Genomic DNA, 115,343 nt, shown 5'->3' with positions numbered 1-115,343 from the left:
CCTGCTGGGAAGTCAAGGAACTCGCAAACAAACCCACCGACGCAAAAACTCCTCCGATCATCACCAAACCAATCCAAGAGCCAAAAAATCCAGCCTGATCAATATTCCCCACAGGATCTCCCAATTGGATAATGCTATACAAATACAACAAGGTGGGCAGAACAGACACCAAAACCAGGCAAAACAACGCCAGATATTTGGCTAAAACAACCTGCAAAATATTCAATGGAGAAGTTCTCAATAGTTCCCAAGTCCCGGACTTACGCTCCTCGGCAATAGCCCTCATAGAAAGTGCAGGAACCAAAAAGGTAAAAACATAAGGCGTATAAGTAAACAAGGCTTCCAAATCTGCAAAACCATAATCCAGCACATTGCTTTCCGGGAAAACCCATACAATCAAACCCAGCGCAACCAGAAACAGCGCTATCACCAAGTAGCCAATTAAACTACCGAAAAAGGAATTGATCTCTTTAAAGAAAAGGCTTTTCATTTCGTGATCTCCCTGAAAATTTGTTCAAGATTCTTTTGCTGTTGATTTAAACTGATCAAGTTTAGCCCTCGCTGATGAACCACCTGCATGACCCCTTTTCTGCCTACAGCAGCATCTTGACAGGCTATCCTCAACTCCGTTTTGCCTTTGGAGCCAAAACTGACCCTGCCCAGGTCTTCAAACCACTCCACTTGCAGTTCCTCTTCAGCCTCTAAAATCAATTGCGCTTCTGCCGCTCCAGACTTGAGGTTTACCAGGGAGTCTGAAGCCAAAATCTTGCCTCTATTAATAATGACCACGTCATGGCAAATCGCCTCTACCTCCTGCATGATATGGGTAGAAAGAATGAGCGTCTTATCCTGAGCCACCTCCTGAATCAAACTCCTGATCTCCACCAGCTGATTGGGGTCCAGTCCCGTGGTCGGCTCATCCAGGATCACTACCTGGGGGTCATGGATCAGTGCTCTGGCAAGTCCTACTCGCTGACGGTAACCTTTTGACAGTTGGCCGATTTTCTTGTGCTGCTCGGGTTTCAGGCCCGTCCTTAGCAGCATTTCCTCGACTTTTGACCGAAGACCTGCACCAGAAATCCCGTATAGCCCCCCCGAAAACTCCAGGAATTCGCGTACATACATATCTAGATACAGAGGGTTGTGCTCGGGTAGGTAACCTATAAGGTTACTGACTTTTTTGGGCGCATGCAGTGCATCTTGGCCCAAAACGCTCACCTCACCCGAATCCGCAGCAAGAAATCCGGTTATGATCTTCATCGTGGTAGATTTCCCTGCCCCATTTGGCCCCAAAAAACCCAATATTCTACCAGGCGCTGCCGAAAAAGACACTTCATCAAGCGCTTTTTGATTTCCGTAAAATTTGGTGAGTTGGGATACTTCGAGTGACATGTAGCTTTTTTAGTCAGTCAAAAGTAAGGAAAAAATGGAGTTTTCGCGGTCTGAAGAAATAATGATAGCAGCACTATGCTTTCCATTTTTTTAACTTCAAATTATTCCATTTCTCAGAAATTGATTTCACAGACATCTGGCTTACAAAACAACTTTTAAACAAGTAATGGTAAGCAACCATCATGCAATCCAAGTTTGCTGGGAATTAACAGCAGGCCCTTATCGATAGCGCGTTCAAAGGGGTCGAGAAATACCAATAATTCTAAAGGGCTCGGTTAAAGAACTTAGCTTCCCGACTCTAACTTTTCCAGCAATAAATCCAGCTTGGTAATCCCTACATAATCTGCCACCAATTGCTTTTCTGAATCATAGCAATAGATAGAAGGGACGCTTCTCACCTGAAGGTAGGTGGCAACTTCCATATTTGAGTCCAAAAGGAAATGAACGTTTTCTTTTTCCTTGATGCGTAAACTATTCGCAAAATCAATCATCTCATCCAGGGGCTGTACCGTGGTCAAAATAATCGAATAATCCTCAAACTCATCTATCCTTTTAGAAAGCGAACCAAGCTCTTCTTGACAAAGGTGACAAGTAGAATTGAAATAAATAAACAGGGTAGGTTTATTCCCTGCCAATTCATGAATTGAACTGGACTTTCCCGCGATATCACTCAAGGTAAAATCCGGAAGAGTGCCCGGAGCATCACTTACAAGCTGCGGTACCGTATTGTCCTTTTGCATAGAATGGCCAAAATAGGCAGTACCTCCTAGCAAAATGGTGAAGATGATAATCAATTGTGCTTTTCTCATGACGGCTTTCTATAAAATTCTGTCCAAATAAATACATCTCTGCTTAAAAACAAGCTCAAAGCCTGCTGAATGGTAAAAATTGACTTAGGACGAAAGCCCCCAAATGAAAACCTCATTTGGGGACCACTAGGCTAGTTCAATCGCAAATCACTTCTTTTTCCCTTTTGGCCTCAGTGGTCGGCATTCCACATCAGCCACAAAGTAATTGGGGTGAGTTTCAATAGTCTGCACGATCGTTTGCGCGACATCCTCCGGGCGCATCATGTGCTCATGGGCACTTGCCCCCGCTATATCATCAAAGAAATTCGTCTGAGTGGAGCCTGGGTAAATGGTGGAAACTTTAATCCCAAAATCCCGCAATTCCATATACATGGAATGGGAGATTCCACGAACTGCATGCTTGGTCCCTACATATCCTGCAAAATTAGCAACGCCATTCAGACCGGCGATGGAAGCCACATTCAAGATATGTCCTTCGTCTGCCGCTTTCATGGCCGGTACCAATCTTTTGCTCACATAAAAAATACCATGAACATTGGTGTCAAACATAGCTTTCCAATCCTCAGAAGACATCTCCTCAAATTTTCCCGCTATCCCAAAACCGGCATTATTTACCAGAATACGAATATCAGTACCGAGTTTTGTTGTGGTCTCCTGAAAGGCATTTTCCACAGAACTTTCTACGGACAAATCACAGGTGAAAAAATGAAAGTTTTCATGCTGAAAATCGGGAGAATTTCTACCCCACCCGGCTACTGTTGTTCCCTTTGCCAGTAGCAATTTGACTACTTCCAGTCCTATTCCTTTACTTACGCCCGTGACTACAGCGGTTTGGTTATTTAGTTGCATATTGGTTTTTCTATGATTTACCCTAAAAAGTGAATTGAGTGAAAATAGTTCTTTTGACCTTGAGTTTTCATGCAGATTCACATGAAAAGCTTGACCATCAGCACATTTTTCTAAATTTGGATAAAGCAAAAAACAACCAGCAACCATGAAGGATCATTTACGCTCTTTTTTACTCACCCCACTACTTCTGGCTTCCGTCACCTTGTACGCCCAAACGGAACTTCGAACAGCCATTGATTCCAAAGCTACTGCGCTAGAGTCAAAGGTGATCGAATGGCGCAGGGACATCCACATGTACCCCGAGCTGGGAAATCAGGAATTCAGAACAGCGAAAAAAGTCGCAGATCACCTCCGCTCGCTGGGCATAGAAGTCACCGAAAATGTAGCAGTCACAGGAGTCGTGGGTATGCTGAAAGGAGGAAAACCCGGACCTACCGTCGCGCTACGGGCAGATATGGATGCACTCCCGGTCACCGAACGAAATGAATTACCATTCAAATCAGTAAATACCGCTACTTATAACGGGCAGGAGACCGGTGTGATGCATGCTTGTGGGCACGATAGCCATGTCGCGATTTTGATGGGCGTGGCCGAGGTACTGGCAGGAATGAAGGAAAACCTAGCGGGCAATGTGAAATTTATTTTTCAGCCTGCAGAAGAGGGAGTCTTTGATGCAGAAATAGCAGGAGCAGAGCTTATGGTTAAAGAAGGAGTAATGGAAGATGTGGACGCAGTATTTGGCCTGCATATCAATTCCCAGACAGAGGTAGGACAAATAAGCTACCGGTCCGGCCCGATAATGGCAGCGGTAGACAACCTGAACATTACAGTAAAAGGCACCCAAGCCCACGGTGCATATCCCTGGTCTAGTGTGGACCCCATCGTGACCAGCTCTCAGATCATCATGGGGCTGCAAACTATTTTGTCCAGAAGTGTGAATGTCACCAAAAACCCGGCGGTAGTCACTATAGGGGCCATTCATGGCGGAATTCGACATAATATTATACCGGAAGAGGTAGAGATGATAGGCACCGTTCGGACATTTGGTGATGAACAGCAGACTCTAGTACACAAGCGGATCAATGAAATCGTGACCAATATAGCAGCCAGTGCAGGGGCTACAGTGGAGCTCAACTTAGAAAAACTATACCCATCCACAGTGAATGATCCTGACTTAACCGCCGAAATGTTACCAAGCTTAGAGGCGGCAGCCGGGGCAGAAAATATCAACTACATCAGCCCGGTCACCGGCGCTGAGGATTTCAGCTTCTTCCAAAGAGAAAAACCTGGTGTATTCATTTTCCTAGGAGGAATGAAAAAAGGTGGAGACCCAGCTACCACGCCCTCGCACCACACTCCGGACTTCTACATAGACGAAGGAGGATTTGTTTTAGGAATGAGAGCTTTGAGTTACCTAGTAGTGGATTACAACGACAAACACCAGCCTTAGGTCTTTTGCTCAAAAAAAACAATCCATCAAAAGCCCATTCCCTGCGAGTGGGCTTTTGAGTTATTGAACCAGATTCTTTGCAGCTTGGGAAGTGCTGTTTTTATTAAAACGATATCTTTGCAGTCCAATCCAACCTGACAGCTCGTGTACAAAATCTTACTTAAACCATTCTTTTTTAGACAAAATCCAGAAGAAGCACACCATACCACAGTGGGTTTGACCAAGTTCTCTTTTAACCTGCCTATCGTGGGAGATCTGATCAGAACTTTTTACAAGTTTGAAGACCCTAGGTTAGAACGCGAGGTTTTTGGATTGAAGTTTAAAAATCCTGTGGGACTGGCAGCAGGATTTGATAAGGATGCCAAGCTAATAGACGAAATGGCGATGCTAGGCTTTGGTTTCATAGAAATCGGCACATTGACCCCCAAGCCTCAGCCGGGCAATCCTCAGCCTAGGCTTTTCAGGCTTCCGCAGGATGAATCCTTAGTCAACCGCATGGGGTTTAACAATGGAGGAGTCCAAGAGGCTGTTCAGCGCCTGAAAAACAGAAAATCAGATGTTTTGGTGGGTGGAAATATCGGCAAAAACAAAGTGACGCCGAACGAAAATGCAGTGGATGATTACCTGATCTGCCTGGAAGCACTACACGATTATGTGGATTATTTTGTAGTCAATGTCAGCTCACCCAACACACCCAATCTACGGGATCTTCAAGAAAAGGAACCACTCAAACAACTGTTGCAAGCAGTGAAAAATGCCAATGACCAAAAGGCCAATCCCAAACCCATTTTGCTCAAAATCGCCCCTGATCTCACCGATGGGCAACTGGATGACATCATTGAAATCGTACAGGAAACCAAAATCGATGGAGTCATAGCGACCAACACCACCATTGACCGTTCGAAACTGACCAGCAGCAGCTCCAAGATAGAGGCCATAGGAGCAGGAGGCGTCAGCGGTAAAGTCCTGACCAAAAGAAGTACTGAAGTAATCCGATACCTTTCCGAAAAGTCAAACAAGGCCTTTCCCATCATTGGCGTAGGAGGCATACATTCTGCGGCTGATGCTATAGAAAAGCTAGAAGCCGGAGCCAGTTTGGTACAGGTTTACTCGGGCATGATTTATGAGGGACCTAACCTGATCAAAAAGATTAAACAAGGAATATTGGCTTATTTTTCGAAGTAATTTGTCAAGCAACCACCATTAATCTTAACTTAAATTCGGATTTGAATCGCATACATGGCCACCAATTCACCTAGGACCAATACTTTTAGAAAAAAAGGAGAAACCGCCAAGAAAAAGAAGGCTGGCAGTAATGGGCCTCGCTTTTCTTTTGGCAAAATAAACACAGCCAAAATCGGCCTAGCCTTAGGAATTTTGCTGATGTCCACTGCGCTTTTTCTATTGATAGCATTTATCAGCTACCTGATCAATGGGCCGGCGGACCAAAGTCTGGTGATGAACAATACTAGCCAGGAATTGCGCGACACGGCACGGGAGTCCAGCAATTGGCTAGGCTACCTGGGCGCACAAGCTTCCTACCTGATGATTTATCGCTGGTTTGGAATCGCAGCCTTTCTCTTCCCTCCGCTTCTATTCATTCTGGGATTCAAATGGGCATTTAAAATTCCGCTCATTTCCTTGACACGCTACACCACCTTTGCCTTGTTCTTTACCTTTTGGCTGGGACTGCTCACTGGCTACATTGTCATCCTGATCAAAGGCTATTCCTATTGGAGTTTCCTTTCGGGAGGTTTTGGTTATGAGTTGGCCAAACTTTCAGCAGACTTTCTGAGCTGGGGCACCTTTATCTTGCTGGGAGGCTCCATGCTTATTTTTGTGATTTTCTTTTTTGATATAGACAAAATCGACTGGTTCACCAGTAAAAGCTCCAGCACTGACCTACCGGAAGACGATCCTGAGCTTGGCAATGAAGGAAGTCCAAAAAATCCTTTTGTGGAAGATACTGAAGAAGAGGATATAGAAGATGACGGGAGCTCATGGACAGTGAAAGACACTCAAAATACAGAACATGAGGAAAAGCCTTCCACAGAAATAGACCTGAGCCCAGCATCTCCTCCCAAGCCAAAACCGGCAAAAGATGAGATAGCTTTTGACGTACCTCAGCTGAATATTTTAGACCCGAAAGTAGAGCATAAAGAGGAACCCAAAGACGACAAGAACTTCTCCGTGGTAAAACCTGCCGGAGAGGAGAAAACTGCCGAGGAGGTAGAAAACCTGGATGCTTATGACCCTACGCTGGACCTTCCCCACTATAAATACCCCACGCTAGATCTGCTCAATGAATATGATGTGCAGAAAGTAACTGTGAGTAGGCAGGAACTGGAAGAGAATAAAAACAAGATTGTAGAGACGCTTGAAAACTTCAAAATAGGAATTCAGGAAATCAAGGCTACTATAGGACCTACGGTCACGCTCTATGAAATAGTACCAGAGCCGGGTGTGAAAATCTCTAAAATCAAAAACCTGGAAGATGACATTGCCTTGAGTTTGGCCGCTTTAGGCATCAGGATCATTGCGCCAATTCCAGGCAAAGGCACCATAGGGATAGAAGTCCCAAATAAAAACCGCGAGCTGGTACCGGCCAGAGCTGTTTTGGGCACTGAAAAATTTATGCGCTCGGATAAGGACCTTCCTATTGCCCTGGGCAAAACCATTTCTAACGAAGTCTTCGTGGCGGATTTGGCTAAAATGCCTCACTTGCTTATGGCAGGAGCCACCGGTCAAGGTAAATCCGTGGGGCTGAATATGATTTTGGCATCCTTGATTTACAAGAAACATCCAGCCCAGCTGAAGTTCGTTCTGGTGGATCCCAAAAAGGTAGAATTAACCCTTTTCAACAAAATAGAAAGGCATTACCTGGCCAAGCTTCCGGGGGCCGAGGAGGCGATCATCACGGATACCAAAAAGGTGATCTACACCTTAAATTCCCTCTGTATAGAAATGGACAATCGGTACAACTTGCTGAAAGATGCCGGGGCCAGAAACCTGAAGGAGTACAATGCAAAATTCATCGCCAGGAAGCTAAATCCGGACAAGGGACACCATTTCATGCCTTATATCGTATTGGTGATAGATGAGCTGGCGGATTTGATGATGACCGCAGGTAAAGAAATAGAGGGACCTATTGCCAGGCTGGCACAGCTGGCACGGGCGATAGGGATACACCTGGTAGTAGCTACACAGAGACCTTCTGTAAATGTGATCACAGGTATCATCAAAGCCAACTTTCCCGCTAGACTTTCCTTCCGTGTCACTTCGAAAATCGATAGCCGTACCATTCTGGATGCAGGCGGAGCAGATCAGTTGATCGGAATGGGAGATATGCTGCTTTCTCATGGATCCGAAATGACGAGAATTCAATGTGCATTTTTAGACACCCCCGAGGTAGATGCAATCTGTGATTATATAGGCGAACAGCGAGGATATTCGGATGCTTACCTGCTACCGGAATTTGAAGGAGAGGACGGTGATGGCTCCGTAGGTGAAGTAGATCTTTCCGATCGGGATGCCCTTTTTGACGATGCTGCCAGGCTGATTGTGATGCATCAGCAGGGAAGTACCTCACTTATCCAGCGTAAATTGAAATTAGGCTACAACCGAGCCGGAAGAATCATAGATCAACTCGAAGCAGCAGGAATCGTGGGGGCTTTCGAAGGATCCAAAGCCAGAGAAGTACTTATTCAGGATGAAGCTAGTTTGGAACAGTTATTGAACAGTCTGTAATAGCTGTTCAAATCGTTCAAACAGCTCAATTCATGAAAAAAATCACCCTACTTTACACCCTACTCTTTGCCTTATTGATCTCCTTTCAAGCTACAGCGCAGAAAGACCCACAGGCAAAAACAATTCTGGATGCCATGAGCCAAAAGTTCAAGGATATGAACGGTTTCACCGCAAGTTTTGACTACACCTATCAAGACGGGACTGGAGCCGGAGATGTACAGTCTGGAGAAATCGCCGTAAAAGGCGAACAATACCGATTGAAGCTTCCAGATCAGGAAATTTTTAATGACAGCAAAACCGTCTGGACTTTTATCCAGTCAGATAATTACAAGGAGGTAACCATTAATGATGCCTCACAGATGGAAGGGGAACTCACACCCTCAAACATCTATAGACTCTACGAATCTGGATACAACTACAGCCTCCTCGGCGAAAAGCAATATCAGGGCAAAAAAGTACAGGTGGTGCAACTAATCGCCGAAAACAACAATGCCCCTTTTGAACAAGTCAAACTGATGATTGACTCAAGCAATTCTAATCTTCTGGGCTGGGAAATGTTTGATGGGCAAGGTGGAGTCTTCTCCTATTCGTTCAAAAACTTAAAGCTAAACTCAAACTTACCTGCTTCACATTTCGCATTTGATGCCACCAAACATCCTGGAATCGAAATCATTGATTTAAGGTAAAGGAGAGCTTAGAGGGGAGTTTCCTTCTCTACGTAAATGCGGGCAACCCATGCTTTCACCAGCTCTAGTCCATGTGCTGTGAGGTGTGCCTCTGGATGATATTGAATTCCTACAATCGGTAATTTTCTATGCACCATCCCCATGACTTCACCTTCTTCCGTTTCCAGTATTACTTCCAAAACATCGGGCAAGTCCCGAAGCTGTAAGGAATGGTAACGTGTGACATGAAAACGACCAGGCAAATTATCAGAAATGAAACAATGGGGCTTAGTCTTGCGAACAAGGTGGACTTTACCGTGGGTAGGAACTCGGTTTTTCACCAATTTGGCTCCGAAAAATTCCCCAATCGCCTGGTGCCCAAGGCAGACACCTAAGATTGGGACTTTATCAAAATAATAAGCAAGAATAGCATTTAAATTACCAGCAGCTGCGGGTGTCCCTGGCCCTGGAGAGAGCACCAATCCTTCGAAAGGGACTTTTTTTAGCTCCTCCAAAGCAGTGTCATTGCGGACCACCAAGAGCTCCTCTCCTGTTTGCCTCAGCAAATCAGCCAGCATATGACTGAAGGAATCAAAATTATCAATCAGTAGCAGCATCTTTGATTTTCTCCACTACTTCTTCCAACTGCTTCAAACTCTCCTCTACGCTCGGGAAAAAAGGCTCCACAAAAGAGACTATTCCCGGTGCTATAGGTTGGATGAATGGCATCATCTCGGAATCTTTTGTCCATTTTTTAGGCATATCCAATTTGAACAGATTCGCTTGCCAAAAAAACAAACTGATGAAAAAGGCAGCTTTCACCACTCCAAAAATAGCTCCCACCGTGGAGTCCAGTCCTCCAAGCAGCACCAGATTCATGACTTGCTTTAGGATCCAGCCTGCCACTTTGATCAAAAGAAGAGTGAGAAAAAATATCACCAGAAAACCCATGATGGGAAATCCCAGATTAAACTCCGTGACATTATCTGCCAGCCAGTCATTGGCCGGAGCCATAAAATAAATGCCCAGAATCAGCGCAATGACAAAACCGAACAGGCCTAAGACCCCAAGAAGGAATCCTTTGCGGTATCCCTCATAGGCTCCCAGGCCAAGCAAGGCGACGATTATAATGTCTATTATGCTCAACTTAACTGTTTAATATCACTTTCACTTTTTCAGAAATCGCTTTGCCATCAGCTTTGCCTGCCAATTGCTTACTGGCTACGCCCATTACTTTCCCAATATCCTTGGGACTGGATGCTCCCGTTTGCGTGATTATTTCCTGTACAGCCGCTGTTAGCTCTTCATCAGTTAGGGCTTTGGGCAGGAATTCCTGCAAGATTTTGAGTTCAGCCATTTCCACCTCATACAGATCAAATCGGGCCTGCTGCTCGTAAATATCTGCAGAATCCTTGCGTTGCTTTGCGGCTTTGGTCAGAAGTTTCAGCTCATCTTCCTCAGTCAGGTCAGCCTTTGCACCGCTTTTAGTTTCTTCCAAAAGAATCAGGGATTTGATCGAACGCAAAGCCGCTAAACGTGCTTTATCTTTAGCGATCATTGCTGATTTAATTTCTCCTTCTATTTTCTGCTTTAAACTCATTAGTCCTAAGTTTGTGTTACAATTCTATTAATTCAGACAAAAATACCTTTTTCGACTCGGATATGACCAAGCTCAGTGTAAATATTAACAAGATCGCGACACTTCGCAATGCTCGGGGTGCTGATAATCCCAATGTAGTCCAAGTAGCGCTTGATGCAGAACGATTTGGAGCGCAGGGAATTACCGTACACCCCAGGCCGGATGAACGCCATATCCGCTATCAGGATGTGATAGACCTGACGAAGGTCGTCACTACAGAATTTAATATAGAGGGATATCCCGACCATAGATTTATGGAATTGGTACGCTTGGTCAAGCCGGCGCAGGCTACTTTGGTCCCAGACCCGCCTGATGCCATCACTTCCAATACCGGATGGGACACCATCTCAAACCGGGAAATGCTGACCGATATTGTGGCCGAACTACACGAATCAGGAGTACGGGTGTCGATTTTCATCAATCCAGAAAGCAAGTACTTTGAACCTGCGAAACGCACCGGAACGGATCGGGTAGAGCTTTATACCGAGCCCTATGCTTCAACCTATCACAAGGATAAAGAGGCGGCTGTAAAACCTTATGTGGAAGTTGCCCAATTGGCAAGGGAATTGGGACTAGGACTCAATGCCGGCCATGATCTGGACTTGCAAAACCTGGCATTTCTGAAGCAATCCATCCCTTACCTGGATGAAGTTTCTATTGGCCATGCTTTGATCTGTGATGCGCTGTATTACGGTCTGGAGAATACTATTCAGATGTATAGAAGAAAGCTGGAATTGTAGGTATTGTCAATAGTGGCCACCACAGCCCACTGCTTCATCACCTATAATATAGCCATCCAATTACTATCAACCCAACCTGATCACTATGCGGCAGTTGACCGTCGTCAGTGGTCTGATGACAATTAAAATGATATGCAATTAAATTTCAAAAAACTAGGTGCAGGTAAACCCTTAATCATACTACATGGCCTGTTTGGTTCTGCGGACAACTGGTTCAGTATTTCCAAAGAACTCAAGGACAATTACACGCTATACCTCATAGATCAAAGAAACCATGGAGATTCTCCTCAGTCCACGGAATGGAATTACGAGGTGATGGCCAGTGACCTGAAGGAATTCATGGATAAGGAAGGACTGGAGAAAACATACTTGATGGGGCACTCTATGGGAGGAAAGACGGTTATGAATTTTGCGCTCAAATTCCCCGAAAAAGTGGAAAAATTGATCGTGGCAGACATAGCCCCAAGGTACTATCCGGTTCACCATCAGTCGATTTTGGAGGGGTTAAATGCCATCGACCTGAAAACAATCCAATCCAGAAAAGAAGCCGATGATGAACTGGCCAAGTATATTTCAGAAATGGGAATCCGGCAGTTCCTTCTCAAAAGCTTAGGAAGAGATTCAGATGGTTTTATTTGGAAAATAAACCTGCCTGTGATCACGGAAAAGATCAATAATGTGGGGGAAGCTTTGCCAGAAGGAGGAAGCTTCGACGGCCCCACCTTGTTTCTGGCGGGAGCTAATTCGGCCTACGTCCAGCAGTCAGACTTAGACGATATCAATACATTCTTTCCAAACAATGAAGTGGAATTCATTGCAGATGCAGGGCATTGGCTTCATGCTGAGCAGCCAGATGCAGTGGTAAAGGAAGTCAGGAAATTCTTAAAATAGGACAAACCCCTCTATGCCGCTTCGCTAAAAACATACAATCAACTCCTAAATTCCAGTTCTTTTTTAACCCATCAGCATTATGCCCAAAGGAAAACTATTCCTCATACCCAATGTCCTCGCAGAAAACACCCAAAATGCTGTCATCACTCCGCAGGTACGAGAGGTCATTGCAAACACCAAAGTCTACCTGGTAGAAAATATGCGCAGCGCCAGGCGATACATCAGCAGCCTAAAACTTGGGGTCAATCTGGAACAGGTACACATGGAAATCTTGGACAAGGGAACCTCCCCCGAATTCATCAACCGACTGATGCAGCCCCTCATCAACGGCGCTGATATAGGAATTATCTCAGAAGCTGGTTGCCCGGGAATCGCAGATCCGGGAGCACTGGCAGTAGAGCATGCGCATAAAAAAGGCATACAAGTAGTTCCCCTATCCGGTCCCAGCTCCATGTTCATGGCATTGATGGGTTCAGGCTTTTCGGGACAGTCCTTTGCTTTTCATGGCTATCTGCCCATTGATAAAAAAGAGAAATCAGCTGCCATCAAAAAGCTGGAATCCGAATCTCTTCGGGAGCGGCGTGCACAGATTTTTATGGAAACCCCCTTCCGAAACAATCAGCTTCTGGAGGACTTACTGAAGAACCTCTCTCCGCAGACTAAGCTTTGCATCGCCAAAAACATCACCGGTTCTGATGAAATGATTCTGACTAAATCCGCTCAAGAGTGGAAGAAAATCCCACTTGACTTACATAAAATCCCCACTGTTTTCGTACTCCAAAGTTTTTAACCCATGTTTACCATAGACGCCCATCTTGACCTCAGTATGAATGCCCTGGAGTGGAACCGGGACCTTACACTACCAGCCTCGGATATCAACGCCAGAGAAAAAGGACTCACTGATAAACCTGACCGCGGCAATGCTGTCGTGTCACTTCCATATTTACGCGCAGGAAATATTGGCCTGGTGGTAGCCACCCAGATCGCCCGCTATGTGGCACCAGGGAACACACTACCCGGATGGCATTCCCCAGCTCAGGCCTGGGCTCAGACCCAAGGTCAACTAGCCTGGTACCAAACTATGGAAGAGCTAGGAGAAATGACCCAAATCAAAAATTCAGCTGAGTTAAACACTCATATTTCTCTTTGGGAAAACGGGGAAGACAACTCAAACAAACCGGTGGGGTTTATCCTGTCTCTAGAAGGTGCCGACTCTATCGTGCGGGTGGATTATTTAGAAAAGGCCTATGAATATGGTCTTCGTGCCCTGGGCCCAGCGCACTACGGCCCCGGGAGGTATGCTTATGGCACTGACGCCTCGGCGCCATTGAGTGCGGATGGTAAAACTTTGCTTCGCAAAATGGATGAACTGGGATTTATACTGGATGCCACACACTTATGCGATTTGGCATTTTGGGAAGCCCTGGAAATTTACAAAGGTCCAGTTTGGGCAAGTCACAATAACTGTCGCGCACTAGTAGACCACAACAGGCAATTTTCGGACGAGATGATCAAAGCACTGGTGGACAGAGGAGCAGTGATCGGTGGAGCAATGGACGCCTGGATGCTCAGCCCTGGATGGGAAAGAGGAAAAACCACACCCCAAGAAAGAAACGTCACCCTAAACACCGTGCTCGATCACTTGGACCATATCTGCCAAGTAGCAGGTAATGCCAATCATATTGGAATAGGGTCGGATTTAGATGGGGCATTTGGAAAGGAACAGGCGCCCCAGGATCTTAATAGCATCGCAGATTTAAGTAAAATACCTGATCTTCTGAGGCAAAGAGGATATTCTGATGAGGATGTGAGGAAAGTAATGCATGGAAATTGGTTAAACTTCTTAAGAAAGGCATGGACTTAAAAACCACTTCAATAACCAAAAGTTTCTACCCTTCCCAGTGCTATCTAGGCGAAAGCCCCATTTGGCATGAAGCTAGAAAAAGCTTCTTCTGGGTGGACATAGAAAACGGGAAACTCTTTGAGCATCACCTCGCCTCTAGCCAAACTAGCATAAAAACATTTCCACACCGCCTAGCCCTGGTCGCACAAGGAGAAAAAAATAAGCTGGTACTAGCGCTGGACCGAAGAATCGCTGCCTTTGATTTAGAATCAGCAGAACTTCAATGGCTTACCCAAGTAGAAGACAAGCTCCCGCTGAACCGATTTAACGACGGCAAATGTGATGCAAAAGGAAGGCTCTGGGCCGGGACAATGAGTACTGAATTTACCAAAGGAGCTGCCTCCCTTTACCGTATAGGCAAAGACCTGAATCCTAATCTTCAGCTCGACCAACTGACCATTTCCAATGGATTGGCCTGGACAGCAGACAACCAAACCCTGTACTTCATAGACAGCCCTTCTCGTGAGATCAAGGCCTTCGATTTCGTTCTGGAAACCGGCTCCATTTCTTTTAGAAAAGTGGCAGTGCAAATTCCAAAAGAGCTGGGCATGCCAGATGGAATGAGCATAGATCAGTCTGGTATGCTTTGGGTGGCACATTTTGGTGGATCAGGAGTTTACTGCTGGAATCCAAAATCTGGGGAATTAATCGAGAAAATCGAAGTCCCCGCTCCCCATGTGACTTCCTGTTGTTTTGGGGGAGAAAATCTAGACACGCTTTTGATCACCACGGCCCAGGAAAACCTCAGTGATGATCAACTTAGAAATTTCCCATTGAGTGGGGATGTGTTTTTAGTAAAGACAGAGACAAAGGGATTTCCGGCCCACCCCTTCCAATTTTGAACTCAACAGGTTTGAAATCAGGCCTTGGCACCTCACCCTATGGAACAGGAATGCAAGTTTTGTAATTTTCACTATCTTCAAAACCAAGCAGTGAATTTTTAAACTTATAACCATGCGTCTTAAAGGAAAAGTCATCATCGTCACCGGGAGTACCATGGGCATCGGCAAAGCCATCGCCCAGAAAGTAGTTGCTGAAGGAGCTAAAGTCATCATTCATGGATTGGAAGAGGAACTTGGTATGCAGGTAGTTTCCGAATTAGGTCCTGCTAATGCCAGGCTTCACATAGAGGACATTGCCAGTGAAGGTGCTGCCGGGAGGCTGGTAGATCTGGCCCTACAGACATGGGGCCGACTGGACTCCCTAGTTAATAACGCTGCGATAGTAGCCGCATCCACTATTTATGACACAGACCATGCGTTTTTAAACCGAATTATGGAAGTCAATACCGCTGCGCCGCTGTTCTTGATCCAAGCAGCACTTCCCCATCTTATAGCAAGTCGTGGCGCAGTTTTGAATATAGGATCTATCAATGCCTATAGCGGAGAGCATAATCTATTGGCATACAGCATGACAAAAGGAGCGCTGATGACCATGACCCGTAACTTGGGTGACAATCTTTTCCGTGAAAAAGGCGTTCGGGTCAATCAGATCAATCCGGGTTGGGTTTTAACTGAAAATGAAATTGCCCGAAAGAAAGAGCATGGGCTTTCCGATACCTGGTATGAAAACCTACCCAATGTCTATACCCCTTCAGGTAGATTGATTTTTCCGGAGGAAATAGCATCGGCTTCAGTGTATTGGCTTGGGGATGAAAGTGGACCTATCAGTGGTCAGGTGGTGGATTTGGAACAATTCCCCATGATAGGCCGAAATGTACCCAAGGATGAAAATACTGTCCCGCTAAAGTAAAAAAGAATAGTAGCCCCGCTAGGAATCGAACCTAGATCTAAAGTTTAGGAAACTTCTATTCTATCCATTGAACTACGGGGCCAGAGATAATTGTTTCGCAAGATAAAAGAAAACACCCCTTTCTGGCAAATATTCTTTAGCCAACTTATGGCTTTACAAGGATTTACCCTATCTTTGCACTCCAAAATTAGGATGGACGGGTTCCATCCACTCACTAAATACATTATAATTTATGTCAGTAAAAATCAGATTAGCACGAAGAGGTAGAAGAAAAATGGCTATCTACGACGTGGTGGTAGCTGATGCAAGAGCTCCACGTGATGGACGCTTCATCGAGAAAATCGGATCTTACAATCCAAACACGAATCCTGCTTCTATCAACATCAACAATGAGCGCGCTCTTAAATGGTTGTTGAACGGAGCTCAGCCTACAGACACTGTAAAAGCAATGCTTTCTTACAGAGGTGTAATGCTGAAAAAACATCTTCAGATCGGTGTTTTGAAAGGCGCTATCACGCAAGAACAAGCTGATGCAAAATTCGAAGCATGGCTGAACGAGAAAGAAACTAAGATCGCAGGCAAAACTGAAGGCATCAACAAAGCGAAAGCTGAGGCACGTCAGAAAGCATTGGATGCAGAAACTGCTAAAAACCAAGCTAGACTAGACGCGATCAAAGCAAGAGAAGATGAGCAAAAAGCACTTCTAGCTGCTGCTGAAGCTGCAAACAATCCTGCTCCTGAAGAAGAAGCTGCAACTGAAGAAGCTCCTGCTGCTGAAGGTGAAACTCCAGCTGAAGGCGAAGACGAAGCAAAAGCTTAATACAACATCCCCATGAATAAGGACCAAAGCTTTCAGTTAGGCTACGTGTCTAAGGTTCATGGACTTCGTGGAGAAGTGGTCGTAGTGCTAGATGTGGATTATCCAGAAGATTATGAAGGCATCGAGCATTTATTCCTAGAGCAAAAATCCCGGCTGGTGCCGTTTTTCCTGGAGCACTTTGTACTCCAACCTGGAAACAAAGCATTGGCAAAATTTGAGGATCTAAACTCTATAGAACAGGTAGAAGATTTAGTAGGATTGGGAGCTTACCTTCCACTCACCGCACTACCTGAGCTGGAAGAGGACCAGTATTTCTATCACGATTTGATCGGCTTTGAGGTCTTTGACGAGACCAAAGGACTGATCGGAACTGTCCAGATCGTTTATGACCTGGATACACAGAATCTCCTCGGAGTGACACACCAGGACAAAGAAGTTTTGATACCGATTCAGGACGGAATTATCCAAAAGGTGGACAAGGCAGCAAAAAAAGTTTTCTGCCAGCTACCCGAAGGTTTACTTGAAATTTATTTGGAAGACTGACCCATGCACATTGACATCATCACGGTGGTACCGGGATTGTTGGACAGCCCCTTTGCGCACTCCATTCTGAAAAGAGCGGAAGACAAAGGTGTAGCCAAAATCCGGGTAATCAACCTGAGAGATTACTCAACGGGCAAGCAAAAGCAGGTCGACGATTATGCTTTTGGAGGGGGAGCCGGAATGGTCATGATGATCGAGCCTATTGCCCGATGCATAGAGGCACTACAGCAAGAGCGCACCTATGATGAAATCATCTACATGACGCCGGATGGAGTCACCTTTGACCAGTCCATAGCCAATGAACTTTCACTCAACCAAAACCTGCTGATCCTCTGCGGTCATTATAAAGGTGTGGATGAGCGGGTGAGGGAGCGATTCATCACCAAAGAAATCAGTATTGGCGATTTTGTGCTTTCCGGAGGGGAATTAGCAGCTGCAGTAGTGGCAGATGCTGTGATTCGCCTGATCCCGGGAGTACTGAATGATGAGACTTCGGCATTGACAGATTCTTTCCAAGATGGCCTACTGGCCCCGCCAGTATATACCCGGCCGGCAGAATATGAAGGAATGAAGGTTCCTGATGTGCTGCTATCAGGGCATGAGGCCAAGATAAATGAATGGAGATTCGAAGCGTCGGTTCGCCGAACCCAAGAACGAAGACCGGATTTACTCAGAAACCGGGATCAGGGAGAAAGCGATGGAACATCGAACGAGAAGTAATTAAATAAGCCACAGAGATGGCAAAAAGCGAAAGCATAAAAAGATAAAGCTATGAGCGAACTAATTAAAATAGTAGAAGCAGAATACAGCGAGGTTAGAGCTAAGTTCCCTACTTTCAAAGCTGGTGATACCATCAACGTACACGTACGTATCAAAGAAGGTAACAAAGAGCGTGTTCAGCAGTTTCAAGGAACTGTGATCCAACGTAAAAACCCGAACACCAATGGGGAAACTTTCACAGTAAGAAAGATCTCTAACGGTATCGGAGTGGAGCGTATTTTCCCTATCATCTCTCCTGCGATCGAGCAAATCGACCTATTGAGACAAGGTAGAGTGAGAAGAGCTCGTCTATTCTACCTAAGAGGACGTCAGGGTAAAGCTGCACGTATCAAGGAGAAAATCAGAGTGAAGCACTAAGAGCAATTGCTCTTTCAGTAGAAAAGGAACCCAGCAATGGGTTCCTTTTTTTGTTTCCTAATATTCCCGGACGGCAAGTCACTAGTCTCAGAATAAAATACTCCTCCATACACTTTTAAACCATTTTAACGTTAAATAATTGCTTTACAAACATTTAAACATCACTTTTAATCAAACTTTTCTACCATGAGCAATTCCTTTAGCCTAGACCCCAGTTTTCAGATTGCCAAGGTTTTTGTCCGCCTAGGCATGATCTTCTCAGCCATTATGGTGGGCGTATTTATTTACCTGATTTACCTAGCTTCTCTGGGTATCATGTCGGATTGGGATATTTCCATTAAAACCTCCTTCTTTCATTATTACCCAGATCCCAGTGCAGAATTTTGGCAGATGTTGTTCTTTTCACTTCCGGCTGTTGGTTTCGTGATTTCTTTTTTTGTTTTGGGGTGGCTGGGTAAGAGGATCAAAACTGAAGGCAATTTTGTTTCAAAAGCTCGCTAAATTAATGAGTGGACTTGGGATACTTTGCAACACCAATTCATTACTCTATCCCGCCGGTACTAATGCTAACTTCATAAACTTCAAATTCGTGATCTGGATTCAAAGAACCCTTTACTAAATAATCATCTTGGAAAATAATATAGTAAGTATCAAGACTGCTTAGGTGAAACAAGTCAGTATATTCCATCTCTTGATCGAACCAGACGTCCTTGCTTCCTAAATCCTTTCGGGTAAGCCTCTTTTTTTGGAAGTCAAGATCATGAGAAACTCTAATATGTAGATTGGGATCGTAAAATCCCTCTCTCAAATATTGGAAACTTTCAATACCATCTGACGATCTATCATGAAAGACGGTATTTGGCTCCAATCTATTAAATATTATGACCAATTCTTTCTCCTCCGCTTCGAAAGATGTCTCTACTAGATCATCAATTTTACGCCCATTGCAAGAGGTGAATACCACAACTGCATATATTATAACATAAAATCCTCTCACTATTCTTTCATCTGTATTGCATGAACTTTTACAGCATAAACCTTAAGCATACTTTCTTCTAAATATTCCCGATTTGCGCAATAATCTTTTGGATGTATTACGAAAAAATCACGTCTGGAAGATTCTATCTTAACCCAATCTTGATAATTGAGTTGAGATGAATATAGAGGTGAAGATTCCAGCAGGGTTGACCATTTAACAGTCTTTGACAAAATTATATCTGGATCCAAGCTGCCATGGAATAAACTTACTTTTGCCAAGGTATCACTATTATAAGGTGAGAAGTAGTAAGGAGGCACACAGTAAACTTTATTATTCGTAAGAGAAAAGAAGGCGTTTTCTGATTGTAAACCCCTATTTTCTTCCCAACTTTTGCCATTATCAATAATGATGTAAATATTTTCATCTACATTACTAAGACTAATAGAAAAATGGATTAAAGCTTAAACTACTGTCCACATGGTTTCCTTCCTGATTACTCCTCATGGATTAGTTGCACACGCACTTCATACAAGGTAAAGGATTGATCAGACACAAAAAGCTTTCCTGAGCAGAAATCAGTTGAGCTAAGAATAAAAAGCTTTTTACCATCTCTGTTATAATCCAAATCCGCCCATGCATCGAAACTCTTTAAATCAAAATTGATTATCCATTTTGAGTAAAACAGGAAAGGCTAGCCGTGAATATCGACCAGCCTTTTAAACTAAATAGCCTTGAGATAGCTTACTGTAAATCGACTCTTAAAAGCTATAGCCTAATCCCAGGCTTAGCCAATCACTTTTATATTTCCCCAGACCAAAACCGTATGAGTAGGAAGGAATTATTTGAAAATGCTCTCCCACAAAAATTCTGGGCTTGAACTGGATTTTTAATGTCGAATCCTTAGCTCTGCCTGTTTCTCTTACATAAGTTCCTGAATCAGGCGAGCCGTATTCAACTAGCAATTGCTGATTGGACTGTCTCAAATAGGAAAGTACCGCCGAGAAGACAAAGTGTTTTGATTGAAACAAATCGTATCCGGCCCCTATTGTGAATGTTCTCATGTTGATGAAATCCATCTCATCTTCATCCAAATAAAAGTAGCTATTTCGGCCTTCGAAATGCATCAGGCCATAGCTGAATTCACCAAATATCTTTGGAGTAAAATACCTGGAATATCCCAACACGACTCCCTGCGCCAAAATTTCTCCTCCCGCAGCCCATTCACCTTGATAAAAGGTATAATCATAGGTCAGGTTATTTTTCCCCATACTGTTTTCAGTTTGCCCAAATGAAACAGAACACAAACTGAAGAAAATGAGAATTAATAATTGATATTTTAAAGTCCTCATAGCGTTTCTAATGTGAAATACATCCTAATTTTTCCCATTCCATATTTAGGAAGTGAGGTATCACCATAATAACCAAACCCGACATCTATTCCATTTACATTATTGCGAATAGTATAACATTTGTCAAACGAAAGAGCCGATGCCAATTGTACTCCCGTTTGAGAAACCATTTTGAAACCATATTCAGTTGATATCCCATCCTTGGTAGCTTTAACTGAACTAGTAACTTCAAGAGTTGAATTTGATTTCTCATACCCCCAAATTACGTACATATCATCTGCTTCAGGCTTCCAATTTGAAATAATAAAGGGAGAATTAGTACTTTTCCACCTTTTTATCCTAGCCTCTTTTCTAGTAATTTCTTTATCTTGTAAAACATAATTTACATCTGGAGCAATAGATGGAGTACCATTTGATCCAACTGTAATACTTTCAGAAAAAGCCACCCAACAATACATGAAATTATCTTTTGGCCAAGGGGCATAATTATCATCTAATCGAAATGCCGGCATTTTTGCAATTAAATGTTGGTTGGTCTCATAATTTGAATTACAAAGTTCAACAGGAGCCCCAAGTGATCTAAAATTGCTTCCAACCTGAACTTTCGCATTACTCTTCTCTGCCTGAATTTTAAAGTTTCCAAGGACAATTGTTGGATTTTTTTCAGCCCAATCATCATCTACCAAAAAATAATCTCCCCCCAAAATTCTTTCAATTGACAAATCCGCAACTTCATTCAGGTTAATTTTTACTGCTTTGGTTTCACCTGTCCAATCGGCATTTTTCTGAAAATTAAGATCCTCAAATTCCTGAGTCCACCAGGACAATGTAATCTCATTAATAGTTTCCAGCTCAAAATCTTCCGCCAAATAAGGCGCAGTGACTGAAATATTATGCTCTTCAATAAAACTGATCAGCTCATCAACAGATACACTTTGCGACAATCTCGCATTTTGAGAATTCAAACTTTTGAATCTTTCGACAATTGCAGAACTTCTCCTCGAGTTTGGACTTTTAGATTCTTGAAACAAAGTTTTGAGATTGTACTTTATACTCCCAGAATTCCCCTCAATTTCTGAAAAGGAAAAAAGTTCCTTCATTGCACTTTTGTCCTTTAGAACTTCTCCGAACACCAAGGTGAGTTCCGCCAATTTTCTTTCATATTCTAAACTTCTTTCCTCAGAAGCAGATATTAGCTCCTGATTTTGATTCATCGGTAGGTTTTCATTTTCAACGCACGAAAATGTCAATACCATCATTAACAAAAATACAATTTTTGTATTTTTTTTGATTTTTTTGTAATTTTTCTGGATCATTCTACTGATTTTTATAGTAAATAATAAATGGTTTGTTTTCGTGCCGCAAAGGTAAACATATTGTTTAAACTCGTCTAATTTTATCAGAAAATAGAAAATAACAACCTCTTGATTTACTGCATTTTAGTCCTTAGTTAAAATCAAATACCATGAACTTCAGTCCGATTTTCTTCTATAAGACTTGTAGATAATTTCAATTTTATGAAGCACTGCGAAAGATTATTTTTATCTTCAGGAAGCATAATTTTAGGGACTTTGACAGCGAATATTTCTGATCTTTAATCTCTTCGTCCTGAATTTATAGCTCTTTAAAGGATACGTTTCAACTTGAAGGTGACTTTTCTGACCTTATGAGATTATAGACTTACGTAAAGGCACACAAATCCCTATCTTTGCAGCTGATATTTATGAATTGATGAGGCTTTGGCCTCTTTAAGAAATACTAGCTACGCATGAGTACAGAAGTTCGAGTAAGATTCGCCCCTTCACCCACGGGGCCATTGCATATAGGCGGTGTACGTACCGCTCTTTACAATTACCTTTTTGCCCGTAAAATGGGCGGTAAGTTTCTATTACGAATAGAAGATACAGATCAGACCCGCTTCGTACCCGGAGCTGAAGAATACATCAGGGAATCTCTGGAATGGCTGGGAATCACCCCAGATGAAAGCCCGTGGAATCCCGGTGCTGTAGGCCCCTACCGCCAGTCGGAGCGTAAGCCTGACTATATGCAATATGCATTGGATTTGGTCAAAAAAGGCCATGCATATTATGCTTTTGATACTTCTGAAGAACTGGAAGCCATGCGTGAGCGTCTCACCGCTGCCCGCGTGGTTCAGCCACAATACAATAGCATCACCAGAACACAGATGAAAAACTCACTGACTCTATCAGAAGAGGAAGTGAAAGAACGATTAGCATCAGGAGATCCTTATGTGATCCGGGTAAAGATCCCTCGAAAGGAAGAAGTTCGGCTGAACGATATGATCCGTGGCTGGGTCATGGTACAATCTTCCACGCTGGATGATAAGGTGCTGATGAAGTCAGACGGGATGCCTACCTACCACTTGGCAAATATCGTAGATGATCATTTGATGGGAATCACTCACGTAATACGAGGCGAAGAATGGTTACCTTCTGCTCCCCTGCATGTCTTGCTTTACAAATTTTTCGGATGGGAAGATACCATGCCGGAGTTTGCGCACTTGCCGCTGCTTTTGAAGCCAGACGGAAACGGCAAACTGTCCAAGCGTGATGGAGACAAATTAGGCTTCCCTGTTTTTCCTTTGAACTGGGAAAATAAAGAAAACGGGGAAACTGCGGCAGGCTTCCGTGAACAAGGTTATTTCTCCGATGCATTTCTGAACTTTTTGGCATTCCTAGGATGGAACCCGGGTGATGAGCGCGAAATTTTCTCTTTGAAGGAATTAATAGAAGCATTTTCCATAGAACGTATAGGTAAGGCCGGAACCAAGTTTGATATTTCAAAAGCCAAATGGTATAATGAACAATACCTCCGCCAAAAATCTAATGCAGAACTGGCCCAATACGTGGTCTCAGACGCAGCTTTGGAAGAGGTCACTATCCTACCGGAAACAGCCGAAGCCATCGTGGCCCTGATGAAGGACAGAGTGGTCTTCACTTCCGAAATCTGGGAAGGCTGTAAATTCGTGGTGATTTCACCCACAGAATTTGATCAGGGAGTAGCTTCCAAAAGATGGAATAGTGATGCAGTGACAGTACTCACCGCATATGCTGAAATGCTAGAAGCTTTCAAAGGGACTGACTTTGATGCAGATACTGCCAAAACCATGCTTGGCGAAGCGGCTGAAGCGAAAGAAATCAAGCTAGGCAAGGTAATGCAAGCAGTCCGTCTGGCAGTGACCGGGGTAGGTGCAGGACCCGATTTAATGCAGATTTTTGCTATTTTAGGCGCCGAAGAAGTGGCCAAGCGCATCAGATTTGCGTTAGCTACCTTAGAGGTAATCGGCTAAAACAAAAAGCTATGACTAAGAAGAAAAAGAAAAATGAAGACCCAAAAGTCCATGAGGATTTGGACGGGTTCAAAATGGACATCAATTCCTTCGGAGAGATCTCATCTTCATTTTCCATTGATAAAATCAACGAGTTTCTCAACAAAAATGTAGAGGACAAAAAACTCAAGGATAGGGATGATCTGGACCTGAAGGATAAAAAGAAAAAGGGATAATTCCACACTACCCATAAAAAGGAGCTTCATTTCGGAGCTCCTTTTTAATAGTACTGACGAGGCAACTTTACTAAGTTTCAGACTGATCAATTTCTATAATTACTTACTTTTAGGCATGGTAAGAGTATTCCTTTCAGGTATTTTATTTTTGGCATCTTTTGCGGCTTTGGCGCAGACCAGCGTGGGAATCCGTGGCGGATATGCGACCTCCGCTTACTCTTACCGAGCTACACCTAGCACACGGACTACTTCTGTAGATGGCATTGGCAAACCTACATTTGCGCTGGTATTTGAGCATTTCAATGCTAAAAATGCTGGGATTGAGGTGAACCTCCAGTTCTTGAGCATAGGCTTCGCTCAGGTCGAGGACGAGGAAGCGGATGTATTGCTGACCAATGAAACCCAATTTGATTACCTCAAACTCCCGGTGCTTTCCAGCTTTTTCCTAGGCAGATCCGGTAGGTTTCAGATCAAACTAGGCCCTCATTTTGGATATTTGCTCCAGGCCAAGGATACCAAAAGAGAATTTGCCGATGCCTCTCCCCCGGAAATCCCCACTTACGGCGGAGCTGGAGATGATCCTAGAAGACTCATGTATGGCATCACGGCAGGTGCAGGAATTTCCAAGCTCTTTGGTAAGAGTACGCTGACTGGTGAAGTACGATTCGCTTATGATTTCACTAATCCAGAGGGACAGGACCGAATTTTTGACATGAACTCTACCAATCTGGAATTTACGCTCGCGTACCTTTTCAGGATCAGAGAATCAAAAAACTCCTCAACTCCTAAGTAGATTCATTCACCTTCCTGAGCCATTCAGCATACAAGGTTTCAATTTTTTTTGCTCCCCATGTCATATATTGAGAGCTTATCCCGACTAACCTGTGTAAATGAATCGGAGTCAGCTAGATCATATCCTCAAAGCCCACCATCGGGATGCATACCTTTGGGCAAGGCAGTGTTGCTCATTTGAAGATGAACTCGCAAAGGATGTGCTGCAGCAGTCGTATCTGAAGATTCTGGAAGGACAGGCAAAGCTCAAGGATGCATCGAAAGCAAAAACCTGGCTTTTCTCCATCATCCGGTACACTGCCATAGACGAACTGCGAAAAGCAGGCCGGGTGATTCCGCTTCTGGATAGTTACGATCCTGTAGAGCCTACTGAAGAGGTAGATGAGACGGATTATGAAGCGATCATCAAGCTACTCCCCGATATGCAAAGGGAAGTGATCCTGATGGTGTTTTATCACCAGATGACCATTGCTCAAAGTGCTGAAATCCTACAGATCGGATTAGGAACCGCTAGAACTCACTATGAGCGCGGTAAAAAGAAACTCAAAGAATTAATCACTAAAGTTCAACTCCAACAAGAATATGGAAAATAACGAACAGTTAGAGCGGTTTTTTGATCAGATGAAAAAGCAGGATAAACGAGTTGAGATCCCGGCTTTTCCGGAAGTCAAGTCACGGAAGTTCAACTTCTGGATTCCTGCTGGAATAGCGGCATCAATGAGCCTTGCTTTCCTATTTATACCAAAACCTTCTGCTATAGAAGAACCTACACCCGAAGTAGTGATCATCACGCTTCAAGAAGACGAAAATCAAAATCAACATTTCACCATTGAAGAGAGTACTTTCCTGGATACCTGGGAATCACCTACTGCTTCTTTGCTCACAGAGTACTAAACTAATAACACCAATGAAATACCTACTGATTCTATGCCTAGCATGCTGCACTAGCCTAGCACATGCCCAGGCACTCACTACCATTGGCTACAGCCAGGATCCTTTTCAGAAAAACCTGTTCTCTGCTGATCGGGTCATGGAAATGCGTTCTGAGCTGGACCTTACCGACGCGCAGGCCAGCAAAATCAAGAAAATCCACAGTGAAAATGCAGGGAAATTCAGCAGTTTAAAGTGGGACCTAGATGAGGAAACCAAAAAACTGAAAGAACTGCTAGATCAAACCAAAATCGATGAAACTGCCGTTCAAAAGCAAATGGACAAAGTATTGACACTGGAAAACTCCATGAAAAAACAGCAGCTCAGCACCATGGTTGCGATCAAAAACGAGCTAAGTCCTGAACAGCAGGAAAAACTGCAGAGTAAGTCAGTGTATGTATTACGTGGAAAAGGCTTTGTAAATGGGACTCAAGGGTTTTCTTCAAATTACGGAACCGGAACTACCATTCCAGGAAGCAAAATTAGAATTGGCCAGCCTTCCTATCGAATGACCTGGACCGATGAGGAAGAAGTCGATGGCGGTGGCAGCTACAGTCCTAAAGTATCGGTAATGGTGGCCGGAACTGATGAGAATGAGAAGCCTGTTTTTTACTTAGACTCCAAGGATGGATACAAAGAGATCAAGGACCTCAAAAAAATCCAGCCTAACCAAATTGAGAGTATGGAAGTCCTAAAAGGAAATTCAGCAATAGAAAAATTCGGCGACAAAGGAAAAAATGGCGTGATCATCATTAAACTTAAAGAAGAGCCAAAAAAGTAATGTTGTAATGGTTTTATAAGTAAAAAGCAGCCCAGAGATTCTGGACTGCTTTTTTTTCTATAATCTCAATCCAAAAACCTCCAGCTAGCCTTGTGATCTTTTTTCAAGGCTGTACCGGTCACCTTTGCACGTAATATTTCCACTGGCATATTATTTTGACTCAGGATTAAGTCATGAAATTCTTTCTCAGTCATCTTGCCCTCATTAACCACTTCATCCCTTAACGCGTAAAACTCCAACGCTCCGACCATATAGGCAATCTGGTACAAGGGACCATAGCCCCCGGTAAATGATCTGCGCACCTCCGCTTCTGCATTGGCGCGCTCATGACCTACTTTGTCCACCAATAAATCAATACACTCCTGAGGAGTCATTTGCTCCAGATGATAATTCAGTGAGAAAATGATCCGCGCACAGCGGTGCATTCTCCAAAACAGCATCCCAACTTTATCCTTCGCATCTCTCGGGAAATCCTTGTCCCAAAGAACAAACTCCCAATACAACGCCCAGCCTTCCGTCCAAAATGGAGTCCGAAACATACGTCTATGAACCATATGGCGTTGATTCATAAACTGCTGCAAATGATGTCCAGGTATCAACTCGTGTTGGACAGTAGCTCTGGAAAAATGAGGATTATTTCCTCTCATGCTCATCATCTTATCCTCATGACTCATTTCAGATGTTGGGTAGGCAATCTGAATAGATTCACCCCCCAAAAAGAATGGGCTGATCCGCTGGCGCTCTGCAGAGATCATAACAGTTCTCCAAGTCTCCTTTGCCAAAGGCGGCACTGTTACCAAATCATTGGCTTCCACATAATCCGTGGCCTCCTCAGCTAATCTGATCACCTCCCCAGGCCAATCCCCGGCAGGAAAGTAGGTTTCCTTGACCATTTCAAGCGCAGCTTTCCAATCATCACCATACCCAAGTTCATTGGATGCTTTTAGCATTTCTTTTTCGCACCAAGCAAATTGCTTCTCCGCCTCTGCGATCAGTTCTTCCGGACTATAAGCGATCATCTCGAAAGCCAATTGCTTTTCTAGCGCAGCTCTGCCGATCGGTTTCCCTATAATTCCGCTCCCATCATCTTTCACTGAATTACTGTAGTGCTCGCGCAAAGCTTGGGCATAGGCCATCATGCTATCATTCAGCTTTTTCCATGGCTCAGGCATCCACCAAGTGAACATGGGATCAAAATCATAATAATAGGAGTAAGCTTCTCCCGTAACTTTGGCCATAGATTCTACTGCACTTGCGGCCAGATCTGCCTTTTGCCAGCTGTCATATTTGGGGGCAGAAGCAAGGTTTTTCAATTGTTCATCAACCTGCTTTGCAACTTCATTCCAGGAAGCGGCGAGTTGCTGAGGTTCTGGTTTCTCAGCTCTTCGTCTACCCTGATAGAATTCCTCAAGTGGCTTCGAAAATGCCAAAACTTCAGATATTTCATCGAAGGAAGCCTGATCTATCTCCAGCTCTGCCAGCTCTTTTTCCAGGTAATTTCTAAAAAGCACATAATCAATCTTCCCGTCTTCTGATAGAGCGGAATAATTCACCTTCTCCAAATCTTCCAAATACTTCTGGTGGAACTGCTGGAATCTGGAAAAATACTCATCCGTAAGGGAATTGGTATATAATCTTCGCAGAGCACCATAATCGGCCTGATAGGTTTGCAACGTCTCTGCCAGCTCTGTAGCCCAGAGCATGTGGGCAAATAATATAAGGTACAGAAATACCACTGATTTTTTCATCATAGCTAGCTGGGATTGGAATTCATTCCATAATAACTATTTGTGCTAAGAATAATAGCTGCTTATTGATAAAGAGCTGCAAAATTTTTGCTGATGGCACAAAAAAAAGGTCACCTCAAATGAAGTGACCTTTCCCTATTACAAAAACCCCTTACCTTTTCTTTCTCAGCAGAGCCACCAGTATCAAAATAAACACTGCTCCCCCTACTACCCAGACCCATGGCTGCTCATACCATTCTGGTTTACCCAGATCCACGTCAATATCCAGTCCTCCATCCTGCGCAAAGGCAGACACAGAAGCAAATAGCGTCATCATCATTAACAAAATACGTTCGGAATACTTTTTCAATTGATTTTTCATGATTTTTCTAGTTTATAAAATTTTACTTGAATCGAATGTTATATGTCGCTGCCACTCCAATAGCCTGCACATCAGCTGCTGGATCTGAAGTAAATACCTGATTATAAAATGCAAATAGGTTCCAGTCATAATTGTGATAACCCACCTGAGGACGGATGTAAAAACCTCCATCACTCATCAAACCGTCGGTCAAAAATGTGTATCCCACATCTGTGCCCACGAAAATACCTGAAGGCTGTGGGTAATACCTGAACATGACCCCTAAAGGAATAGCCCCAAAATCCTCAGCTCCGGCCACCTCTGACTTTTTAAAATAATTGGTATATCCAGAAGCCACACCTAGACCATAATTGTCAGTTCTCATAAACTGTGCAGCTACATCTACCCCAAAAGCAAATGAGGAATAATCTCCTATATCTCCCACAGGCACTCCAAAGTTCAATCCCAGCTTAAGCCAAGAATTATCCTCGTTGATATCGTCTATCTCTCGGGTAGGCTGCTGCGCAAATGCTACTGCAATAGCCATCGCCAAGCTAATCGACAAAATAATCTTCTTCATAGTTGGTTAGTTTTCCAACTATATTTCCAAACGCGATGCCTGAATCTACCCATCCCGCTTTTCCAACCTGCAAAAGATGGATAAAACGGCAATGAAGGTTGTTTTGCACTAGAAAAGCCAATACTCTTCCCCAGAGTAACTCATTTTCCGAACACACTCACTAACCCGAATTCGGGCATATTATTCCCCAAAAATCATAGTTTAATAAGTACAATCCTTGCTTGGAATGGGCGCATTCATAGCAAAAAAGTGTTTCCATCAATATTTGGCGGCCATTATTCCAATTTCCGCCAGTCTTTGGGAGTCATATCGGTTAAGCTTTTAAAAGTTTTATTGAAATGGGAAAGAGTCTGAAAACCTACCTGATAGGAAATCTGAGCAATGCTTAAGTCCGTTTCCAGCAGCAGCTTCTTTGCCTCGGTAATTCTTAGCTGCTGGATATACTGCGTAAAAGTCTTTCTGGTTCTAAGCTTGAAAAACCTACAAAATGCTTCTTTACTCATATACGCTTGCTCAGCCACTTCTTCGAGTGAAATCTGTCTACCACTGTTTTCTAAAATAAACCGCATCACCTGATCCATCCTCTTGCCATCTCGCTCATTCATGGAGCGTCGTACCGGTATTTGGTTGAGCGGAACCAATTCTTCAGAGTTAAAATCCAGTAGACTGAGTAAATAGATACTTTTTGATAATCGTTCTAAACCTGCTAATCTTCCAAAATCCGACATCAATGCCGTGACCTTTTCCTGCATTTGCCCTTTCAGCTGAAAACAGCCATTGGCCAGCTCAGAGATTTTAGCCAGCTCATGCATTTCCTCCACCTCTTCCAAGGCCTTCCCAAGTGCTCCAAAGTCAAAAAACAAGGTATTGCCAGCTATTCTCAATTTACTTGTTTCCAAAAAATACTCACTGTCACTACGAAATACGTGAGGAATATTTTCGCCTAGTAAAAACACATCTCCCGGCTCAAAGCGACCCACGTAATCCCCTACTAAAATCTGTCCTCTCCCCTCCACTATAAGTGTGATCTGCGCTTCGGGGTGCTGATGAAGTTTACTGTAAAAGTGTTTTCCTCTATCTTCTTGATATTGGATAAAAGTCCTTTCCGACTTTGGGATTTGAAAGGATATAACTTTACTCATAGGAAATTATAGGCTTGAATTAATTGTAATTATATGAATTTAAGAATATTTAATCAACATAGAATCATTTTTTACTAAACCACAACATTCTTCGCAAATTTATACAGGCTATTTTTGTAAGAAAAAACTATGAATTGGAAAGGAGTATTCCCGGCAGTAACGACCAAGTTCCATGCAGACGGAAGTCTGGATATGGATTTGTTTTTTAAGAATATAGACTTTCAGCTTGAATCTGGAGTTCATGGAATCATCCTTGGCGGAACCCTGGGCGAAAGTTCAGTATTGTCCCAAGAAGAAAAAATCACGCTGACCAGGGAAACCGTCAAATACCTGGACGGCAAGGTGCCGGTCATACTGAACATAGCCGAAGGCGCTACTCAAGATGCACTTTTCTGGGCTGCCAAAGCTAAGGAACTCGGAGCTTCTGGCTTGATGATCTTACCACCTATGCGTTATGCAGCGGATGCGCGGGAGGTTGTGAGCTACTTCAAAACTGTGGCCAACAGCACGGATTTGCCCATCATGATCTATAACAATCCTGTGGATTACAAAACTCTGGTAACCATAGATATGTTTGCCGAGCTGGAAGAATGTGAAAACATTCAGGCCATCAAGGAATCCACCCGAGATATTTCCAATGTCACCCGAATGAGAAATAGATTTGGCGATAGATTCAAGTTGCTCTGCGGAGTGGATACGCTTGCCATGGAAGAATTGCTCATGGGAGCAGATGGGTGGGTCGCTGGTTTGGTCTGCGCATTCCCAAAGGAAACCGTCACTATTTTTGAGCTAATCAATGAAGGGAGGTTGGATGAAGCCAGAGAAATCTACCGCTGGTTTTTACCCCTTTTGGAACTGGACATTCACCCAAAGTTGGTTCAATACATCAAGCTAGCCGAACAACACTGCGGCATAGGATCTGAGCATGTGCGAGCTCCGCGACTGACCTTGATCGGGGAAGAGCGTGCACGGGTTGAGAAAATAATCCAAGACGGGATATCCAATAGGCCAAAGCTTTAAAGTCTAGCCTGGATGGCATACCTCTTGCGCCTTTTTCCTATCTTCAAGTTCAACCTTTTAAACTCACAATAACATGATCGATCAAATTTTCAATGCAGCCACTGAGGCTTTTTTACAATACAAAAATCTGCCAGGCAATGAGAGGGCAGATTTTCTGGACAAAATCGCTGATACGCTAGAGTCCAACCGATCTAAAATTGTACCTGTAGCTGTCAAGGAATCTAATCTTCCTGAAGGTAGAATCAACGGGGAACTAGGCCGTACCGTAGGCCAAATCAAGCTTTTTGCCAATATGGTCAGAGAGGGAAGTTGGCTGGAAGCCACCATAGATCCAGGAGATCCGCATCGCGAGCCATTACCAAAGGCCGACATCCGACGAATGCTGATCCCTGTAGGACCAGTGGTAGTTTTTGGAGCCAGTAATTTCCCATTGGCATTTTCTACTGCTGGCGGAGATACTGCCTCAGCCTTGGCTTCTGGCTGTCCGGTAATCTACAAAGGCCATCCAGCTCATCCAGAAACTTCAATTTTGGTAGCAGATTGCATCCACAAAGCAGTACTCGAGTCTAATCTTCCAGAAGGTGTTTTTATACATGTGGAAGGAGGAATAGACGTAGGACAGGCTTTAGTTCAACATCCAGCGGCAAAGGCGGTGGCATTTACCGGCTCATTCAACGGAGGTAAAGCCCTATTTGACCTCGCATCAAAACGAGAAGAACCTATTCCGGTCTATGCAGAAATGGGATCTGTAAACCCTGTATTCACTTTCCCAGAAAAACTTGAAAATGAGCTGATTCCTTTGGCACAAGCCTATGTGAACTCCCTGACTTTGGGTTCGGGACAGTTTTGTACCAATCCGGGATTGATCTTTGTTCCAAAAGAACATGCTGAGGAATTTGAAACAGCTACTGCCCAAGCCTTAAAGGACATTGCCGGCTCTCCAATGCTACACCCGGGCATAGCCAAATCTTATTACGAAGCCATAGCGTATTATCAGACTCGAAACGAACTTAAGTGGATCAAAGTCGCAGATCCAAAGCACCAGATCAACGGCAGCCCTGCTTTGGCACAAATCACAGCCGCAGATTGGCTGGCAGACGATGTATTCCAGCAAGAGGTATTTGGAGCATTTGCATTCATGGTAGTGTATGATTCTCCGAATGAACTGATGGAAATAGCTAAGAAACTCCATGGCCAGTTGACCATCACCGTGTGGGGAGATATTCCGGAACTGAAACAAAATGCAGCATTGATCAATATTCTGGAAGAAAAATGCGGGAGATTACTCTTCCAAGGCGTCCCTACAGGCGTAGAAGTAGGCTACGCTATGCAGCACGGTGGGCCTTACCCATCCACTACTGACCCGCGCAGTACATCTGTAGGTTCACATGCCATCAAGCGTTTTGCCAGACCGATAGCCTTTCAGGATATGCCGGAGGATCTTTTGCCTGATGCTTTGAAAAATGATAACCCGCTGAAAATTGTGCGACAGGTGAACGGGAAGTTTACGGTTGAGAAAATTAACTGATTTGAGATTTACCGCATTATGCTGGACTCCATAGGTCATTGAACAAATATGCGTCTAACCCCGCTGTCCGACTTAAAACACTATGTCAATTCTCCAATCTTCAAATATTTCAATTTTGAATTAGTTCATGTCAACACGACACACTTTCTCCTGCATCGATGCCCATACCTGTGGCAATCCGGTGCGGGTAGTTTCTGGGGGAGTCCCCTTTTTGAAAGGTGACAATATGCTGGAAAAGCGCCAGTATTTTCTAGAAAATCTGGATTGGATCCGGACAGGTTTAATGTTTGAGCCTAGGGGTCATGATATGATGTCGGGCTCCATGCTTTTCCCTCCTCATGATCCTGAAAATGATGTGGCAGTGCTTTTCATAGAAACCAGCGGCTGCCTAGCCATGTGCGGACATGGAACCATAGGCACAGTCACCATTGCAATAGAGGAAGGGTTGATCTTTCCAAAAAACCCCGGAAAACTGAGGCTGGAAACCCCGGCAGGACTGGTTTTGGTGGAGTATAAGCAAGAAGGCAATAAAGTAAAATCTGTCAAACTCACGAATGTCAAGAGCTTTCTGGCTGCTGAAGGATTGGAAATTGAGTCCGACGAACTGGGAAAACTGACCGTGGACGTTTCCTATGGAGGTAACTTCTACTGCATCGTAGATCCGCAGGAAAATTTCCAAGGCCTGGAGCATTACAAAGCCGAGCAGTTGATCTCTATGGCTCGCTCGCTTCGCAAAAAAATGAATGAACAATATGAATTTGTCCATCCTGAGCATCCAGCGATCAAAGGGCTTTCACATGTGCTTTGGACAGGCAAAACACTGGATCCTAAGAGTACAGCTCGCAATGCAGTATTTTACGGAGACAAAGCTATAGACCGCTCGCCTTGTGGAACCGGAACCTCAGCCAGACTGGCACAATGGTATGCAAAAGGGCTTCTGAAACCAGGAGAAGATTTCATCCACGAGAGCTTCATTGGCTCCAAATTCATCGGCAGAATTGAGGAAGAAACAGAAATTGCCGGCAAACCAGCCATCATTCCAAGCATAGAAGGTTGGGCGAAAGTGTATGGATATAACACCATCATTCTGGACGACGACGATCCCTATGTGCATGGATTCCAAGTCATTTAGTCCTTTGAGGTGTCATTATGAGCGACAAAGGAGCAAATAATCTCCTCGAAGGTCTTTTCTGAAAAGTACTTATTAACTAAACCTTCGAGGTTTTATAAACCTCAAAGGTTGTGCTATAAATATGAAACCAACAATCATCATCGGAGGCGGAATAGTCGGTCTTTTCACTGCCTATTATCTTCAAAAGGAAGGAGTCGAGGTGCAGGTAATCGATCAGGGAGATATGCAAGTGAACTGCTCCACCGGAAATGCCGGCATGATCGTGCCGAGCCATATTATTCCCTTGGCGGCGCCAGGCATGATCAGCAAGGGGATTTCCTGGATGTTTTCTTCCAAAAGCCCCTTTTACATCCATCCGCGTCTGGATGCCAAATTACTGAAGTGGTGTTATCAGTTTTATAGAGCAGCCAATCCTAAACACGTGGAGCGAAGTGTTCCAATTTTGAAAAACCTGAGTTTACTCAGCAAAGCACTCTATCAGGAGTTTCGGGATGAGCATCCAGAATCGTTAATCGCTCTTCAGGAGAAGGGTTTGATGATGATCTATCAGACTGAAGCAGTGGAAAAGGAGGAAATCGAATTTGCCCATCTCGCGAATGCGAACGGTTTACAGGCAGATATCCTTAGTCCAGCGGACATTAGGACTTTCGAGCCAAACTTGGAAGTTAAAGCCCGTGGGGCAGTCCGTTTTCCTGGAGATGCCCACTTGGATCCCGGGAAACTATATGGTTTTCTAAAGAGCTATTTGCTGGAAAAAGGAGTGAAATTCCTTCCAAACACTACTGTAACTGGTTTCGAAAAAAGTAGCGATAGCATCAAAGCTGTCATCACAGATCAGGGAAAAATCGAGGCTGAGAAAGTTATACTTTGTGGGGGATCTTGGTCTGGAAAATTGGCGGATATGCTTGGCTTCAATCTTCCTATGATGGGCGGAAAAGGTTATTCTTTCCTACAGGAAAACCAACCTGAGATCATCCAATCCTCGATCCTAACTGAAATGAAAGTAGCAGTAAGCCCCTATGGGGAGCAAGTACGATTCGGAGGCACTATGGAAATTGCCGGTACCAATCAACAAATCAACATGAATCGGGTAAAAGGGATTTTTGAATCCATCAATCGCTTTTACCCTGACTTCGAGGCCAAATTTCCGGAACAAAATAAAATTTGGAAAGGGCTGAGACCCTGCTCTCCAGACGGACTTCCGTACATTGGTTTTGCTCCTGGATATTCAAACGTAATGGTGAATTCTGGTCACTCCATGATGGGAATCAGTTTGGCTCCAGCTTCAGGTAAAATCATCAGCGAATTACATCAGCAAAAGGACACTACCTTGGGACTGAAAGGTTTTGAAGTGGATAGATACATGTGAGTCCTTTGAGGTTTTCAGAACCTCGAAGGACTTTTTATGATTACTGTTTTTTCAAGCCATTTCATTAACTTTCATTTATGGAATCAGATGAAAAAGATCTTGTAAAAGAGCCATTTACAGAATATGGCGTATATTCTTATGCGGACTATCTGACTTGGGATATCGATGAAATGGTCGAGCTCATCAAGGGAAAAGTGTTTCGATCTGCTGCCGCTGCGCCGAGAATGAAGCATCAGCAGATAGTCCTACGTTTAGGTTCAGCATTTTTACAATTCCTCGAAAATAAACCCTGCGAAGCATTTATCGCCCCATTTGACGTAAGGCTCCCAGTGAAATCCCGAAAGAATGAAGACATATTCACGGTAGTTCAGCCTGATATATGTGTGGTTTGCGATCGTTCGAAATTAGATGATGCAGGTTGTCTAGGTGCTCCGGATTTAATCGTAGAAGTACTTTCTCCAGGGAATAATAAGAAGGAGTTAAAGAACAAATATGAAGTTTACGAGGAATCCGGTGTGCGTGAATATTGGGTTATTCATCCCTCTGAGGAGACGCTGATGATCTATAGCCTGATCGACGGAAAGTATAATCCTTCCAGACTTTTTACACGTGGAGACATCGTCAAGTCTGAATGCATCGCCGGATTTGAACTGGATCTTGAGAAGTTTTTTGAAAAAATAGATTAGAAAGACATAAAAAAATCCTGCTTCAAGAGAAGCAGGATAACTTTTGACAGTCAAGGCAAAGTATTTATCAAGTCGTATAAACAGAATTGAACATCACGTAATCCGTGGTCAGATCTGATCCCCAGCCTATTCCTTCTTCTTCACCGGTATTCAGTTCCATGTGAACGCGAATATGGGATTCACGAAGCAATTTTTTCATGTATGACTTTTCAAACTCCACCGGGTTTCCTTTGTCCAGCACCTGAACTAGGTGATTTTGATCACCGATATAGAGATTCACCTTTTTATAGTTGAAAGAAACCCCTGCATTCCCCGCTGCTGCTATGATTCTTCCCCAGTTTGGATCACGACCAAACATAGCTGTTTTCACCAAAGTAGAGTCTGAAATAGACCGAACAATGGTTCTGGCAATGGCCTCAGTTCTTGCTTTGGTCACTTTATATTCTACAAATTTTGAGGCACCTTCTCCGTCCGAAACTATTAGTTTTGCAAGGTGGGTAAGAATTTGAAGCAGTTTTTCCTGAAACAGCTCATAGCCTGGATCTTCCTTACTTTTCACCTTTCTGTTTCCGGCCAGGCCATTTGCCATGACTGCAACCATGTCATTGGTAGACGTGTCTCCATCTACTGTGATCATGTTAAATGAACGATCTACGCAGTAGCTCACAGCCTCTTGAAGCAGCTTTTCATCGATATTGAAATCCGTCACTATAAAAGCAAGCATAGTTGCCATGTTAGGATGGATCATGCCGGAACCCTTAGCTACACCAGCCATATTAATTTTGGTGCCGTCATGTTCAAAATCAACAAATCCCTCTTTGGCAAAGGTATCTGTGGTTAAAATCGCATTGGCCACAAAAGAACCTGCTTTCAACTCATCACTGAGTTTAGGGATGTTGACTTTGAGCCCCTCTACCACATCTTCTGTGGGAAACTCCACACCGATGATACCTGTAGATGCTACTATCACATCCTCTTCTGGAATCCTCAATAGCTCAGCGGTGGTTTTTACCATAGCCTCTGCTCCTTCTCTTCCCTGCTCACCGGTACATGCATTTGCATTTCCAGCGTTGCAAATGATCACCTGAGCACGGTTATTTTCCAGATTTTTCTCGGTGATTTTGATAGGCTCAGCCCGCACCTTATTTTGAGTCAAAGTCCCCGCCGCTGCTGCTGGGACTTCCGAATAAATTATGGCCAAATCCCGTTTCATGGATTTCACGCCTGTATGTGCTCCCCAGCATTTGATGCCGCGAACATTCGTAATATTCTGTATCATCTTTTTCTAAATTATGATTTTATAAATCCTCTTTTTACCAAAAAGCTAACTATGCATAGAAGCAGCTCAACTCTAGCATTTAGGCGACTTCTGTCTACTGTCTGCTTAGGGTTTTAATGGTATCTGAGCTAGCCCTTCTGCGTCCTCCAAACCAAACATTAAGTTCATGTTATGAACCGCTTGACTTGCCGCTCCTTTTAGTAAATTATCAATGGCAGATATCGCAATAACGCGGTTCGTTCTTTTGTCCCACACCGGAAATACATCACAATAGTGACTTCCTCGTACATCTTTGATTCCCGGAGCCTGATTTCTTAGTCGCACAAAAGGCTTGTCTTTATAGAAATCACGATAGATCTCTGTAAGCCTTTCCTGATCCATTTCTCCACTTACCTGTGCATAAGCTGTCACTAAAATACCTCGATCTACGGGAAGCAAATGTGGCGTAAACTGAACCGCAGTTTGGCCGCCTGCCAATCCTCCCAGTTGTTCTTCTATTTCAATTGTATGCCTATGTCCTGCTATTCCGTATGCCTTGAAATTTTCATTCACATTAGAAAAATGAGTAGTCGCACTGGCTTTGATTCCAGCTCCGGTCAAGCCGGATTTAGCATCTATGATCACCGAGTTTTCCTTGATAAGCTGCTTCGCAAAAAGAGGAGCTAAACTTAAAATGGAGGCAGTGGGATAGCATCCCGGGTTTGCGACCAGAGTAGCAGGTTTGATTTTTTCTGAAAAAAGCTCAGGCAAACCATAAACAGCAGTCGCAAATCCTTCTGGATAGCTATGCTTTTTGTTATACCATTCTTCATAGACTTCTTTGGTAGAAAGCCTAAAATCTCCTGAGAGATCAATGATTTTGGCTCCTGAATCTTTCCACTTTGCCACAAAATCCATGGAAACTCCATGAGGCAAAGCCAAAAATATCACATCCAACTCCTCCTTGGAAACCTCCTCAGCACTGACCAGTGGAATGTCCAATCGATCAAAAAACTGCGGATGCAGCTCCGAAAATGGCTTTCCCTGATGGGATTCTGAAGTGATCATTTTGATCTCTACCTTCGGGTGGTCAGATAATAATCTCGCTAGTTCCGACCCTGTAAATCCAGAGGCACCGACTATGGCTACTTTTAATTTCTCTTTGTTCATCTTAGGCTGATATTTTGGTTTCGGAAAGGACTGCATCTAGTTTTTCAAGAAACAAATTCAATTCATCTCTGCTGATATTCAGCGCAGGCACCAGTCTTAAAATATTCCCGGCAGTAGCATTGGCTACAACCCCCTCTTCCAAAAGACGCAATACCACAGGCTTGGCTTCAGATTTCATGATAATTCCTAGCATCAAGCCTACACCTCGGACATCTACCAGCTCATCGTGTTTTGCGATCAACTCAGCCAGTTTGCCTCTCAGCCATTCACTGGTTTCAGTAGCTCTTTTGCAGAGATGCTCCTCATTGATCACTTCTATCGTGGCTATAGCAGAAGCGGCCACCAGTGGATTTCCTCCGAAAGTCGTCCCATGATCACCAAACTCTATTGCGTTAGCCACCTTATCATTACAGAGAATAGCCCCTATTGGCGCTCCTCCGCCTAGGCCTTTGGCCAAAGTCATGATATCCGGCTGCACTCCGAAATGATCCTTAGCAAACCATTTCCCTGTTCTACCAATTCCACACTGGATTTCGTCAAAAATCAACAAAATACCTTTCTCATCACATAAGTTTCGCAATCCTTCCAAATACGCTTTTTCCGCAGGAACAACTCCTCCTTCACCTTGAATCGGCTCCACAATCACTGCGGAAGTTTCTTTATCAATCGCAGCTTCCACTGCTGAAAGGTCATTAAAAGGCACTTGAGCAAATCCTGTTGGGATCGGGCCAAAGCCCTGCTGATATTTCTCCTGCCCAGTCGCAATGGTAGCCAGCGTACGGCCGTGAAAAGAGTTTTGCATAGAAATGATTTTCCCGCCTAGTCCATGCTTATGCGCATATCTACGGGCAATTTTGATCGCTCCCTCCACAGATTCAGCACCTGAATTCGTCAAGAAAACCCGGTCTAATCCTGAGATTTTCACTAACAACTCGCTAAGTGCAACCTGCTGCGGAGTTACAAAAAAGTTGGAAATATGCATCAGTTCAGCGGCTTGCTTTTGCACTGCTGAAACTACTTTTGGGTGACAATGTCCTACATTAGTTACTGCTATTCCAGCTAGTAAGTCTATGTATTCTTTCCCATTTGCATCCCAGAGTCTACTCCCTTTTCCCTTGATAAATGCCAAGGGAAAACGGTTAAAAGTGGGAAGGTAATTTTCTTTGTCTTTAGTGTATAAATCTAAATTGTTCATGGTTTATAGGGTCAAGGTTGTTCCGATTCTTTGATTATGAACTACGTAATTTGCGATTTGCTCTGGACGGGTTCCGTTAAGAATGATGGCTTTTTTCACGCCTTCTTTCAGTGCCAAAACGCAGGAATTGATTTTCGGGATCATGCCACCTTTGATGGTGCTTCCCATGTGCTGATTTACAGCTTCCTCATCTAATTCGTGAATAATAGATTCTGGATCAGGGTAGTTTAGAAAAAGTCCATCTACATCTGTCAAAACAATCATTTGGTCCACATTAAGTGCTGAAGCTAATTTTCCGGCAAAAGTATCCGCATTAATATTATATGATTCGCCATTAGATCCATCTGCTATACAAGCCACTACCGGTACATAGCCGGAGGCACAAAGCATATTGATAAGACTACCGTCAATTTCCGTAATTTCTCCGACCAATCCTAGGTCCACAGCCTCTCCTTCTGCAGTGGTGTGTTCATATTTTTTCGCAGAGACCATACCTGCGTCTTTGCCGGAGAGCCCCACTGCTTTGAGCTGGTGATGGTTTAGGGTTGAAACCAGATTTGCGTTGACTTCACCAATCAGTGCTTTTTGGATTTCGGCGAAAGCGAGTTCCTCGGTGACTCTCAGCCCGTCAATGAAGTGAGATTTGATGGCAGCTTTTTCCAGTGCCTTGTTGATGAAGGGTCCTCCTCCATGGACCATGACCACTTCATTTCCGGCTTGTTGAAGCTTAAAAATTTCTGCAGCAATTTCCTGTTGCAGCTGGGGATTAATCATCGCATTCCCACCATATTTGATGAGAATTCTTTGAGTAGACATTTTTGTTTTTTTTATAATAAATTGATTTTTTCCGGACCTACCCTTCCCTTGTGGCCTGGCAGGCATGAAAACAAATCAGAATTGAATTACAATATTTAAGAGTTGATAATTTAATAAATGCAGGCTTAACTTATTTAACCCAACACTAATAAAACAACCTTCGTACCGAAAGAGGATGTTTTGCAGATTAGGTTCAGCTTATTGAAATAGTGAAGCAAAAAACTCTTAAAAGTCAAAACACAAATCATTATTTGGTAAAAAAGGCTGACAAGCTGGCAGTTCAAGAAAGCATATCACTAGTTTACAGAAATCTCAAATCACTTTTTTAATATAATTTTTGTGATTCAAATCACAAAAATCACGGATAATAATTAGTTTGAAACAACATTAAAGAGCACAAAAATGCTCTTAGTCTTATTGAAGCACCTTCACCATTTTATCAAATCCCTTTTTGATTTCTGTGAATTGCCTATCCCGGGATGCTTCCAAAGCTTCTTCTGTAACATTCGAGGCCACCTCGAATTGCTCATAGATTTCCGAGAACTCAATAGCGCGCTGATTCCCTTCCAATCCCCAAGTAGCCAAATAAGCACCTAGCTTTTCTACCTTCAATCCTACATGCGGAACCGCATAACTCAATGCCGTAATTGCTCCATGCAAACTCGTGCCCACATAGCATTTCGCATTGGCGATCAGGTACATGATGTCCCAGATATTGTCTGCATCAAAATAAGTAAAAGGACTTTTCAATAGTGTCCCAATCTCCTGAAGAGCTTCATGATCGTCGTGATCCAGTGCTTTCCCGATTGGGCAAAGGCAGATTTCAGTATTCCCTTTTTGATAAATCTCATCCAGACCATCCGCAATGGTCTGTTCGTGACCACGTGTAGTTTTCTTATTTATTTGAGCAAAAACATACTTTCCAGAATGCTCAGCCACATATCCAGCCACCTCTTGGGTGACATTTTTATGTAGGAAATTCAACGGGTAAAACTCAGACATCAAAATCGCTGAATCAGGAAATAGATCCGCCTCCACGCCATTTCTTGCCAGATTATCGACAGTCAGCTGATCCCGTACTGCAAAGTAATCCGCATTCTGAAGCTTCTCTTTCAAGAAATCATACTTTTCGAAAGTGGCAGCACTTAACCCTGAACCACCAAGTGAATTCAGCGTCACAGATTGTACTCCGGCAAAATCAGATTTATCAAACACAAAAGGAAGTGTGGTCTTTCCTTTCAGGATCTTCTTAGTCCAGGCATTGAGATCCAACAATTTATTTACCCGGACATGCCTCTTATTAATTTGTTGGAAAAGTGGATTCAGCGCAGCATAAAGCGAATTCCATGTCACTCCCAATGCCTCACCACCCGCGATAATCACGTGCACAGGATCATTTGGGTCACTGCAGGCTTTGTAGAAATCCTGAAGCCCTTTGGTCGGCAAACCGCCTACAGATGTAAGATCACTCTCAACCAAACCGAAATACTCGAATTTGAAATCCTTTCCGTAGGTACTCAATTGCCTTTCGATCACCAATGGAAAAAGTAAATCCCCGTAATTGTATCGGTCAAAGGCGCCAATAATTAAGACTTTTGTCATGTGTTTTATCTTAAGTCAACAGTCCATAGACCACAGTCCACAGCTGGTAAAATTGAACCTAGAACGCTTAACTAAATTGCCTTTGGGACAACCTTCAACGCTACTCAGTTCAGAATAATAATATCCTTGCAAAAAAGATACTTGATTTTAAATCCAGAGAAATTAAGCTGAGGAACTATTTTTGGTAAGTAGGACGTAAATTCAGTACAAAATCATCAAAAGACTATTTTGAGCACCAAACCAGTTGCAGTCCATCGTATTTTTTCAGGTTCAGTCTGGGGGATTTTAGCCAAAATTCTGGATGCCGCCGCCAAGTTTGTCACCATACCCTTATTGGTGGGTTATTATGGCAAAGCTGACTATGGATTGATCGCTTTGGCTTTTTCCCTCAATGCCTATTTAAGACTCATGGATTTGGGAATGAACGTGGGTTCTGTACGCTTTTTCTCCATGTGGGAAGCTAAATCTGACTGGGAAAATATCGGAAAAGCCTCCCGATCCAGCATCATTTTCTATGGAACGATCGGCTTGGTAAATGCCCTGATATTCATATTCATGGCCAATTACGGCCAGTTTTTCTTCAATCTCAAACCAGATCAGATTCCAACTTACCGGATCATGATGTATATACTTTCGGCAAGCACAGTCTTGAATTGGCTCTCGAATGTGATCATCCAATTGCTCAGCGCCAAAGATGAATTGGGATATGTGAATCGTGTCACAGTAGTCAGTAGCGTATTAAATTTCCTGGTTGCAATTATCGCAATTCATTTCAAGTGGTCGCTCCCGCTTTATTTCCTTTTCTATACCATTTCGACACTTGTACCTATACCACTGAATATTTTAAAGTTAGGAGTATTCCCTACTCCTCGAACTAAACTTCTAAAACCACAATGGGATGGGAAGATTTTCAGAGAAATAATCGGATACAGTTCTGCGATATTTCTGATGGGTTTATTCCAGCTCACTGCAAATGAATTGCGTCCAATCTTATTGGCCAAATTCGCCTCGGGTATCGATGTGTTAACTGATTATCGAGTGATTCAGACCATTGCGATGCTGATCATTTCCTTTGGAACGATCTTCCTGCAGGTACTTTTACCCTCAGCTTCCAAAGTATATCAGGAGGGAAACCATCCTAAAATGGAAAAGATGGTTTTCACTGCCACACGATACATTTCTATCTTTTTAAGTTTTATAGTCTTTCTGCTGGTGTTGAATTCAGAATCAATCCTGCTCCTCTATATGGGGAAGGATTACCTCCATTTGGCGGCTTGGCTAAACATTTGGCTGCTCACGGTACTACTCAATATGCACAATACTCCTGTTGCTAGTCTGGTGCTTTCTTCTGGCAAAACCCGTTTCCTGATTTACTCCTCAGCGACGGCATGTATTCTATCGCTTCCGATCACAATCATTCTAGCTCCCACGCTAAATGTAGGCGCTGCGGTAATTGGTTACTTGGCTTATATGCTAATTCAGATCGGTTTTTTCTATATTTATTACATTCCAAAAGTGCTGAAACTCGATAGCAAGAAGATATTCTTTGGTGCATTTTCACCTTCTGTACTGGGTGCTTTGATTGCTTTTGCAATTGCTTTTGGTGCGGGAAAATGGATAGAAATGCCAGAAGGCCTGCTCGGAATGATTATCAGTTCGGTGATTTTCACTACGGTTTTTGCCGCATTCCACTTTCTGTTTATCATCAAATCCGCGGATATTGAATTTCTGCGCATAAAACTTCTGAAAAGAAAACCATCCAATGAGCAAGAATAAATTTTCGATTTGTATTCCTGCTTACAAGAGCAAATACCTTCAAGAATGCATAGATAGCATCCTTGAACAGAAGGTTGCGGACTTTGAACTGATCATTTTGAATGACTGCTCGCCTGAACCAATAGAAGAGATCGTTCTGAAAAACGAGGATCCACGTATTCGCTATTTCAAAAACGAAAAGAATGTTGGCGCCTATGATTTGGTGGACAATTGGAACAAATGCCTAGAGTTATCCACTGGGGAATATATCGTCATAATGGGTGATGATGACCGTTTAGCTCCGGATTATTTGACAGAATTTGAAAATCTGATTCAATCCTACCCAGACCTGAATGTCTACCACTGTCGCAGCAAAATCATCGACGACGATGGAAATGATGTGGTGCTGACACCAGCTCTTCCGGCTTTCGAATATGTCTATGATTCGATTTGGCATCGCTTACGTCAGCTCCGCTCAAACTACATTTCAGATTACGTTTACAGGGTTTCAGCCCTGAAAGCCCAAGGTGGATTCTACAAACTTCCGCTGGCTTGGGGGTCAGATGATATCACAGCTTTTATAGCATCTTCGAAAAAAGGAATTGCTCACTCGAACAAACCGGTTTTCGAATATCGAAGCAACCGGCTTTCCATCACTTCAACGGGAAATGACCTGCATAAAATGATGGCAGATGTAAGTTACTCAGAATGGCTGAGTGATTTCTTGCGTGATAATCCTCCTCATCCTTCAGATAGTGTGATTTATCAGCATTTACTGCAGGAAAAGGATAAATATATGCATGATAAGAAATTGTACACGATGATGCTTTCCATGCGTAGTAGTCCATTTGAAAAAGCAAAAACCTGGATGAGCGCCAAGGATAAATTTGGTTTATCAATCAAAGACATCGGGGTAGCGTTGGCGAAAAGCATGAAATCAAAAAGCTACTGATGGATATGAATTCACACCCCAAAATCATCTTCAATCCCTGCGAAAACAAGGAAAATCAATACATCGCTATTCTGGTGAATGGCTTGGAAAAGCATGGCTATGACGTAAACCGGTTGGATGATTTTCTTTCTTCAAGCAAGCATTTTCAATCCGTCAAATTGCTGCATTTGAACTGGTTTGAAAATCTGGATGACAGCAGTGCCGCAAGTATGTGGAAAAGCTATTTCCGTAAACTGGTGGTGCTAGCAGCAGTTAAATTTGGGAAGAAAAAGCTGGTTTGGACGATGCACAATAGACTTTCACATGAGAAAAAATCGGGAAAGCTAAGCAGAGCTTTGACACAGAAAATCGTTTCACAGGCCGATGCTATCGTGATTCATTCAACAGTTTCGAAGGAAATTTTACAAAGCCAATACCCAAACCTCCACACTAAAATCGTCCACATTCCCCATCCTGATTTCGTCGATGTCTATGGTCCGATGATTTCAGAAAACACCGACAAAAAGGGCACAAAATTGAAGTTGCTTTTCCTGGGTGCGATCAAACCTTACAAAAACATTGAATTGCTGATTGAGGTAGCCAAGAAATTTCCAGAAGCAGTTCATTTAACTATAGCAGGTAATCCGAATTCAGAAGCTTACCGAAGTGATTTACAAAAGTTAGCCGAAGGTGCCAGCAACATTTCTCTTCAGCTGAAATTCATCCAGGACGCTGATTTAAGCAAGTTCATTCATGAATCCGATTTGCTGATTCTTCCCTATTCTATGGAAAGCAGTCTAAATTCGGGCACGGTGATTTTGGGCTTTTCCTATGGCAGAACAGTCATATGCCCGAAAATTGGCACTATTGATGACTTAGGAGCAGGTGAAGATGTTTTTGATTACCGTTATTCTTCCCAGGCAGAGCATCTTCAGGCATTGGAAAAACAAGTTCAAATAGCTATAAAGCTGCATCAAAGCAACCCAACTTCTCTGATCGAAAAAGGTCATAGAATGAGGGATTTGGTACAAAAGAAAAACAACAAACAGGACGTAACCGATAGTTTAATCAAGCTTTACGAAAGCTTATTAAATTGATATTTCTTTTTCAGCTAACCCCAATTCATGAAAATATTATACATCAACTCTCTTTATAGTCCGCTGATCGAAGGTGGTGCAGAGATTTCCCTGAAACTGATCGTGGAAGGCATGAAATCTCTCGGACATGAGGTCGTGGTCTTGAGTTTGATGCCTGAAAAAGGGGTAAAAACCGAGCAGGTTGATGGAGTAAAGGTCTACAGAGCAGGTCTGCAAAATGCCTACTGGCCATATTCCAAGGCCAAGAAAAACAAGCTAGCAAGACTCAATTGGCACTATCAGGATCAGTCCAACGAAAAAATGGCTACGGTAGTAAAAGAAATTCTGGACACTGAAAACCCCGATATTGTCTCTTGTCACAACCTTGCCGGATGGTCTGCTGAAGTATGGAAACCCATAGCCAAAGCAGGAATTCCTATCGTACAAGTGCTCCATGATTTGTATTTGCTTTGTCCAAACAGCAACATGTTTAAAAACGAGCAAACCTGCGAAAACCAGTGCTTCAGCTGTAAGCTTTTGCGGAGCAATCATGCAGAAAAATCAAAGCAAGTCTCAGCAGTTGTAGGTATCAGCAATAGCATTTTGCAGCGTTTTATTGACTTTGGCTACTTTTCAAACGCTTCTAAAAACATTATTTACAATACGCGAACAATTCCAAATCCTTCTCCAAAACGGCCTAGGAAAACCGAACAACCCATTCGTTTTGGCTATTTGGGGACACTTTCTAAGGTAAAAGGATTGGAATGGCTGATCGAACAATTCAAAATGCTGGACTTCGGAGCTAGCTTGAGCATAGCAGGAAAGGGAGATAAAGCTTACGAGCAACATCTCAGAGTTCTGTCATCCGGCTCTGCAATTGAGTTTGTAGGCTACGTGAACTCCACTGAATTTCTAGCAAACATTGATGTGCTCATTGTGCCTTCTCTTTGGGAGGAACCCTTGGGAATGGTAGCAATCGAAGCGCTGGCAAACCACGTCCCTGTGATCGCTAACAAAAGAGGCGGACTTCAGGAAACTGTGAAAGACGGAGTCAATGGACTTTATTGCTTTGACCATTCATCGGATTCCTTAGGCGCTGCGATGCGTCGGATTTATTTTGAACCCGAGCTATACAATCTGTTTAGTAAGGTGGCACGGGAATCTGTGGCACCAATTTTAGATGCTGATCGTCTGATCGGAGAATACGAGACAGTTTTGAAACAGGCTTTGAAAAAATCTCAAACAGCTATTTCCAAATGAGCACACCGGAAATCACATTAACAAATCAGACCTCAGTCCTTGAAGGAAATCAATGGAAAGCTATATCCATTGCTGAGACGCTGTTTTTGCTTTCGCTGATTTCCATGTTCTTACCGGTAAAAGTTTATCCAGTGATTTTCCTAGTTAGCTCCTTCTTTTTTTACAGAGAAACTCCACAGATAAAATTTCCAAACTGGTCTATAGCTCTGGCTGTTTTTAGCACCTACGCAGTAATCAGCTATTTGATCAACTATCCGGGCGAACCACTTGCCCTGACCAATATCATTAAATTAGTCATCAATTTCTCCTTTCTCTTTTTCGCAATCAATTGGCTTGGCTCAAGGGAAAATGAAGCTCTAATCAATAAACTGGACACGGTTCTTCTGGTAGTCTTGGCCCTTTCCCTCGTGCAGCTTTTGATCTATCATCAAGCTTACGATTTCAGCTTAATTCTAGGCAGTGACTCTTCTGGAGAAGCAAGTGCTTTGTATAGAGATACACTTTTTTACTGGGGACTTGATGACAAAAACATGTTCGGAGCTCGCATTGCCTTAATGGGTTTTTCATTCATAGCTATCCCTATAGTTCTGAAAAATAAGCTATCGATCTGGAGAATTGTCTTTGTTTTTCTGGTGGCTTTTCTCAGTCTTTCCCGAACTCCAATTGTGGCGTTATTGATTGGAGTTTTCCTGCTCATTTGGTTTTCTGTGGATAAGAAATGGAAAATTGGACTAGTAATTCTGATCGCCATCTCACTCCCATTTGTCCTCCAAAATGTACTAAGAGTAGATTCTTTGACTTCATCCAATGATGGAATGGGCATCCGACTGGTTTATTGGAAGGCATTCTTCGAGCATTTCGAAACAATATCTCCATTAGGAAATGGCTTCCTCAGTGCCCCTGATTTCCTTGAAACTTATGCTGATTTTTACCGAGGAGAATCTCACATTCATAATACGTTTTTGTCCACTTATCTACAGATGGGCATTGTCGGCTTTATTTCCTTCGTAGCTTTTTTAATCTGGTTTATACAGGAATGCTGGCGCAAAACTGATAATCCACGTCTTTGGGTCGCACTTTTTCTTCCTATCCTGGCGATTATGATGATTCTCTATTCCGGCTATGACAACGATGTGATCATGTATTTCTGCCTGATTTTTCTAATCAGCTCCTTAAAGGAAATCAACTTCAAAACCATAAAAATCGGCCTATGAATCGAAAGAAAAAGATATTGATTGATAGTCGCTGGGCAGGAAATACCGGAATCGGCAGGCTGTATCAGGAGGTCATGAAGCATGCTCCCGCCGAAGCATCCTGTGAATTTGTGCAAAGCAAAATGGGCTTGGGAAGTTTGCTGTCTCCTTTGATGCTGGGTGAGGAGATTAAGAAGTCAAGTGCGGAGGTTTTCTACAGTCCTTCTTTTATGCCTCCGGCTTTTTCCAAAACTCCATTCATTTTTACAGTGCATGATTTGATGCATTTGTTTTACTATTCGAAGCTGCACAAAATTTACTATGAGCAGATCATTGCGAGGCTAGCGCCAAAAGCCAAGAAAATTATAACCGTTTCGCATTTCAGCAAAAGCCAGCTGGTAGAACTCCTGAACATTCCTGAAGAACTGATAAAAGTGATTTACAATGGAATAGACAATCATTTCCTCCATAATGAAGAAGAATTCGAAAGTGCGAGACCTTACTTTCTTTATGTTGGAAATAGACGCAAAAACAAGAATGTTCCCGCCATGCTTACTGCTTTTGCGAAAGCCAGAATCCCAAATGATTTCATGTTCTTCCTGTCCGGAAACAGTGACCCAGAACTTGATTCACTGATTGGCAGTCTAGGAATTCAAAAAAGGGTTCGGTTTTTGGGTTTTATCGAGGAACAAGATTTACCCAAACTGTACAAAGGCGCCCATGCAACTTTGTTTGCCTCCCTGATGGAAGGTTTCGGCTTGCCGATCATAGAATCCATGGCCTCTGGCACACCTGTCTTGACTTCCAATACCAGCTCTCTTCCTGAAGTGGCCGGAGGAGCGGCACTTTGCGTGGATCCCACGGACCTTTCCGCGATGGCTTCAGGCATTGAAAAACTGGTGAATGAAGAGGAATTCTATGTGGATTGCATGGTGAAAGGTCTGGCACGGGCGCAGGAATTCAGCTGGGAGAAAACAGCTGCAGAAACATGGGAAACCATTTTAGGTTAAAAGCATTCTCCTACATGATCAGAAATATCCAATTCTTCTTTTTAATGCTGCTTGCATTGCCTTTAGCTGGCTTTTGTCAAAGCGATTCCTTAAAGCCTGGGAAGAAAATCAATGTGCTTGATAAGGGAGTTTTGGCAGCATCTGAAAATGATCAGACAGATGCAATCCAAGGTGTGATCGACCAAGCGAGGGAAGGAGATACGGTGTTTTTGCCAAAGGGCACTTATTTGGTCAGAACAATCCTTCTAAAATCTGGGGTGAATATTCAGTCTGAAGGAACCATCAAACATCACGAGTCTGCCAAAGACGGACAATACTCTATAGAAAAACAGAATTCCCCCAACCCTTTGATTTTAGGACAGGAAGTTAGAAATATCAGTATTTCACTGAAAGGAGAATCAAAAAATGAGGGAATCTACCTTCTGAAAAGCCATCAGATCCGAATTTATGACAGTGAACTAACCGGGGATTCCACCAAACTAAGAGCGTATCCTGGGATCATGACTTTTCAGTGTAGTGGGGTGGAAATCGCGAATTCTAAAATCCATCATTTCGGCATGCCGAGAGCAGAAACCCACAGCTATCAACCGGGAACAGGTGTGCGTATATTATCCAGCAATACCGTTTCCATTCATGATTCTGAGGTTTACCAAAACGGTGAAAACGGTGTTTTTATCCATGGAAGCAGAAAGGTGGAAGTACTGAACAATGTCATCCATCACAATGGAATGTCGGGGATTCAGGTGGCTTTTGGAGATTCTGGCAAAGAAAAAGATTACTATTTCTCCCATAATGTACTGGACGAAAACGCCTCTGATGCCATCGATATTAATAACCGATCCAAGGAAAAAGCGAAGGATATAGCATGCCTGATCACCGAAAATATCACTTGCGGAAATGGATTTGTGAAAGGAGAATCTACTCCAGACGGTTCAGGAATCGCGACACTGATCAATGTGTCCAATGTGCTGATTTATAAAAATGAAGCTTATCGAAATAACCGTCCGGCTATCTATGTAGAAAGCTGCGGAGTGATCCTTGGGAAGGGAAACTGGGCTGATAATCAGGTGGAAATTACATTGGATTTGGATGAATTGGTACTTGAAGAAAACAGGTTCAGCAGTATCAATTTGATCGCGAATACTAAAGCGCAGAAAATTCATCTCAAGAGTAATGAGCTGGGTTCTCTTTCACTTCCGAATGGAATCCAGGTCGAAGAATTTATTGTGGAAAACAACAGTTTTTCTCATGGCAACTTCAACCTGAATTTGGAGGGTAAAGTGGAATTGATTGGAAATAAAATCGAAAACTCATCGAAAAATCCCACAATTCTAATCACGAAAGCGGACAACGCACGGATTGAAAACAATGAGATTCTAAGTCAGAATTCCTCAGCCGTTATTCTCAGGAAGACCGCTAAAAACGTCCAGATCATAGGAAATCAGATCAAATCTTTCAACACAGCCATTTTTGACGACAACTCAAAAGAACTGGTCGTGAAAAACAACAAGGTAACTTCCATAGCCGGAGGAAAGGAAAACCAGGCTTTTCGAAGTCATTATCCCGATAATCTAATTTTGGAAGGAAATGAATATCGGGGCATAGCCAATACAGAAACGGTACTATTCGTAGGAAAAGGGAAAGCCAGCGTATCGAATGAAAAAATGGTCACCGGAACAGCCAATTATGGAGTAGTAGATATCTCTGGCAATTAACCTCTGAGCAATGAAAGTCAATCTTTTTATCCCCACGCTAAATGCAGGCAAAATCTGGCAAGAGGTACTCGCTGGCATTGCTATGCAAAATCATCCGATTTCAAGATTTGTCATCATAGACTCTGGCTCGACTGACGGCACCTTGAACCTGATCAATGAGGAAACTTGTGATTTGATTCAGATTGATAAGAAAGACTTTGATCATGGAGGTACTCGGCAAATGGCAGCGGAGACCTTTCCGGATGCGGATATTTTTGTATTTCTTACCCAAGATGCGATCCTCGCAGATCCCAATGCGATCAGGGTGATGGTGGAAGCTTTGGAAAAAAATCCTGAGCTCGGAATGGTCTATGGCCGGCAACTTCCGCACAAAAACGCCAAGGTTCTGGAGACCCATGCGCGACTTTTCAACTATCCAGCGGAGTCCAAAATAAAGAGCCTGGAAGACGCTGACCGCTATGGCATTAGGACAATCTCCTGCTCCAATTCTTTTGCTGCCTATAGAAAAACAGCCTTTTTTAAGGTCAATGGCTTCCCAACAGGCTCTATTTTGGGGGAAGACGTATTAATTGCAGGTAAAATGTTGTTGGATGGATGGAAAATGGCGTACCTTTCGAACTCCAAAATACACCACTCACATGATTATTCTGCCATTGAAGAATTCAAGCGGTATTTTGACATCGGAGTATTCCACGTCAATAACCAATGGATTTTCGAACACTTTGGCAGGGCAGAAAGTGAAGGATTCAAGTATCTCAAATCAGAACTCAAATACACTTTTAAACACAACCCTCTATTAGTTCCAAAATGCCTAATCGCTACTGGAGCCAAGTTGGTTGGCTACAAACTGGGACTGCACTACCAATCCCTCCCAGTCGGACTTCGCAAGTCATGCTCTATGACCAAGGCCTACTGGAGCCGTGCCTGACATTTTCCTCAGGTAAAATCTCTCTCAATGTGTGGACAGCCTCCACATAATAAATGTTAACAGTTTCCGAAAAAGCTCTCAAACAGCCAATATAGGCGTGTTTTTGCTTGGCATCCCTATTGGATTATGTCAGGCACCACAGTATTTGACTTAAAAAATTAAACCAATGATACCTAACTCCACACATCAACAAGAAATTGTTTTCAAAGGCTACCAGTCGGGGCGCATAATCCCTGACCTTTATTCGCTGACAAACATTTCAAGAAGCACTGTATCACAACGAGTGAATGAGGGCATAGAAGTAACGACAAGATTTGCAAAAAGAACATTTGACATCTTATTTTCTTCCCTTGCAATTCTTACAGGATTACCTGTTTTCCTAACATTAATGGCTATCACCAAATTGACTTCAAAAGGTCCGGTTTTTTACAAGCAGGAAAGAATCGGTAGAAATGGACAGCCATTTTATATCCTGAAGTTCAGAAGTATGATCGTGGATTCTGAGGTAAATGGCCCACAGCTTACTACCGATAATGATCCCAGGATTACAAAATGGGGTAATTTCATGAGAAAAACCCATTTGGATGAGCTGCCTCAATTCTTCAATGTATTGATGGGAGATATGTCGGTAGTTGGCCCTAGACCAGAGCGTGCACATTTCATCCAACAGATAGTGGCCAAGCAGCCTAGCTATATGCAACTATTAACTATCCGACCAGGAATCACTTCCATAGGTCAGGTAGATTATGGCTATGCGGAAACTGTAGAGGAGATGTGCCAGCGAATGATGCTAGATCTAAAATACTTATCTCAAGTAAATTTACTGACTGACTTAAAAGTAATAGGTCAGACGGTAATGACGATGATCAATAAAAAAGGAAAATAAGCTAGCAACATACCCAAAATATCAAAGGCAACCGTGATGGTTGCCTTTTTTTTGCTCTAGTTATCATTAAATGGCACAGATTATAAAAAAATACTTAAGAAATACTTTTACAATTCATATTTTAGGTTGAACCCCTAAAAATAATTCCTGATATGAAAAAGACAGTAATAGAAGATATTGGACTATTGATCATGAGACTTGGAGCTGGAGCCATGATAATGACCCATGGATACCCCAAGCTGTTACGGCTCTTTGGAGATGAACCTATTAAGTTCATGGATTTCATGGGGCTTGGTCCGGTAGTTTCACTTTCTCTGGCCGTATTTGCTGAATTTGTATGTGCCATTCTTGTCATTCTAGGATTCAAAACCCGATTAGCAGCCATCCCATTAATCATCACTATGCTTACAGCAGTGCTGATAGCTCATGCAGCAGATCCATTTGGCAGAAAAGAGCTACCATTACTCTATGCTGTAGTGTTCATTACCATCCTAATTTTTGGCGCCGGCAGGTTTTCTATTGATGGACTAGGGGACAAAAAATCTATGTATTATAAAGGTTAATTACAGCTCAGGTAGCGCAAAAGCAACATAAGCGTCTCCACTTTTGGTACCTTTTCCTCCTCCGCATGCGATCACAAGAAATTGCCTGCCATCCATTTCATAGACTGCAGGAGTAGCATGGCCAGAAGCGGGGAGTTTCGCTTCCCACAAGACCTCACCAGTCTCCTTGTCAAAAGCTCTGATCATCTCATCCTTGGTGGCAGCTATAAAAAGTATTCCTCCCGCTGTTACCACCGGCCCACCGTAGTTTTCAGTGCCTGTGGGGGCAAAACCCTGCGCAGTGAGGGAATCGATTTCTCCCAGTGGGACCTGCCACTTTTTCTTGCCCGTGCTCATATCGATCGCAGTCAAAAGACCCCAAGGTGGATTTGATCCATAAAGTCCATCTTTTGTCACCAACTTTTTATAGCCATCCATATAGTAGCGGGGAAAAAGTTGGGTTTTACCTCCATCCATTTCCTGCTTATCCCCTTCGTCTGGTACTTTGTCCAGCAAATACTCCAAGATCACTTTTCTGTTTTCCGTAGAAATATGATCAAAAGCCGGCATCGCACCTCTACCTTTGCGAAGCAAAAGATCGAGTGAATCATAAGTAAATTTCTCCTTCACATCTAGCAAACTCGGAATTGTTGGCAAGTTTCCTTTCCGATCTAGCCCATGGCAATTGCCACAGTAATTTGTGTAAACAGACTTGCCTACATTTTCAAAATCTGCATTGGGAGTCATTCCGATAACCCAGGGAATCTGATTGGCATTTACGTAGAAAGTCTGCGTTTCAGGATCAAAGGAAGCTCCGCCCCATTCTCCACCTCCGTCCATTCCGGGGAAAAGTACGATGGGTTTCTCCGGGTGAGGTGGTGCCCAAGTATCACCATAGATCGCTCCTTCAAGTTGATTTCTGATATCGGCTTCCCATTCTGGCTTAAGGCTCAGAATACTGGATTCATCAAACACCATATTCATAAATGGCTTCGGCAAAGTAGGAATGGGTTGAGTTGGAGATGTGAACTCACCAGGCATGACAGATTGCGTAACTACAGTTTCCACAATAGGCCAGACAGGCTCTCCAGTGGCACGATCAAAAACATACGTCATTCCTTGCTTGGAAATCTGGGCCACTGCATCTATCCATTTCCCGTCTTTTTGAATTCTAATCAGATTAGGGTTTGCAGGAAAATCCCGATCCCAGACATCATGGTGCACAGCCTGAAAGTGCCAAATACGTTCTCCCGTTTGAGCATCTAATGCAATCAGGGAATTAGCATAGAGATTATCTCCTTTGCGATAGCCACCCCAAAAATCATAGGTAGCCGACCCAGTGGGCACAAAGACAATCCCTCGCTCCTGATCCACGGTCATTCCAGCCCAGTTATTGGCACCGCCAATCTGTTTGATAGTAGCCGGATCCCAAGTCTCATAGGCTGGTTCGCCTTCCTGAGGAATGGTATGAAAAATCCATTCCCGCTTCCCAGTTCTGATATTGTAAGCACGGATATGACCAGGCGCAGCATCCAAGCCTTCGGATAGTCGCATTCCTATGATCAGCAAATCCCCATAGACCACTCCAGGAGCATTGGCTACGATCATAAAATCCTCCCTCTCGGTATCCAATCCTTTGCGAAGATCGACTTTCCCCTCATCTCCAAAACTCAGAATCGGCTCACCTGTCTCTGCATCCACTGCCATCAACCAATTCCCAGCTCCAAAGAGAATCCGCTTATCATCGCCATCTTCCCAGTAACTCACCCCACGATTGGTGCCAGCCCAGGAATTCTCTCCTCCCAGCACCTGAAATGGATCGAATCTCCAGACTTCTTCACCTGTTGAAGCATTCAAAGCAAACACATTCAACTTGGGAGTAGAGCCATAAAGCAGACCATTCACCACAATCGGCTGACATTGAATCTGAGAACTGGCAGTGGCATCACCGGTTTTGTAGGTCCAGGCCACTTCGAGTTGGGAGACATTTTCTTTGTTGATTTGAGTCAATGCCGAATATCGAGAACCATCCGCCGGACCTCCATAATGAGACCAATCGGTATAATCGATTTCGGCTGTTTTGGGCTGACAGGCAGAAAAAAGTAAGAGTGAGCCAAAGACAACTTTGAGTAGAAGTTTCATGAATAGATTGAGCTGGGTTTATATGCAAAATATCGGCAATTACTCGCGAAGGAAAAAACCATGTCCCCAAGCAACCATTCCCTTAAGTAGTTCTCTTCGAAAAAACCTTATGCACTCCGTAAATCACAAAGCCTAACCCAGTCCAAAGTGCCATGTCCGTTATTTCTTCTAGTTGAGTGCTACTCAAAAGCCAGATAGTAGCGGCCATTCCAGCAATCGCAAGTGGGATTCCAAACTTTAACTTGTAGTAATCTGCATCAGGCTGACTTTTGCGCAAGCGAATCAAAGCTCCGCAAACCAAGAGGTAAATCAGCAATCTTGCGATGACAGAGATCGCCAGCGAACCCATAAAATCCCAGACTGTGGCCACGATGATAATCAGAATGGCAAAGAATATAACTGCTACTGTTGGCGTACGAAATCGGGGATGAACAAAGGAAAAGATCTTTGGGAATTGCTTGGATTCGCTGAGCGCAAAGGGCAGCCTGGAGCCACTCAGAATCTGAACATTCAAGGTTCCCAAAATCGAAACTATCGCACCAATCGTAATAAATAAGCCTCCACCATAACCCATAATTCGGGATGCTGCATCTGCCAAAGGCTTATCTGAAGTAGCCAAATCAGGAAGTGTCCCGATTGCAACAACCTGAATTAACACATAGAAAACTGTAATTATCAGCGCTCCAGTCATCAGCGCAAAGGGAAGGTTTTTACGCGGGTTCTCCACCTCTCCTGAGATCACCAATCCAGCCTCAAATCCCCCAAAAGCAAAAATCAGCAACAAAGCAGAGTTTGCAAACTCAGGCATCTCTGGGGGTGAACTGAAATCAAAAGCCTCTCCGCTCAGAAAGAATAGGCCTACTAAAATGAACAGGGATAACGGCACCAACTTAGAAATGGTCAGCAAATTGGTAGTACGTGTGGAGTCTTTAATCCCAAGCAGATTAATCCCAGTTAAAACCCCTGTGATTCCTACGATCATCAAAATTCTCAACCATTCTTCCTGAAAAACAGGAGAGAAAAAGGACATGTAAATGACCAGCAAATTGACCAAGGTAGCATAGCTAAAAAGCCGAGTTAGCATCAGCACCCAACCCACAGCGAAAGCGGGAATATTGCCAAAAGCTTCCTTAATGTAAAGGTACGGTCCGCCGGTTCTATCAAAACGCGAACTCACCTCCATAAATACCAGAATCAGCACTAGCATCACTACGGCACAAACTCCAAAAGCCAGCAAGGAATAAGGACCCGAAAGAGCAAAAGCTTTGGCCGGAAGGCCAAAAATACCTGCTCCTATGACAGAATTGATAATCAAAAAAACCAGATCCCATCTGCGGATCCCTCGCTTAAGCATAATGTAGAATTAGGTGAATGAAGGTATAAAGTAGGGAGAAAAATCAAGTATCAAGTACAAAACTTGATCATCGGCAAATGGAATTTAAGTGGGAAAAATGGAGATTTTCAGTCCGTTCTCCGTGAGTTCTGTGGGATAAGTCTCTAAATCCCCACAAGAGCCGACCTTCAATTTCCCAGTCTTCAAATCAAATCTATATTCATGCATGGGGCAAACTATTTCGTTTGTCTCGGTTAACCTTCCCTGAAAAAGGGAAGCTCCTCGATGTGGGCACTCAGATTGAAATGCGAGAAAAGTCTCATTTGATCTCACCAAGGCAATGACCTTTTGGTCTAAGTGGATCTTATGAATTGATTTTTCGGAAAGCATCTCCAGCACTTGCTGCTTAGATTCTCCCAATATAAATGTCTTCACCATCTGATTTTCTCTGTTCAAAAGGAATCTAAACCACAACATAAACAAAGCATTGGTTTTCTGCAGAAACTTCCTGAATTTAATAGAACAATAAATCTCCTGTAATCATGAAAGCTTTACTCTTACTATTCACCGCATTTTTAAGTTTCAATTTAGCGATTGCGCAAAACCTGGAAGGTTCATGGAGGCTCACCCATCAAGACGGGCAAGAGGTTAAAGATATGGAATACATCAAAATCTATCAGGACGACTACTTTGCCTTTGGCGCAAAGCGAGTCGCTGACGACCACTTTGTAAGTGCAGGAGGAGGGCCATTTTCACTTGAGGAAGGAAAATACCAGGAGACCTTGGACTTTTTTACCCTGGATCCATTTCAAGTAGGAACCACCAATAAATACAAGCTGGACTGGGTAAACGGGAAGATGGTCATCTCCTCGGAGATCAATGGGAAAATGCTCGTAGAAATCTGGGAAAAAGTTTCTGATGTGAAGGATGACCTTACCGGAAACTGGGTAATCACTGGTAGGAAACGTGGTGAAGAAATCTCCAGATCTACCCCAGGAGCAAGAAGAACAGTTAAAATCCTGAGCGGAGGAAGATTTCAGTGGATCGCTTTCAACTCCGAAACCAAGGAATTCTCCGGTACTGGAGGAGGCACTTACACTGCCAAAGATGGAAAATACATAGAAAACATCACCTTCTTTTCACGTGATGATAGTCGTGTGGGAGCCAGCCTGGATTTCAATTTCGAAGTCAAAGACGGAGAATGGCACCACAGCGGTCTCAGCTCCAAAGGCGATCCTATTTATGAGATTTGGACTCCTTATGCGATTGGATATACAGGAAAGTGAGAATTCTGAAAATCTGAAGGCTAAAAGCAAACAAAAAAAGGAGCCTTCTGAGCTCCCTTTTTTGTATATTATGCTTCTACAGCGTAAAGTTCTTTCAATTTCCCGACTGTATAATCTACTTCCTCTATGGTATTAAATCGGCTGAATGAGAATCGAACTGAATCTCGCTCTGGCGTGTGATTGATTGCTCTCAGCACATGGGAACCCACGGTGGCTCCTGAGCTGCAAGCCGATCCTCCTGAAGCTGAAATGCCTTCCAAATCAAGATTGAAAAGCAACATACCGCTGTTTGCTTCCGATGGTGGTAAGCTTACACTGAGAACTGTGTATAAGCTCTTATCTAGGTCAGCCGAAAGTCCATTGAATTCAACTCCAGGAATTTCCTGCACCAGGCTTTGGATGAAGTGCTTTTTGATGGACTCTACATGAAGTTGGTGCTCAGCCATGTCTTCGTAGGCAATTTCCAAAGCTTTTGCGATGCCGATAATACCGATCACATTCTCCGTTCCTCCACGCATATTTCTCTCCTGCGCACCTCCATGAATTAATGGATGGATTTTCTTGTCCTTTTTCACATATAGAAAACCGGATCCTTTTGGCCCATGGAATTTATGCCCCCCAGCTACAATCGCATCCACTGGAAGAGATTTCAGATCGTGAACATAATGCCCCATGGTCTGCACGGTATCTGAATGGAAAAATGCACCGTATTCTTTAGCAAGTGACCCGATGTGATTCAGATCATTCAAATTGCCAATCTCGTTATTTGCATGCATCAAAGACACTAGGCTGTTTGGATTTACTTTTAGCAACTCTTCCAATTGCCCCATGTCGATCTCGCCCTTTTCATTTACATCCAAAATACTGAGCTTGATATGGCCCTTTTTCTCACATACTTCCAAAGTATGAAGTACAGCATGGTGCTCCAGTGGTGAAGTGATCGCATGTTTAATACCATGACTTTCTATTCCGCATACCAAAGCGGTATTGTCTGCTTCTGTACCACCTGAAGTGAAGAAAATCTCGGCAGGAGTTACATTCAGCAATTCAGCCACTTTCTTACGTGATCTCTCTATGGCAGTTCGCACCTCCCTACCAAAACTATGTACAGAAGAAGGATTGCCGTAATGATTTTTCATAAATGGAATCATCGCGTCAATAACCCGATCATCCATGGCAGTGGTGGCTGCATTGTCTAAATAAACTTTCATTGTACTCGTGTTGGGTTGTATATTCTTTACTTTGATTACCCGCAAATATGCCAATAATCATTTTCTTTTGGTCGGCTAGCCAGAAGGCCGGTGACCGAAGTAGCCTCAATGCTAATTTTGCTTTCCTACCTGAAAAGCAGCTATAGATTTTCTAAATCTGCTGAGCTTAAATCATGGAAGCATTCACCACTTCTTTGATATCAGCAATCAGCTTTTGGGCCAAATGCTCCGCAGTAGCCTCAGATTCGGACTCGGAATAGATTCGGATTATCGGCTCCGTATTTGATTTTCTCAAATGCACCCATTCCTTCTCAAACTCGATTTTGACACCATCAATATCATTGATAGGATGGCTCTTGTATTTGCTTTTGATCTCATCCAAAATCCGATCTACGTCAATTTCCGGAGTGAGCTCAATTTTGTTTTTGGAAATATGATAGTTGGGATAGGTAGCGCGAAGCCTTGAAATTGACTTGCCGAAGTTTGCCAAATGGGTTAAGAAAAGACCTATACCCACCAAGGCATCACGACCATAATGAGAGGTAGGGTAAATAATCCCTCCATTTCCTTCTCCGCCGATCACTGCATCCACTGCTTTCATCTGGTTCACTACATTCACTTCACCTACAGCCGCCGCCGTGTATTGGCCTTGTCTTTTTTCCGTCACATCGCGAAGTGCGCGAGTTGAACTAAGATTGGAAACGGTATTTCCTGGGGTTTTAGAAAGCACATAATCTGCCACTGCGACCAGGGTGTATTCTTCCCCAAAGGCTGATCCATCTTCATTGATAAAAGCCAGTCTATCCACATCTGGATCCACGACTATACCTAAATCAAAATTGCCCCGCTCCAACTTACTGGAAATGTCACGGAGGTTTTCCGGAAGTGGCTCAGGATTGTGAGGAAAATGACCATCAGGGGTACAAAACATCTCTTCAATATCATTCACCCCTAGTGCCCTTAGCAGTTTTGGCACTGCGATCCCGCCCGTGGAGTTCACAGCATCTACTACTACTTTGAAATTCCTGGCACTGATAGCTTCTACATCCACCAATTCCAGATCCAAAACATGCTGAATATGCCGGTCTATGTAATCATCGATTTGAGTATAAGAACCTAGCTTTTTTACTTCTGCAAATGTAAAGTCTTCCTGCTCTGCTTTTTCCAGAATGCTCTTACCCTCCACGTCTGAGATAAATTCACCCCGGGAGTTCAAAAGTTTCAGTGCATTCCATTGGATGGGATTATGGCTGGCGGTCAGAATGATCCCTCCTCCGGCTTTCTCGAGAGGAACTGCAAATTCTACAGTAGGGGTGGTACTCAGACCCAAATCTATCACATCTATTCCCAAACCTTGAAGCGTAGCAGACACCAGCCCAGACACCATTTCACCGGATAGGCGAGCATCTCTCCCTATTACTACTTTAGGGTTATGGGTAGTTTCTATGACCCAGGCTCCATAAGCTGATGCGAACTTAACAATGTCAACGGGAGTCAATCCATCGCCGGATTTACCTCCGATAGTACCTCTGATACCAGAGATAGATTTAATTAGAGACACTTAAATAATTGATTATGTGAAAAACAGATTCTTGAAACAGGGGCTAAACTCACTTGAATTTTGCCATAACCTTATCGACTTCATTGTCGGGATTTCCGCAGCTGCTGTCAGCATCCACAGTTTTCCCACAATACCCACAGGTAGTTCCTTCTTTATTGAGAAAAGGACTTTGCGAAGCACAGGTCCCCTTGAATTCGCCGTTTTTGAGGAATAGAAGCCTTACCGACATCAAAATGAAGAATAAAGCAACAAAACCAAGTGTTAGAAATACGGTTGTCATAACGGATAAATTTGCGCAAATTTAAAGCTTTACTTCGAAAACGTCCACAATTCCAGCATAGTTTCCTGACCCATGACAAATTTGAGTACCCGAGCCGAGCAATTGGCTGCATTTGATCGATTATTGACCATCATGGATGAGCTTCGGGCTCAGTGTCCCTGGGACAAAAAGCAAACGACTGAAAGTCTCAGACATTTGACCATAGAAGAGACCTTTGAATTATCAGACGCCATTCTCGATGGAAACCCCGAAGAGATCAAAAAAGAATTGGGCGATATTTTATTGCACATTGTATTTTATGCCAAAATCGGGTCTGAGGAAGGTAATTTCGACGTGACCACCATGATCAATGCCCTTTGCGAAAAACTTATCAGGCGCCATCCCCATATTTATGCTGATACCAATGCAGAAGACGAGGAGGCTGTGAAGCAAAACTGGGAGAAAATAAAACTCACTGAGAAAGGTAATAAATCCGTGCTCGGAGGAGTTCCAAAATCACTCCCCGCACTGATCAAAGCCATGCGGATTCAGGAAAAAGCGCGTGGAGTTGGATTTGACTGGGAAGAAAAAAACCAGGTCTGGGAGAAAGTAGAGGAGGAAATGCAGGAATTCAAAGAAGAGTTCAATGCCACAGGCGAAAAGGAAATCAATCCCGAGAAAGCCAGCGGAGAATTTGGAGACCTGTTATTTTCCCTGATCAATTATGCGAGATTTATAGACATCAATCCTGAGGAAGCTTTGGAACGAACCAATAAAAAATTCATCAAACGCTTTCAATACCTAGAAACAGCGGCAAAGGAGTCAGGGAAAACACTAAGTGAAATGACCTTGGCAGAGATGGATGTGTATTGGAATGAAGCGAAATCAAAAGCTGAAGGCTAAGATCAAAAACCTAAAAGTTCCTCTTTAGACTTAATATTAAAAACTTGATACTTGAAAATATTATGGCAAATCAAATCATCTATACCCGAGAAGCTCCGGAGCCGATTGGGCCTTATTCCCAGGCAGTTTTAGCCGGTAACACACTTTATGTCTCAGGACAAATTGCGCTGGATGCAGATACCGGAGAACTGATCAATGAGAATATCACCGAGGAAACCCATGCAGTGATGAAAAACCTGGAAGCCGTACTTCGGGCAGCAGATTTTACCTTTCACGATATTGTAAAATGCACCATCTTTATTAAAAGCATGGATGAGTTTGGTACCATCAATGAAGCTTATGGACAGTACTTCAAAGCGAACCCACCAGCACGGGAAACAGTAGAAGTCAGCAAGCTTCCCAAAAACGTAAACGTGGAAATATCCTGCATAGCCGTCAAATAACTTGAACCTTTTACCATACGATAGCGAAACCTTAGTCAGCTCCCACCCCAAGGAGGAGGTACTCTATTACCTAAACCGGGTCACCCGCGAGGTCAACTATCTGGATAAAAGATCACAAAAGAAATCAGATGCGGTGTTCAATGGCATCGTAGGTCAGAATGGATTCCGTATTTCCAAGGTTGTGGACAAGAGCGACACCTTTCTCCCCTTGCTGCTGGGAAAAATAGAGGACACGCCTAGAGGAAGCATCATTTTCATTGATTATAAGTTATTCCCAGGCGCTTTGTTTTTCCTGATTTTTTGGACTGTGGTTCTTCTAGCCTTCACCGCTTTGTATGTTTTCTTGATTCCGAATTACACCTATGCCATTATTTGCAGTGGCTTAGGTTTGAGCAATTACTTTCTGGCCATTTACTTTTTCAATAGACAGGTAAAAGCATCCCGAAAAGTCTTCCACCAATTGATCAATTTTCAGATGAAGGATTAAATGCCTGCACTTTAGGGAAAAAAGCCTCCAGCCCTTAATTTAGCGAGCTGAAATCACAACAATAAAACTCAAGCTATGAGCATTCGAATAGAAAAAGACACCATGGGGCCTGTAGAGGTACCTGCGGACAAATACTGGGGCGCCCAGACCCAGCGGTCAATCAACAATTTCAAAATTGGAGGCGAAAAAAACCGCATGCCCATTGAAATCATCCGGGCATTTGCCATTTTGAAAAAAGCCGCTGCTCAGACCAATGCTGAACTGGGGGTTTTAGAACAGGAAAAGTCTGACATCATCGGTAAGGTATGTGATGAAATTCTGGAAGGAAAACATGACGAGCAATTCCCGCTGGTAGTTTGGCAGACCGGTTCCGGTACCCAGTCCAACATGAACTCAAATGAGGTAATTGCCTATAGAGCTCATGTGCTATTGGGAGGCTCTCTAGAAGATGCCAAAAAGAAAATCCACCCTAATGACGATGTAAACAAATCCCAGTCTTCCAATGACACCTATCCTACCGCTATGCACATTGCTGCATATAAAATGGTGATGGAAACTACCATCCCAGGTGTGGAAAAGCTAAGAGATACTTTAGCCCAAAAAGCCGAAGCATTTAAAGATGTGGTGAAAATCGGACGTACGCATTTCATGGATGCTACCCCGCTTACGCTAGGCCAGGAGTTTTCTGGCTATGTGGCTCAACTCAACCATGGATTAAAAGCATTGAGAAATACACTTTCCCACCTTTCAGAATTAGCATTGGGAGGAACAGCGGTAGGAACTGGTCTTAATACTCCAAAAGGATATTCTGAGCTAGTTGCAAAGAAAATCGCTGAGCTTTCTGGACAGCCTTTCGTGACAGCAGAAAATAAATTTGAAGCACTTGCTGCTCACGATGCCATGGTGGAGTCTCACGGAGCCCTGAAGCAATTGGCGGTTTCTTTGATGAAAATCGCTAATGACGTAAGGATGCTGTCCTCAGGCCCTAGATCAGGCATTGCAGAGATATTAATCCCCGAAAATGAACCTGGTTCCTCTATCATGCCTGGAAAAGTAAACCCTACCCAGGTGGAAGCCTTGACGATGGTGGCTGCTCAGGTAATGGGAAATGACGTAGCGATTTCCGTAGGTGGCGCCACAGGGCATTTTGAACTGAATGTCTTCAAGCCATTGATCGCAGCAAATTTCCTTCAGTCAGCCCGACTGATCGGAGATGCTTGCGTTTCCTTCAATGACAACTGTGCTGTCGGAATCGAGCCAAACACGCCGATGATCCAAAGACATCTGGAGAACTCGCTGATGCTAGTCACTGCCTTGAATACCCATATAGGCTACGAAAATGCTGCTGCCATTGCCAAAAAAGCCCATAAAGAAGGCACAAGCCTAAGAGAAGCTGCTATCGCTTTGAACTTACTCACGTCTGAGCAATTTGATGAATGGGTGAAGCCAGAGGAAATGACTGGGAGTTTGAAGTAAATTAGGTCTATCCCTAATAATAAAAATGGCCCCGTCAGAGCTGATGGGGCCATTTTTATTAGATTAATTAGCCAAATATTCACTTACTCATTCGGCGTCAGCGGATTAGACTTTCTGATTAAGCCGTCTGGTAATTCCCCTTCTGTACTCGCTACAATGGTACAAACTGTCGCGTCACCAGTTACATTTACCACCGTACGGAACATATCCAAAATACGATCCGGCGCAATAATCAATGCAATACCAGCCGCTGGAACTCCAATGGATTCCAACACAATAATCAACATAATCAATCCCGCTCCCGGAACTCCCGCAGATCCGATTGAAGCTAGCGTTGCAGTCAAAACTATCATCAACTGCTGGGTCAAACTCAAGTCCATTCCAAGAGCCTGGGCTATAAAAACAGCTGCCACACCTTGGTACAAACTCGTGCCGTCCATATTCACCGTGGCGCCGAGTGGCAACACAAAGCTAGAAACCTCTTCAGAAACCCCCAGCTCTTCCTCCACCTGCTTCATGGTCACTGGAAGAGTCGCAGAACTAGAACTGGTAGAAAAAGCCAACAATTGCGCAGGGCGAATGGCCTGGAAGAAATCCTTGTATTTAACCTTAGTGAAGGCCATCAATATTCCAGGATACACCACCAGTATCAGCGTAAACAACCCACCTACTACCACCAAAGTATATTTCAGCAAAGCCAATAGTAACTGTAATGCTGAATCCGGATTATCTCCGGCAATTTCCACGATCAGAGATGCCATCAAAGCAAATACCCCATATGGGGCTATCAACATAATGAAGTTCACGATCTGTATGATCACTTCGTTCATCCCGTCAAAAAACGCCACCACCGGATCAGCTTTAGCTTTGGGTATTTTCAGCAGGGCTATCCCTACCAAAATCGCAAAGAAAACCACCTGAAGCATGGCAGCATTGTCCGTGGTCGCACGAAACACGTTATCTGGAACTATATCCACCAAAGGCTGCAAGGGGCTTTGCTTTTGTAATTCTGCGGCTTGTCCCACCCTGGAGCCAGCATCTCCCTCGTAGAGACTCATGAGATTCTCCCGGGTCTCCGCGGGAAGACTTTTGCCGGGCTGGAATACATTGACCAAAATCAAGCCTATCGACACAGCAATAACAGTAGTACACAGGTAAGTAGCAATGGTTTTGCCGCCTATCCTGCTCAATTTAGAGACATCGCCCAAGTTGGAAACCCCTACAATCAGTGACGCCAACACCAGCGGCACTGCGATCATTTTAAGTGAGTTAATGAAAATAGTCCCAATCGGCTTGATGAAATCGATCGTAAAGGAATTCGGTATGGAAGTCTTGATGATGACCAAGCCAAAGATCAGTCCAAGCACAAGCCCGATGATGATCTTGGTATGTAAGGGTATTTTTCTAAGCATATATATTTGGGTTAAAAGTCCTGCAGTTTATTGCTTTTTGCCAACAAAATGTAATCGACTATGACCAAGGCAGCCATAGCTTCCACAATCGGTACAGCTCTAGGCACTACGCACGGATCATGACGTCCCTTTCCTGAAACTGTCACTGCCTCACCGGATTCATTTACTGACTCCTGATCTATCATAATGGTAGCTACGGGCTTAAAGGCCACATTGAAATAAATATCTTCCCCATTAGAAATCCCGCCTTGGATTCCTCCGGAATAATTGGTTTTGGTTTTCACTGCATCTCCTTCTTGCACGAAAGCATCGTTGTGCTCAGAACCTCTCATTTTCACACCTTCAAAACCGCTTCCATACTCAAATCCTTTCACTGCATTGATCCCGAGCATGGCTTTGCCCAGCTCAGCATGCAATCGGTCAAATACCGGCTCTCCGATTCCCGCAGGTGTATTTTTGATCACGCAGCTGACCACTCCTCCTATGGTGTCCCTGTCCTTTCGCACTCCATCTATCAAATCAATCATTTGGGCCGCAGTCTCCGGGTCTGGACAGCGAATGATATTTTCTTCTGCTTTTGCCAAGTCCAACTCCCCGTAGTGCTTCTCCAACTTCAAGTCGCCCACCTGGGATACAAAAGCCTGTATGGATATGCCTTTGGTCTCGAGTAGTTGCTTTGCAATAGCTCCAGCAGCCACCCTTGCGGCAGTTTCTCTGGCAGAGCTTCTTCCTCCACCCCTATAATCCCTGATTCCATACTTGGTAAAGTAAGTATAGTCTGCATGAGATGGGCGGAATTTGTCCGAAATATGCGAGTAATCCTTACTCTTTTGGTCGGAGTTATTGATCACTATTCCGATGGGAGTACCTGTGGTTTTTCCCTCAAATACCCCAGATTTGATCTGGATCTCATCTTCCTCCTTGCGCTGGGTGGTAATTTTGGACTGACCTGGTTTGCGCCGCTGCATTTCAGCGATTATCTTACTTTCATCAAGTTCCAGTCCTGCCGGGCACCCTTCTATGATTACCCCTAAAGCTTGCCCATGAGACTCACCAAAAGTGGTGATCTTGAATAGCTTCCCAAATGAATTACCCATTATTTCTTTCTGATTATCAATAGTGCCAATAAACCAACTGCTAGCAAAAGAAGTACGTTGATTGCGGCTGTAAAATAGTACTTATATTTCTCGTTTAAAAACCTGTTGTCTTCGCTGGAAATCCGATCATAAAGCCCTCCCAGGCGCTGGCTAGAGATTGCTTGGTTCACTTTACTTTCACCTACCACCGTGATTTGAGCAGCGGGCTTCAGCGTATCATACACGGCTTTTTCGGGGTCGAAGTAAATCCATTCGAAGTTATTGGCCAAATCCACTTCACCTGCCTCGTTTATAGTAATGTAATAATTAAACTCTTTGATCCCTGATACTCTTCCATACCCGCGATTGATTTGCTGTCTTACATTTGGGTCGTAGGTATTGATATTGGCCGAAGAAACCCGCTTAGGAGCCGAAATCGCATTGATATTCCCTACCCCGGTAATCCCAAAGCTGTAATCAAACCCTTGCCCGGTTTCCACTTCAATATTCTTGATGTTCTCTCTGAGTTGGAATTGACCTACGCTCACTTCATTTTTGAGTGGATGCGGAGGAAGGGGTTTTACTGTGATGGTTTTGGGGTTGGAATAGAAGGTTTTGAAATCTTCCTGTCGATTTGCACCAAAGAAAGTAGGATTTTTCGCCACCCGGTATTTTATCATCTCCCAGGGAATCTGGGGAATCTCTATTTGTCCATCAGAAAAGGGGAAAAATGTAGCTTCATACACTTTAAATTTTGTCCAGCGTTTGCCATTGATGGTGACTTGTTCTGGCTCTATATTGGTAATGTTGAAGTTTTCCTCCCAGGCATTTGCTGGCTTGATTTTCTTCAGAATATCATCCAATTGCCTGCCAGGCTCATGAAACTGAAAAGGTGCCTGATTTGCCTCCGACATGTAAAATGCCAAGCTAAGATTAAAACCTTCCCCCTGATAGACCTCCTCTTTGTCCACAGAAACTGAGAAAAATGCATCATCGTCCAGTTCCACATATTCAGGCTCGGAAGCTTGTGATCTTCCAAAAAAGTCTGCAAATGGATCTACGGAATTTCTCCCACTTCTCCCAGAGCTTACTGCAGGATCTCCCACGGTAATGGTCTTGCCGGGCGAGGAATAATTTTTACCATTGATAGCCACCTCGAAGGAAGGCAAAGTAAACTCTCCCTTGCGGGAAGGCTTATAGTATTGAATAATGCTATTGGTACTACTCATCTGACCATTGATCAGATTCATAGAAGAGGACTGGGAAATTCCCTGCTTCTGAAAGCTGGGGATATCAGGAAACTGGTCGTAAGACTTGATTTTTTCGTTACTGAGGGTTACTTTGATAGTGAAAGTTTCGTTCAGTCCGATCTCATCCGAGCCCAGCTCTATCTCGACTTCCTGAGCCAGGGTTATTCCAGAAATAAGGAAAAAACCACATACGAAAAGGAATTGGATAAGCGTTTTAATCATAATTGCGAAAATAGGGATTTTCTACTCTTTGAATTCTAAAATAACGCAACATCTCTGTAAATGACTTCGTATCGAAACTTAAAATCAGTTAATAAACCCTTAAACTCTTTAGACTATGATCGAATATGTGAAGACTATCTTACAAAAGGTCAGCTTTTCCAAGTATTTGTTTGAACGGGAGCTGAAAAAAGGCTTAAGCTTAATTAGCCCGATAGAGCTAAATGAATTTAAAGACTGGTGTTACCTGATGTTTGGCAAAATTCACAACCCCATTTTAAATCGCTATTTCGAACCCGCGATTTAATGTCAAAAGCCCCGATCATCTCTGACCGGGGCTTTCTTTATTGTGGTAGTTGGAAATAATTCTAATTAATCTTTGGTGGCAAAATCCGGATAAGCTCTCATGCTGTGCTCGTTGATATCCAGGCCTTCTGTCTCCTCTTTTTCATCCACTCTGATCCCTACTGTCTTTTTCATCACAAAGAAGATTACCCCTGAGAAAATCACACAGAACACACCCACAGACACTACTCCGATCAACTGGGAGATAAACTGACTCATACTCGCCAAGTCGCCGAATATCCCCACGGCCAAAGTCCCCCAGATACCACCTACTAAGTGAACCGAAATAGCTCCCACAGGGTCATCTACTTTGATCTTGTCAAAGAACACTACTGCGAAAACGATCAATCCACCACCTACTAATCCGATGATGACAGAAGAAGTCACCCCCATCTGATCCGCACCAGCCGTGATCCCTACCAAGCCGGCAAGTATCCCGTTCAGCACCATGGTGATATCGTAAGTTTTAAACATCAAATAGGAAACAATCAATGCTCCAAAAGCTCCCGCTGCGGCTGCCAAACTGGTGGTCACAAAAACCTTGGACACCAATCCTGGATCTGCACTCAATACAGAACCTCCATTGAAGCCAAACCAGCCAAACCATAGCAGGAACACACCAAAGGTGGCTAAGGGAATATTATGTCCCGGGATAGCCGTCATGCCTCTAGAAGTGTATTTGCCTAGCCTCGGCCCTAGCAAAGCTGCTCCTACTAAAGCTCCCCAGCCCCCCACAGAGTGTACTATGGTAGAGCCCGCAAAATCATAAAATGAAGTATCCAAAGCATCTAGGAAGCCTCCGCCCCATTTCCACATACCTACTATAGGATAGCAAATCGCCACATAGAGCACTGAAAAGAAGATAAATGGCCCCAATTTGACACGCTCAGCCACTGCTCCAGATACGATAGTCGCCGCCGTAGCTGCAAACATGGCCTGGAAAATAAAATCTGTGAAGAAGGTATAGCCCTCATTATAGTTACTAGTGTCCCAGCCTTCAGGAAGGGGAAGCCCAAATCCGGCAAAACCAAAAAAGGATCCGGCATAGTCAGCGCCCGGGTACATTAAATTAAAGCCCACGAAGGCATAACTCAATAAGCCTATCGCCGGAATAATGGTGTTTTTAAATAAAATATTAACAGTGTTTTTAGATCGGGTAAGCCCCGCTTCCAAACTGGCAAATCCCAAGTGCATGATGAAAACCATAGTGGTGGCGATCATCATCCATAAGTTATTGACGGTAAATAATTCTTGCATTAGTATTAATAGGTTCGGTGGTTGAATAAATAAGATTAAAGTGCGTTTTCGCCCTTATCGTTGTTTCTCACGCGATAGGCTTCCAGCACGTCGTACACGAAGATTTTTCCATCTCCTATCTCTCCGGTTTTGCCTTCAGTCAGGATGCACTTGATCACAGGCTCTACCAATTCCTCTACGGTTACGATTTCGATTTTAGTCCTTGGGATGTAAGCCGGCTCGTAAGGCACACCTCGGTACATTTCCTGTCTGGCATGCTCCAGGCCCATACCTTTCACTTCATAAAAGGTCAGAAACTTAACTCCCAGCCCTGCCACGCATTTGTGTATCTGGTCAAAGCGTGAAGTCCTGATAATCGCTTCAATCTTTTTCATTTTTTCAATTGGTTAAATGGTTTTTTGAGATTACGGCATGAAAGTAAGGAGAAAATTAAATATTCTTCATATCAAGGGTAATTTTTTACCCACTTCCTCATCAAATCATGCAGCTAAAAGCATTTTTATGGTATTTTGAAAACCAACAATCCATTTATAGACAGTAAACTCATCAAATTAGGGTTTTCACATAAACCAACCCCACCTCATGAAAGACCAAGTCTATCTTGTTTGCCTCAGTTAAAAACCTAATTTTGCTTGCTGTTTTATTAAACCTACTATGAATCAGAAACCAACCTTACTTGTACTAGCAGCCGGAATGGGCAGCCGCTATGGCGGCAACAAACAAATCGATGGCTTTGGGCCCAATGGCGAAACAATACTGGAATATTCAATTTTTGATGCCATCAGAGCCGGTTTTGGCAAGGTGGTTCTTATCGTACGGGAAGAAATCTTAGAGGAAGCCAAAGAGATTTTCCTACCCAAACTGGAAGGTAAAATAGAAGTGGACTGGGTGATCCAATCCCTGGACAGCTTCGTACCGGAAGCGCTGAAGCAGGCTGACCGAAAAAAGCCTTTTGGCACAGCGCACGCGGTTCTTTGTGCCAAGGACACGATCAAAGAACCATTCGCAGTAATCAATGCAGATGATTTTTACGGCAAAGAGGCTTTTGATGCTATAGGAAAATTCCTCAAAACTGAAGTAAAACCAGACTTACACGCTATGGTCGGTTATGCAATACAGAATGTACTTTCTGAGAATGGCACAGTGAGCCGAGGAGTCTGCGAAACCAATGAAAAAGGCCACTTGATCGGCATGGTAGAAAGGACTTCTATTGCCCGTGAGGACGGGAAAATCTTAAGTAAAGGTGAAAACGAAGTTTTAGAAATCACAGAAAATACGCCGGTTAGTATGAACTTCTGGGGATTCCATCAAGATGTCTTTGCTGACATTGAGAAAATGTGGAATGAATTTCTCCCTGCAAACCTCGAAAACCTGAAATCAGAATTTTATATTCCTACAGTCGCCAATAATTTAATCCAGGCCGATGAAGCCGCATTTGAAATCCTGGAAAGAGGCAAGATCTGGTTCGGGGTCACATACACCGAAGACAAACCTGTGGTGATAGAATCACTGAAAAAGCTGCATGATTCCGGTGAATACCCGGAGAAATTATGGAATTGATTTAAAAGAGGCTTCGGCCTCTTTTTTTTGCTCATTACTTCAACACCCCATTCTCCACTCCAAAGAAAACCACCTCTGAGTCCAATTCCGATAAAATTTTCTTTGATCTCTCAGGTCTCGCATCGGTCAAAAATATCTGCCCAAATGTATGCGCGGAAATCAAGTCCATTAATTGCTCAATCCGCTGGTCGTCCAGCTTATCAAAGATATCGTCCAGCAGCAAAAGTGGCTTTTCATTCCGGTCTCTTTCGAAAACCTGAAACTGAGCAAGCTTCAGCGCTATAATAAAGGACTTTTGCTGGCCCTGACTCCCGATTTTCCGGATGGGATGCGCTCCGATCAAAAAACTGAAATCGTCTTTATGGATCCCCGCATTACTGTTTTTGGTGATGAAATCCTTTTTTCTCAAATTTTTGAAATAGGATTCAAATTCGGTGTTCAAAGCTTCCGTCTCATACACTATGCTCACCTGCTCCTGTCCCTGAGAAATTTCCGAATAATGGCTCTGCAGCAGTGGAGCTACTTCTTGGAGCAGAGCATTCCTACGAACCGCCAACTTTCCGCTCAACTCAATTAACTCCGCATCATAGCTATCCAGCAAGGTAAGGTCTCTTCTGCCCGTCTCCGCAAACTGTTTTAGCAGAGCATTGCGCTGCTTCAGGAAATGATGGTAGCGGATCAATTGGTCCAGATAGCTGTGATCCAGCTGAGAAAGCAACCCGTCAAAGAACTTTCTCCTTCCCTCACTCCCACCTTTGATGAGCTCTGTATCATCAGGAGCAATCAGCACCAGCGGCAAAAGCCCCACGTGCTCACTGGCTTTACCCAGGGCCTTCCCATTTTGATAAATCTGTTTTTTCTTGCCTAGCTCCACCGTACATCTCACTTCCAGGGGTTTTTGCCCTAGCTCAAACTGCCCCTTGATCGCAAAGAAGTCCCGCTCATGCATCACATTTAAGCTATCACTGGACTGCACCGCACTTTTGGTCAGTGACAGGTAGTGGATTCCATCGAGAATATTGGTTTTGCCGCTACCATTCAGCCCTACTATGCAATTGATTTCCTGGGAAAATTGCATTTGCGTTTTTTCATGATTTTTAAATTGGAGCAGTTCCAGAGACTTCAGGTACATGTAGTAGGGTAATTATTTCGGCGGGAGCCTGATTTTTAGGAGAGGTTGGTTATATTTGAGGCCTAAAATAGCATATTTTGATCATTACGATATGGCAAAGAGAACTGCAGCAACGAAGTCAAAAGTAAAATATTCGAAGGAAACCTACTCCTACTGGTATGAGAGCATGCTCTTAATGAGGAGGTTTGAGGAAAAAGCCGGACAACTTTACGGACAACAAAAAATCAGAGGATTCTGTCATTTATACATCGGCCAGGAGGCATGTGCTTCCGGAGCTATCACTGCATTGACCAAAGATGACAAGTGGATTACAGCATATCGCTGCCATGCACATCCGCTTGGACTGGGCACAGATCCAGGAGCAGTGATGGCGGAGCTATTTGGTAAAGCTACAGGCACTACCAAAGGCAAAGGTGGCTCCATGCACATTTTTGACAAGGAGAAAAACTTTGTAGGAGGTCATGGTATAGTAGGAGCTCAGGTTCCTATGGGACTGGGACTGGGCTTTGCGGAGAAATATAAAGGAACCAAAAACCTGGCGATTTGCTACATGGGTGATGGGGCTGTGAGACAAGGGGCTTTTCACGAAGCACTAAACCTGGCCATGCTCTATAAAACTCCCGTGATTTTCGTAATCGAAAACAACGGCTACGCCATGGGTACTGCTGTGAAGAGATCTTCGAATGTAGAAGACCTTTCTACACTGGGCGAATCCTATGATATGCCATCATTTGCGGTGGACGGTATGAATGTGGAAGCGGTGCACGAGGCAGTAGCTGAGGCAGCTGATAGAGCGAGAAGAGGCGATGGCCCTACTTTGCTGGAATTCCGAACTTACCGATACAAAGGCCACTCCATGTCTGATCCTCAAAAATACAGAACCAAAGAGGAAGTAGAAGAATACAAGCAGCGCGATCCAGTAGAACAAGTGCTGGCAACCATCAAGGAAAATAAAATCCTAACTGATGAGGAAATAGATACTATTGTAAAAAATGTAAAGCAAAAAGTTTTGGACGCAGTGAAATTCGCTGAAGAATCCCCTTGGCCTGACGGACAGGATGCGTTCAAGGATGTGTACATTCAGGAAGATTATCCATTTGTAATGGAGTAGTCCAAAATAAAACCACTGAAAAGCCATGAAAGCTTGATGTTTTCATGGCTTTTTTTTGGAACTTTGTGGAAAATATAAAAACCGTATATTTGCGGCTGAAATTTGAGTAGCATGGCAACGAAACAAACTAAAAGAGTACAACCTGAGCATCACAATGAGCTATTGGAAGATCCTTCCGAAATCGCTTCAAGACTAAGTAAAGGGGAGACTTTTTTAAAGCAAAATAGCAAGGTACTAGCAGGCGTATTGATCGCTGCAGTGATTTTGATAGGCGGGATTCTTTTCTTCCAGATCAATACCCAGAATAATAATGAAACGGCGCAAAAGGAGATGTTCCAGGCCGTATATTTCTACGAGCAGGACAGCGTGCAGCTGGCTTTGAACGGAGATGGCATTAACTCTGGCCTCTTGGAGATAGTGGATGAATACCCAAGAACTGATGCGGCAAACCTAGCCCACTTCTATATCGGGTCTATTTACCTGTCTGAAAGAAACTATCAGGATGCTCTGGCACACCTTGAGCAATTCTCATCAGACGACTACCTAGTACAGGCAAAGGCTTACTCTCTGATCGGCGACGCACAAATGGAGCTTGGAAACACTGCTGAGGCTATTTCCTTCTACAAGAAAGCCGCCAACTACAATGAGAATGATTATTTTACGCCAAAATACCTGAACAAACTGGCTATCGCTCAAGAAGCTGCCGGTGATCTATCTGCAGCTATTGCTACCTATACCGAGATAGAGAACAAGTACTTTGAGTCTTTTGAGTACGCTACAGCACGAAAACAAAAAGCACGCTTAGAAGGCCTTGCCGCTAAGTAATGCTTGCATTTATAGCATCACTAGAAGAGTAAGGCCTTAGGTCTTACTCTTTTTTTGTTTAATTCAAAACCACCTTTTCACAGATTTAACCAGATCCTATATCTTGGCCTTCTACTCATTTCTTGATACTTGATACTTGATACTTGATACTTGATACTGACAATCTCTGAATACAAGTCCCGGTTCTTTAATCTAAAAAATTAAAATTATGGCAACATCACTAAAAAGCCTAAGCGAACATTCTTCAAAAAATATCCTAGATATCAGCTCCAAAAAATTCGGCATCATAGTTTCAGAATGGAATGAAGAAGTCACCGAAGCCCTGTATTCTGGCGCGTATGAGACACTAAAGCAGCATGGCGCAAAATCGGAAAACATTATCCGTAAAAATGTTCCTGGCTCCTTCGAATTGACGCTGGCTTCTCAATGGCTGGCTCAGCTTGAAGAAATAGATGCAGTCATTTGCCTGGGATGTGTCATTCAGGGAGAAACTAAGCACTTTGATTTTATATGCGATGCTGTAGCACATGGCATCACCAATGTGGGACTGAAGTACAATAAACCGGTGATCTTCGGTGTACTTACTCCAGACACCCAGCAGCAGGCCTTAGATCGGGCAGGAGGAAAACATGGAAACAAAGGCGATGAAGCCGCCATCACCGCAATAAAAATGCTGGGATTTTAACAAAAAACCTATAAACCTATAACATACTGAACCTTATGAAAATCATGAAATTTGGAGGCACTTCTGTGGGCCGTCCAGAACGCATGCACCAGGTAAAAGACCTGATCACCCGTGGTGATGAATCAAAAATCGTGGTACTTTCTGCTCTTTCCGGCACAACCAATGCCCTGGTGAGCATAGGAGAAGCATTGGCTTCTGCGGATAAAGTATTGGCAAAGTCAAGAATCGACGAACTCCATGCGCATTACAATGACTTTTACCCAAAATTAGTCTCTACCGATGCAGCTAGAGAAAAAGCGCTGGAAATCATCAAAGAGCACTTTGAGTTTTTGAACATTCTCTTGAAAATTTCATTCAATGAGGCCATCAACCGTGACATTCTGGCTCAGGGAGAACTGCTATCTACTAAGCTATTTCATACTCTACTAGAAGAGCAAAAAATCAAAGCGATCTTCCTACCTGCTTTGGATTTCATGAGTATTGATGAGAATTCTGAGCCGGAATTGCAGAAAATCTCAGATCGACTGAAGGCTATTCTTGCCCAGCACCCTGAGGAAACTATTTTCATTACCCAAGGCTTTATTTGCAAAAACCACCTGAATGAGGTGGATAATTTGAAGCGTGGCGGGTCTGACTACACCGCTTCACTCGTGGCCGCTGCTATCCAAGCTACTGCCTGCGAGATCTGGACTGATATAGACGGCATGCATAATAATGACCCTAGAATCGTGGATAAAACCCGTCCAATCGCCGAAATGTCTTTTGACGAAGCTGCTGAGCTTGCTTACTTCGGAGCTAAAATCCTCCATCCGGCATCTATCTGGCCAGCCCAGCAATTCAATGTGCCCGTGAAATTACTCAATACCATGCAGCCTGAAGCTCACGGAACGCTGATCAAAGCAGAAGTGGATTCGGTGGGCGTAAAAGCAATCGCTGCCAAAGACGGAATCACAGCCATCAAAATCAAATCAAGCCGCATGTTGTTGGCTTATGGATTCTTAAGAAAGGTGTTTGAGATTTTCGAAAAGTATAAAACTCCGATCGATATGATTACCACTTCGGAAGTGGCAGTATCAGTGACCATTGATGATTTGAGTCATTTGGAGCAAATTTTAGAAGAACTGAACACCTTCTGTAGCGTGGAAGTGGACCGGGACCAGACCATTATCTGTATCGTTGGAAATATGGTATCGGAAAGCAAAGGAGCAGTTCAATCCGTGATTGATTCGCTGATAGAATATCCTGTGAGAATGGTTTCCTTCGGAGGAAGTCGCCACAACGTTTCCGTGCTGGTAGATTCCAAATTCAAAAAAGAAGCACTTCAAAGTCTCAATCAAGACCTATTTACTTGGTAAAATACATAGCCGGCCTAGCGCCGGCTATTTTATTTAGACTGATTCTTATTACTTTTGGGGAATGTCAGTAGAAAACGATAAACCAGGCTTTCTTCAGCGCCTACAAACCAAGTGGAAATTGGACAGCCTGCTTAAGGTTGTGTTAGTGTTGGTGGTTTTTGCCTGTACTGGATTCACCATACTTTTTATTAAGAACCCAATCTTGAATTTTTTTGGAGTTGAGAAAGGCGGGTTTGTCAACACGATTCTTTATTTACTTTTAGTTCTACCGCTCTATCAGATCTTCCTGCTTATTTACGGTTTCATTTTCGGCCAGTTTAAGTTTTTCTGGGAAAAGGAGAAACAGATTTTCAGGAGGATAGGAGGATTGTTTTCGAAGAGAAAATAAGTCTATAACCGCAAAGCTCGCAGAGATTTTCGCAAAGATTCAATTGAGTTACTACATTGTCAATGAAAATCAGAGGGCTGGGTATATAAAATAAACCATATACTTAGACTGTGAAGGAGCGGAACTAGGTAATTCTCATAAATGCCATGGAAAAATTAGCGAACATACATCCGGGAGAAGTTTTGAATTTGGAATTTTTAGTGCCTTTAAATATTACTGCCTATCGATTATCCAAAGACCTAAACATCCCTCAAACTAGAATTTCAGAAATTATTAAAGGTAATCGCCGGATTACCGCAGATACAGCTCTCAGACTCAGTAAATATTTTGGAACCTCAGCTAAATTCTGGCTTGGCCTACAAAACGACTATGATATCGAAGAAGAAGCAGCTCAAAAAGAAAAAGAACTGAATCACATTAAGCACTTCGAAGAAAAGGATGTCGCTTAGCCTACTACTTAAGAAATCCTACTCCAGTTCACCGCAGTTTTCTTTTGCTGCTTGATCTGTCGTTGAATCGGGGCATTTTCCGGCTGAAGCAATTCTGGGTCATTTGCTAAAAGCTGCTGGGCTGCATCCCTCGCCAAGGTCAAAATCGGCGCATCCTTACTTAAATCAGCAATCAATAAATCCGTTATCCCACTTTGTTGAGTTCCCATCAGATCTCCGGGACCACGCAATCGCAAATCCACATCGGCAATCTCAAAACCATCATTGGTACGAACCATGGTTTCCAGCCGCACTCTTGAATCCTTAGAAAGCTCATACTTGCTCATCAGGATGCAGTAACTCTGCTCAGCGCCTCTTCCCACTCTTCCCCGCAGCTGATGCAACTGTGAAAGTCCAAAACGCTCTGCGTTCTCTATGATCATCACGGAGGCATTGGGCACATTCACACCCACTTCGATCACGGTGGTCGCAACCATGATTTTTGTTTCCCCTTTCACGAAGCGCTGCATTTCATACTCCTTAGCATCTGCTTTCATGCTTCCATTCACTATGCTGATTGGATAGTTAGGAAAAGCACGGGAAATACTTTCGAAGCCATCCATGACATTCTTCAAGTCCATCTTTTCAGACTCTTCGATCAATGGATAGACGATATAAACCTGCCTGCCTTTTTTAATTTCTTCATTGATAAAGCCAAAAACCTTCAAGCGATCTTTGTCATAGCGATGAACGGTCTGAATGGGTTTTCTCCCAGCTGGCATCTCATCGATCACAGACACATCCAAATCCCCGTAAAGCGTCATTGCCAATGTCCTGGGAATAGGAGTCGCTGTCATGACTAGTACATGAGGAATTAAGGCCTCATTCTTAGCCCAAAGCTTGGCCCGCTGTGCTACGCCAAATCGGTGTTGCTCATCGACGATTGCTAAAGCTAAGTTTTTAAACTGAACCACATCTTCTAGCAAAGCATGCGTTCCGATCAATATCTTTAAATCCCCGGACCTTAACATTTCATGGATCACTTTCCGCTCAGATTTCTTAGTAGAGCCGGTCAGCAAAGCAATTTTCAGCCCCATCATATCGGCAAATTCCTTCAAGCCTGCATAATGCTGTGTAGCCAATATCTCTGTCGGAGCCATCAGACAAGCCTGTGCTCCTGAACTGATCGCTATCAATGCACAGATAAACGCAACCATGGTTTTCCCGCTTCCTACGTCACCCTGGATCAAGCGATTCATCTGCTTCCCGGATTTCATGTCCACATAAGCTTCCCGGATTACACGCTTCTGCGCATTGGTGAGCTCGAAAGGAATATGATTGGTGTAAAACTCCGTGAGTAGCTCCGTATTGTTTAAAATCTGTCCGCGAAATTTCTCCGTCCGGGCAACTTTCATCATCAACAGTCGAAGCTGCAAATAGAAAAACTCCTCGAATTTCAGGCGTTTTCTGGCGCTCTGCAGGAGATTTGGTTCTGTGGGAAAATGGATCTGCCGAATGGCCTCCTTTTTCCCAATAAGCTGGTATTGCTGTAAAATCCTAGCAGAAATAGTCTCCTGAATATGTGGAAAGCACACCTGGACCAACTGCTCCATGATTTTGGAAATCCCTTTGGAATCCAAAAATCTGGCTCGGAGTTTCTCGGTAGTGGAATAGACAGGCTGGAAATTATTTCTTTTCTCATTAGCCGTGGTCAGCGGCTCCATCTCCGGGTGCGCGATACTCCATTTACGGCCAAACTGTGCCGGTTTTCCCAAAAACACAAAGACCCCACCGGTGACCAAGTGCTTCTGAACCCAAGCAATTCCTTTGAACCAGGTCATTTCCATTTCCCCGGTTTCATCTGCGACCTGAGCTACCAATCGCTTTTTATTGCCCATTCCTACCAATTCCACTTTGCGGATCTTGGCGATCACCTGCACAGATTCCATATCCGAATGCAGTTCCCGGATCTTAAAAAACTTCGTTCTATCCTCGTACCGAAACGGGTAATGCTGCAAGAGTTCACCGAAGGTGAAAATATTCAACTCCTTGTTGATCAGAGCGGCGCGCTGTGGGCCTACCCCTTTGAGAAATTCTATCTTGGTGTCAAAAAAACCGGACAAGGAAAATTGATTTTTGGCTTAGGACAAATTAAACCCACTCTGTGCAATTGCCAATAAAAAATGACTGGAATTGTCTGAAATCAATTTTAGGATTGTGTGACAGACTTCCAGATTTTCTCCAATTCAAGCTTACTTGCTTGAAGGCTTTGCAGCAAAATCATTTGGTTTTTAGCACGATCAAAGTTCTGCTCCGGATATTCTACTTTGTAATACACATTACCTTGAAGGTGATCGGTGAAAAAACGAAGTCCCATAATGCAGGTCATCACCTCTCCGGCTATCAAGAGCGACTGGCTTTCCTCAGCTGTTGTCAATGTTTTCACACCTTCCCAGTAGCCTTTGAGTAAATGCTCGAAAACTGGAATTTCTAACTGGATTCTTTCCCAGTTTCGGCTAGTCTCGGCTTCGGAACAAGCCACAGTTCGCACCAAATCCCCAAAATCATACATCAAATACCCACTCATCAGGGTGTCCAGATCGACCAAAGCCTCCACTTTTTGTAAGTCATGTGAAAAGATCAGATTGTTGATTTTGGTATCGTTGTGCGTAAGACGAGCTGGAAGGACAGCTTGGAACTTTTGGTAAGCTTCAATAAGATCCTTTTGACTCAAGTAGAAATCCAATACTTCCTGATCTTCCTGAGAAAGTGTTCCTTGCTCATTAGCCACTTCTTGCAGCTTTGCGAAGCGCAAATCCAATCGATGAAAATCTGGAATACATTCCTGCAATTGTTCTGTATCTACATCCTTGCCCCATTCGGCAAAAACCCCGTACGCTTTGGCGGCTAAATAGGCTTGTTCTGGAGCAGTGATTTCCTGGATCGTCTGACCCGACACAAATTCAAACAAGCGAAATAGTCGGCCGTCCACGGTGGAAATCAAGCGATTGTTTGAATTCAATAGAGGCAGCGGAAGCTGAAAGGGCAGAAAGGTGTCATTCCCCTGGGATTTCACCAATCGCTGGTTATGCGAGATGCGCTCTGGAAACTGAAACACCGCATTGTTGAATTCCTGCAAAATGAATTTGGAATCTCCTGACTCTATCAAATAGGTGCCATGGATCAGCCCTGCTCCGAAAGCCTTAAATTGGAAATTTTCAAAAGGATGAAATTTGTAATTGGCAAGAATGCCAGCCATCTGTTCCTGGTTCATGACCCAAAGCTATGACTTCGCTATCAATTCAGAATCACCAAACGAATAAAAATCTCTCACAATCTCCATAGTCAAGTCAGACCATCATCTAACCAGCCACTCAAGTGTACACATTTGCAAAATGATTAGAATTTCAGGAGAAAAGACAGCTTTTATTTCGCAGAAACACCAACTTGCCAAAATTCTGAGCAATCTTCGGAGAAGTCTTTTTCCACTTTGAAAGAAAATAAATACATTAGCAAAATTTATCACATAAGTGTAAATATATTTTCCAAAAAATTTAAAGAACTAGTAACCCCAATAAATCATGAATGTAACCACCATAGACTGGGCGATCATCGGAGCCTTCTTTGTGATCTCGCTACTCATAGGGCTCTACACCTCAAAGAAAGCCGGATCCTCAGCCAAAGAGTTTTTCCTGTCTGGCAGAAACATGCCCTGGTGGTTATTGGGAGTATCTATGGTGGCTACCACTTTTTCGGCTGATACGCCAAATTTGGTAACCGACATCGTGAGAAAAAACGGTGTTGCTGGCAACTGGGCCTGGTGGGCGTTTTTGCTTACTGGCATGCTCACCGTATTTGTCTATGCCAAACTTTGGAGAAGATCCGAAGTGACTACAGATTTGGAATTTTATGAATTAAGATACGCTGGCAAAGGAGCAGCATTTCTAAGAGCCTTCCGAGCATTATACCTAGGTGTGTTTTTCAATGTAGTGATCATGGCCACCGTATCACTGGCAGCCATCAAAATCGGCGGAGTCATGCTTGGCCTGAGTCCCATACAAACCCTTTTGATTGCCTCCATCGTGACGGTACTCTATAGTTCCCTTGGTGGATTAAAAGGCGTTTTGCTGACTGATTTCTTTCAGTTTTTCATTGCTATGATCGGCTCATTCGGAGCAGCATATTTTATCATCGATTTACCAGAAATCGGCAGTTTAAACAATCTATTGACGCATGAAAATGTGGCTGGAAAACTGGATTTCCTTCCAGACTTTTCTGATCCAAATGCCTATATCCCATTATTTCTGATGCCAATTGCCATACAGTGGTGGGCTACTTGGTACCCGGGTGCTGAGCCCGGTGGAGGAGGTTACATCGCCCAGCGTATGCTTTCTGCCAAAGATGAAAAGAATGCAATTGGAGCGACCTTGTTCTTCAACATAGCCCACTATGCCATGCGCCCTTGGCCTTGGATCTTGATCGCGCTTTCATCTTTGATAATTTTCCCCAATATCTCTGACCTTCAGACCGCTTTCCCAGATATCCCTGCGGATAAACTGGGAGATGACTTGGCTTACTCTGCCATGCTGACTTACCTGCCCACTGGATTGATCGGTATTGTGCTGGCATCCTTGATTGCTGCGGTGATGTCCACACTTTCTACTCACCTCAACTGGGGTTCCTCCTATATAGTGAATGATTTCTACCTGAGATTCATGAAACCAGAGGCTTCGGATAAGGAACTGGTGGCTGTTGGAAGAATCTCTACGGTGGTTTTGATGATCCTATCGGCTACTTTGGCACTGGCACTTTCCAGTGCATTGGACGCCTTCAATATTCTGCTTCAGATCGGTGCTGGTACTGGTTTGATCTTTATCCTTAGGTGGTTTTGGTGGAGAATCAATGCTTACACGGAGATCTCAGCTATGGCGATTTCATTTGTGGTTGCGATTTTCTTCGAAGTGATCAACCCAAAAGTGGAATGGATCATGATCCCGGAAAACCAAGCTTATTTGAAATTGATCTACAGTGTGAGCATCACCACAGTAGGCTGGTTGCTGGTCACCTTCTTTACTGCACCGGAGAAAGATGAGGTTCTTTTGTCATTCTACAGAAAAGTCACTCCTGCTGCTTTTGGCTGGAAAAAAGTACTGGACAGATACCCTGGTGAAAAGCAGGTAATCGGTCAGCTTCCAAAAGAAATCGGGTTGATGGCCATTGGTTCGGTCATGATTTATTCGGCCTTATTCGCTACAGGATTCTTTATTTACGGCAATTTCCTTTCAGGAACCATCGCGGCTATAATAGCGATCGCCGGAGGGATTTTTGTAATTAAATCCTGGAAAACAATGAACTAATTCTCAAACTTTACGGAATTCATCAGGTGGGCCATGTCCACCTTGATGTATTCTATGACCGGAGATAGAGAATCATTTTTCATTGCTGTATTGAAATACAAAGCCCCACGAAGGAAATTATCAGTAGAGTCAGTAACGAAAAACTGAAACTGAGTAGGCACTTCACCTGAAAGTTCCGCAGCCACCCCAGTGTACCCCTCAGGAGTAACCAATACCGACTCTTCTATGCCATAAGCCTTTACCTGATGCTTAGCAGTCAATTTAAAAGCATCATTCGATAGCTGCTTGAACACCACCTTATCGCCATCTATCGGCATATAAGTCAAATGTACCTTCGCCCCAAAATCCGTGTAATTCAGGTTTATCCAGTCTTTTTGGCCTAAATTAAAAGAGTCTGCTTCTACCTGAGCATATTTGGACACAGCTATTTGATAAGAATAGGCATCCCCTATACCTTGATAATCATGCGGAGGCAGGTCTATTCTATTGTACCCTGTGGGCTTTGGAAGGTAGTTTTCTTCACAGCCGAACAGTAAAAGACCAGCCAATACAATACATAATCGTTTCCTCATGGCTTAAAATTAGACAAAGTGTTTGATTTGGGTTGCGAATAGGTGAAATTTAAGGAAATAACCAATCCACCTTACTTATGAAAAAAGCATTTCATTATTTCGCCAGCAGCGCTTTGGTAGCCCTTTTCACCTTAGTCTCCACCGCCAATGCCCAAACTACCAAAGAGGAGTTTATGAGCAAATGGGAAAACAGCAAGCAGTTCACCATTGATGTGCTGAATCAAATGCCGGATTCTGGCATGGATTACAAAACTGATGATGAAGCCATGACATTTAAAGAGCAGATTCATCATATCGGAAATGCAATCGTGGGAATTTCCCAGGGGTTCCTGAAAGGGTCAGACCCGGGATTCAGCATTGACTTAGCTACAGCATCCAAAGCCGATTTAGCGGACTACGTAGGCAAGTGCTATGACTATGGCACCAAAACCATGATGGCGCTTTCTGATGCAGACGCTGGGGAAAGCATAGAAGTCTTTGGCAACAACGTAACCAGAAGACAAGTAATGGCCCTTCTGATGGACCACTCCACGCACCACAGAGGTTCAGCCATCGCCTACCTGCGAGTACAAGGTGTAGAACCACCGGCCTTTGTAGGCTTCTAAGTCAGGTCCCCAATAAAAAAACGGCAATGATTGAATTTCATTGCCGTTTTAGTTTTTAAGCTTCTACTCTCGAATCCAAGCTACTTTTTCGTCTAAGGATTCCCGCTTTCCTTCCGGCCAATTATCGGTAGCAGGTTTCGCCACATAAAAGAATCCCATCAGCGTATCTTCCCCTTCCAAGCCAAAATCTTCTCTGGCTTCTTGCCAGAAAGTGGGTCCACCAGTTCCCCAATAAGCAGCCAAACCGTGAGCTGAAGCTGTCAAGTACATGTTTTGCACCGCCATGGCTACTGCTGCGATTTCCTCCATCATTGGAATACCCTGCGAACGCTTCAGTAGAATGGCTATGACATGGGAAGCTTTCAAAGGCTGCTGCTTGAACTTTTCATAGGTAGCCTCTATAAAAGGGGTGCCGATCTTTTCGGCTCTCTGCTTGTACAGTTCCGCCTGGTAGTCAGCAAATTTCTTTAATCCCTCCCCAGTATACACAATGAACCTCCACGGCTGGGTAAGTTTATGAGTAGGCGCCCATCGGGCATTTTCCAGCATCTCTTCTATGATGGAATCCTCTACCGGATCATTCTCTTTGAACTGTGCAGCAAACATGGATCTACGTCCACGTATGATTTTATTGACTTCTGTTATATTGAAATCGGGCTTTTGCATAAAAACTAGTATTTAATCTTTGCTATTAAGTTAATGGTAAGGTTTGAAAGACCACAAAAGTTTCCAATTCTCATGGATCAAAGGAGAAAAATATCATAGGGCAATCAGAACTAGAAATCATGGAGACGACTGGTCCAAACCATTGTTGAAAACCAAAATCACCCCCTTTAATACTCACCGGCTAATATCTGCTTCCTGAGCGCCGGGTCAAACTTCTCAATGGCATAACGCAAGGCTGTTCTGGGCATCTTCTTGTAGTGCTTTTTCAAAAACGCCATTTCCTCATCCATATCTTGATTTCCGATCTCCCTCAACATCCAGCCCACTGCTTTATGGATCAAATCATGCGGGTGATGAAGAAGTTTTTCAGCCAAAGCCAAAGCATCCTCAAATCTATCCCGTTTGATCCAATAATAGGTACTGACCATGGCCACTCGCTGCTTCCATAGCTGTCCAGAATCCGCCAGATCATAAAAAAGTGTTTTCTCCCTATCTAAAAAATAATGACCTAGGATGTGATGACACGAACCATCCACCAGATCCCAATTATTAACATATTGCAAATGGGAAAGGTAAAAATCCACCACTTCTTTTTGCTCCGTTTCAGACTTTAGTTTCTGGTACCGGTAAACCAAAATAAATAATGAGGTCAACCTGACTTCGTGAAATTCATCTTGTAGCAACTGCGAGATTTCTTGGTTTGAAATCTCTTGGTACACCTGCTTGGCCACCTTGCGCTGCTCAGGAACTTTAACTCCGAGGAATTTATCCCCTTCTCCATATCCCCCAGGGAAGGACTTGAAGAATCTGGGGAAAAATGCCGCTTTCTCGGGGATTGATTTATCAGCCAGAGCCGCTTTTACTTGTTCTGTTAATTCGCTCATAGCCAAATATAAGCCACACCACTAGTTAAAAGTCATCTCCTCCATCAAAATCCCCTCCTTCTCTTCGGCTTCCGCCTTCTGGCTTTTCCTTAAATCCACCAAACCTGTACGTAAATGACAAGGTTCCCACTCTAGATTCCCGCTGAAAAACACGCTTTTCATCGAACCTTGGATTTTCGGTGGTGATTCTAAAGTTACGGGTATTAGAAATATCCGTCACATTTAGGGCGATGGTACCTTTGCCATTCAGCACATCTTTTCTAAGCCCTATATTCATGGTAAACTGAGGTTCGATTTGCCCTTGCGGCAGCACTATTGGTCCTCGGTAATTTGCCTGAGCCTGTACGCTAAACCAATCAGGGATCAACCAGTTTGCTAAAAGATTCAAAGTCCAGCTGAAGTTTTCATTGCTGAAGTCCTCTTCGATATTCGAAGCATTGATTTTTGAATAAAAGAGGTTTCCCGTCAATGTAGCATCCAGGTTATTGCTCACCTGGAATTGATTGATCAGTTCAAAACCAGTGCTGGCTCGGGTGTCTGCATTCTCCCTACTTTGGATAGCCACATTGTCATCGGTCAAAATCGTTATACGGGTTTCTACATCGGTACTGTACCGGTGATATACCGTCGCATTCAATAAGTACCTTTCCCAGCCTTTCATATACCCCATCTCATAGCTATCGGTAAATTCCGGCTGTAAGTATGGGTTTCCAATGCTGAAATTGTACTGGTCTCTCACTCTATAAATGGGAGCCAGATCCCATATACTTGGTCTGGAAATTCTTCTGGTATAATTCAGTGTCAGTTCGTTTTCGGGCGCAATGGTATAGGAGAAAAATGCGCTTGGAAACAAATTGAAATAATCATTTGGAATACTTTCCTGGTTACGGACAGTTTCTCCTAAGGTCTCCGTGTATTCACTTCGCAACCCAAGCTGATAGCCAAATTTGCCCTTGGTGTTTTTATAAGTGAAATACGCCGCGTACACCCGCTCGTCAAAATCAAAAGTATCTGAAAGGGAATCTACCACCACTGGCTCAAACTCCGTAAACTCATCCCCCTGCGCAAACTCCTGGCTCCACTTCCAGTTCCCGATAGTCGCCTTCAGCCCAGTCTCTATTGCTCCACCATTTGCGAATGGCTTTTCATAGTCGAGCTGCGCTACATATAAATTACTGGTTCTAGGCCGGTCATTAGTTTGAATCAATCTTTTGGTCGGGTCAGATGTTCCGGATTCGTCGAAGTACTCTTGATTGGAAAGATCGGTCTGCTCTCTTTCATCATAAGAATAGGAGAGCGCCGCATAAAGCTTTTGCCCAAGGGTATCCACATCCCAAGTGTAGTTCACTCCCCCCTCATAATTCCCACTATTACTCCACTCCTCATTGACACGCATAAAACTGGAATCTACCGAGCCCGTATTGCTCAAGTTCAGCTGAGTCACATCCGAATACTCAATTTCATCATCGAAGTTGCCTTGAAAATATACACCGAGCATGCTCCTATCCGACACATTATAATCAACTCCTCCACGTATCAAATGCGTTTTTTCCACTTCATAGCCATCTTGATCCTGCTCTAACTTGGGTGAAAAACCTTCCAGATTATTACTTCTGCTCCCTTCTCCGAACTCCAATTGTCGCCTATCCTGCCAATTATAGGAAGCATAATAATTTGCTTTTTCTGTACCATAATTCAGATTGACCCCTGCCTGATATTTATCTCTGGTCCCAATAGAAGCATTTAGCTGTCCATTGAACCCGGTTTTTTCATTTTTCTTCAAGATGATATTGATGATCCCGCCTACTCCGGTGGCATCGTACCGGGATGATGGATTGGTGATTAGCTCCACAGACTTGATACTACTTGCCGGAAATTGTGCCAAAATACTTTCCGCATCGTCACCGGAGAGGTTAGATGGACGCCCGTTAATGTAAATAAGGATGTTCCCACTGCCTCGCATGGTAATTCCCCCTTCGTCATCCACTTGGATAGATGGCAAAGTCCCTAACAGCTGAGAGGCTGTTTGACCCTCTGCCACGATGCTATTTTCTACGTTATATGTCCTTTTGTCTATATCTGACTCAAACATAGAGGTAACACCCTCTACTACCACCTCATCCAAATTCTGGGCATCTTCTTCAAGGGTAATTGTCCCCAGATTTACATTGGGTTTGCTGCCTAAACTGATTTTCTCATAAAACTCCAAATAGCCGATGAACCCAACTCTCAGAATATATTCCCCAGAACTGGTATTAAACTCAAAAGATCCATCCAGCTCACTCATCGCACCGCTCACTACTGCTGAATCCCTTGTACTTAACAGTGCGATATTGGCAAACTCCAGAGGGGACTCCCGCTTGCCGTCCATTACTTTGCCCTTCAGCGTAACATCCTGCGCCCATAGATCAACAGGAGAAAAGGCAGCACATATCAAAAGAAAAAAAAGCGTAAATCTAGTCATGGTTTGAGCTTAAAGTTGGTTTGAGGACTTTGCAAAAAGCTATAGAAAACTAATCTTTGTTTGAATTAATTCTTTGTAAATCAATTACATTATCCACTTACATCATTAACCCCTAGATGCAGCTAAGGTTTTATTTTAATTTCAAAACTTGCCCTAAGGATAAATGGCTGGATGAATTGGCGATTAATTGTGTAAGCGGACGAGTAAATCAATTCCTGTTTTTTCCCAAAAGGCAATCCCCCGAGTTTATTATCTTTAAAACATGAACCAACTATTCTTTTTGACAAAGTTTTGGCTGATTACCTCATTATTGTTCCTGCCTGAACTTGCTATTCCAACTCAGGCACAAAACCTTGACAGTCTCATTCAAAAATATGAGCAATCTGACCCCTCAGATTCAATAGCCGGAGTCTATTTACTTCAATTGATCGAATCGGCAGAAAAGCAAAAGGCATACGATCAAATGGCAGAGTACACCATGCAGTTTTATCACCACTATTCACCTGTGGCCAAAAGCACCGCGCAAAAACAAGAACTCCTGCGCAGAGCAATCTCCTATGAGTCTAAGATCGAGGATTCTGAAACCCGGGGAAGTCTTCATCTGAAATTAGCCGGTGCATTTTATGATCTTCAGCAGTTTGATTCGGCCATACTGGAATATAGTGCTGCCATGGAGCGATTTGAACCTAAGGATTCAATTTTCCTTGCAGATGCATATTTTTTCCGTGGGCAGGCAAACGACTACCAAGGAAATCTACTCAATGGCATGCAAGATTATCAGGAGGCAGAAAAAATATATTCAGCCCTTGGTGATGAAGAATATGCAAATTATGTCAAAGGCGGCATGGCTATTTTATTCAGCAAATTCTCCATCTTCAACAAAGCCGAAAAAATCCGAAACGAGCTCATTTCCTATGCTTTGGCCAACGAAAATTTACAGGAGTATGCTATACAGCTCTATAATAAAGCCTCAGATTACCAGAAACAAGGCCGCAAACAAGAACACCTGGAGCATCTCCTCAAAGCAGATTCCCTGGCAGTATTCGAGCCGGTGGACTACTACCTGGCTGTGATGCTTAAGCTCAATCTGAGTATATACTACGGGGAGCAAGCCGATTTAGAAAAGCAATCAGACTACCTAGCACAAGCTAAAACCCTGCTCCCTAAAGTGCCCACTATCTCAGCATCAAATCCTACGTACCTCAAAGCCCAGGGAAGTTTGGCCTATAACCAGGGAAAGTATGATGCCGCAAAAAAACTGGCGGAACAGTCCCTTCAAAATGCAAAGGCATCCGAAAACATGGATCACATCATCCACAGTTACGAATTGCTTACTGATATCCATCAAAAGCTAAATGAACCCCAAAAAGCACTGGAAACTCATCAGACCTTGATCCACTACAAGGACTCCTTATTCACCGCAAATCAAGCCAGTACTTTCTCCTATTATCAAACGCTATATGAAACGGAAAAAAAGGAGTTGGAAATCCTAAACAAAACCCAGGAAATAGAATCCATCAATCAAAAGAACAGCGCCAGGTTACGCTGGATTTTTCTGATCATATCCCTTTTGATCGTAGGGGCGACGGTCATCTTCCTTTGGAAAAACCTTCAGCATGAAAAGCGAAAAAAGGAAATGCAGTCAAAATTCACCCAGGAATTGCTTAAAAACCAAGAGCAGGAAAGAGTTAGGATTTCCAAAGATCTTCACGATGGAATAGGCCAAAGCCTGCTCCTTATCAAAAACAAAGTGGCACTGGCAAAAGACACGGACACGGGAGAGCTGCTGGACACAGCCATCAGCGAGCTGAGGGCAATAGCACGCTCATTGCACCCCATGCAGCTGGAAAAGTTAGGCTTTACCAAAGCCGCCGAACACCTCCTGGAACAGATCGACCAGGAAACAGAAATTTTCGTTTCCTACGAAATTGACAACCTGGAAAGTGTCTTGAACAAGAACATCGAACTGCAACTTTATCGAATTCTACAGGAATCAATAAATAATGTCCTAAAACATTCGGATGCCAGCGCTTTGAGGGTTAACTTCCGCAAAATTGAGCAAGCTGTCGAGCTGAAAATCGAAGACAACGGGCAGGGATTTGATTTTTCACAAAAGCTAAACGACTTTCAAAGCCTAGGGCTCAAAACCCTAAAGGAAAGAATTGCCTCACTGAGCGGAACCATGAAAGTAAACTCTGAAAAAGGTATGGGGACCAGCCTAAGTTTTATAGTATATGTCTAGTCAGAATATCACCGTAGTCATTGCTGATGATCACCCTATTTTATTAAAAGGCCTGAAGGATTTTCTTCTAGACCTTGACATGAACATCGTCGGAGTGGCCAGTGAGGGTGAAGAAGCGCTGAAGCTTATCCTAGAGAAAAAGCCAAGTCTGGCCATCCTGGACATGGAAATGCCACACAAGTCCGGGCTGGAAATAGCTTCTAAATGCAAAGAAATGAAGCTCCCTACCAAAATCATTCTGCTCACACTGCACAAGGAACTATATCTTTACCAGCAGGCTAAAGAACTGAATCTTTCCGGATACATACTTAAGGAATTTGCCCTCGATGATTTGACCAAAGCCATTGCCAAGGTGCTTGACGGAGAGCAGTTTTTCAGTGAAAAGATATTTGAAGGGCTGAAAGATCAGCTCCAAACAAAGGAGGAAACCCACCTCACCCGCTCTGAAATAAAGATCCTCCGATTGATCGCCGAAGGAATCTCTACCAATGAAATAGCGGACAAGCTTTTTATATCTGTTCGGACGGTGGAAAAACACCGGAGTAATATGATTCAGAAGCTAAATCTGGACAAAAAGCACAATACGCTGTTAATCTGGGCTCAAAAAAACCGGCACCTGATAGACTGAGTACCCTCTTTTCTCGATTTAGGTTGAAAAATACGTGTTTCTACGTATTGAATATGCAGTGTTCTATGGATAGGTTTGAAGTATGCTTTCGCATATTAACTTTTATTCCTATGAAAATCTCTAGTCAAACAGGAAATTTCAAAATCATCCAAACCATCAAAAACCGGGACGAATTACTGGTTTTAGGCTCTTGGCGGGATTTGATCAAGGTGTTTGCCAGCCAGAGAATTTTTCTGGTCAATAAGAAAGAATCCTTATTTGGGCTCTACCTCTGCAAGCAGGAATGCGCTGATTTTGTGTATCAGATTATCCAGGAAATCAACTATTGTGAATGGGATGCGATTAACTTGGACACCAACGAGCCTCCCCACCACTATAGAGCCATGGGGTAAGTTATTCAGCAAAATAAATTTAGTGCATCTCGGATCATCCGGTCCACATTTTTCTCTGCATCCTTATCAAATTCACCGCTAGGACGATTGGCTACTATCGCATTCAAACTAAGCATCCTATGGCCTAGCAGCTTGCCCATGGCATAATACCCTGCAGTTTCCATCTCAAAATTAGTCAGCTTCAACCCTGCAATTTCCAACTTCGCGAGGTCTTCAAGCATATTTTCCAATTTTGGCTTGAGCCGGATTTCCCTCCCCTGGGGCGCATAAAAACCCGGAGCCGTGAGGGTAACTCCACGGTAAATACTTGCAGGTAGTTTTTGTAAAAGTTCAGGTGAAGCAGAGGCCTGATAGGGCAGAAAAGTTAAATTCAGCGTCTTTTGCACTAATGATGCCCAATCCTGATTTTCTTCCAAAACAGGGTAAAACTGCATCAGGGTATCTATTCCCACCGCTTTTTCCGATGCCAATAGACTACCCACAGGCAGGTCTTTTTGCATACTGCCAGAGGTACCCAACCGAATGATATCCAAGCTTTTTTGCAGGGGCTTTACCGTGTGGGTTTTAAGATCTACATTCACTAAAGAATCCAGCTCAGTCATCAGGATCTCCACATTATCAGTGCCCATCCCAGTGCTCATCACAGTAACTCTCTTCCCACGCACTCTTCCCGTGTGGGTGACAAATTCTCTCTTCTGGCCTTTGAAATCAATCTGGTCAAAATACCTGGAGACCTTTGCCACGCGATCAGGGTCACCTACAGTAAAAACCAGTGAAGCCAGGTGTTCTGGCTTCAGGTTCAAATGATAAATGCTTCCATCAGCATTTAAAATCAATTCGGATTCTGGGATCTGTCTGCTCACGCTACAAGTTAAGCATTTGATTCAGCTTTGGCTTTACGATTCAGCCCTTTAAAAGGGTTATAGCCGTTGGTATTTTTCTGATAATATCCAGTACCGTCGTATGGACGCTTATCCGGGCTTTCTTTACATTCTTCCGAGCAGGCTCCCTCCATTTTCCAACCACAATCTTCGCAGATCGGCACATGGGCATTGCAGGTGGAGTTGGCACAGTTGACCATGCGATCAGATGCAGTGCCGCATACATGGCAGGTGGAAATCACCTTAGGGTTTACCTTATTGACATCTACTGCGATTCGATTGTCGAATACATAGCATTTGCCTTCAAAATCCTCACCTCCGGCTTCCATTCCGTATTTGATGATCCCACCATGAAGCTGGTACACATCTTCGAAACCCTGCTCCAGTAAGAAGGCCGATGCTTTCTCACACTTGATCCCGCCGGTACAGTAGGTCAGAACTTTCTTATTTTTCAGGTGCTCCAGCTCTTTTACTTTCTCGGGAAAATCACGGAAATTATCTATATCCAAGGTCATCGCATTCTTGAAATGCCCCAGTTCATGCTCGTAATTGGAGCGCACATCCAGGATAACCACATCTTCCTGATCCTTCAGTTTTTTGAATTCTTCTGGATCAAGATGCTTACCGGTGCGCACATTTGGATCGAGATGACGAAGCGCACTGTGGACGATTTCCGGCTTGTATCTCACATGGATTTTAGCAAAAGCATGCTTTTCATGCGAATCGATTTTAAACTCAGTCTTGGCAAATCTGGGATCGCTATGCACATAAGCCATATACTTTTCGCAGTCTTCTTTCAGACCTGAAACTGTGCCGTTTAGTCCTTCATCAGAAATGATGATACGGCCCCTGATGTTGTTTTCTACGCAAAATAGATGATGCTGCTCCCGGTACTCTTCCGGGTTTTCAATTTTTGCGTAGCAATAATAAAGCAGAATTTGATAATTGTTATTTTCCATAACTGAAGCCCTGTTTCGGCAGGGTGTTTTTAGGATTTATAATTTTAGAAGGATGAATTTTTATTTAACTTTTGCAGCTGGGTTTCCAAATACAGTTTCATTTGCTCCCACAGTGGAGATCACAACTGATCCAGCCCCGATTCTGGCGTTTTTGCCAATGGTCACTCCCGCTACAATCGTAGCTCCAGACCCGATAAAGGCCCCTTCTTCCACCACCACATCTGAGTTGATCACCGCACCAGCCCCAATCTGCACAAAATCGCCCACCTTAGCCTTGTGCTCTATGATCGCTGCCGAATGGATAATGCAATGACTTCCCACCTGCGCACCTGCTCCTACATTGACATTGGCATTGATAAAATTACCATGCCCTATGGAAGCATCGGTAGAAATATATGAGCGCTCATGAATGGCATTGACAGGCTGAACCTTACGTCTCTCGTTCAATAATTCTACTAAAAACTTTCGGTATTTCGGATTTTCCTCCGCCACAAAGGCGACTGTCTTCTGACCTATTAATTTCAGAAAACCATCATCCTCTGGATTTCCCAATACAGTAACCGTGTTAATCTCTGTCCCATGGATTTTTTCGTCCTCATCCAAGAGGCCATAGACGATCACATTATTGCTATTGAATATCTCAAGTGCCGGATGAGCAATTCCTTTTGCCCCAAAAATAATAACTGGTTTCTCCATAGTTTTCTGTATTTCAGGGTGCAAAAATACAGGAATTCACCGGCTTACCCAAAAATCATTTGGATCCAGATTTGATTAAAGTCTGAGCAATTTTGCACTGCAAGCATTTCTTCGGCAAGCAGTAGTAATTATACAAGCCTATCATTCCCTGGGTATCAAAAGCATTGGCGGTGCTCCAGCCGTAGGATTGGAACCTGCGGATGATGTGGTTATTCTCAGCCGGCACTTCCTGCAGGAGATCAAAACAACGCTCCTGCCAGTCTGGCTCTTCAAAATACCTCCCATAGGCAAACCACAGGGGAATCACATAATTGATCACCAAAAGCTCTACGACGGTAGTAGAAATTCCTGATGTGGCCTGTCGTGGGGAGGGTTTACCAAAGTTATAGTGAAACTGCCAGTAATCGCTGGGCTTGACTTTCAGCAATTTCTTGAACCCTGAGAAATCTTTAGAATCCTGCATCACCGAACGAAGCAAACTAGGTGCTTGCGATAAAATAGCTGCCAGCTGAGCTATCCTAACTGTGGGAAAATTGCTTGGACGTACGCCCATAAATTTCCAATACTGCCTATTCATGGAGCTCTCCAGCTGATATTTTTTCTTCAAAAAGACATACTCCCGGATCAAATGCTGAACGTAAGGCTCTTCAGATTCAGCAGGAAGCAGTCCTGCAGTACCGATCAGAATAGCCTCTAATGTCGATAAATTATCCCGGTGTTTTAACAGCAATTTATAAGGGACTTTAGCTGAAAGCTCGCTCATAGCCTGACTATTGACCTTAAACCCAAAACAGGTAAAAAGCCAGCGATAGGCCGTCTCCTCCCAGTCATCTGTGGTAGCACGCACTATTTTCAGAATACCCGAGGATTTTTGTTGCAGTCGCTCTACCAGGGCCTTCTCCAGAGCTGAAAAACGGACAATCTCTGCCACGGTATTCAAACCATGGGCGCAGGGCAAATCAGCCTTGTAATCCAGCAATTGCTCGTAATTCCTCCACACATCTAAGAAAATTAATCCCTTCAGCTCCAATGTGGGCATGGGAGTGCCGTCATTTCTAAACACCTCCCGGTCATTTTCCCAGACCACATGCAATACCACAGAATTGTATGCGGGATTTTCCCCATGAGCATGCTGCTTCCATTCACTGGCGAGTCGGTGAACTTCCACATGACCATGAAAAATCACACCCCCTACCTCGATGACCGCATCCCGAAAATCCGGTCCCTCCCCTAAGTTATGAAACCCAACCTGAATAATTTTGAGCTCATCTCCGGAGCTAGTAAGTAGATTGCTTTTAGTGAAATATTGAAATTTCCACACCAGTTGCAAAAAGTCTTCTCTGAACGTCATAAAAATATAGGTTAAAATCAATGGAATTTAACCAAAAACTAAAAAACAAAAAAGTCAGGAAACCCTGACTTTCGAAATCAATTCACTAAATCAGACCGCTCATAAATATATGTCCAATAAACGTTTCATTTCTGCCTGTAGCTTTTGAGCTTCCATTCTAGCTGCTTTCGCAAAATCCTTTTCACCAGAAGCATAGATAATCCCCCGGCTGGAATTTACCAAAAGTCCGCAAGTAGCATTCATCCCATATTTCGCCACCTCCTCCAAACTGCCTCCCTGAGCTCCCACACCTGGCACTAAGAAAAAATTATCGGGAACTACTTTTCGTACCTCTGCGATTAACTCTCCTCTAGTGGCACCCACTACATACATCATATTCTCAGGAGTGCCCCAGCTTTGGCTTTTCTCCAAGACTGACTGGTAAAATGGTTTACCCTTTTCATCCTTAATCAGCTGAAAATCCATGGATCCGGCATTAGAAGTCAATGCCAGAAGAATTACCCATTTGCCTTCAAATTCCAAAAAAGGGGTGACGCTGTCCGCCCCCATATAAGGAGCTACAGTCACGGAATCAAAATTCATTTTCTCAAAAAATGCCTTCGCGTAAAGCTTGGAAGTATTTCCAATATCCCCCCTTTTAGCATCTGCAATGGTAAAAATCTCCCTTGGAATGATCTCCTCCACTTTCTGAAGTGTTTCCCATCCCTTTGGCCCCAGCGCTTCAAAAAAGGCAATATTAGGCTTGTAGGCCACTGCAAACTCAGCTGTCTCTTCTATGATCGCACGGCAAAAACTGAAAATAGGATCTTTCTCCTGCAATAGGTGCTTGGGTATCTTTGACAGATCTGGATCTAAGCCCACACACAGGAAGGAAGATTTTTGTTTGATTTCAGAGAAAAGCGCTGCTCGGTTCATGGATGATAGAGTTTTGGCAAAGGTAAGAAAAGAGGATTAGCTATTTTTGGAAAAAACCGATTTATGAGATTCTCACTACTTACAATTACACTATTTATGATCATTCCCATGGCTATGGGACAGCGTATTGCCGGGCATTGGTCATGGGTAGATGCTCCCGGGGACAGAAGTTTTGAGATTGAACTTTGGAAGAATGTAGCAAATCCGGATTCGCCAAATTCCTATGATTTTGTAGGAACACATTGCGGAGTTTATTACAATGGAGGAAGAATGGATTGTGCAGAAGAAATTTCCATCCGGCTGAAAAGTAAGGAGGAAAATATCTTAACAGGAATCATCAAAAGTGCCTATTCCGAGTCTGTTTCTAAGATTAAACTAACCGTCCTTGCGGATAAAAACCGAATAAAATGGGAGGTGACAGGTGCTGAGGGCCAGTTTTATTTCCCTTATGATGCGGTTTTGGAAAAGTGAATTCAAGATCCTGATAAGTAGATAGAGCAGCAATGGTTTCTACGAACTCCTGCGCCATAGTAGTTTTACCAACTTGCCATGGACCAAGAATAGCAATTGCCGGAAAATCAGGCATCAATTCTTGCAGTTTCAATATCAAATCTCGTACAAGCATCCCATTGAAAAACAACTGTTTAACTATTTTGATCAAAATTAATTGAAATCATAGCCCCTGCCAGAGAAACCAGTGCTGTGATCAAGAAAAAGATCAGACTGAAAGCGACAGCGATGGACTCGTCTATGCCAGCATAGGTGTGCGCATAGACGAAAACCAGTTCCCGGGCACCCACTCCACCTATAGTCAAAGGCAGTACTGCTACAATGGAGGAGAGTAAAAACACCAATTGATAGGCTAGAAAATTCTCTGCCACTCCCAGGCTTTTAAGGATAAAATAGGCACAAATCAATTGAGCCAATTGGCCAGCCATCGACCAGGCATTGGCTTTCCAAAAAGAAGGAAGAAATACCTTAAACATGAGTTTTTGTACCAACCAAAAAACCGGAAACACTAGCAAAGCAGCCCCAACTATTAGCAGCTCCCAAGGTACATCTGATACAAATGGCAAACTTAAATCCACAGGAAGCACCATTGCCAGCAATAAAAAAACAATCGCTACCAATCCCCCCAATCGATCCAGCAGCGCTGCTTGAACCAGTGACTTGACAGGAGTCTGAAAGTGCTTGTTCAATAAATAAACCTTGTAACCATCACCGCCAATTCCACCGGGAAGAAAGAGGTTATAAAACATCCCGATCAGATAAAGCTTTAAATTGAGCTTTTCTGAAATATATAGTTGGGTGTTTTTGAAATACAGATTCAGTCGAAAAGCAGTAAAAACCTTGCTCAGCACAAAAGTCAATACTGCTGGCAGGAGCCAGAGCCAGTGGATGGTTTTGGTGATTTGCCAAAGCTGGTCGGTGTCGATTTTGCGAAATACCAGAAACAACGCCAAGCCGGTCAAAACCAGCTTCAAGGCAGTTGTTAGTTTCTTTTTAAGAGAGCTCGCTGTTTTCGCCAAAATTGAATAGCTATGAGATGCGATTTACTCGGATAATTTCACTTCAGGTTCTTCTACACCCTGATAAACAGATTTGATGGTGTAGGTCTTTTTGTCCTGGGATTCAAAATAAGTCCTAACTATAATTTCTGCTATGATCCCTGTGGTGATAAACTGGATTCCACCCAGAACCAGTATGAATCCTAAAATCATAATTGGCCTACCCCAGATATCATCTCCCATGATTTTCAGCACCAATAAATAGAGATTTATCAGGAAGCCGATCAAAAATGCAATGATGCCAATCCCTCCGAACAGGTGAATAGGACGCTGAAAATACTTTTGAAAAAACAACATCAGAATCAAATCTGACATCACTTTAAAAGTGCGGCTCAGTCCATATTTGGATTCTCCATGAATCCGCGGATGGTGTTTCACATCCATTTCTGTCATGCGGGCTCCCTGCTGTTTTGCCAGAACAGGAATGAATCGATGCAGCTCTCCGTATAGCCCCATACCTTGGGCAATTTCGGCTTTGTATACCCGGAGTGTACAGCCGTAATCATTGAGATAGACTTTAGTGGTATTTCTGATTACCCAGTTGGCAATTTTACTGGGGATTTTGCGCAGCACAAACCCATCTTTTCGGTTAGCTCGCCGACCTGCTACCACATCCCACTCCTCGTCCATAGCCTTTTGAAGCATCACAGGAATATCCGTAGGGTCGTTTTGAAGATCTCCATCCATAGTGGCTATGTACTCTCCGATCGCCATATCGATACCAGCGGCAAGAGCGGTGGTTTGCCCAAAATTCCTGTTGAAAATAATCAGCTTGGTGCGGCTATTGGCATATTTTTTCACCTCCGCCACGGTTCTATCAGTAGATCCATCTTCGATCAGGATTACTTCATAGTCTATTTCTTCCAAAGCAGAATAGGTGGCTTCCAAAAGAGGTTTTATGTTATCCTCTTCGTTATACACCGTGATGACAACTGAAATAAGGGGCTTGCTCATGTGCTAAAATTTCATCAAAAATACGCCAAAATACTTCGGGGCACAAAAAAACACGGATTTTGAACTAGACAATGAGGCTAAGCTAGCTTCAAACTCTTCAATCAGCTTATCTTTGAGCTATGGAGATAGAAACTGCGCACCAATACAAAATAAGCCCTTGGGTGGTTATGCTTGCCTTCGTCATTTTAGTTGGACCATTTGCGCTCAGCTTTCACATGCACTATCCGGATGAAATGTACTACACGGACGCTGCAGTAAAAATGCTCCAAAACGGAGATTATCTCACCACTTATCTGGGCAGCGGCGAACTACGGTTCAAAAAACCGATTGCGACATATTGGACTGTGCTGGTGGGGTTCAAGATCTTTGGAGTCACTCCCTTCGCCTCCCGTTTTTTCTTCCTGATCGCGGGAGCACTTACAGTTGGGTTGACCTTTGCCACAGCAAAAATACTCACCCAAAACGAAAAAGTAGCCGGACTGTCGGGATTGATCATGGCCTCTAACCCAGTCCTGATATTCAGTGCTACACGATCCATTCCAGATATTCTTTTGGTCATGACCATGACCGCTAGTGCGCTGGGCTTTGCTGCTTTGATTCGCTTCGGTGATGCCGTACCCAAAAAATACCTTTGGATACTCTATCTCAGCCTGGCTCTGGCTTTTGAAGTAAAAGGCCTCCCAGCTGCTGCTCTCGGAGGCATAGGATTAATTTACTTGCTGGTAAACCCTTGGAAGAAGATTTCATTCAACACCATTTTTCACATTCCTTCAATCTCAGCCGCTGTCTTCGTTGCCTTGTTTTGGTTTGTGGCCATGTGGAAAATCCATGGTCCCACTTATTTAGACAGTTTTCTACATGATCAGGTAGGAACCCGTGTGGCTTCTCGATACCTGTTGATTATTCAAAATGGCTTTTTGGCCTTTTTTATCCTGATTTTGATTTTTTTACCCTGGGTTCTATTTGGCTGGAAAAAGGTTAAATCATCCGTCTTGGAAACCAGAAAAGAAGCCCCTACATTTTTCTGGTTTGCTATACTATGGGGACTGGCCATTTTAGGAATGGGTGCCATGACCAGCAAATTTTACGAACGTTACTTACTCCCTGTAGCTCCGGTTTTAGCCATTCTTATCGCGTGGATTTTAATGAATGCAAACTTTGAGCAAAGAACCCGAGGTCTAAAAATCGCGAGTTGGTTCTTCCTGATATTGAACACCATCATTTTGCTTTTTAGTCTTTGGCTAAATAGTAATCTCGGGGCTCCACTCTGGATCTATGTACAGCTGGCAGTCGGAGGAATCTTTTTGCTTTATTTGGGGCAGCTCACACTGAATAACACGAAACTTCCCAAAGCCATATCCTATGGTTTTATGCTGCTTTTCTTTATGATTTCTACGGGAACCTTTCAGATCTCCTTGCCTGATCAAGGGCAGCAAGTGAAAGCATTCGCCGCTCGGGAAAAAATTTCTCCTGAAGAACAAATAGGATTCCTAGGAAACTTGCACACCAGCAGTAAGATCAGAATCGGACTGGGCACAGATTTTCAAATGATTGATTTGCCGCGCTATGGATTTCGATCAGAAATCAAGAATTATGACCGGCTGATCATCGAGGACAGATACCTAGACTCCATAGATGCCTCGGGCTTTCAAAAGAAAGTAGCTTCCCTGAACTGGGCATCCAGAGCCATCCCAGACCTTTTACTACAGGCAGGAAGTGAGGAGTTCAATCAAATCCTCGAAGAGAAAGGGCAGAAATACTATTGGCTGGAAAGAAGGGGGGAGTGATTCACTCAATAGGTGTCTGGCCTATAAGGATCAAAGGTTTCTAGCTTTCTCCATACCTGTATCGTAGCTACTCGCAATGGCTCACCACGGAAGGAAACCGGCAATTCTTCCTCATAGATCAACTCCCTGAAGCTTGCAAAATCCCCAGGAGAATCATAGTTCCAACTCACAAAAATCCCCACTTTTTCTTCTCCAAGAAACTGCTCCAGCCCAGGCCATAGGTCAAACTGATTTTTCCTGGCTCCCATGTTTAACATGTACGTTTGAGGATGGTCTGGCAAGTAAAACGAAAGCTCGGAAGCCATATGATAGGTTTCTGAAAAAATAAAGGCATCCTGTAGTTCCAAACTATCCCTCAGGGTTTGCAGCCTAGCAGCTAATGGATCGTAGCCGGCCATTCTTCGAAAAGCAGATTTCTCGGCTTTTTTGATAGGCTTCACAGTTTTCAGAAATGTAACATCCGGCAGTATAAACAGCAGCGGCAATGCAATGCTCAGCCCTATCCCCCAGTTTCTGAGTTTTATCCAAAGCGGCTTTTGCTCACAGACCCAGGCTGCCAAAGCAATTGCCAGAGAGCTATAAGCAAACACCGGCCAGTTCACCTCTATGGAGGTCAGAAAACTCAGAAATGCAAAACCGGCCCAGGACATAACCGGAGCAAGCACCAGGTAAATTGATTTTCTCCGGGCATAAAAGCGAGATCGGATCACAAAGCCTGCAAAGACCGGAAGCACAAACACCGAAACCATCGCCAGCTGACCACCCACATATTCAAAAAACTGCTTCAGCGCTTTCCCAAAATCAAAGGGTGCAGTCCCACCTCCACCTCCGCTGAGTGCCGCCAAATGTTTGAAAGTATAAAAATCATTTTGCCAGTTCCAGATCAGCATAGGCGCAAATCCTATCAAACTAATGCCTAAAAAAACCAGATAAAAACTCCTTTGCTCCTTCCATTGCTTAGCATAAATCAGAAAAAGCAACAGAAATGGAAAAATCAAAATCATGACCATTTTGGCCATCAAACCTAAAGCAGAAGCCATCCCAGCCCAGACCCAGTATTTCAATTTGCTTTCCTCTATACCCCGGTAAGCGAGATAAACCGCCAAAATCCAAAAGAACGAGAGCGCGCTATCGGTCATGTGAAAGGTAGATGCAAGCCACCACAGGGGCATAGCCTGCAAAATCATCGCTGCCCAGAAACCTACTTTGGGAGAATAGAGCCTTTGCCCAAAAAGGAATACCACCCAAGACATCCCCGCTCCGCACAGGATGGCATTAATACGAACGCCCAGTTCTGTATTTCCCATTACTGCAGTACTCAGGTAGTTGAGAACGGCCACCAAAGGAGGCTTGGAATAATAATGCCAGGCCATATTCTGGGACCAAAGCCAATATTGTGCTTCCTCTGTAAACAGGTCTATTTCTGGCCTCAAAGTGAATAAAATCTTAGCCAAAACCATCCCGAAGGTGACTAGCCAAAAGTATAAAGTATAGTTGGGGGTCTTTTGCATTTTCGAATAATCATAAAAAAAGCACCTTTCATGCGTGAAAGGTGCCCCAAATTTAGGTATGCTTGGTAATTACTGCTTAGCCAGCACTACTTTTTCTTTGTATTTCTTGATTTGACGCCGCAGCCCTTCTATAGCATCATCTGAAGCGGCCTCAAAAGAATCCGATTGGCTTTTGGTGAAAAACTGCTTTCCGGGTACGTTCATTTTGATCTCCACAATCTTATTTGCGTTACTGTCATTTTTATCTAACCTCAAAAAAACCTCACCGTCTATGATCTGATCATAGTATGTATCCAGTTTGTCAGCTTTTTTCTGAATAAAGTCGATCAATTTTCGATCGGCGTCAAAATGGATGGAGTGCATCTGCAGTTTCATATTGATTTGCATTTAATGGTGAACAACTAATTTATTTATGCTTTCGGATGTGCCTGTTCAAACACAGCCTTAAGTTTTTCCATGGAATTGTGCGTGTACACTTGAGTGGCCGCCAGATTTGCATGGCCTAGCAGATCTTTGACAGCATTCAGGTCAGCGCCTTTATTGAGTAGGTGAGTAGCAAAGGTATGCCTCAAAACGTGTGGACTGCGCTTGGTAGTCTGCGCAAAAAGATCCAAATACTTCCTGACGATGCGAAAAATCATCATAGGGTAACTTTGCTTTTGTTGATTGCTGACAATAAAATACTCACTTTGGCCTACTTTAGAAAATGTTTCTTCAAATACTTTTTTGTACAGCAAAATATTCTGTTTTAGTCCTTTTGTAATAGGAATTATTCTTTCTTTTTTCCTTTTGCCCAGCACTTTCACCGATTCTTCAATCAGATTGATGTCTGACCACCTTAAGTTTACCAACTCAGAAAGACGGACTCCGGTGAGATAAAGAAATTCCATCACCATTCGGTCCCGCTGACCTTCAAATGTGGGTTCGTAAACGCTTTCCTCTAAAACGGCAATAATCGTCTCTTCCTGCACAAACTCGGGAAGTTTTTTCGGGTTTTTAAGTGCTTTTAACTTATACGTTGGGTCGGCGGAAATGATCCGTGATCTGAGCAAAAACTTGTAATACGACCTCAGCGTGGCAATTTTCCGGTTTACCGAGGTAGTACTCAACCCACTCTCTACCAGATCGATCACCCATGCCCTAAGCTCGGGATGCTCAGCTTCAGAAATTTCATTTTTTTCAAAAGAAAGCTCCAAAAACTCCTCAAACTGGGTCAAATCCCGACGGTATGCCTCCACAGTATGCGGGCTACTTTTTTTCTCAAATTCTAAATAATTGGCAAAGGAATCGATCATGCTTCAGGTATCTCCGGAGATAAGTTAGGAGAAAAAAAGTAATTCTAGGATGACCGCATTCACAAAAGGGCATAAAAAAACGCACCTGCCCGAAAGCAAGTGCGTTTGATATCTGAAAATCAATTCAGCTTATTTGTTAGCCTCTTCTTGAAGATGCTGCTTGTAAGCTGCTTTGATTACTTGTGCTCTTCTCTTGATAGAAGGCTTAGTGAAAGCCTGTCTCGCACGAAGTTCACGGACTGCACCAGTCTTGTCAAACTTCTTTTTGAAACGCTTCAGCGCTTTCTCGATTGATTCGTTCTCTTTTACGTTAACTATGATCATATCTATACACCCCCTTTCGTGGGCACAAAGGTATGGATATTATTTTAAATACAATAGCCTAAAAAGAAATAAACCTCTTGATCATACTTGATTATTAGGGCGATTTACCTAATTTTATATCCGAACAGAAAACCTTTTACCCGTGAATACCCCTACTCAACTTCAGCGACTGTTTAAATTCGCCCTAGCGCTAGTTTTGGCTATAACTCTTAGCAAACCTGCATTCTCTCAAGAAAATCCTGAGAAAATGGAATGGTTCGAAGATGCTAAACTCGGAATCTTCATCCACTGGGGAATCTACTCAGTAAACGGCATAGACGAATCCTGGTCCTTTTTCAATGACTACATCAGCTATGAAGACTATATGAAGCAATTGGACGGATTCACCGCTTCGAAATATGATCCAGAAAAGTGGGCAAAACTCATCAAAAGCAGCGGGGCAAAATACGCCGTTCTTACCGCTAAGCATCATGATGGAGTGGCGCTTTGGGACACCAAGGCATCTGAGCTCTCTGTAGTCAAAAAGACACCAGCCGGAAAAGATCTAGTAGGGCCCCTGATGGAAGCATTGGAAAAGGAAGGGATCAAGAAAGGCATCTACTACTCTGTCTTGGACTGGTCACATCCTGATTATGACCGTAAAACCCGTACAACCTACCGCTATAAGAATGATCCGGTGCGTTTTCAGAAATTCGTAGACTTTAACTTCCAACAGCTCGAAGAACTCTCTACACAATACGATCCAGACCTTTATTGGTTTGACGGGGATTGGGAACACAAGCCGGAGGAATGGAAAAGTGCCGAACTCAAGGAAAAACTTTTGGGCTACAACCCAAACTTGATTATCAATTCGCGTCTAGGCAAAGGCTTTGGGGACTATGACACTCCTGAGCAAGGTGTGCCGGTGAGCAGGCCGTCCAGTGAGTACTGGGAACTCTGCATGACCATGAACAACAGCTGGGGATATCAGGGAAATGATCACCAATATAAAAGTCCAAGTGAACTGCTTAGAATTTTTGTCGACTGCCTTCACATGGGAGGAAATCTCCTAATGGACTTCGGTCCAAAGCCAGATGGCACCATTCCCGAGCAAGCTGTAAACATCCTAAATGAATTTGGTCGCTGGACCAGTAAGCATGAGTCAGCAATCTACGATACGCAGGCTGGCATTCCGGACGGTCATGTCTACGCGCCGACCACACTTTCTGAGGACAAAACGATTCTTTACATCTACCTCGACTACAAGGTCAATGAATCATTAGCAATCAAAGGCCTGAAAAACAAAATCCAACGAGTTTGGGTAGTCGGAAACGGCACCAAACTCCAATCCCGTGAAGTGGGAAAAATGTACTGGAGTGCTGTACCAGGCATGAAGTACATCGACATCCCTGATAATGTCTATGACAAAGACATTACCGTAATCGCCGTATTACTGGATGGCCCTGTGGATCTTTATCGTGAAAAAGGCCAGGTGATTGAGAGTAATTAAAGAATTCTTTCCTGAAAGTGGGATTACTTCTATATTCGGAGTTCAACATTCATCATTCGATATTCTGAATTGGGAAATTCCCTCTCCCACTATCAAATCGTGAAATTCAAATGAAATCAAAGAATGTCGAAACGGCTGGATATCAGCACGGTGACTGAAAATCCAAAATTGTCAAACTAATTTTTTACCCCCCCCATCGTAATCAACCGCTTGTCAAAACACGGAAGATAAATATTGTATTTTTCATTTTAAATACGCAGTTTGAACTAAGCTAGCTTTTTAAATATCTTTTATCTTAAACAAAATAATCATGAAAAAAATGATGATTTTAACCCTTGCCGTACTAGGTATGGTCTTGGGTAGTTTTGCGGTGGTGCAGCCGGTGAAGGCTCAAGGAGGCCCTTGCGGCCCTAAAATTTATGACGACTTCGGTTGTTTTTTCAGAGAATGCGGTGAATGTACTTACTTCGAATGTGAAGCTGATGAAGACCACGAAGAAGGAGCAGGTTCATATATTGTCTGCTAAGTAATTTAATAATATGCAGCGCTGCTATTTCACGTTATTCTTCGTACTTATTTTCTCTTGTGGCCAAAGAGAAATTTCAGATGAAAATCAAAAATTTCTAGATTTAATAAAAATTGATTCCCTTCAAATAAATGATTTAGAGTACAAACTCATGGGAGTTTCCCAAATCCAACTCATCGGTGATTCTTTAGTGGCTGTATCTAGCCATAGAAAATCTTCGATAGCAATAATAAATATTCAAAGTGGCGAGATTGTCAGTGCAATTTCTGACGGAGAAATATTAGATATTAATTTCATTCCTGCGGCATTTTCAATTTTAGAATACCCAATTATTAAAATACTGGATAGCCGATCAAATTCTATTTTGGTGTTTGATATTTTGAAGAAGGAATTTAGGAGTAAAATAAATTTAGAAATTCCATCGAGCAAAATGATACGTTATATCCAGTCTGGATTTAAAGAAACTAATGATGGATTTATTATCGAACTATATCCCAGAGATTTAGATAATAACGATCCAGAATTTTATAAAAAATCAGGTGATTTATTTGGCTTATTTTCACAGGACGGAACTTTATCACACACATTTGGTCAATATCCGGTTGAGCTTCAAAACCTTGAAAGCCCAATATCCCCATATCGAACTTTCACACAAAATTTTGAAATAAACTCCCTATGGATTGGATTTCCTGCTTCTAGAGAACTACAAGAAATCAATCTAGAAGATGGAGAAATTTTAAACTCACTGAAAATCCCAATAACCAGTAGATTTTTTGATTTTGAGCCCAAGTACCTTCAGGAAAAAATCAATGTTAATTTTGATAGGTATTTGGATTTTCCGACCTCTCATTATTTTGATAACATCTTCGAAAGCGATAAAAGAATTTATATATCTACATGGATCAGAAATAATCAAAATTTAAAAAGCTTTAGTGCAGCTTCCCACTTGTTCGTATTTGAAAAAAAATCCAATACTTGGTATGAAACTACTGATACCTTTAAACCAGACCAATTTGGGAGATTTTTAGGTGAAATAAAGGACACCCTTTATTTCTACGAAGGCAGCATGATGAAATATGATGATAAATACATCAAACGAGCAGTCCTAAAACCCATTGAGAAGTGAATCCAAAAAATAGAAAAGGTCTCCCATTCACACAGGAGACCTTTTCTATATATTCGGATGAATTGCTTACGCGACTACTTTCTCTGCTAGCAATACAATCACATTATCTTTTACTTCCACTACTCCGCCATCCACGATCATGGATTGCTTTCCTTCAGGAGTGGTAAAGGAAACAGTTCCCTTTGCCAAAGCCGAAACGAGAGGAGCGTGATTTTTCAGCACCTGAAATGCTCCATTGGCTCCAGGAAAACTGGCCTCGGATACTTCACCCTGAAATACTTTTTTGTCCGGTGTGACGATTTCTAAATGCATGGAGTTTTATATCATTTGGAGACTTCATTTCTGAAAAATGGCAATGAAAGCCTCCGGTAAATAGTAAAATATTGTTAGTTGTCGGATGCCAAAACTGACAAACTACAACTGATTTATTTAACTTCTGCCAACATTTTCTCACCCTTGGCGATCGCATCTTCTATGCTACCTACCAAGTTGAAAGCTCCCTCGGGAAGGTGATCCAACTCACCGTCCATGATCATGTTGAAGCCTTTAATGGTGTCTTTGATATCTACCAACACACCTTTCAGCCCTGTAAACTGTTCAGCTACGTGGAATGGCTGTGAAAGGAAACGCTGTACACGTCTAGCTCTGTGTACCACTTGCTTATCCTCTTCAGAAAGTTCTTCCATACCCAAGATCGCAATGATATCCTGCAGTTCTTTGTAACGCTGAAGAATCTCTTTCACTCGCTGCGCACATCCGTAATGCTCTTCACCCAAGATATCTGGGGAAAGAATTCTGGAAGTAGAATCCAAAGGATCCACCGCAGGATAAATTCCTAGCTCTGCAATCTTTCTTGACAATACCGTAGTAGCATCCAAGTGAGCGAAAGTAGTCGCTGGAGCCGGGTCAGTCAAATCATCCGCAGGTACATATACTGCTTGTACAGATGTAATGGAACCGTTCTTAGTCGAAGTAATTCTTTCCTGCATGGCACCCATCTCTGTTGCCAATGTAGGCTGGTAACCCACCGCAGAAGGCATACGTCCTAACAATGCAGATACTTCAGAACCTGCCTGAGTGAATCGGAAGATGTTATCGATAAAGAATAGGATATCCTTACCTGCACCATCGCCCTCTCCGTCTCTATAATATTCAGCCAAAGTCAATCCTGTCAAGGCCACTCGTGCACGAGCCCCTGGAGGCTCATTCATCTGACCGAAAACAAAGGTTGCTTTTGAGTCTTCTAGTTTTTTCAAATCTACTTTGGAAAGATCCCATCCGCCTTCTTCTTCCAGGCTATGCACAAAGTCATCACCGTAAGTCACGATGCCTGACTCGATCATTTCACGAAGCAAGTCATTTCCTTCTCTTGTTCTTTCACCTACTCCTGCAAATACAGATAGACCGGCGTATGCTTTCGCAATGTTATTGATCAACTCCTGAATCAATACAGTTTTACCTACACCTGCACCGCCGAATAGACCGATCTTACCACCTTTTGCATAAGGTTCGATCAAGTCAATCACTTTAATACCTGTATAAAGTACCTCTGTAGAGGTAGAAAGATCTTCAAATTTTGGCGCAGAGCGATGAATAGGTAGTCTTTTTCCTGCAGGAACCTGAGGAAGACCATCGATTGCTTCACCCACCACATTGAAAAGTCGGCCTTTGATTGCTTCTCCGGTAGGAACAGAAATAGGCTGTCCTAGATCTTTTACTTCCATGCCGCGAACCATCCCTTCGGATGAGTCCATTGCAATAGTTCTCACTCGATCTTCACCCAAGTGCTGTTGAACTTCCATTACGACCACTTGGCCATTTTCTTTGGTAACTTCTACCGCGTCAAGGATGTTTGGCAGCTTGCCGCCTTCGAAGGAAACGTCCACTACGGGCCCGATCACTTGAGTTATCTTTCCAATATTTGCCATTTGATAATTGAAATGTAAAAAGGATATGCTTTTTGAATTCGACCGCAAAATTAACCATTAATGCCTAATCCCAAAGGATATTTGGGAAATTAATCTCCCTATGCTCAAAATTAATGAGCACTAAGTATTCTGTTTTTCAACAAGCTGCCCTGAACAGTCTGCAGCCTTTGGCCCTGTTATGCTTTCCAAAAAGTGATCTGGTAAGTTTGGGCATATTTCTACTTTACTTTTCTGCTCCTATTTAATATAGGACACTCCCTCATTTTTTTAAAAAAAAGAGATTTTCTACACTCTTTTTATTTGGATTCAATCTAGATAAAACTACATTTGCATAGTATTTAAATTTAATCTAAATAATGTTAAAGCGTTTCCTGCCCCTTTTCACGCTGATCATCGCCGCCTGCACAGCATCTTCCCAAAAGGAGGAGCATAGCCTCACTGAGAGAAAAATCATTACCGCAGGAGGTACTATCACCGAGGTAGTGCATGCACTGGGATATACTGATCAAATCATCGCTACCGACCTTACCTCTACTTACCCTTCGAGCATGCAGGATCTTCCCTCCATAGGGTACCGAAACCAAATCAAAGCAGAGGGCATACTAGCTTTAGGCCCGGACCTAGTACTTATAGAAGAGGGCTACCTGAATCCTGATGTAGTCACTCAGCTAAAAGCCGCTCAAACAAACATCCAGGTTTTCACCAAACCTACTTCCGTGGAAGGGACCAAGAAACTGGTCACTGATATTTCGGCATTCTTCGAAGCAGAGGAAAAAGGCATGGAAATCAATGCTAGTATTGATGCAGATATCGCTGATCTCAATGCTTATTTAGAATCCCAAGAATCCCAGCCCAAAGCAATATTCATCATGGCCCGTGGTCCGGAGACGGTATTCATCGCTGGTGATCAAACATTCGCATCGGAAATGTTTAAGCTGGCGAAAATAAAAGGCATTGCCACTGGCTTCGATGAATTCGCTCCAATGACGCCAGAATCTTTGGTGTCCATGAATCCTGAATTCTTGGTATTCTTCGAATCAGGAATCCAAAGCGTAGGTGGAAAAGACGGCTTGGTAGCAATACAAGGAATAGATCAAACCACAGCCTTCAAAGAAGACCATATCGTCGCACTTGACGGACAGTACCTTTCTGGTTTTGGTCCAAGAGTAGGAAAAGCAGCATTAGACCTTGCAAAAGCCGTTCGTCAATAACAGTTTATGAATTTCGCCCTGAGTCATACTAAGATCCAAAGTCAAAACCTCACCTTATTGGGGTTTGGTTTGGTCCTAGTTTTGGTTTTAATCGCATCTCTTTCTCTGGGTGCATTTAGCATACCATTTCCACAGACCCTTGCGATCTTACTTGACCAAATCGGAATCTCATTAGGAACTTTCGAAGTCCAACAAGCGAATGTGCTCCTACAAATCCGCATGCCTCGCGTTCTGATGGCTTTGCTGGTAGGTGGAGGATTAGGAATAGCCGGAGCCGCTTTGCAAGGTATGTTCAGAAATCCCTTGGTAGAACCCGGACTAATAGGAGTGAGCACCGGCTCAGCTTTATTTGCAGTGATTTTCATGGTACTGGTGCCCACTGTTTCTTCTTTGGCTTGGATCAAAACTTTGGGATTGCCGCTCTTTGCATTTGTTGGCGGATTAATCTGTGTAACGGCAGTTTATCAACTATCCAAATCCCAGGGAAGAACCGATGCTGCCACATTGATTTTGGCCGGTGTGGCCATCAATGCACTGGCAGCGGCATTGATAGGATTGGTTTTGTTTTTCGCCGATGATTCAGCTTTGCGAAGCTTCACTTTCTGGAGCTTAGGCGACTTGGGCGGAGCCACATGGCCAAAAATCCCGGTGAGCCTTATACTTATAGGAGTACCATCTATTCTATTATTATTCAATTCAAGACCACTCAATGCTCTGGCACTCGGAGAGCAGGAAGCTTTCCACATGGGCGTAAATGTGCAGCAAGTCAAAGTTCGCTTACTCATTTGTAGTGCTTTGATCGTAGGAGTTGGAGTTTCCATGGTGGGAATGATTGGCTTTGTAGGCTTGGTCGTGCCGCATTTGATCAGAATTCTCTTGGGTGCCGATCATAGATTGGTACTTCCGGGTTCATTCCTGCTAGGAGCAATACTGATGAACTTTGCGGATCTGATCGCTAGAGTGATTGTAATTCCAGCCGAAATGCCCATAGGTGTCATCACCGCCTTGATAGGCGCTCCCTTCTTTATCTGGCTTATTTTCAACCTAAATAAAACTAAAAACTGATGCTTCAAGCTTCTAATGTACATTTTTGCATTCGCCAAAGACCCATCGTAGATGAAGTCAGTTTGGAGCTGAATCCAGGGGAAATTCTGGCTGTTTTAGGACCAAATGGTGCGGGCAAATCCACTTTCTTCAAATTGCTTTCGGGCGAAATCAAATGCAAGCATGGCTCTGTAGGATATAATGGCCATGAAATCAATAAACTAAAAGCGCGTGAACTCGCAGCCGTGAGAGCAGTGATGCCACAGCATACCCAAGTCAATTTTCCATTTACAGTACAAGAAGTAGTGGAACTTGGACACATCACTACTAAAGTAAAACAGCCTGCAAAACTAATCAAGGAAGTTTTGGAAGCTACCAATACTTCTCACTTGAAAGATCAGGTATTCAACCATCTTTCCGGAGGAGAAAAGCAACGGGTACAATTGGCGAGAGTGCTGGTTCAAATCTGGGAGACAAAGCCTTTCCCCAGGTATTTGCTCCTTGACGAACCAACTTCCAGTTTGGACATCGCGCAGCAGCATGCAGTTTTGAAAATCCTGCAGACATTAAAATCCCGAAATATCGGAATCCTGGTGATCCTCCACGAGTTGAATCTTGCGGCTCAATACGCCGACAAAATTGCTTTGCTGAAAAATGGCATAATTGCCAAAACAGGTACAGTAAAAGAAGTTCTGGAGGAAAAAATCCTGGAACAGGTATTCGGTCACCCTATTCAATTAATACAAAACCCTGTCACCGGCGGTCTGCTCATATCCGCTGCGGCGCAGGTAAACACATCTCAACCCACATTTAAACAAGCCTAACCATGGAAACTATTCAAGAATCCGCACAATCCTTAAAGCAAGCATGGGAAAACCTGAAAGAGTCTGAACCACAACTTAGAATCCGTGATGCGGCTGCCAAACTTGGTGTGTCGGAAGCTCAACTTTTAGCGACCGGTATCGGCGCAAAGGTGATTCGTCTGACTGATAATTTCACTGAGCAATTAGAAGAATTCCCAAAACTCGGCCGGGTGATGTCCTTGACCAGAAGTGAAGGTTGTGTATTGGAGCATAAAGGCCCATTCCAGAAAATCGAAATGCATGCTGCCGGACCACACAAGATCGCTACGGTGATCGGACCTATCGAGCAACGTGTGTTTTTCGCAGGTTGGAAATTTGGCTTTGCGGTGACTACCGAAACTCCCCGCGGTACTATGAAGAGCTTGCAGTACTTCGACAAAGCCGGTGAGGCGATCATGAAAGTTTACTTGCAGGAAAAATCAAATCCAGAGGCTTACGAGGAATTGGTGAATAACAATACAACCGCTGAACAATCTGCGGAATTGGAACTTGAAGCTTTCCCGGCTCCAGAATACGTTTCGAGAGAAAAATTGGACTTCGAAGGGTTCTCCAAAGACTGGGAAACGATGAAGGATACCCATGATTTCTTTGGTATGCTTCGCAAGTACAAACTGAACAGACAAGATGCTGTAAAGTGGATTGATGATAAGTGGGCGTATGAGATCGACAGACTTTCTGCACGAAAAATCGTCCAAACTGCCGCTGAAACCAAGCTTCCTATCATGATTTTCGCAGGAAACAAAGGCAACATCCAAATCCACCAGGGCAAAGTGCAAACAATCCGGCAGATGGGTGATTGGCTGAATGTGCTAGATCCTAATTTCAATATGCATTTAAATGAAAATGTAGTGGACAAAGCCTATGTCGTTCACAAAAACACAGAAGATGGATTGGTATCTGCAGTGGAGCTTTTCGACAAAGAAGGTGAAATGGTCGCTCAGTTTTTCGGTCTGAGAAAGCCTGGACTACCTCAGAAACCTGAGTGGAAAGCATTGGTAGATAGCCTTTAATTCAAAATACGGCGGGGGATAAAACTTCCGCCATTTCAAAAAATTTTATGCACATGCATAGATTTGATCTAAATAAACATTTCCTTCTCACGTTTTGCCTTCTGTTTTGCGCTACACTATTTACCGAGGCCCAGACTGGCTTGAAAGGAAAAGTAGTGGATGAAAAAGGAGATGGGATTCCCCACGCTACGATTTGGCTGGAAATTGGTAAAGGAGAAGTGGCTGATGAGCAGGGAAATTTCACGCTTACTCAGTTTCCCAAAGATGGCAAACTCAAAATCTCAGCGGTGGGATTTGAAACCCTTTGGGCAACTTGGCCAGCAGGAAAAAGCTCAGAAATCTTCACCCTAAGCTCCTCCACTTCCGATCTGGAAACGGTGGTAGTCACGGGAAGTTTTGAACCGCAATCTGCCAAGCAATCCGTCTATCAAGTACGGACAATCGGCTCCGAAGTCATTCAAAACCGGGCTCCAAGCAATATTCAAGAAGTTTTGAATACTGAGCTCGGCATCCGTTTTTCACAAGACAATGCACTTGGATCCAGTAATATGGAACTGCTTGGAATGTCCGGCCAGAATGTGAAAGTCCTCATCGATGGTATTCCTATGGTTGGCCGCCAAGGAACTTCCAATGAGATCAACATCAATCAAATCGACATCAACCGCATCGAGCGGGTGGAGATCGTAGAAGGTCCGATGTCTGTAGTCTATGGCGCTGATGCGTTGGCAGGTGTGATCAATATCATTACAAAGTCTGATGATGGGGAAAAATTTGATCTCAAAGCCAGAGTGCAGGAGGAAACAGTCGGTAATGAGTACAGTCCATTTGACGGAAAAGGCACTCATATCAGAAGTGTGACTGGAAACTTTCGATTGATAAACTGGGATTTCGGCGCATCATTTTCGCAGAACAATTTCGGAGGGTGGAAAGGTGAAAAAACCGGAAGAGACTATGAATGGCTTCCGAAAGATCAGAACTTTTTAAACCTGAAAGCCGGCTGGGGTAAGGAATCCCTAAATCTGGACTATCAGCTGGACTTCTTGGATGAGACAGTTTTCGCTTATGGGCCTGATGCACGTCTGGAAGTGCTGGATCAGGAATTCATCACTACCCGCTGGATGCATAGACTGAGCGGAAGATGGGATACGAATGAGAAATTCGGTTTGACTTGGCAAGGAGCATTTACAGATTACACTAGAGAGAGTGAAACTTGGGTGAGTAATGTGAGAACCGGAGAGCATTTCCAGTCACAAGCGCCTGGAGCAAATTCCACCATCGAATATTCTGGTTTCAGCTGGAGAATGATCGGCGACTGGAAAATAGCTAACAAATTCAAATTACAACCAGGGATCGATCTTAATCTGGAAGAAGGATCGGGAGAGCGAATCACAGAAAATGGAGGAATTCAAGATTATGCAGTCTTCCTATCCGGAGAATGGTCGCCTTTTTCCTCAATAAAAATGAAACCCGGTCTACGCAAAAGCTGGAATTCTGCTTACGATGCCCCAGCTTTGATACCTTCTTTGAACACCAAGTTTGCGCTGAATAAAAATCTGGATCTCAGAGTAGCTTACGCAAATGGCTTTAGAGCGCCATCAATCCGTGAATTGCACTTCAACTTCTTTGACGCAAGTCACAGCATCACCGGAAATCCGGATCTGAAAGCCGAAACTTCAAACAGTTTTAACGGCTCACTAGATTGGAAATCACAGCTCAATCCAACTTGGAAAATCTCAACTGTTTTTGGCGCTTTTTACAATGATGTCAAAGACAGAATCGCTTACGGTCAAGACCCAAATGACATTCAAGTCACCACGCTCTTTAATGTGGAGCGATACAAAACCGCTGGTTTTACGCTGAACCATACAGAAAGCTTTAAGAATCTTTCGGCAAATGTGGGTTTCTCCTATATCGGCAGGTACAATTTGCTTTCTGAGGAACAAACTATAGTTCCGGAAATGAGCTGGACTCCAGAAGTCAACACGAATTTGACTTATCAGATTTTGCCCTGGAAAACCACCGCAACTCTCTTCTACAAATACACGGGAGCACTTCCTGGCTATGAAACTATAGCTGACTCTGAGGGGAACCCGTCTGCCAAAGAAATTATGCTGGACGGGTACCATTGGATGGATATTTCTTTCAAAAAGGATTTTGGGAAGCATCTCTCTGTCAATGCCGGAGCAAGAAACATCCTGGATGTAAAACAAATCAGTAGCACTTCCGAAGGCGGAGACGCCCATGGAGGCGGAAGCCAAAGACCTGTTGGCTATGGAAGATCCTATTTCCTAGGCCTCACCTATCAATTAAATCAATAACTATTTACCAAACTTAAACACAATGCAACAGTATCATTTTCTAACACTTACAGCCCTC

Annotated in this window: 113 protein-coding genes and 1 tRNA gene (2 of these 114 running past the window's edge); 64 read left to right on the top strand and 50 right to left on the bottom strand. The window is 43.4% G+C overall.

The genetic code is table 11. The features are described from left to right. From gldF to PBT90_RS01100, 4 genes are all read right to left on the bottom strand, one after another. Positions 1–490: the 5' portion of a gliding motility-associated ABC transporter permease subunit GldF gene (gene gldF / locus PBT90_RS01115; protein ID WP_264808521.1), read on the bottom strand. It extends 230 nt beyond the left edge of the window; 490 of the gene's 720 nt are visible here — the first part of the coding sequence; the start codon lies at positions 488–490; the stop codon falls past the left edge of the window. Beyond that, the gene (gene gldA, locus PBT90_RS01110) at positions 487–1,392 is read right to left on the bottom strand and encodes a gliding motility-associated ABC transporter ATP-binding subunit GldA (protein WP_264808520.1); all 906 of its coding nucleotides are present in this window, start codon (positions 1,390–1,392) and stop codon (positions 487–489) included. Before gldA ends, gldF begins: the two co-directional genes overlap by 4 nt. Before the next feature lie 284 nt (positions 1,393–1,676). Beyond that, positions 1,677–2,201: a peroxiredoxin family protein gene (locus PBT90_RS01105; protein WP_264808519.1), complete on the bottom strand. Its 525-nt coding sequence runs from the start codon at positions 2,199–2,201 to the stop codon at positions 1,677–1,679. A gap of 147 nt (positions 2,202–2,348) precedes the next feature. After that, entirely contained in the window at positions 2,349–3,050 is a 702-nt protein-coding gene (locus PBT90_RS01100; protein ID WP_264808518.1) for an SDR family oxidoreductase, read from the bottom strand. A 145-nt stretch (positions 3,051–3,195) separates the two neighbouring features. Between PBT90_RS01100 and PBT90_RS01095 the strand changes: the two genes are divergently transcribed. The 4 genes from PBT90_RS01095 (at position 3,196) to PBT90_RS01080 (ending at position 8,933) form a co-directional block, all read left to right on the top strand. Then, the gene (locus PBT90_RS01095; protein WP_264808517.1) at positions 3,196–4,500 is read left to right on the top strand and encodes an amidohydrolase; all 1,305 of its coding nucleotides are present in this window, start codon (positions 3,196–3,198) and stop codon (positions 4,498–4,500) included. A gap of 144 nt (positions 4,501–4,644) precedes the next feature. Then, positions 4,645–5,685 carry a quinone-dependent dihydroorotate dehydrogenase gene (locus PBT90_RS01090; RefSeq protein ID WP_264808516.1) on the top strand — a complete coding sequence of 347 codons (1,041 nt, stop codon included), beginning with the start codon at positions 4,645–4,647 and terminating at the stop codon, positions 5,683–5,685. A gap of 54 nt (positions 5,686–5,739) precedes the next feature. Then, entirely contained in the window at positions 5,740–8,247 is a 2,508-nt protein-coding gene (locus PBT90_RS01085) for an FtsK/SpoIIIE family DNA translocase (protein ID WP_264808515.1), read from the top strand. A gap of 32 nt (positions 8,248–8,279) precedes the next feature. Further along, a complete protein-coding gene (locus PBT90_RS01080; protein WP_264808514.1) occupies positions 8,280–8,933 on the top strand; it encodes a LolA family protein in 654 nt (217 codons plus the stop codon). An 8-nt stretch (positions 8,934–8,941) separates the two neighbouring features. Here the strand turns inward: PBT90_RS01080 and PBT90_RS01075 are convergent, their stop codons facing one another. From PBT90_RS01075 to PBT90_RS01065, 3 genes are read right to left on the bottom strand one after another with little or no spacing between them, the layout of a single operon-like run. Next, entirely contained in the window at positions 8,942–9,529 is a 588-nt protein-coding gene (locus PBT90_RS01075; protein ID WP_264808513.1) for an anthranilate synthase component II, read from the bottom strand. Next, positions 9,513–10,058 (bottom strand): CvpA family protein, encoded by a 546-nt coding sequence (locus PBT90_RS01070; RefSeq protein WP_264808512.1) that lies wholly within the window; start codon positions 10,056–10,058, stop codon positions 9,513–9,515. Before PBT90_RS01070 ends, PBT90_RS01075 begins: the two co-directional genes overlap by 17 nt. Position 10,059: 1 nt before the next feature. Beyond that, complete coding sequence (locus tag PBT90_RS01065) at positions 10,060–10,512, bottom strand: GatB/YqeY domain-containing protein (RefSeq protein ID WP_264808511.1); 453 nt, start codon at positions 10,510–10,512, stop codon at positions 10,060–10,062. Between the two features lie 62 nt (positions 10,513–10,574). Between PBT90_RS01065 and PBT90_RS01060 the strand changes: the two genes are divergently transcribed. The 6 genes from PBT90_RS01060 to PBT90_RS01035 all read left to right on the top strand — a co-directional run bounded on the left by PBT90_RS01060 (position 10,575) and on the right by PBT90_RS01035 (position 15,837). After that, positions 10,575–11,291, top strand: a complete 717-nt coding sequence (locus tag PBT90_RS01060; protein ID WP_264808510.1) for a pyridoxine 5'-phosphate synthase — start codon at positions 10,575–10,577, stop codon at positions 11,289–11,291. Positions 11,292–11,423: 132 nt separating this feature from the next. After that, on the top strand, positions 11,424–12,182 hold the full coding sequence (locus tag PBT90_RS01055) for an alpha/beta fold hydrolase (protein WP_264808509.1): 759 nt from the start codon (positions 11,424–11,426) through the stop codon (positions 12,180–12,182). Positions 12,183–12,261: 79 nt separating this feature from the next. Next, on the top strand, positions 12,262–12,972 hold the full coding sequence (locus PBT90_RS01050; RefSeq protein ID WP_264808508.1) for an SAM-dependent methyltransferase: 711 nt from the start codon (positions 12,262–12,264) through the stop codon (positions 12,970–12,972). Between the two features lie 3 nt (positions 12,973–12,975). After that, complete coding sequence (locus tag PBT90_RS01045; RefSeq protein WP_270131127.1) at positions 12,976–14,046, top strand: dipeptidase; 1,071 nt, start codon at positions 12,976–12,978, stop codon at positions 14,044–14,046. Beyond that, positions 14,037–14,927 carry an SMP-30/gluconolactonase/LRE family protein gene (locus tag PBT90_RS01040; protein WP_264808506.1) on the top strand — a complete coding sequence of 297 codons (891 nt, stop codon included), beginning with the start codon at positions 14,037–14,039 and terminating at the stop codon, positions 14,925–14,927. The genes PBT90_RS01045 and PBT90_RS01040 overlap by 10 nt, the downstream gene beginning before the upstream one ends. Positions 14,928–15,039: 112 nt before the next feature. Then, positions 15,040–15,837: an SDR family oxidoreductase gene (locus PBT90_RS01035; protein ID WP_264808505.1), complete on the top strand. Its 798-nt coding sequence runs from the start codon at positions 15,040–15,042 to the stop codon at positions 15,835–15,837. Positions 15,838–15,847: 10 nt separating this feature from the next. Here PBT90_RS01035 and PBT90_RS01030 read toward each other — a convergent pair. Further along, a tRNA-Arg gene (locus PBT90_RS01030) sits at positions 15,848–15,919 on the bottom strand. A gap of 150 nt (positions 15,920–16,069) precedes the next feature. On the opposite strand from PBT90_RS01030, the gene PBT90_RS01025 reads away from it, so the two are divergent. The 5 genes from PBT90_RS01025 to PBT90_RS01005 all read left to right on the top strand — a co-directional run bounded on the left by PBT90_RS01025 (position 16,070) and on the right by PBT90_RS01005 (position 18,838). Further along, positions 16,070–16,657, top strand: coding sequence for a 30S ribosomal protein S16 (locus tag PBT90_RS01025; protein ID WP_264808504.1), 588 nt, complete (start codon positions 16,070–16,072; stop codon positions 16,655–16,657). Positions 16,658–16,669: 12 nt separating this feature from the next. Continuing rightward, positions 16,670–17,200, top strand: coding sequence for a ribosome maturation factor RimM (gene rimM / locus PBT90_RS01020; RefSeq protein ID WP_264808503.1), 531 nt, complete (start codon positions 16,670–16,672; stop codon positions 17,198–17,200). A gap of 3 nt (positions 17,201–17,203) precedes the next feature. Beyond that, positions 17,204–17,920, top strand: a complete 717-nt coding sequence (gene trmD / locus PBT90_RS01015; RefSeq protein ID WP_264808502.1) for a tRNA (guanosine(37)-N1)-methyltransferase TrmD — start codon at positions 17,204–17,206, stop codon at positions 17,918–17,920. A 51-nt stretch (positions 17,921–17,971) separates the two neighbouring features. Beyond that, positions 17,972–18,337 (top strand): 50S ribosomal protein L19, encoded by a 366-nt coding sequence (rplS, locus tag PBT90_RS01010; RefSeq protein ID WP_008198488.1) that lies wholly within the window; start codon positions 17,972–17,974, stop codon positions 18,335–18,337. A gap of 186 nt (positions 18,338–18,523) precedes the next feature. After that, entirely contained in the window at positions 18,524–18,838 is a 315-nt protein-coding gene (locus PBT90_RS01005) for a hypothetical protein (protein WP_264808501.1), read from the top strand. A gap of 1,236 nt (positions 18,839–20,074) precedes the next feature. Here the strand turns inward: PBT90_RS01005 and PBT90_RS01000 are convergent. Next, a complete protein-coding gene (locus tag PBT90_RS01000; protein WP_264808500.1) occupies positions 20,075–20,584 on the bottom strand; it encodes a hypothetical protein in 510 nt (169 codons plus the stop codon). A 77-nt stretch (positions 20,585–20,661) separates the two neighbouring features. Further along, the gene (locus tag PBT90_RS00995; protein WP_264808499.1) at positions 20,662–21,981 is read right to left on the bottom strand and encodes a hypothetical protein; all 1,320 of its coding nucleotides are present in this window, start codon (positions 21,979–21,981) and stop codon (positions 20,662–20,664) included. Between the two features lie 452 nt (positions 21,982–22,433). On the opposite strand from PBT90_RS00995, the gene gltX reads away from it, so the two are divergent. From gltX to PBT90_RS00965, 6 genes are all read left to right on the top strand, one after another. Then, positions 22,434–23,975, top strand: coding sequence for a glutamate--tRNA ligase (gltX, locus tag PBT90_RS00990; RefSeq protein WP_264808498.1), 1,542 nt, complete (start codon positions 22,434–22,436; stop codon positions 23,973–23,975). A gap of 11 nt (positions 23,976–23,986) precedes the next feature. Beyond that, positions 23,987–24,190: a hypothetical protein gene (locus PBT90_RS00985; protein WP_264808497.1), complete on the top strand. Its 204-nt coding sequence runs from the start codon at positions 23,987–23,989 to the stop codon at positions 24,188–24,190. A gap of 115 nt (positions 24,191–24,305) precedes the next feature. After that, positions 24,306–24,983, top strand: a complete 678-nt coding sequence (locus tag PBT90_RS00980) for a PorT family protein (protein ID WP_264808496.1) — start codon at positions 24,306–24,308, stop codon at positions 24,981–24,983. Between the two features lie 97 nt (positions 24,984–25,080). Next, positions 25,081–25,575, top strand: a complete 495-nt coding sequence (locus PBT90_RS00975; protein WP_264808495.1) for an RNA polymerase sigma factor — start codon at positions 25,081–25,083, stop codon at positions 25,573–25,575. Further along, positions 25,565–25,876, top strand: coding sequence for a hypothetical protein (locus PBT90_RS00970; protein ID WP_264808494.1), 312 nt, complete (start codon positions 25,565–25,567; stop codon positions 25,874–25,876). Before PBT90_RS00975 ends, PBT90_RS00970 begins: the two co-directional genes overlap by 11 nt. A gap of 13 nt (positions 25,877–25,889) precedes the next feature. After that, complete coding sequence (locus PBT90_RS00965; protein ID WP_264808493.1) at positions 25,890–26,693, top strand: Spy/CpxP family protein refolding chaperone; 804 nt, start codon at positions 25,890–25,892, stop codon at positions 26,691–26,693. A gap of 65 nt (positions 26,694–26,758) precedes the next feature. Here the strand turns inward: PBT90_RS00965 and PBT90_RS00960 are convergent, their stop codons facing one another. From PBT90_RS00960 to PBT90_RS00945, 4 genes are all read right to left on the bottom strand, one after another. Then, complete coding sequence (locus PBT90_RS00960) at positions 26,759–28,444, bottom strand: DUF885 family protein (RefSeq protein ID WP_320055341.1); 1,686 nt, start codon at positions 28,442–28,444, stop codon at positions 26,759–26,761. A 148-nt stretch (positions 28,445–28,592) separates the two neighbouring features. After that, complete coding sequence (locus tag PBT90_RS00955) at positions 28,593–28,802, bottom strand: hypothetical protein (RefSeq protein ID WP_264808492.1); 210 nt, start codon at positions 28,800–28,802, stop codon at positions 28,593–28,595. 22 nt (positions 28,803–28,824) lie between these two features. Next, positions 28,825–29,361, bottom strand: a complete 537-nt coding sequence (locus PBT90_RS00950) for a hypothetical protein (protein WP_264808491.1) — start codon at positions 29,359–29,361, stop codon at positions 28,825–28,827. Positions 29,362–29,636: 275 nt separating this feature from the next. After that, complete coding sequence (locus PBT90_RS00945; RefSeq protein ID WP_264808490.1) at positions 29,637–30,503, bottom strand: AraC family transcriptional regulator; 867 nt, start codon at positions 30,501–30,503, stop codon at positions 29,637–29,639. A 129-nt stretch (positions 30,504–30,632) separates the two neighbouring features. Here PBT90_RS00945 and PBT90_RS00940 point away from each other — a divergent pair, with 129 nt between their 5' ends. From PBT90_RS00940 to PBT90_RS00920, 5 genes are all read left to right on the top strand, one after another. Continuing rightward, positions 30,633–31,523, top strand: a complete 891-nt coding sequence (locus PBT90_RS00940) for a dihydrodipicolinate synthase family protein (RefSeq protein ID WP_264808489.1) — start codon at positions 30,633–30,635, stop codon at positions 31,521–31,523. A 73-nt stretch (positions 31,524–31,596) separates the two neighbouring features. After that, positions 31,597–33,051, top strand: coding sequence for an aldehyde dehydrogenase (NADP(+)) (locus tag PBT90_RS00935; protein ID WP_264808488.1), 1,455 nt, complete (start codon positions 31,597–31,599; stop codon positions 33,049–33,051). A 127-nt stretch (positions 33,052–33,178) separates the two neighbouring features. Continuing rightward, entirely contained in the window at positions 33,179–34,183 is a 1,005-nt protein-coding gene (locus PBT90_RS00930) for a 4-hydroxyproline epimerase (protein ID WP_264808487.1), read from the top strand. Between the two features lie 121 nt (positions 34,184–34,304). Further along, entirely contained in the window at positions 34,305–35,552 is a 1,248-nt protein-coding gene (locus tag PBT90_RS00925) for an NAD(P)/FAD-dependent oxidoreductase (protein ID WP_264808486.1), read from the top strand. A gap of 77 nt (positions 35,553–35,629) precedes the next feature. After that, a complete protein-coding gene (locus PBT90_RS00920) occupies positions 35,630–36,238 on the top strand; it encodes a Uma2 family endonuclease (protein ID WP_264808485.1) in 609 nt (202 codons plus the stop codon). 67 nt (positions 36,239–36,305) lie between these two features. Here PBT90_RS00920 and argJ read toward each other — a convergent pair whose 3' ends face one another. From argJ to PBT90_RS00895, 5 genes are all read right to left on the bottom strand, one after another. Next, positions 36,306–37,517, bottom strand: a complete 1,212-nt coding sequence (argJ, locus tag PBT90_RS00915; RefSeq protein WP_264808484.1) for a bifunctional glutamate N-acetyltransferase/amino-acid acetyltransferase ArgJ — start codon at positions 37,515–37,517, stop codon at positions 36,306–36,308. 105 nt (positions 37,518–37,622) lie between these two features. Further along, a complete protein-coding gene (gene argC / locus PBT90_RS00910; protein ID WP_264808483.1) occupies positions 37,623–38,666 on the bottom strand; it encodes an N-acetyl-gamma-glutamyl-phosphate reductase in 1,044 nt (347 codons plus the stop codon). Between the two features lies 1 nt (position 38,667). Then, the gene (locus PBT90_RS00905; protein ID WP_264808482.1) at positions 38,668–39,861 is read right to left on the bottom strand and encodes an aspartate aminotransferase family protein; all 1,194 of its coding nucleotides are present in this window, start codon (positions 39,859–39,861) and stop codon (positions 38,668–38,670) included. A gap of 3 nt (positions 39,862–39,864) precedes the next feature. Then, a complete protein-coding gene (argB, locus tag PBT90_RS00900) occupies positions 39,865–40,677 on the bottom strand; it encodes an acetylglutamate kinase (RefSeq protein WP_264808481.1) in 813 nt (270 codons plus the stop codon). A gap of 414 nt (positions 40,678–41,091) precedes the next feature. Then, positions 41,092–42,279: a polysaccharide pyruvyl transferase family protein gene (locus tag PBT90_RS00895; protein ID WP_264808480.1), complete on the bottom strand. Its 1,188-nt coding sequence runs from the start codon at positions 42,277–42,279 to the stop codon at positions 41,092–41,094. 228 nt (positions 42,280–42,507) lie between these two features. Between PBT90_RS00895 and PBT90_RS00890 the strand changes: the two genes are divergently transcribed. The 10 genes from PBT90_RS00890 (at position 42,508) to PBT90_RS00845 (ending at position 53,596) form a co-directional block, all read left to right on the top strand. Continuing rightward, positions 42,508–44,055 carry a lipopolysaccharide biosynthesis protein gene (locus tag PBT90_RS00890; protein WP_264808479.1) on the top strand — a complete coding sequence of 516 codons (1,548 nt, stop codon included), beginning with the start codon at positions 42,508–42,510 and terminating at the stop codon, positions 44,053–44,055. Beyond that, positions 44,042–44,986 carry a glycosyltransferase family 2 protein gene (locus PBT90_RS00885; protein WP_264808478.1) on the top strand — a complete coding sequence of 315 codons (945 nt, stop codon included), beginning with the start codon at positions 44,042–44,044 and terminating at the stop codon, positions 44,984–44,986. Before PBT90_RS00890 ends, PBT90_RS00885 begins: the two co-directional genes overlap by 14 nt. A 5-nt stretch (positions 44,987–44,991) precedes the next feature. After that, positions 44,992–46,062: a glycosyltransferase gene (locus tag PBT90_RS00880; RefSeq protein ID WP_264808477.1), complete on the top strand. Its 1,071-nt coding sequence runs from the start codon at positions 44,992–44,994 to the stop codon at positions 46,060–46,062. 27 nt (positions 46,063–46,089) lie between these two features. Then, positions 46,090–47,301 carry a glycosyltransferase family 4 protein gene (locus tag PBT90_RS00875; protein WP_264808476.1) on the top strand — a complete coding sequence of 404 codons (1,212 nt, stop codon included), beginning with the start codon at positions 46,090–46,092 and terminating at the stop codon, positions 47,299–47,301. Beyond that, on the top strand, positions 47,298–48,515 hold the full coding sequence (locus PBT90_RS00870; RefSeq protein WP_264808475.1) for an O-antigen ligase family protein: 1,218 nt from the start codon (positions 47,298–47,300) through the stop codon (positions 48,513–48,515). Before PBT90_RS00875 ends, PBT90_RS00870 begins: the two co-directional genes overlap by 4 nt. Continuing rightward, positions 48,512–49,504, top strand: coding sequence for a glycosyltransferase family 4 protein (locus PBT90_RS00865; RefSeq protein WP_264808474.1), 993 nt, complete (start codon positions 48,512–48,514; stop codon positions 49,502–49,504). Before PBT90_RS00870 ends, PBT90_RS00865 begins: the two co-directional genes overlap by 4 nt. Before the next feature lie 14 nt (positions 49,505–49,518). Further along, positions 49,519–51,219 (top strand): right-handed parallel beta-helix repeat-containing protein, encoded by a 1,701-nt coding sequence (locus PBT90_RS00860; protein ID WP_270131108.1) that lies wholly within the window; start codon positions 49,519–49,521, stop codon positions 51,217–51,219. Positions 51,220–51,229: 10 nt separating this feature from the next. Beyond that, entirely contained in the window at positions 51,230–52,147 is a 918-nt protein-coding gene (locus PBT90_RS00855; RefSeq protein ID WP_264808472.1) for a glycosyltransferase, read from the top strand. A 166-nt stretch (positions 52,148–52,313) separates the two neighbouring features. Then, entirely contained in the window at positions 52,314–53,033 is a 720-nt protein-coding gene (locus PBT90_RS00850) for a sugar transferase (RefSeq protein ID WP_264808471.1), read from the top strand. A gap of 152 nt (positions 53,034–53,185) precedes the next feature. Then, on the top strand, positions 53,186–53,596 hold the full coding sequence (locus PBT90_RS00845) for a DoxX family protein (protein ID WP_264808470.1): 411 nt from the start codon (positions 53,186–53,188) through the stop codon (positions 53,594–53,596). Here PBT90_RS00845 and PBT90_RS00840 read toward each other — a convergent pair whose 3' ends face one another. From PBT90_RS00840 to PBT90_RS00830, 3 genes are all read right to left on the bottom strand, one after another. Continuing rightward, a complete protein-coding gene (locus PBT90_RS00840) occupies positions 53,597–55,717 on the bottom strand; it encodes an outer membrane protein assembly factor BamB family protein (RefSeq protein WP_264808469.1) in 2,121 nt (706 codons plus the stop codon). It abuts the gene before it with no gap. 82 nt (positions 55,718–55,799) lie between these two features. After that, positions 55,800–57,071, bottom strand: a complete 1,272-nt coding sequence (locus PBT90_RS00835; RefSeq protein ID WP_270131099.1) for an APC family permease — start codon at positions 57,069–57,071, stop codon at positions 55,800–55,802. 84 nt (positions 57,072–57,155) lie between these two features. Continuing rightward, on the bottom strand, positions 57,156–57,488 hold the full coding sequence (locus tag PBT90_RS00830) for a Rieske (2Fe-2S) protein (RefSeq protein WP_264808467.1): 333 nt from the start codon (positions 57,486–57,488) through the stop codon (positions 57,156–57,158). Between the two features lie 104 nt (positions 57,489–57,592). Here PBT90_RS00830 and PBT90_RS00825 point away from each other — a divergent pair, with 104 nt between their 5' ends. Further along, the gene (locus tag PBT90_RS00825) at positions 57,593–58,336 is read left to right on the top strand and encodes a hypothetical protein (RefSeq protein WP_264808466.1); all 744 of its coding nucleotides are present in this window, start codon (positions 57,593–57,595) and stop codon (positions 58,334–58,336) included. A gap of 68 nt (positions 58,337–58,404) precedes the next feature. Here PBT90_RS00825 and PBT90_RS00820 read toward each other — a convergent pair whose 3' ends face one another. The 3 genes from PBT90_RS00820 to PBT90_RS00810 form a co-directional block, all read right to left on the bottom strand. Beyond that, the gene (locus PBT90_RS00820; protein WP_264808465.1) at positions 58,405–59,547 is read right to left on the bottom strand and encodes a cysteine desulfurase family protein; all 1,143 of its coding nucleotides are present in this window, start codon (positions 59,545–59,547) and stop codon (positions 58,405–58,407) included. A 166-nt stretch (positions 59,548–59,713) separates the two neighbouring features. Further along, on the bottom strand, positions 59,714–61,108 hold the full coding sequence (glmM, locus tag PBT90_RS00815) for a phosphoglucosamine mutase (protein ID WP_264808464.1): 1,395 nt from the start codon (positions 61,106–61,108) through the stop codon (positions 59,714–59,716). 49 nt (positions 61,109–61,157) lie between these two features. After that, a complete protein-coding gene (locus PBT90_RS00810) occupies positions 61,158–61,388 on the bottom strand; it encodes a hypothetical protein (protein ID WP_264808463.1) in 231 nt (76 codons plus the stop codon). 72 nt (positions 61,389–61,460) lie between these two features. Between PBT90_RS00810 and mazG the strand changes: the two genes are divergently transcribed. The 4 genes from mazG to fumC all read left to right on the top strand — a co-directional run bounded on the left by mazG (position 61,461) and on the right by fumC (position 64,676). Continuing rightward, the gene (gene mazG / locus PBT90_RS00805; RefSeq protein WP_264808462.1) at positions 61,461–62,270 is read left to right on the top strand and encodes a nucleoside triphosphate pyrophosphohydrolase; all 810 of its coding nucleotides are present in this window, start codon (positions 61,461–61,463) and stop codon (positions 62,268–62,270) included. A 62-nt stretch (positions 62,271–62,332) separates the two neighbouring features. Continuing rightward, complete coding sequence (locus PBT90_RS00800; protein WP_264808461.1) at positions 62,333–62,713, top strand: RidA family protein; 381 nt, start codon at positions 62,333–62,335, stop codon at positions 62,711–62,713. Between the two features lies 1 nt (position 62,714). Then, entirely contained in the window at positions 62,715–63,200 is a 486-nt protein-coding gene (locus tag PBT90_RS00795; protein ID WP_264808460.1) for a hypothetical protein, read from the top strand. A gap of 75 nt (positions 63,201–63,275) precedes the next feature. Further along, positions 63,276–64,676 carry a class II fumarate hydratase gene (gene fumC, locus PBT90_RS00790; protein WP_264808459.1) on the top strand — a complete coding sequence of 467 codons (1,401 nt, stop codon included), beginning with the start codon at positions 63,276–63,278 and terminating at the stop codon, positions 64,674–64,676. Between the two features lie 83 nt (positions 64,677–64,759). Here fumC and PBT90_RS00785 read toward each other — a convergent pair whose 3' ends face one another. The 5 genes from PBT90_RS00785 to PBT90_RS00760 form a co-directional block, all read right to left on the bottom strand. Continuing rightward, complete coding sequence (locus PBT90_RS00785; RefSeq protein WP_264808458.1) at positions 64,760–66,088, bottom strand: dicarboxylate/amino acid:cation symporter; 1,329 nt, start codon at positions 66,086–66,088, stop codon at positions 64,760–64,762. A gap of 11 nt (positions 66,089–66,099) precedes the next feature. Beyond that, positions 66,100–67,185, bottom strand: a complete 1,086-nt coding sequence (aroC, locus tag PBT90_RS00780) for a chorismate synthase (protein ID WP_264808457.1) — start codon at positions 67,183–67,185, stop codon at positions 66,100–66,102. Continuing rightward, positions 67,185–68,636: a BatD family protein gene (locus tag PBT90_RS00775; RefSeq protein ID WP_264808456.1), complete on the bottom strand. Its 1,452-nt coding sequence runs from the start codon at positions 68,634–68,636 to the stop codon at positions 67,185–67,187. The genes aroC and PBT90_RS00775 overlap by 1 nt, the downstream gene beginning before the upstream one ends. Positions 68,637–69,005: 369 nt before the next feature. Further along, a complete protein-coding gene (locus tag PBT90_RS00765) occupies positions 69,006–70,235 on the bottom strand; it encodes an ammonium transporter (RefSeq protein ID WP_264808454.1) in 1,230 nt (409 codons plus the stop codon). Positions 70,236–70,270: 35 nt separating this feature from the next. Further along, positions 70,271–70,609: a P-II family nitrogen regulator gene (locus PBT90_RS00760; RefSeq protein WP_264808453.1), complete on the bottom strand. Its 339-nt coding sequence runs from the start codon at positions 70,607–70,609 to the stop codon at positions 70,271–70,273. Between the two features lie 280 nt (positions 70,610–70,889). On the opposite strand from PBT90_RS00760, the gene PBT90_RS00755 reads away from it, so the two are divergent. Continuing rightward, positions 70,890–71,795, top strand: coding sequence for a nucleotidyltransferase family protein (locus PBT90_RS00755; protein ID WP_264808452.1), 906 nt, complete (start codon positions 70,890–70,892; stop codon positions 71,793–71,795). 34 nt (positions 71,796–71,829) lie between these two features. Here the strand turns inward: PBT90_RS00755 and recF are convergent, their stop codons facing one another. Then, positions 71,830–72,927: a DNA replication/repair protein RecF gene (recF, locus tag PBT90_RS00750; RefSeq protein WP_264808451.1), complete on the bottom strand. Its 1,098-nt coding sequence runs from the start codon at positions 72,925–72,927 to the stop codon at positions 71,830–71,832. Between the two features lie 91 nt (positions 72,928–73,018). On the opposite strand from recF, the gene pdhA reads away from it, so the two are divergent. From pdhA to PBT90_RS00720, 6 genes are all read left to right on the top strand, one after another. Beyond that, positions 73,019–74,038 carry a pyruvate dehydrogenase (acetyl-transferring) E1 component subunit alpha gene (gene pdhA / locus PBT90_RS00745; RefSeq protein ID WP_264808450.1) on the top strand — a complete coding sequence of 340 codons (1,020 nt, stop codon included), beginning with the start codon at positions 73,019–73,021 and terminating at the stop codon, positions 74,036–74,038. Between the two features lie 111 nt (positions 74,039–74,149). Further along, the gene (locus tag PBT90_RS00740; protein ID WP_264808449.1) at positions 74,150–74,863 is read left to right on the top strand and encodes a tetratricopeptide repeat protein; all 714 of its coding nucleotides are present in this window, start codon (positions 74,150–74,152) and stop codon (positions 74,861–74,863) included. Positions 74,864–75,071: 208 nt separating this feature from the next. Further along, positions 75,072–75,548, top strand: coding sequence for a 6,7-dimethyl-8-ribityllumazine synthase (gene ribH / locus PBT90_RS00735; protein ID WP_264808448.1), 477 nt, complete (start codon positions 75,072–75,074; stop codon positions 75,546–75,548). Between the two features lie 35 nt (positions 75,549–75,583). Next, positions 75,584–76,903: an aspartate kinase gene (locus PBT90_RS00730; protein WP_264808447.1), complete on the top strand. Its 1,320-nt coding sequence runs from the start codon at positions 75,584–75,586 to the stop codon at positions 76,901–76,903. Positions 76,904–76,964: 61 nt separating this feature from the next. Beyond that, complete coding sequence (locus PBT90_RS00725; protein WP_270131088.1) at positions 76,965–77,291, top strand: DUF6787 family protein; 327 nt, start codon at positions 76,965–76,967, stop codon at positions 77,289–77,291. A gap of 146 nt (positions 77,292–77,437) precedes the next feature. Then, on the top strand, positions 77,438–77,740 hold the full coding sequence (locus PBT90_RS00720) for a HigA family addiction module antitoxin (RefSeq protein ID WP_264808445.1): 303 nt from the start codon (positions 77,438–77,440) through the stop codon (positions 77,738–77,740). 8 nt (positions 77,741–77,748) lie between these two features. Here PBT90_RS00720 and recG read toward each other — a convergent pair whose 3' ends face one another. Both recG and PBT90_RS00710 read right to left on the bottom strand, forming a co-directional pair. Beyond that, positions 77,749–79,842 (bottom strand): ATP-dependent DNA helicase RecG, encoded by a 2,094-nt coding sequence (gene recG / locus PBT90_RS00715; protein ID WP_264808444.1) that lies wholly within the window; start codon positions 79,840–79,842, stop codon positions 77,749–77,751. 86 nt (positions 79,843–79,928) lie between these two features. Beyond that, positions 79,929–80,993 (bottom strand): phosphotransferase enzyme family protein, encoded by a 1,065-nt coding sequence (locus PBT90_RS00710; protein WP_264808443.1) that lies wholly within the window; start codon positions 80,991–80,993, stop codon positions 79,929–79,931. A 307-nt stretch (positions 80,994–81,300) separates the two neighbouring features. On the opposite strand from PBT90_RS00710, the gene PBT90_RS00705 reads away from it, so the two are divergent. Then, complete coding sequence (locus tag PBT90_RS00705) at positions 81,301–83,076, top strand: sodium:solute symporter family protein (protein WP_264808442.1); 1,776 nt, start codon at positions 81,301–81,303, stop codon at positions 83,074–83,076. Here PBT90_RS00705 and gldD read toward each other — a convergent pair. Next, a complete protein-coding gene (gldD, locus tag PBT90_RS00700) occupies positions 83,073–83,648 on the bottom strand; it encodes a gliding motility lipoprotein GldD (RefSeq protein WP_264808441.1) in 576 nt (191 codons plus the stop codon). The genes PBT90_RS00705 and gldD overlap by 4 nt on opposite strands. A 77-nt stretch (positions 83,649–83,725) precedes the next feature. Between gldD and PBT90_RS00695 the strand changes: the two genes are divergently transcribed. Next, the gene (locus tag PBT90_RS00695) at positions 83,726–84,253 is read left to right on the top strand and encodes a DinB family protein (RefSeq protein WP_264808440.1); all 528 of its coding nucleotides are present in this window, start codon (positions 83,726–83,728) and stop codon (positions 84,251–84,253) included. 63 nt (positions 84,254–84,316) lie between these two features. Here PBT90_RS00695 and PBT90_RS00690 read toward each other — a convergent pair whose 3' ends face one another. From PBT90_RS00690 to PBT90_RS00680, 3 genes are all read right to left on the bottom strand, one after another. Continuing rightward, positions 84,317–84,919, bottom strand: coding sequence for a nitroreductase family protein (locus tag PBT90_RS00690; protein WP_270131084.1), 603 nt, complete (start codon positions 84,917–84,919; stop codon positions 84,317–84,319). A gap of 167 nt (positions 84,920–85,086) precedes the next feature. After that, entirely contained in the window at positions 85,087–85,803 is a 717-nt protein-coding gene (locus tag PBT90_RS00685; protein WP_264808438.1) for a DNA alkylation repair protein, read from the bottom strand. Between the two features lie 25 nt (positions 85,804–85,828). Beyond that, positions 85,829–88,267, bottom strand: a complete 2,439-nt coding sequence (locus tag PBT90_RS00680) for a TonB-dependent receptor domain-containing protein (protein ID WP_264808437.1) — start codon at positions 88,265–88,267, stop codon at positions 85,829–85,831. A gap of 262 nt (positions 88,268–88,529) precedes the next feature. On the opposite strand from PBT90_RS00680, the gene PBT90_RS00675 reads away from it, so the two are divergent. The 3 genes from PBT90_RS00675 (at position 88,530) to PBT90_RS00665 (ending at position 91,529) form a co-directional block, all read left to right on the top strand. Next, positions 88,530–90,509, top strand: coding sequence for a tetratricopeptide repeat-containing sensor histidine kinase (locus tag PBT90_RS00675; protein ID WP_270131081.1), 1,980 nt, complete (start codon positions 88,530–88,532; stop codon positions 90,507–90,509). Further along, positions 90,502–91,137, top strand: a complete 636-nt coding sequence (locus PBT90_RS00670; RefSeq protein WP_264808435.1) for a response regulator — start codon at positions 90,502–90,504, stop codon at positions 91,135–91,137. Before PBT90_RS00675 ends, PBT90_RS00670 begins: the two co-directional genes overlap by 8 nt. Positions 91,138–91,247: 110 nt before the next feature. Further along, positions 91,248–91,529: a hypothetical protein gene (locus PBT90_RS00665; RefSeq protein WP_264808434.1), complete on the top strand. Its 282-nt coding sequence runs from the start codon at positions 91,248–91,250 to the stop codon at positions 91,527–91,529. Positions 91,530–91,534: 5 nt separating this feature from the next. On the opposite strand, the gene PBT90_RS00660 is transcribed toward PBT90_RS00665, so the two are convergent. The 5 genes from PBT90_RS00660 to pyrF all read right to left on the bottom strand — a co-directional run bounded on the left by PBT90_RS00660 (position 91,535) and on the right by pyrF (position 96,331). Further along, on the bottom strand, positions 91,535–92,392 hold the full coding sequence (locus PBT90_RS00660) for a nucleoside phosphorylase (protein WP_264808433.1): 858 nt from the start codon (positions 92,390–92,392) through the stop codon (positions 91,535–91,537). 8 nt (positions 92,393–92,400) lie between these two features. Beyond that, positions 92,401–93,369: an oxygen-dependent tRNA uridine(34) hydroxylase TrhO gene (trhO, locus tag PBT90_RS00655; protein WP_264808432.1), complete on the bottom strand. Its 969-nt coding sequence runs from the start codon at positions 93,367–93,369 to the stop codon at positions 92,401–92,403. Positions 93,370–93,429: 60 nt separating this feature from the next. Next, positions 93,430–94,065 (bottom strand): acetyltransferase, encoded by a 636-nt coding sequence (locus PBT90_RS00650; RefSeq protein ID WP_264808431.1) that lies wholly within the window; start codon positions 94,063–94,065, stop codon positions 93,430–93,432. 55 nt (positions 94,066–94,120) lie between these two features. After that, positions 94,121–95,416, bottom strand: a complete 1,296-nt coding sequence (locus PBT90_RS00645) for a DUF2851 family protein (RefSeq protein ID WP_264808430.1) — start codon at positions 95,414–95,416, stop codon at positions 94,121–94,123. A gap of 99 nt (positions 95,417–95,515) precedes the next feature. Beyond that, on the bottom strand, positions 95,516–96,331 hold the full coding sequence (gene pyrF / locus PBT90_RS00640) for an orotidine-5'-phosphate decarboxylase (RefSeq protein ID WP_264808429.1): 816 nt from the start codon (positions 96,329–96,331) through the stop codon (positions 95,516–95,518). Between the two features lie 63 nt (positions 96,332–96,394). On the opposite strand from pyrF, the gene PBT90_RS00635 reads away from it, so the two are divergent. Then, positions 96,395–96,802 carry a hypothetical protein gene (locus tag PBT90_RS00635; RefSeq protein WP_264808428.1) on the top strand — a complete coding sequence of 136 codons (408 nt, stop codon included), beginning with the start codon at positions 96,395–96,397 and terminating at the stop codon, positions 96,800–96,802. Positions 96,803–96,975: 173 nt separating this feature from the next. Here PBT90_RS00635 and PBT90_RS00630 read toward each other — a convergent pair whose 3' ends face one another. Together PBT90_RS00630 and PBT90_RS00625 are read right to left on the bottom strand one after the other, a co-directional pair. Further along, on the bottom strand, positions 96,976–97,815 hold the full coding sequence (locus PBT90_RS00630) for a lysylphosphatidylglycerol synthase transmembrane domain-containing protein (protein ID WP_264808427.1): 840 nt from the start codon (positions 97,813–97,815) through the stop codon (positions 96,976–96,978). A gap of 69 nt (positions 97,816–97,884) precedes the next feature. Further along, positions 97,885–98,853, bottom strand: coding sequence for a glycosyltransferase family 2 protein (locus PBT90_RS00625; protein WP_270131073.1), 969 nt, complete (start codon positions 98,851–98,853; stop codon positions 97,885–97,887). A 119-nt stretch (positions 98,854–98,972) separates the two neighbouring features. On the opposite strand from PBT90_RS00625, the gene PBT90_RS00620 reads away from it, so the two are divergent. Further along, positions 98,973–100,640: an ArnT family glycosyltransferase gene (locus PBT90_RS00620; RefSeq protein ID WP_270131071.1), complete on the top strand. Its 1,668-nt coding sequence runs from the start codon at positions 98,973–98,975 to the stop codon at positions 100,638–100,640. A 5-nt stretch (positions 100,641–100,645) separates the two neighbouring features. Here PBT90_RS00620 and PBT90_RS00615 read toward each other — a convergent pair whose 3' ends face one another. From PBT90_RS00615 to rpsU, 4 genes are all read right to left on the bottom strand, one after another. Then, on the bottom strand, positions 100,646–102,151 hold the full coding sequence (locus PBT90_RS00615; RefSeq protein ID WP_270131069.1) for an ArnT family glycosyltransferase: 1,506 nt from the start codon (positions 102,149–102,151) through the stop codon (positions 100,646–100,648). Positions 102,152–102,220: 69 nt separating this feature from the next. Next, on the bottom strand, positions 102,221–102,526 hold the full coding sequence (locus PBT90_RS00610; protein WP_264808423.1) for an HPF/RaiA family ribosome-associated protein: 306 nt from the start codon (positions 102,524–102,526) through the stop codon (positions 102,221–102,223). Positions 102,527–102,561: 35 nt separating this feature from the next. After that, positions 102,562–103,446: a tyrosine-type recombinase/integrase gene (locus PBT90_RS00605; RefSeq protein WP_264808422.1), complete on the bottom strand. Its 885-nt coding sequence runs from the start codon at positions 103,444–103,446 to the stop codon at positions 102,562–102,564. Positions 103,447–103,575: 129 nt separating this feature from the next. Further along, on the bottom strand, positions 103,576–103,770 hold the full coding sequence (gene rpsU, locus PBT90_RS00600; protein ID WP_264808421.1) for a 30S ribosomal protein S21: 195 nt from the start codon (positions 103,768–103,770) through the stop codon (positions 103,576–103,578). A gap of 142 nt (positions 103,771–103,912) precedes the next feature. On the opposite strand from rpsU, the gene PBT90_RS00595 reads away from it, so the two are divergent. The 3 genes from PBT90_RS00595 (at position 103,913) to PBT90_RS00585 (ending at position 106,911) form a co-directional block, all read left to right on the top strand. After that, the gene (locus PBT90_RS00595) at positions 103,913–105,259 is read left to right on the top strand and encodes an alpha-L-fucosidase (protein ID WP_264808420.1); all 1,347 of its coding nucleotides are present in this window, start codon (positions 103,913–103,915) and stop codon (positions 105,257–105,259) included. A 310-nt stretch (positions 105,260–105,569) separates the two neighbouring features. Further along, positions 105,570–105,785: a hypothetical protein gene (locus PBT90_RS00590; protein WP_264808419.1), complete on the top strand. Its 216-nt coding sequence runs from the start codon at positions 105,570–105,572 to the stop codon at positions 105,783–105,785. A gap of 13 nt (positions 105,786–105,798) precedes the next feature. Further along, positions 105,799–106,911 carry a hypothetical protein gene (locus PBT90_RS00585; RefSeq protein WP_264808418.1) on the top strand — a complete coding sequence of 371 codons (1,113 nt, stop codon included), beginning with the start codon at positions 105,799–105,801 and terminating at the stop codon, positions 106,909–106,911. 66 nt (positions 106,912–106,977) lie between these two features. Here the strand turns inward: PBT90_RS00585 and atpC are convergent, their stop codons facing one another. Together atpC and atpD are read right to left on the bottom strand one after the other, a co-directional pair. Then, positions 106,978–107,223 carry an ATP synthase F1 subunit epsilon gene (atpC, locus tag PBT90_RS00580; protein ID WP_264808417.1) on the bottom strand — a complete coding sequence of 82 codons (246 nt, stop codon included), beginning with the start codon at positions 107,221–107,223 and terminating at the stop codon, positions 106,978–106,980. A gap of 113 nt (positions 107,224–107,336) precedes the next feature. After that, positions 107,337–108,839: a F0F1 ATP synthase subunit beta gene (gene atpD / locus PBT90_RS00575; protein WP_264808416.1), complete on the bottom strand. Its 1,503-nt coding sequence runs from the start codon at positions 108,837–108,839 to the stop codon at positions 107,337–107,339. A gap of 356 nt (positions 108,840–109,195) precedes the next feature. On the opposite strand from atpD, the gene PBT90_RS00570 reads away from it, so the two are divergent. The 6 genes in view from PBT90_RS00570 to PBT90_RS00545 are tightly spaced (at most 53 nt apart) and all read left to right on the top strand, a layout consistent with a single transcriptional unit that may run on beyond the window. After that, the gene (locus PBT90_RS00570; RefSeq protein ID WP_264808415.1) at positions 109,196–110,050 is read left to right on the top strand and encodes a heme/hemin ABC transporter substrate-binding protein; all 855 of its coding nucleotides are present in this window, start codon (positions 109,196–109,198) and stop codon (positions 110,048–110,050) included. Between the two features lie 6 nt (positions 110,051–110,056). Beyond that, complete coding sequence (locus PBT90_RS00565; RefSeq protein ID WP_264808414.1) at positions 110,057–111,115, top strand: FecCD family ABC transporter permease; 1,059 nt, start codon at positions 110,057–110,059, stop codon at positions 111,113–111,115. Then, positions 111,112–111,918, top strand: coding sequence for a heme ABC transporter ATP-binding protein (locus PBT90_RS00560; protein ID WP_455423633.1), 807 nt, complete (start codon positions 111,112–111,114; stop codon positions 111,916–111,918). Before PBT90_RS00565 ends, PBT90_RS00560 begins: the two co-directional genes overlap by 4 nt. 2 nt (positions 111,919–111,920) lie before the next feature. Beyond that, positions 111,921–112,967 carry a hemin-degrading factor gene (locus PBT90_RS00555; protein WP_270131060.1) on the top strand — a complete coding sequence of 349 codons (1,047 nt, stop codon included), beginning with the start codon at positions 111,921–111,923 and terminating at the stop codon, positions 112,965–112,967. Between the two features lie 53 nt (positions 112,968–113,020). Next, entirely contained in the window at positions 113,021–115,285 is a 2,265-nt protein-coding gene (locus PBT90_RS00550; RefSeq protein ID WP_270131058.1) for a TonB-dependent receptor, read from the top strand. A 22-nt stretch (positions 115,286–115,307) separates the two neighbouring features. Beyond that, on the top strand, positions 115,308–115,343 hold the 5' end (the start) of the coding sequence (locus PBT90_RS00545) for an HmuY family protein (protein ID WP_270131056.1). Its footprint extends 1,026 nt past the window's final position; 36 of the gene's 1,062 nt are visible here — the first part of the coding sequence; the start codon lies at positions 115,308–115,310; its stop codon lies beyond the right edge, outside the window.

It is taken from the genome of Algoriphagus sp. TR-M9 (assembly GCF_027594545.1).
In the GTDB taxonomy this organism is placed as follows: domain Bacteria; phylum Bacteroidota; class Bacteroidia; order Cytophagales; family Cyclobacteriaceae; genus Algoriphagus; species Algoriphagus halophytocola.
This window is presented reverse-complemented; position numbering and strand designations above follow the sequence as displayed.

What these genes read in the sequence shown, in the direction of transcription:
- PBT90_RS00810 (WP_264808463.1), bottom strand. Translation starts at nt 61,388, where the DNA reads ATGACAACCGTATTTCTAACACTTGGTTTTGTTGCTTTATTCTTCATT.
- PBT90_RS00755 (WP_264808452.1), top strand. Translation starts at nt 70,890, where the DNA reads ATGAATCAGAAACCAACCTTACTTGTACTAGCAGCCGGAATGGGCAGC.
- PBT90_RS00590 (WP_264808419.1), top strand. Translation starts at nt 105,570, where the DNA reads ATGAAAAAAATGATGATTTTAACCCTTGCCGTACTAGGTATGGTCTTG.
- ribH (WP_264808448.1), top strand. Translation starts at nt 75,072, where the DNA reads ATGGCAACATCACTAAAAAGCCTAAGCGAACATTCTTCAAAAAATATC.
- PBT90_RS01000 (WP_264808500.1), bottom strand. Translation starts at nt 20,584, where the DNA reads ATGGGGAAAAATAACCTGACCTATGATTATACCTTTTATCAAGGTGAA.
- PBT90_RS01040 (WP_264808506.1), top strand. Translation starts at nt 14,037, where the DNA reads ATGGACTTAAAAACCACTTCAATAACCAAAAGTTTCTACCCTTCCCAG.
- PBT90_RS00555 (WP_270131060.1), top strand. Translation starts at nt 111,921, where the DNA reads ATGGAAACTATTCAAGAATCCGCACAATCCTTAAAGCAAGCATGGGAA.
- PBT90_RS00565 (WP_264808414.1), top strand. Translation starts at nt 110,057, where the DNA reads ATGAATTTCGCCCTGAGTCATACTAAGATCCAAAGTCAAAACCTCACC.
- recF (WP_264808451.1), bottom strand. Translation starts at nt 72,927, where the DNA reads ATGTACCTGAAGTCTCTGGAACTGCTCCAATTTAAAAATCATGAAAAA.
- PBT90_RS00950 (WP_264808491.1), bottom strand. Translation starts at nt 29,361, where the DNA reads ATGAAGAAGATTATTTTGTCGATTAGCTTGGCGATGGCTATTGCAGTA.
- PBT90_RS01055 (WP_264808509.1), top strand. Translation starts at nt 11,424, where the DNA reads ATGCAATTAAATTTCAAAAAACTAGGTGCAGGTAAACCCTTAATCATA.
- pyrF (WP_264808429.1), bottom strand. Translation starts at nt 96,331, where the DNA reads ATGAACCGAGCAGCGCTTTTCTCTGAAATCAAACAAAAATCTTCCTTC.
- PBT90_RS00995 (WP_264808499.1), bottom strand. Translation starts at nt 21,981, where the DNA reads ATGATCCAGAAAAATTACAAAAAAATCAAAAAAAATACAAAAATTGTA.
- PBT90_RS00680 (WP_264808437.1), bottom strand. Translation starts at nt 88,267, where the DNA reads ATGACTAGATTTACGCTTTTTTTTCTTTTGATATGTGCTGCCTTTTCT.
- PBT90_RS01095 (WP_264808517.1), top strand. Translation starts at nt 3,196, where the DNA reads ATGAAGGATCATTTACGCTCTTTTTTACTCACCCCACTACTTCTGGCT.
- PBT90_RS01050 (WP_264808508.1), top strand. Translation starts at nt 12,262, where the DNA reads ATGCCCAAAGGAAAACTATTCCTCATACCCAATGTCCTCGCAGAAAAC.
- argB (WP_264808481.1), bottom strand. Translation starts at nt 40,677, where the DNA reads ATGTCTACTCAAAGAATTCTCATCAAATATGGTGGGAATGCGATGATT.
- PBT90_RS00670 (WP_264808435.1), top strand. Translation starts at nt 90,502, where the DNA reads ATGTCTAGTCAGAATATCACCGTAGTCATTGCTGATGATCACCCTATT.
- pdhA (WP_264808450.1), top strand. Translation starts at nt 73,019, where the DNA reads ATGGCAAAGAGAACTGCAGCAACGAAGTCAAAAGTAAAATATTCGAAG.
- PBT90_RS00895 (WP_264808480.1), bottom strand. Translation starts at nt 42,279, where the DNA reads ATGACAAAAGTCTTAATTATTGGCGCCTTTGACCGATACAATTACGGG.
- gldD (WP_264808441.1), bottom strand. Translation starts at nt 83,648, where the DNA reads ATGAGGAAACGATTATGTATTGTATTGGCTGGTCTTTTACTGTTCGGC.
- PBT90_RS00980 (WP_264808496.1), top strand. Translation starts at nt 24,306, where the DNA reads ATGGTAAGAGTATTCCTTTCAGGTATTTTATTTTTGGCATCTTTTGCG.
- PBT90_RS00725 (WP_270131088.1), top strand. Translation starts at nt 76,965, where the DNA reads ATGTCAGTAGAAAACGATAAACCAGGCTTTCTTCAGCGCCTACAAACC.
- PBT90_RS00635 (WP_264808428.1), top strand. Translation starts at nt 96,395, where the DNA reads ATGAGATTCTCACTACTTACAATTACACTATTTATGATCATTCCCATG.
- PBT90_RS00885 (WP_264808478.1), top strand. Translation starts at nt 44,042, where the DNA reads ATGAGCAAGAATAAATTTTCGATTTGTATTCCTGCTTACAAGAGCAAA.
- PBT90_RS00610 (WP_264808423.1), bottom strand. Translation starts at nt 102,526, where the DNA reads ATGAAACTGCAGATGCACTCCATCCATTTTGACGCCGATCGAAAATTG.
- aroC (WP_264808457.1), bottom strand. Translation starts at nt 67,185, where the DNA reads ATGGGTAATTCATTTGGGAAGCTATTCAAGATCACCACTTTTGGTGAG.
- PBT90_RS00875 (WP_264808476.1), top strand. Translation starts at nt 46,090, where the DNA reads ATGAAAATATTATACATCAACTCTCTTTATAGTCCGCTGATCGAAGGT.
- PBT90_RS00945 (WP_264808490.1), bottom strand. Translation starts at nt 30,503, where the DNA reads ATGAGTAAAGTTATATCCTTTCAAATCCCAAAGTCGGAAAGGACTTTT.
- PBT90_RS00620 (WP_270131071.1), top strand. Translation starts at nt 98,973, where the DNA reads ATGGAGATAGAAACTGCGCACCAATACAAAATAAGCCCTTGGGTGGTT.
- rplS (WP_008198488.1), top strand. Translation starts at nt 17,972, where the DNA reads ATGAGCGAACTAATTAAAATAGTAGAAGCAGAATACAGCGAGGTTAGA.
- PBT90_RS00625 (WP_270131073.1), bottom strand. Translation starts at nt 98,853, where the DNA reads ATGAGCAAGCCCCTTATTTCAGTTGTCATCACGGTGTATAACGAAGAG.
- PBT90_RS00650 (WP_264808431.1), bottom strand. Translation starts at nt 94,065, where the DNA reads ATGGAGAAACCAGTTATTATTTTTGGGGCAAAAGGAATTGCTCATCCG.
- PBT90_RS00960 (WP_320055341.1), bottom strand. Translation starts at nt 28,444, where the DNA reads ATGATGAAAAAATCAGTGGTATTTCTGTACCTTATATTATTTGCCCAC.
- PBT90_RS01075 (WP_264808513.1), bottom strand. Translation starts at nt 9,529, where the DNA reads ATGCTGCTACTGATTGATAATTTTGATTCCTTCAGTCATATGCTGGCT.
- PBT90_RS01100 (WP_264808518.1), bottom strand. Translation starts at nt 3,050, where the DNA reads ATGCAACTAAATAACCAAACCGCTGTAGTCACGGGCGTAAGTAAAGGA.
- PBT90_RS00825 (WP_264808466.1), top strand. Translation starts at nt 57,593, where the DNA reads ATGAAAGCTTTACTCTTACTATTCACCGCATTTTTAAGTTTCAATTTA.
- PBT90_RS00865 (WP_264808474.1), top strand. Translation starts at nt 48,512, where the DNA reads ATGAATCGAAAGAAAAAGATATTGATTGATAGTCGCTGGGCAGGAAAT.
- PBT90_RS01060 (WP_264808510.1), top strand. Translation starts at nt 10,575, where the DNA reads ATGACCAAGCTCAGTGTAAATATTAACAAGATCGCGACACTTCGCAAT.
- rpsU (WP_264808421.1), bottom strand. Translation starts at nt 103,770, where the DNA reads ATGATCATAGTTAACGTAAAAGAGAACGAATCAATCGAGAAAGCGCTG.
- PBT90_RS00765 (WP_264808454.1), bottom strand. Translation starts at nt 70,235, where the DNA reads ATGCAAGAATTATTTACCGTCAATAACTTATGGATGATGATCGCCACC.
- PBT90_RS00740 (WP_264808449.1), top strand. Translation starts at nt 74,150, where the DNA reads ATGGCAACGAAACAAACTAAAAGAGTACAACCTGAGCATCACAATGAG.
- PBT90_RS00675 (WP_270131081.1), top strand. Translation starts at nt 88,530, where the DNA reads ATGAACCAACTATTCTTTTTGACAAAGTTTTGGCTGATTACCTCATTA.
- PBT90_RS00850 (WP_264808471.1), top strand. Translation starts at nt 52,314, where the DNA reads ATGATACCTAACTCCACACATCAACAAGAAATTGTTTTCAAAGGCTAC.
- PBT90_RS01045 (WP_270131127.1), top strand. Translation starts at nt 12,976, where the DNA reads ATGTTTACCATAGACGCCCATCTTGACCTCAGTATGAATGCCCTGGAG.
- PBT90_RS00905 (WP_264808482.1), bottom strand. Translation starts at nt 39,861, where the DNA reads ATGAACAATTTAGATTTATACACTAAAGACAAAGAAAATTACCTTCCC.
- PBT90_RS00685 (WP_264808438.1), bottom strand. Translation starts at nt 85,803, where the DNA reads ATGAGCGAATTAACAGAACAAGTAAAAGCGGCTCTGGCTGATAAATCA.
- PBT90_RS00985 (WP_264808497.1), top strand. Translation starts at nt 23,987, where the DNA reads ATGACTAAGAAGAAAAAGAAAAATGAAGACCCAAAAGTCCATGAGGAT.
- PBT90_RS00665 (WP_264808434.1), top strand. Translation starts at nt 91,248, where the DNA reads ATGAAAATCTCTAGTCAAACAGGAAATTTCAAAATCATCCAAACCATC.
- PBT90_RS00955 (WP_264808492.1), bottom strand. Translation starts at nt 28,802, where the DNA reads ATGAAAAATCAATTGAAAAAGTATTCCGAACGTATTTTGTTAATGATG.
- PBT90_RS00775 (WP_264808456.1), bottom strand. Translation starts at nt 68,636, where the DNA reads ATGATTAAAACGCTTATCCAATTCCTTTTCGTATGTGGTTTTTTCCTT.
- trmD (WP_264808502.1), top strand. Translation starts at nt 17,204, where the DNA reads ATGCACATTGACATCATCACGGTGGTACCGGGATTGTTGGACAGCCCC.
- PBT90_RS00840 (WP_264808469.1), bottom strand. Translation starts at nt 55,717, where the DNA reads ATGAAACTTCTACTCAAAGTTGTCTTTGGCTCACTCTTACTTTTTTCT.
- PBT90_RS00570 (WP_264808415.1), top strand. Translation starts at nt 109,196, where the DNA reads ATGTTAAAGCGTTTCCTGCCCCTTTTCACGCTGATCATCGCCGCCTGC.
- PBT90_RS00720 (WP_264808445.1), top strand. Translation starts at nt 77,438, where the DNA reads ATGGAAAAATTAGCGAACATACATCCGGGAGAAGTTTTGAATTTGGAA.
- PBT90_RS00710 (WP_264808443.1), bottom strand. Translation starts at nt 80,993, where the DNA reads ATGAACCAGGAACAGATGGCTGGCATTCTTGCCAATTACAAATTTCAT.
- PBT90_RS01025 (WP_264808504.1), top strand. Translation starts at nt 16,070, where the DNA reads ATGTCAGTAAAAATCAGATTAGCACGAAGAGGTAGAAGAAAAATGGCT.
- PBT90_RS00705 (WP_264808442.1), top strand. Translation starts at nt 81,301, where the DNA reads ATGAATGTAACCACCATAGACTGGGCGATCATCGGAGCCTTCTTTGTG.
- PBT90_RS01080 (WP_264808514.1), top strand. Translation starts at nt 8,280, where the DNA reads ATGAAAAAAATCACCCTACTTTACACCCTACTCTTTGCCTTATTGATC.
- PBT90_RS00690 (WP_270131084.1), bottom strand. Translation starts at nt 84,919, where the DNA reads ATGCAAAAGCCCGATTTCAATATAACAGAAGTCAATAAAATCATACGT.
- PBT90_RS00695 (WP_264808440.1), top strand. Translation starts at nt 83,726, where the DNA reads ATGAAAAAAGCATTTCATTATTTCGCCAGCAGCGCTTTGGTAGCCCTT.
- rimM (WP_264808503.1), top strand. Translation starts at nt 16,670, where the DNA reads ATGAATAAGGACCAAAGCTTTCAGTTAGGCTACGTGTCTAAGGTTCAT.
- PBT90_RS01065 (WP_264808511.1), bottom strand. Translation starts at nt 10,512, where the DNA reads ATGAGTTTAAAGCAGAAAATAGAAGGAGAAATTAAATCAGCAATGATC.
- PBT90_RS00965 (WP_264808493.1), top strand. Translation starts at nt 25,890, where the DNA reads ATGAAATACCTACTGATTCTATGCCTAGCATGCTGCACTAGCCTAGCA.
- PBT90_RS00930 (WP_264808487.1), top strand. Translation starts at nt 33,179, where the DNA reads ATGTCAACACGACACACTTTCTCCTGCATCGATGCCCATACCTGTGGC.
- PBT90_RS00940 (WP_264808489.1), top strand. Translation starts at nt 30,633, where the DNA reads ATGAATTGGAAAGGAGTATTCCCGGCAGTAACGACCAAGTTCCATGCA.
- PBT90_RS01085 (WP_264808515.1), top strand. Translation starts at nt 5,740, where the DNA reads ATGGCCACCAATTCACCTAGGACCAATACTTTTAGAAAAAAAGGAGAA.
- PBT90_RS01035 (WP_264808505.1), top strand. Translation starts at nt 15,040, where the DNA reads ATGCGTCTTAAAGGAAAAGTCATCATCGTCACCGGGAGTACCATGGGC.
- PBT90_RS00785 (WP_264808458.1), bottom strand. Translation starts at nt 66,088, where the DNA reads ATGCTTAGAAAAATACCCTTACATACCAAGATCATCATCGGGCTTGTG.
- PBT90_RS00935 (WP_264808488.1), top strand. Translation starts at nt 31,597, where the DNA reads ATGATCGATCAAATTTTCAATGCAGCCACTGAGGCTTTTTTACAATAC.
- atpC (WP_264808417.1), bottom strand. Translation starts at nt 107,223, where the DNA reads ATGCATTTAGAAATCGTCACACCGGACAAAAAAGTATTTCAGGGTGAA.
- fumC (WP_264808459.1), top strand. Translation starts at nt 63,276, where the DNA reads ATGAGCATTCGAATAGAAAAAGACACCATGGGGCCTGTAGAGGTACCT.
- argJ (WP_264808484.1), bottom strand. Translation starts at nt 37,517, where the DNA reads ATGATACAGAATATTACGAATGTTCGCGGCATCAAATGCTGGGGAGCA.
- PBT90_RS00830 (WP_264808467.1), bottom strand. Translation starts at nt 57,488, where the DNA reads ATGGTGAAGACATTTATATTGGGAGAATCTAAGCAGCAAGTGCTGGAG.
- PBT90_RS01105 (WP_264808519.1), bottom strand. Translation starts at nt 2,201, where the DNA reads ATGAGAAAAGCACAATTGATTATCATCTTCACCATTTTGCTAGGAGGT.
- PBT90_RS00760 (WP_264808453.1), bottom strand. Translation starts at nt 70,609, where the DNA reads ATGAAAAAGATTGAAGCGATTATCAGGACTTCACGCTTTGACCAGATA.
- PBT90_RS00615 (WP_270131069.1), bottom strand. Translation starts at nt 102,151, where the DNA reads ATGCAAAAGACCCCCAACTATACTTTATACTTTTGGCTAGTCACCTTC.
- PBT90_RS00925 (WP_264808486.1), top strand. Translation starts at nt 34,305, where the DNA reads ATGAAACCAACAATCATCATCGGAGGCGGAATAGTCGGTCTTTTCACT.
- trhO (WP_264808432.1), bottom strand. Translation starts at nt 93,369, where the DNA reads ATGGAAAATAACAATTATCAAATTCTGCTTTATTATTGCTACGCAAAA.
- atpD (WP_264808416.1), bottom strand. Translation starts at nt 108,839, where the DNA reads ATGGCAAATATTGGAAAGATAACTCAAGTGATCGGGCCCGTAGTGGAC.
- PBT90_RS00605 (WP_264808422.1), bottom strand. Translation starts at nt 103,446, where the DNA reads ATGATCGATTCCTTTGCCAATTATTTAGAATTTGAGAAAAAAAGTAGC.
- PBT90_RS00860 (WP_270131108.1), top strand. Translation starts at nt 49,519, where the DNA reads ATGATCAGAAATATCCAATTCTTCTTTTTAATGCTGCTTGCATTGCCT.
- PBT90_RS00975 (WP_264808495.1), top strand. Translation starts at nt 25,081, where the DNA reads ATGAATCGGAGTCAGCTAGATCATATCCTCAAAGCCCACCATCGGGAT.
- PBT90_RS00645 (WP_264808430.1), bottom strand. Translation starts at nt 95,416, where the DNA reads ATGACGTTCAGAGAAGACTTTTTGCAACTGGTGTGGAAATTTCAATAT.
- PBT90_RS01005 (WP_264808501.1), top strand. Translation starts at nt 18,524, where the DNA reads ATGAGCAATTCCTTTAGCCTAGACCCCAGTTTTCAGATTGCCAAGGTT.
- PBT90_RS00820 (WP_264808465.1), bottom strand. Translation starts at nt 59,547, where the DNA reads ATGAAAGTTTATTTAGACAATGCAGCCACCACTGCCATGGATGATCGG.
- PBT90_RS00550 (WP_270131058.1), top strand. Translation starts at nt 113,021, where the DNA reads ATGCATAGATTTGATCTAAATAAACATTTCCTTCTCACGTTTTGCCTT.
- PBT90_RS00835 (WP_270131099.1), bottom strand. Translation starts at nt 57,071, where the DNA reads ATGCTTAAGCGAGGGATCCGCAGATGGGATCTGGTTTTTTTGATTATC.
- PBT90_RS00800 (WP_264808461.1), top strand. Translation starts at nt 62,333, where the DNA reads ATGGCAAATCAAATCATCTATACCCGAGAAGCTCCGGAGCCGATTGGG.
- PBT90_RS00880 (WP_264808477.1), top strand. Translation starts at nt 44,992, where the DNA reads ATGAATTCACACCCCAAAATCATCTTCAATCCCTGCGAAAACAAGGAA.
- PBT90_RS00970 (WP_264808494.1), top strand. Translation starts at nt 25,565, where the DNA reads ATGGAAAATAACGAACAGTTAGAGCGGTTTTTTGATCAGATGAAAAAG.
- PBT90_RS00870 (WP_264808475.1), top strand. Translation starts at nt 47,298, where the DNA reads ATGAGCACACCGGAAATCACATTAACAAATCAGACCTCAGTCCTTGAA.
- argC (WP_264808483.1), bottom strand. Translation starts at nt 38,666, where the DNA reads ATGAACAAAGAGAAATTAAAAGTAGCCATAGTCGGTGCCTCTGGATTT.
- gldA (WP_264808520.1), bottom strand. Translation starts at nt 1,392, where the DNA reads ATGTCACTCGAAGTATCCCAACTCACCAAATTTTACGGAAATCAAAAA.
- gltX (WP_264808498.1), top strand. Translation starts at nt 22,434, where the DNA reads ATGAGTACAGAAGTTCGAGTAAGATTCGCCCCTTCACCCACGGGGCCA.
- PBT90_RS00855 (WP_264808472.1), top strand. Translation starts at nt 51,230, where the DNA reads ATGAAAGTCAATCTTTTTATCCCCACGCTAAATGCAGGCAAAATCTGG.
- PBT90_RS00730 (WP_264808447.1), top strand. Translation starts at nt 75,584, where the DNA reads ATGAAAATCATGAAATTTGGAGGCACTTCTGTGGGCCGTCCAGAACGC.
- PBT90_RS00585 (WP_264808418.1), top strand. Translation starts at nt 105,799, where the DNA reads ATGCAGCGCTGCTATTTCACGTTATTCTTCGTACTTATTTTCTCTTGT.
- mazG (WP_264808462.1), top strand. Translation starts at nt 61,461, where the DNA reads ATGACAAATTTGAGTACCCGAGCCGAGCAATTGGCTGCATTTGATCGA.
- PBT90_RS00845 (WP_264808470.1), top strand. Translation starts at nt 53,186, where the DNA reads ATGAAAAAGACAGTAATAGAAGATATTGGACTATTGATCATGAGACTT.
- PBT90_RS00920 (WP_264808485.1), top strand. Translation starts at nt 35,630, where the DNA reads ATGGAATCAGATGAAAAAGATCTTGTAAAAGAGCCATTTACAGAATAT.